Annotated in this window: 105 protein-coding genes, 1 tRNA gene, 1 pseudogene and 1 riboswitch (1 of these 108 running past the window's edge); of the genes and pseudogenes, 66 read left to right on the forward strand and 41 right to left on the reverse strand. The window is 42.6% G+C overall.

The genetic code is table 11. The annotated features are described in order from the left end of the window. Positions 1-548: 548 nt before the first annotated feature. Positions 549-625, reverse strand: a tRNA-Met gene (locus tag C8R11_RS10245). Between the two features lie 235 nt (positions 626-860). After that, the gene (gene creA, locus C8R11_RS10250; RefSeq protein ID WP_244907630.1) at positions 861-1,373 is read right to left on the reverse strand and encodes a protein CreA; all 513 of its coding nucleotides are present in this window, start codon (positions 1,371-1,373) and stop codon (positions 861-863) included. Positions 1,374-1,752: 379 nt separating this feature from the next. Between creA and rimP the strand changes: the two genes are divergently transcribed. The 15 genes from rimP (at position 1,753) to C8R11_RS10325 (ending at position 16,231) form a co-directional block, all read left to right on the forward strand. Continuing rightward, positions 1,753-2,181, forward strand: coding sequence for a ribosome maturation factor RimP (gene rimP, locus C8R11_RS10255; protein WP_107795698.1), 429 nt, complete (start codon positions 1,753-1,755; stop codon positions 2,179-2,181). 26 nt (positions 2,182-2,207) lie between these two features. Continuing rightward, positions 2,208-3,680 (forward strand): transcription termination factor NusA, encoded by a 1,473-nt coding sequence (gene nusA, locus C8R11_RS10260; protein ID WP_107795618.1) that lies wholly within the window; start codon positions 2,208-2,210, stop codon positions 3,678-3,680. Positions 3,681-3,777: 97 nt separating this feature from the next. Next, entirely contained in the window at positions 3,778-6,480 is a 2,703-nt protein-coding gene (gene infB / locus C8R11_RS10265; protein WP_107795619.1) for a translation initiation factor IF-2, read from the forward strand. 32 nt (positions 6,481-6,512) lie between these two features. Beyond that, positions 6,513-6,881: a 30S ribosome-binding factor RbfA gene (gene rbfA, locus C8R11_RS10270; RefSeq protein WP_090698523.1), complete on the forward strand. Its 369-nt coding sequence runs from the start codon at positions 6,513-6,515 to the stop codon at positions 6,879-6,881. A 76-nt stretch (positions 6,882-6,957) separates the two neighbouring features. After that, positions 6,958-7,914: a tRNA pseudouridine(55) synthase TruB gene (gene truB, locus C8R11_RS10275; protein WP_107795620.1), complete on the forward strand. Its 957-nt coding sequence runs from the start codon at positions 6,958-6,960 to the stop codon at positions 7,912-7,914. Positions 7,915-7,994: 80 nt separating this feature from the next. Next, positions 7,995-8,609, forward strand: coding sequence for a cytochrome c biogenesis heme-transporting ATPase CcmA (gene ccmA / locus C8R11_RS10280; RefSeq protein WP_107795621.1), 615 nt, complete (start codon positions 7,995-7,997; stop codon positions 8,607-8,609). A 1-nt stretch (position 8,610) separates the two neighbouring features. Next, the gene (gene ccmB / locus C8R11_RS10285; RefSeq protein ID WP_107795622.1) at positions 8,611-9,270 is read left to right on the forward strand and encodes a heme exporter protein CcmB; all 660 of its coding nucleotides are present in this window, start codon (positions 8,611-8,613) and stop codon (positions 9,268-9,270) included. 224 nt (positions 9,271-9,494) lie between these two features. Beyond that, a complete protein-coding gene (gene ccmC, locus C8R11_RS10290) occupies positions 9,495-10,238 on the forward strand; it encodes a heme ABC transporter permease CcmC (RefSeq protein WP_090698513.1) in 744 nt (247 codons plus the stop codon). Beyond that, a complete protein-coding gene (ccmD, locus tag C8R11_RS10295; protein WP_107795623.1) occupies positions 10,238-10,495 on the forward strand; it encodes a heme exporter protein CcmD in 258 nt (85 codons plus the stop codon). The genes ccmC and ccmD overlap by 1 nt, the downstream gene beginning before the upstream one ends. Before the next feature lie 14 nt (positions 10,496-10,509). Continuing rightward, positions 10,510-10,959 carry a cytochrome c maturation protein CcmE gene (ccmE, locus tag C8R11_RS10300; RefSeq protein ID WP_090698510.1) on the forward strand — a complete coding sequence of 150 codons (450 nt, stop codon included), beginning with the start codon at positions 10,510-10,512 and terminating at the stop codon, positions 10,957-10,959. Between the two features lie 87 nt (positions 10,960-11,046). Beyond that, complete coding sequence (locus C8R11_RS10305; protein WP_107795624.1) at positions 11,047-13,104, forward strand: heme lyase CcmF/NrfE family subunit; 2,058 nt, start codon at positions 11,047-11,049, stop codon at positions 13,102-13,104. After that, on the forward strand, positions 13,101-13,631 hold the full coding sequence (locus C8R11_RS10310; RefSeq protein WP_107795625.1) for a DsbE family thiol:disulfide interchange protein: 531 nt from the start codon (positions 13,101-13,103) through the stop codon (positions 13,629-13,631). The genes C8R11_RS10305 and C8R11_RS10310 overlap by 4 nt, the downstream gene beginning before the upstream one ends. Next, positions 13,631-14,296 (forward strand): cytochrome c-type biogenesis protein, encoded by a 666-nt coding sequence (locus C8R11_RS10315; RefSeq protein ID WP_342352467.1) that lies wholly within the window; start codon positions 13,631-13,633, stop codon positions 14,294-14,296. The genes C8R11_RS10310 and C8R11_RS10315 overlap by 1 nt, the downstream gene beginning before the upstream one ends. Further along, positions 14,293-15,633 carry a c-type cytochrome biogenesis protein CcmI gene (ccmI, locus tag C8R11_RS10320; RefSeq protein WP_107795626.1) on the forward strand — a complete coding sequence of 447 codons (1,341 nt, stop codon included), beginning with the start codon at positions 14,293-14,295 and terminating at the stop codon, positions 15,631-15,633. The genes C8R11_RS10315 and ccmI overlap by 4 nt, the downstream gene beginning before the upstream one ends. 136 nt (positions 15,634-15,769) lie before the next feature. Continuing rightward, entirely contained in the window at positions 15,770-16,231 is a 462-nt protein-coding gene (locus C8R11_RS10325; protein ID WP_107795627.1) for a peroxiredoxin, read from the forward strand. A gap of 29 nt (positions 16,232-16,260) precedes the next feature. Here C8R11_RS10325 and C8R11_RS10330 read toward each other — a convergent pair whose 3' ends face one another. From C8R11_RS10330 to C8R11_RS10350, 5 genes are all read right to left on the reverse strand, one after another. Then, a complete protein-coding gene (locus C8R11_RS10330) occupies positions 16,261-17,247 on the reverse strand; it encodes a malate dehydrogenase (RefSeq protein ID WP_090698498.1) in 987 nt (328 codons plus the stop codon). A 278-nt stretch (positions 17,248-17,525) separates the two neighbouring features. Then, the gene (locus C8R11_RS10335; RefSeq protein ID WP_107795628.1) at positions 17,526-17,969 is read right to left on the reverse strand and encodes a DUF4124 domain-containing protein; all 444 of its coding nucleotides are present in this window, start codon (positions 17,967-17,969) and stop codon (positions 17,526-17,528) included. Between the two features lie 308 nt (positions 17,970-18,277). Then, entirely contained in the window at positions 18,278-19,078 is an 801-nt protein-coding gene (locus C8R11_RS10340) for a formate/nitrite transporter family protein (RefSeq protein WP_107795629.1), read from the reverse strand. Positions 19,079-19,089: 11 nt separating this feature from the next. Further along, positions 19,090-20,322 carry a radical SAM family heme chaperone HemW gene (gene hemW / locus C8R11_RS10345; RefSeq protein ID WP_181258233.1) on the reverse strand — a complete coding sequence of 411 codons (1,233 nt, stop codon included), beginning with the start codon at positions 20,320-20,322 and terminating at the stop codon, positions 19,090-19,092. 9 nt (positions 20,323-20,331) lie between these two features. Continuing rightward, entirely contained in the window at positions 20,332-22,830 is a 2,499-nt protein-coding gene (locus tag C8R11_RS10350) for an ABC transporter permease (RefSeq protein WP_107795631.1), read from the reverse strand. A gap of 322 nt (positions 22,831-23,152) precedes the next feature. Between C8R11_RS10350 and C8R11_RS10355 the strand changes: the two genes are divergently transcribed. The 11 genes from C8R11_RS10355 to C8R11_RS10405 all read left to right on the forward strand — a co-directional run bounded on the left by C8R11_RS10355 (position 23,153) and on the right by C8R11_RS10405 (position 37,114). Continuing rightward, the gene (locus C8R11_RS10355) at positions 23,153-23,533 is read left to right on the forward strand and encodes a hypothetical protein (protein WP_146159103.1); all 381 of its coding nucleotides are present in this window, start codon (positions 23,153-23,155) and stop codon (positions 23,531-23,533) included. Between the two features lie 223 nt (positions 23,534-23,756). Continuing rightward, positions 23,757-23,894, forward strand: a riboswitch (guanidine-I (ykkC/yxkD leader). 92 nt (positions 23,895-23,986) lie between these two features. Further along, positions 23,987-25,447 (forward strand): APC family permease, encoded by a 1,461-nt coding sequence (locus tag C8R11_RS10360; protein ID WP_107795633.1) that lies wholly within the window; start codon positions 23,987-23,989, stop codon positions 25,445-25,447. Continuing rightward, positions 25,447-26,178, forward strand: coding sequence for an urea amidolyase associated protein UAAP1 (locus C8R11_RS10365; RefSeq protein ID WP_107795634.1), 732 nt, complete (start codon positions 25,447-25,449; stop codon positions 26,176-26,178). Before C8R11_RS10360 ends, C8R11_RS10365 begins: the two co-directional genes overlap by 1 nt. After that, complete coding sequence (locus C8R11_RS10370) at positions 26,175-26,834, forward strand: urea amidolyase associated protein UAAP2 (RefSeq protein ID WP_107795635.1); 660 nt, start codon at positions 26,175-26,177, stop codon at positions 26,832-26,834. The genes C8R11_RS10365 and C8R11_RS10370 overlap by 4 nt, the downstream gene beginning before the upstream one ends. 62 nt (positions 26,835-26,896) lie before the next feature. After that, a complete protein-coding gene (uca, locus tag C8R11_RS10375) occupies positions 26,897-30,538 on the forward strand; it encodes an urea carboxylase (RefSeq protein WP_107795636.1) in 3,642 nt (1,213 codons plus the stop codon). A 3-nt stretch (positions 30,539-30,541) separates the two neighbouring features. Further along, positions 30,542-32,362: an allophanate hydrolase gene (atzF, locus tag C8R11_RS10380; RefSeq protein WP_107795637.1), complete on the forward strand. Its 1,821-nt coding sequence runs from the start codon at positions 30,542-30,544 to the stop codon at positions 32,360-32,362. An 83-nt stretch (positions 32,363-32,445) separates the two neighbouring features. Further along, a complete protein-coding gene (bioB, locus tag C8R11_RS10385) occupies positions 32,446-33,423 on the forward strand; it encodes a biotin synthase BioB (protein ID WP_107795638.1) in 978 nt (325 codons plus the stop codon). 396 nt (positions 33,424-33,819) lie between these two features. Continuing rightward, a complete protein-coding gene (locus C8R11_RS10390) occupies positions 33,820-34,512 on the forward strand; it encodes a YceH family protein (protein WP_107795639.1) in 693 nt (230 codons plus the stop codon). A gap of 68 nt (positions 34,513-34,580) precedes the next feature. Then, positions 34,581-35,477 (forward strand): DMT family transporter, encoded by an 897-nt coding sequence (locus C8R11_RS10395; RefSeq protein WP_107795640.1) that lies wholly within the window; start codon positions 34,581-34,583, stop codon positions 35,475-35,477. 189 nt (positions 35,478-35,666) lie between these two features. After that, positions 35,667-36,068: a chemotaxis response regulator CheY gene (gene cheY, locus C8R11_RS10400; protein WP_090698468.1), complete on the forward strand. Its 402-nt coding sequence runs from the start codon at positions 35,667-35,669 to the stop codon at positions 36,066-36,068. A 47-nt stretch (positions 36,069-36,115) separates the two neighbouring features. Further along, a complete protein-coding gene (locus tag C8R11_RS10405; RefSeq protein WP_244907631.1) occupies positions 36,116-37,114 on the forward strand; it encodes a protein phosphatase CheZ in 999 nt (332 codons plus the stop codon). 41 nt (positions 37,115-37,155) lie between these two features. Here C8R11_RS10405 and rng read toward each other — a convergent pair whose 3' ends face one another. From rng to C8R11_RS10425, 4 genes are all read right to left on the reverse strand, one after another. Further along, positions 37,156-38,610 (reverse strand): ribonuclease G, encoded by a 1,455-nt coding sequence (rng, locus tag C8R11_RS10410; RefSeq protein WP_107795641.1) that lies wholly within the window; start codon positions 38,608-38,610, stop codon positions 37,156-37,158. Positions 38,611-38,695: 85 nt separating this feature from the next. Beyond that, a complete protein-coding gene (locus C8R11_RS10415) occupies positions 38,696-39,319 on the reverse strand; it encodes a Maf family protein (RefSeq protein WP_090698463.1) in 624 nt (207 codons plus the stop codon). A 53-nt stretch (positions 39,320-39,372) separates the two neighbouring features. Continuing rightward, positions 39,373-39,843, reverse strand: a complete 471-nt coding sequence (gene rlmH / locus C8R11_RS10420; RefSeq protein WP_107795642.1) for a 23S rRNA (pseudouridine(1915)-N(3))-methyltransferase RlmH — start codon at positions 39,841-39,843, stop codon at positions 39,373-39,375. Positions 39,844-40,072: 229 nt separating this feature from the next. After that, positions 40,073-41,659, reverse strand: a complete 1,587-nt coding sequence (locus tag C8R11_RS10425; RefSeq protein ID WP_181258234.1) for a bifunctional aminoglycoside phosphotransferase/ATP-binding protein — start codon at positions 41,657-41,659, stop codon at positions 40,073-40,075. Between the two features lie 228 nt (positions 41,660-41,887). Between C8R11_RS10425 and C8R11_RS10430 the strand changes: the two genes are divergently transcribed. Both C8R11_RS10430 and ftsH read left to right on the forward strand, forming a co-directional pair. After that, entirely contained in the window at positions 41,888-43,597 is a 1,710-nt protein-coding gene (locus C8R11_RS10430) for a cation:proton antiporter domain-containing protein (protein ID WP_107795644.1), read from the forward strand. Between the two features lie 174 nt (positions 43,598-43,771). Next, positions 43,772-45,601 (forward strand): ATP-dependent zinc metalloprotease FtsH, encoded by a 1,830-nt coding sequence (ftsH, locus tag C8R11_RS10435; protein WP_107795645.1) that lies wholly within the window; start codon positions 43,772-43,774, stop codon positions 45,599-45,601. Positions 45,602-45,684: 83 nt separating this feature from the next. On the opposite strand, the gene C8R11_RS10440 is transcribed toward ftsH, so the two are convergent. After that, complete coding sequence (locus tag C8R11_RS10440) at positions 45,685-46,935, reverse strand: lytic murein transglycosylase (protein WP_107795646.1); 1,251 nt, start codon at positions 46,933-46,935, stop codon at positions 45,685-45,687. 45 nt (positions 46,936-46,980) lie between these two features. Then, positions 46,981-47,421 (reverse strand): ferric iron uptake transcriptional regulator, encoded by a 441-nt coding sequence (fur, locus tag C8R11_RS10445; RefSeq protein ID WP_090698453.1) that lies wholly within the window; start codon positions 47,419-47,421, stop codon positions 46,981-46,983. 97 nt (positions 47,422-47,518) lie between these two features. Between fur and C8R11_RS10450 the strand changes: the two genes are divergently transcribed. From C8R11_RS10450 to C8R11_RS10460, 3 genes are all read left to right on the forward strand, one after another. Next, complete coding sequence (locus tag C8R11_RS10450) at positions 47,519-47,923, forward strand: outer membrane protein assembly factor BamE (protein ID WP_090698451.1); 405 nt, start codon at positions 47,519-47,521, stop codon at positions 47,921-47,923. A gap of 32 nt (positions 47,924-47,955) precedes the next feature. After that, on the forward strand, positions 47,956-48,762 hold the full coding sequence (gene dapB, locus C8R11_RS10455; protein WP_107795647.1) for a 4-hydroxy-tetrahydrodipicolinate reductase: 807 nt from the start codon (positions 47,956-47,958) through the stop codon (positions 48,760-48,762). Positions 48,763-48,844: 82 nt separating this feature from the next. After that, positions 48,845-49,666: a symmetrical bis(5'-nucleosyl)-tetraphosphatase gene (locus C8R11_RS10460; protein ID WP_107795648.1), complete on the forward strand. Its 822-nt coding sequence runs from the start codon at positions 48,845-48,847 to the stop codon at positions 49,664-49,666. Here the strand turns inward: C8R11_RS10460 and C8R11_RS10465 are convergent. Then, positions 49,599-50,393 (reverse strand): lysophospholipid acyltransferase family protein, encoded by a 795-nt coding sequence (locus tag C8R11_RS10465; RefSeq protein WP_107795649.1) that lies wholly within the window; start codon positions 50,391-50,393, stop codon positions 49,599-49,601. The genes C8R11_RS10460 and C8R11_RS10465 overlap by 68 nt on opposite strands. A gap of 298 nt (positions 50,394-50,691) precedes the next feature. On the opposite strand from C8R11_RS10465, the gene C8R11_RS10470 reads away from it, so the two are divergent. Further along, entirely contained in the window at positions 50,692-50,922 is a 231-nt protein-coding gene (locus C8R11_RS10470; RefSeq protein ID WP_107795650.1) for a hypothetical protein, read from the forward strand. 18 nt (positions 50,923-50,940) lie between these two features. After that, on the forward strand, positions 50,941-51,717 hold the full coding sequence (locus C8R11_RS10475; RefSeq protein ID WP_107795651.1) for a carbonic anhydrase: 777 nt from the start codon (positions 50,941-50,943) through the stop codon (positions 51,715-51,717). A gap of 51 nt (positions 51,718-51,768) precedes the next feature. Here the strand turns inward: C8R11_RS10475 and C8R11_RS10480 are convergent, their stop codons facing one another. Then, on the reverse strand, positions 51,769-52,251 hold the full coding sequence (locus tag C8R11_RS10480) for a hypothetical protein (protein WP_090698439.1): 483 nt from the start codon (positions 52,249-52,251) through the stop codon (positions 51,769-51,771). A gap of 232 nt (positions 52,252-52,483) precedes the next feature. On the opposite strand from C8R11_RS10480, the gene ggt reads away from it, so the two are divergent. The 5 genes from ggt to folE2 all read left to right on the forward strand — a co-directional run bounded on the left by ggt (position 52,484) and on the right by folE2 (position 58,282). Continuing rightward, positions 52,484-54,175 carry a gamma-glutamyltransferase gene (gene ggt, locus C8R11_RS10485; RefSeq protein ID WP_107795652.1) on the forward strand — a complete coding sequence of 564 codons (1,692 nt, stop codon included), beginning with the start codon at positions 52,484-52,486 and terminating at the stop codon, positions 54,173-54,175. Positions 54,176-54,344: 169 nt separating this feature from the next. Next, positions 54,345-54,599, forward strand: coding sequence for an exodeoxyribonuclease VII small subunit (locus C8R11_RS10490; RefSeq protein WP_090698434.1), 255 nt, complete (start codon positions 54,345-54,347; stop codon positions 54,597-54,599). Beyond that, positions 54,589-55,482: a polyprenyl synthetase family protein gene (locus C8R11_RS10495; protein ID WP_107795653.1), complete on the forward strand. Its 894-nt coding sequence runs from the start codon at positions 54,589-54,591 to the stop codon at positions 55,480-55,482. Before C8R11_RS10490 ends, C8R11_RS10495 begins: the two co-directional genes overlap by 11 nt. Before the next feature lie 36 nt (positions 55,483-55,518). Further along, positions 55,519-57,375 (forward strand): 1-deoxy-D-xylulose-5-phosphate synthase, encoded by a 1,857-nt coding sequence (gene dxs / locus C8R11_RS10500; protein ID WP_107795654.1) that lies wholly within the window; start codon positions 55,519-55,521, stop codon positions 57,373-57,375. A gap of 97 nt (positions 57,376-57,472) precedes the next feature. Continuing rightward, complete coding sequence (gene folE2, locus C8R11_RS10505) at positions 57,473-58,282, forward strand: GTP cyclohydrolase FolE2 (RefSeq protein ID WP_107795655.1); 810 nt, start codon at positions 57,473-57,475, stop codon at positions 58,280-58,282. Between the two features lie 20 nt (positions 58,283-58,302). Here folE2 and murJ read toward each other — a convergent pair whose 3' ends face one another. After that, complete coding sequence (gene murJ, locus C8R11_RS10510) at positions 58,303-59,841, reverse strand: murein biosynthesis integral membrane protein MurJ (RefSeq protein ID WP_107795656.1); 1,539 nt, start codon at positions 59,839-59,841, stop codon at positions 58,303-58,305. Positions 59,842-59,984: 143 nt separating this feature from the next. Between murJ and C8R11_RS16465 the strand changes: the two are divergent. The 3 genes and pseudogenes from C8R11_RS16465 to C8R11_RS16210 all read left to right on the forward strand — a co-directional run. Further along, positions 59,985-60,281 (forward strand): annotated as a pseudogene (locus C8R11_RS16465) (SPFH domain-containing protein); the annotation flags it as partial. A 203-nt stretch (positions 60,282-60,484) separates the two neighbouring features. Further along, positions 60,485-60,745, forward strand: a complete 261-nt coding sequence (locus C8R11_RS16470; protein ID WP_219908582.1) for a hypothetical protein — start codon at positions 60,485-60,487, stop codon at positions 60,743-60,745. A gap of 190 nt (positions 60,746-60,935) precedes the next feature. Next, positions 60,936-61,103 carry a hypothetical protein gene (locus C8R11_RS16210; protein ID WP_170841592.1) on the forward strand — a complete coding sequence of 56 codons (168 nt, stop codon included), beginning with the start codon at positions 60,936-60,938 and terminating at the stop codon, positions 61,101-61,103. Between the two features lie 271 nt (positions 61,104-61,374). On the opposite strand, the gene C8R11_RS10520 is transcribed toward C8R11_RS16210, so the two are convergent. Further along, the gene (locus C8R11_RS10520; protein WP_107795657.1) at positions 61,375-62,106 is read right to left on the reverse strand and encodes a hypothetical protein; all 732 of its coding nucleotides are present in this window, start codon (positions 62,104-62,106) and stop codon (positions 61,375-61,377) included. A gap of 485 nt (positions 62,107-62,591) precedes the next feature. Here C8R11_RS10520 and C8R11_RS10525 point away from each other — a divergent pair, with 485 nt between their 5' ends. The 3 genes from C8R11_RS10525 to C8R11_RS10535 are packed head-to-tail and all read left to right on the forward strand — an operon-like array spanning position 62,592 to position 64,585. Continuing rightward, a complete protein-coding gene (locus C8R11_RS10525; protein WP_107795658.1) occupies positions 62,592-62,924 on the forward strand; it encodes an HvfA family oxazolone/thioamide-modified RiPP metallophore in 333 nt (110 codons plus the stop codon). Between the two features lie 46 nt (positions 62,925-62,970). Continuing rightward, on the forward strand, positions 62,971-63,828 hold the full coding sequence (locus tag C8R11_RS10530) for an HvfB family MNIO-type RiPP peptide maturase (protein ID WP_107795659.1): 858 nt from the start codon (positions 62,971-62,973) through the stop codon (positions 63,826-63,828). After that, positions 63,806-64,585, forward strand: coding sequence for an HvfC family RiPP maturation protein (locus C8R11_RS10535; RefSeq protein WP_107795660.1), 780 nt, complete (start codon positions 63,806-63,808; stop codon positions 64,583-64,585). The genes C8R11_RS10530 and C8R11_RS10535 overlap by 23 nt, the downstream gene beginning before the upstream one ends. A gap of 117 nt (positions 64,586-64,702) precedes the next feature. On the opposite strand, the gene C8R11_RS10540 is transcribed toward C8R11_RS10535, so the two are convergent. Next, on the reverse strand, positions 64,703-65,065 hold the full coding sequence (locus tag C8R11_RS10540; protein WP_107795701.1) for a putative signal transducing protein: 363 nt from the start codon (positions 65,063-65,065) through the stop codon (positions 64,703-64,705). A gap of 262 nt (positions 65,066-65,327) precedes the next feature. On the opposite strand from C8R11_RS10540, the gene C8R11_RS10545 reads away from it, so the two are divergent. Beyond that, entirely contained in the window at positions 65,328-66,227 is a 900-nt protein-coding gene (locus C8R11_RS10545) for a recombination-associated protein RdgC (protein WP_107795661.1), read from the forward strand. A gap of 5 nt (positions 66,228-66,232) precedes the next feature. On the opposite strand, the gene C8R11_RS10550 is transcribed toward C8R11_RS10545, so the two are convergent. From C8R11_RS10550 to C8R11_RS10580, 7 genes are all read right to left on the reverse strand, one after another. Further along, positions 66,233-66,952, reverse strand: a complete 720-nt coding sequence (locus tag C8R11_RS10550; protein WP_244907632.1) for a DUF6781 family protein — start codon at positions 66,950-66,952, stop codon at positions 66,233-66,235. Between the two features lie 42 nt (positions 66,953-66,994). Continuing rightward, positions 66,995-68,311 (reverse strand): serine--tRNA ligase, encoded by a 1,317-nt coding sequence (serS, locus tag C8R11_RS10555; RefSeq protein ID WP_107795662.1) that lies wholly within the window; start codon positions 68,309-68,311, stop codon positions 66,995-66,997. A gap of 86 nt (positions 68,312-68,397) precedes the next feature. Next, positions 68,398-69,738: a replication-associated recombination protein A gene (locus C8R11_RS10560; RefSeq protein WP_107795663.1), complete on the reverse strand. Its 1,341-nt coding sequence runs from the start codon at positions 69,736-69,738 to the stop codon at positions 68,398-68,400. Next, complete coding sequence (gene lolA / locus C8R11_RS10565) at positions 69,722-70,369, reverse strand: outer membrane lipoprotein periplasmic chaperone LolA (RefSeq protein ID WP_107795664.1); 648 nt, start codon at positions 70,367-70,369, stop codon at positions 69,722-69,724. The genes C8R11_RS10560 and lolA overlap by 17 nt, the downstream gene beginning before the upstream one ends. Before the next feature lie 60 nt (positions 70,370-70,429). Continuing rightward, the gene (locus C8R11_RS10570) at positions 70,430-72,727 is read right to left on the reverse strand and encodes a DNA translocase FtsK (RefSeq protein ID WP_107795665.1); all 2,298 of its coding nucleotides are present in this window, start codon (positions 72,725-72,727) and stop codon (positions 70,430-70,432) included. A 161-nt stretch (positions 72,728-72,888) separates the two neighbouring features. Next, a complete protein-coding gene (locus C8R11_RS10575) occupies positions 72,889-73,827 on the reverse strand; it encodes a GGDEF domain-containing protein (protein ID WP_107795666.1) in 939 nt (312 codons plus the stop codon). A 341-nt stretch (positions 73,828-74,168) separates the two neighbouring features. Beyond that, on the reverse strand, positions 74,169-74,588 hold the full coding sequence (locus C8R11_RS10580; protein ID WP_107795667.1) for an RDD family protein: 420 nt from the start codon (positions 74,586-74,588) through the stop codon (positions 74,169-74,171). A gap of 637 nt (positions 74,589-75,225) precedes the next feature. Here C8R11_RS10580 and C8R11_RS10585 point away from each other — a divergent pair. The 3 genes from C8R11_RS10585 to C8R11_RS10595 are packed head-to-tail and all read left to right on the forward strand — an operon-like array spanning position 75,226 to position 77,128. Beyond that, positions 75,226-75,924 (forward strand): energy transducer TonB, encoded by a 699-nt coding sequence (locus C8R11_RS10585; protein WP_107795668.1) that lies wholly within the window; start codon positions 75,226-75,228, stop codon positions 75,922-75,924. A gap of 4 nt (positions 75,925-75,928) precedes the next feature. After that, on the forward strand, positions 75,929-76,702 hold the full coding sequence (locus tag C8R11_RS10590; protein ID WP_090698388.1) for a MotA/TolQ/ExbB proton channel family protein: 774 nt from the start codon (positions 75,929-75,931) through the stop codon (positions 76,700-76,702). Positions 76,703-76,705: 3 nt separating this feature from the next. Continuing rightward, positions 76,706-77,128: an ExbD/TolR family protein gene (locus C8R11_RS10595; protein WP_090698386.1), complete on the forward strand. Its 423-nt coding sequence runs from the start codon at positions 76,706-76,708 to the stop codon at positions 77,126-77,128. A gap of 26 nt (positions 77,129-77,154) precedes the next feature. Here the strand turns inward: C8R11_RS10595 and C8R11_RS10600 are convergent, their stop codons facing one another. The 4 genes from C8R11_RS10600 to C8R11_RS10615 all read right to left on the reverse strand — a co-directional run bounded on the left by C8R11_RS10600 (position 77,155) and on the right by C8R11_RS10615 (position 81,816). Then, positions 77,155-78,453: a dicarboxylate/amino acid:cation symporter gene (locus C8R11_RS10600; RefSeq protein WP_107795669.1), complete on the reverse strand. Its 1,299-nt coding sequence runs from the start codon at positions 78,451-78,453 to the stop codon at positions 77,155-77,157. 141 nt (positions 78,454-78,594) lie between these two features. After that, positions 78,595-79,725 (reverse strand): S1C family serine protease, encoded by a 1,131-nt coding sequence (locus tag C8R11_RS10605; RefSeq protein ID WP_107795670.1) that lies wholly within the window; start codon positions 79,723-79,725, stop codon positions 78,595-78,597. Positions 79,726-79,780: 55 nt separating this feature from the next. Continuing rightward, a complete protein-coding gene (locus C8R11_RS10610; RefSeq protein ID WP_107795671.1) occupies positions 79,781-80,953 on the reverse strand; it encodes an alkaline phosphatase PhoX in 1,173 nt (390 codons plus the stop codon). Positions 80,954-81,111: 158 nt separating this feature from the next. Continuing rightward, positions 81,112-81,816, reverse strand: coding sequence for an MIP/aquaporin family protein (locus tag C8R11_RS10615; RefSeq protein ID WP_090698379.1), 705 nt, complete (start codon positions 81,814-81,816; stop codon positions 81,112-81,114). Positions 81,817-82,186: 370 nt separating this feature from the next. On the opposite strand from C8R11_RS10615, the gene C8R11_RS10620 reads away from it, so the two are divergent. From C8R11_RS10620 to lpdA, 6 genes are all read left to right on the forward strand, one after another. Further along, on the forward strand, positions 82,187-84,649 hold the full coding sequence (locus C8R11_RS10620) for a hypothetical protein (protein WP_107795672.1): 2,463 nt from the start codon (positions 82,187-82,189) through the stop codon (positions 84,647-84,649). Between the two features lie 21 nt (positions 84,650-84,670). Next, on the forward strand, positions 84,671-87,670 hold the full coding sequence (locus C8R11_RS10625) for a pyruvate formate lyase family protein (protein WP_107795673.1): 3,000 nt from the start codon (positions 84,671-84,673) through the stop codon (positions 87,668-87,670). Position 87,671: 1 nt separating this feature from the next. After that, the gene (locus tag C8R11_RS10630; protein ID WP_107795674.1) at positions 87,672-88,322 is read left to right on the forward strand and encodes a hypothetical protein; all 651 of its coding nucleotides are present in this window, start codon (positions 87,672-87,674) and stop codon (positions 88,320-88,322) included. Then, complete coding sequence (locus C8R11_RS10635) at positions 88,312-89,055, forward strand: radical SAM protein (protein ID WP_181258235.1); 744 nt, start codon at positions 88,312-88,314, stop codon at positions 89,053-89,055. The genes C8R11_RS10630 and C8R11_RS10635 overlap by 11 nt, the downstream gene beginning before the upstream one ends. A 222-nt stretch (positions 89,056-89,277) precedes the next feature. Further along, positions 89,278-89,547, forward strand: coding sequence for a DUF211 domain-containing protein (locus C8R11_RS10640; RefSeq protein WP_107795676.1), 270 nt, complete (start codon positions 89,278-89,280; stop codon positions 89,545-89,547). Positions 89,548-89,674: 127 nt separating this feature from the next. Further along, a complete protein-coding gene (gene lpdA / locus C8R11_RS10645) occupies positions 89,675-91,135 on the forward strand; it encodes a dihydrolipoyl dehydrogenase (protein ID WP_107795677.1) in 1,461 nt (486 codons plus the stop codon). A 144-nt stretch (positions 91,136-91,279) separates the two neighbouring features. On the opposite strand, the gene C8R11_RS10650 is transcribed toward lpdA, so the two are convergent. Beyond that, positions 91,280-91,750, reverse strand: a complete 471-nt coding sequence (locus C8R11_RS10650; protein ID WP_090698365.1) for a hypothetical protein — start codon at positions 91,748-91,750, stop codon at positions 91,280-91,282. A 642-nt stretch (positions 91,751-92,392) separates the two neighbouring features. On the opposite strand from C8R11_RS10650, the gene hemA reads away from it, so the two are divergent. The 4 genes from hemA (at position 92,393) to grxD (ending at position 96,068) form a co-directional block, all read left to right on the forward strand. Beyond that, a complete protein-coding gene (gene hemA / locus C8R11_RS10655; protein ID WP_107795678.1) occupies positions 92,393-93,646 on the forward strand; it encodes a glutamyl-tRNA reductase in 1,254 nt (417 codons plus the stop codon). Beyond that, complete coding sequence (gene prfA, locus C8R11_RS10660; protein WP_107795679.1) at positions 93,643-94,722, forward strand: peptide chain release factor 1; 1,080 nt, start codon at positions 93,643-93,645, stop codon at positions 94,720-94,722. The genes hemA and prfA overlap by 4 nt, the downstream gene beginning before the upstream one ends. A gap of 40 nt (positions 94,723-94,762) precedes the next feature. Continuing rightward, positions 94,763-95,656, forward strand: coding sequence for a peptide chain release factor N(5)-glutamine methyltransferase (gene prmC / locus C8R11_RS10665; protein WP_244907633.1), 894 nt, complete (start codon positions 94,763-94,765; stop codon positions 95,654-95,656). Between the two features lie 100 nt (positions 95,657-95,756). Further along, the gene (grxD, locus tag C8R11_RS10670) at positions 95,757-96,068 is read left to right on the forward strand and encodes a Grx4 family monothiol glutaredoxin (RefSeq protein ID WP_090698357.1); all 312 of its coding nucleotides are present in this window, start codon (positions 95,757-95,759) and stop codon (positions 96,066-96,068) included. Positions 96,069-96,085: 17 nt separating this feature from the next. Here grxD and C8R11_RS10675 read toward each other — a convergent pair whose 3' ends face one another. Further along, entirely contained in the window at positions 96,086-96,526 is a 441-nt protein-coding gene (locus C8R11_RS10675; RefSeq protein WP_090698355.1) for a YqaA family protein, read from the reverse strand. Positions 96,527-96,603: 77 nt separating this feature from the next. After that, complete coding sequence (locus C8R11_RS10680) at positions 96,604-97,503, reverse strand: LysR family transcriptional regulator (protein ID WP_107795681.1); 900 nt, start codon at positions 97,501-97,503, stop codon at positions 96,604-96,606. 105 nt (positions 97,504-97,608) lie between these two features. Here C8R11_RS10680 and metE point away from each other — a divergent pair, with 105 nt between their 5' ends. Beyond that, positions 97,609-99,906, forward strand: a complete 2,298-nt coding sequence (metE, locus tag C8R11_RS10685) for a 5-methyltetrahydropteroyltriglutamate--homocysteine S-methyltransferase (protein ID WP_107795682.1) — start codon at positions 97,609-97,611, stop codon at positions 99,904-99,906. A 106-nt stretch (positions 99,907-100,012) separates the two neighbouring features. Continuing rightward, positions 100,013-100,759, forward strand: coding sequence for a 4-aminobenzoate synthase (locus C8R11_RS10690; protein ID WP_107795683.1), 747 nt, complete (start codon positions 100,013-100,015; stop codon positions 100,757-100,759). Between the two features lie 142 nt (positions 100,760-100,901). Here C8R11_RS10690 and C8R11_RS10695 read toward each other — a convergent pair whose 3' ends face one another. The 5 genes from C8R11_RS10695 to C8R11_RS10715 all read right to left on the reverse strand — a co-directional run bounded on the left by C8R11_RS10695 (position 100,902) and on the right by C8R11_RS10715 (position 104,574). Continuing rightward, positions 100,902-101,357 carry a hypothetical protein gene (locus C8R11_RS10695; RefSeq protein ID WP_107795684.1) on the reverse strand — a complete coding sequence of 152 codons (456 nt, stop codon included), beginning with the start codon at positions 101,355-101,357 and terminating at the stop codon, positions 100,902-100,904. A gap of 210 nt (positions 101,358-101,567) precedes the next feature. Further along, the gene (gene guaD, locus C8R11_RS10700) at positions 101,568-102,980 is read right to left on the reverse strand and encodes a guanine deaminase (RefSeq protein WP_107795685.1); all 1,413 of its coding nucleotides are present in this window, start codon (positions 102,978-102,980) and stop codon (positions 101,568-101,570) included. An 87-nt stretch (positions 102,981-103,067) separates the two neighbouring features. After that, positions 103,068-103,535 carry a c-type cytochrome gene (locus tag C8R11_RS10705; protein ID WP_107795686.1) on the reverse strand — a complete coding sequence of 156 codons (468 nt, stop codon included), beginning with the start codon at positions 103,533-103,535 and terminating at the stop codon, positions 103,068-103,070. 17 nt (positions 103,536-103,552) lie between these two features. Continuing rightward, on the reverse strand, positions 103,553-104,110 hold the full coding sequence (locus C8R11_RS10710; protein WP_107795687.1) for a DUF411 domain-containing protein: 558 nt from the start codon (positions 104,108-104,110) through the stop codon (positions 103,553-103,555). After that, entirely contained in the window at positions 104,107-104,574 is a 468-nt protein-coding gene (locus tag C8R11_RS10715) for a cupredoxin domain-containing protein (protein WP_107795688.1), read from the reverse strand. The genes C8R11_RS10710 and C8R11_RS10715 overlap by 4 nt, the downstream gene beginning before the upstream one ends. 122 nt (positions 104,575-104,696) lie before the next feature. On the opposite strand from C8R11_RS10715, the gene ttcA reads away from it, so the two are divergent. Beyond that, a complete protein-coding gene (gene ttcA / locus C8R11_RS10720; protein WP_107795689.1) occupies positions 104,697-105,593 on the forward strand; it encodes a tRNA 2-thiocytidine(32) synthetase TtcA in 897 nt (298 codons plus the stop codon). A gap of 13 nt (positions 105,594-105,606) precedes the next feature. Here ttcA and C8R11_RS10725 read toward each other — a convergent pair whose 3' ends face one another. From C8R11_RS10725 to cutA, 4 genes are all read right to left on the reverse strand, one after another. Continuing rightward, on the reverse strand, positions 105,607-105,972 hold the full coding sequence (locus tag C8R11_RS10725; RefSeq protein ID WP_107795690.1) for a DUF2784 domain-containing protein: 366 nt from the start codon (positions 105,970-105,972) through the stop codon (positions 105,607-105,609). 52 nt (positions 105,973-106,024) lie between these two features. Next, the gene (locus tag C8R11_RS10730; RefSeq protein WP_107795691.1) at positions 106,025-106,612 is read right to left on the reverse strand and encodes a TlpA family protein disulfide reductase; all 588 of its coding nucleotides are present in this window, start codon (positions 106,610-106,612) and stop codon (positions 106,025-106,027) included. A 158-nt stretch (positions 106,613-106,770) separates the two neighbouring features. After that, on the reverse strand, positions 106,771-108,723 hold the full coding sequence (dsbD, locus tag C8R11_RS10735; protein WP_107795692.1) for a protein-disulfide reductase DsbD: 1,953 nt from the start codon (positions 108,721-108,723) through the stop codon (positions 106,771-106,773). A gap of 25 nt (positions 108,724-108,748) precedes the next feature. Continuing rightward, on the reverse strand, positions 108,749-109,066 hold the full coding sequence (gene cutA, locus C8R11_RS10740) for a divalent-cation tolerance protein CutA (RefSeq protein WP_107795693.1): 318 nt from the start codon (positions 109,064-109,066) through the stop codon (positions 108,749-108,751). Between the two features lie 193 nt (positions 109,067-109,259). On the opposite strand from cutA, the gene C8R11_RS10745 reads away from it, so the two are divergent. The 5 genes from C8R11_RS10745 to C8R11_RS10765 form a co-directional block, all read left to right on the forward strand. Beyond that, the gene (locus tag C8R11_RS10745; RefSeq protein WP_090698330.1) at positions 109,260-109,457 is read left to right on the forward strand and encodes a hypothetical protein; all 198 of its coding nucleotides are present in this window, start codon (positions 109,260-109,262) and stop codon (positions 109,455-109,457) included. Positions 109,458-109,514: 57 nt separating this feature from the next. Next, positions 109,515-111,020: a glycerol kinase GlpK gene (glpK, locus tag C8R11_RS10750; RefSeq protein ID WP_107795694.1), complete on the forward strand. Its 1,506-nt coding sequence runs from the start codon at positions 109,515-109,517 to the stop codon at positions 111,018-111,020. A 173-nt stretch (positions 111,021-111,193) separates the two neighbouring features. Further along, positions 111,194-114,085, forward strand: a complete 2,892-nt coding sequence (locus C8R11_RS10755) for an ATP-binding protein (RefSeq protein WP_244907634.1) — start codon at positions 111,194-111,196, stop codon at positions 114,083-114,085. 1 nt (position 114,086) lies between these two features. After that, positions 114,087-114,746 carry a response regulator transcription factor gene (locus tag C8R11_RS10760; protein ID WP_107795695.1) on the forward strand — a complete coding sequence of 220 codons (660 nt, stop codon included), beginning with the start codon at positions 114,087-114,089 and terminating at the stop codon, positions 114,744-114,746. Positions 114,747-115,012: 266 nt separating this feature from the next. After that, a protein-coding gene (locus tag C8R11_RS10765; protein ID WP_107795696.1) for a hypothetical protein crosses the window boundary here: on the forward strand, positions 115,013-115,343 show its 5' portion. Its footprint extends 140 nt past the window's final position; only the first 331 of its 471 coding nucleotides appear in the window; its start codon is at positions 115,013-115,015; the stop codon falls past the right edge of the window.

Genomic DNA, 115,343 nt, shown 5'->3' on the forward strand with positions numbered 1-115,343 from the left:
ATAAAAAAGTAATTGTGGAATGAGGCACGACTTGCTAAAGTGATTATGACAAAGTCGCTCGGTAATTAGACCGACAGTTTCCCTTGGTAATCACACTAACACAGGTTAACTACTCTGATGATTATGAGCGCTTAGTTTTTAGTTTCGTTTTAACAGATGTTATGCCCAAACTATGATTTGAACAGAAATATGATCATTTCTACTGTAAATTTATTGGTAACACCGGGGGCGTCTCAAAGCAAATATAGATTGTCCGGCAGTTAACTAGAACGTATTACTTTGAATAACTGGTAGAGATCTGTTTGGAGGAGTCAGTCAAGGCCGACGAAAACTCTGGCTGAGGGAGTGCTTATGGAAGTTTTACATTTCTGCACGTATCTTAACGACTTGCATTTACAAGATTTTAGAAATTTCCAGTAACTCATCTTGAGTGGTTTTTTGTTGCCTATTGTTTTGCTGGTATGACGGGTATTGATAAATGATGGTGACATTTATTTGTGATGCAAAAAAAACATCTGGGCAAATATTATCTAAGTCACTGAATAAGCTGGTTGCGGGGGTAGGATTTGAACCTACGACCTTCGGGTTATGAGCCCGACGAGCTGCCAGACTGCTCCACCCCGCGTCTGGAAAGACAAGCATTATATATTATTTTGTCGCGTGATTGTTAGCGTTAACGCAAAAAACTTCGGATGAACCGAAATGACTGTCCTAAAGTGAATGATCAGCAATCGATAAACTGTGCGAATCATTTTCCCAGTTATTTTTGTAAAATTGGGAAGTTAGTCGTTTTTAATGAAAGACTTTAATTTAAAATAGTTATCTTTAAAATGCGCGTGTGCTGAAACAAATTCTGTCAATTAACGCCAAGGCATTATCGGGATGGTTGAAATGCTGTTTTTTGGCGATCCTTCAATGATGCGGTCACTATAAGTCAGGTAAACCAGAACATTTCTTTTAGGATCATAAAAACGTACGACTTGTAAGGACTTGAAAAGTAACGATGTATTTTTTTTAAAAACTTCCTCACCGTCTGCATCGCCATTTTTGACATTCTCAGGAAGTCTGATCGGTCCAACTTGTCTGCAGGCAATGGATGCGTCTGAGGTGTCTTCAGCAATACCTACTACCCCACTTACGCCACCGGTTTTTGCTCTGCTTAAGTAACATGTTGCACCAGCAATATCAGGATCATCAAATGCTTCGATGACAATTTTATCGTTAGCGCCAAGCAGTTTAAATTTGGTTGATACGCTTCCAATTTTTTCAGCGCTCAGTGATGATGAGAAGAATATGAGTAGAATAACATTCGAAATGAACGCAATTTTAAAAAAAATTCTTTTGTTGTGAGGGTTCGTTGTCGTATTTGTCATGTTTTCCTGCCATATATTGTTGAAAATGTCTTATATTTTAAGATATTTTATATTATAAATCCCTGATATTGATTAATCTATAGGGGTGATGCGGTTGCGGATAAAATACAGGTTTATTTGTGATTAGCTGCAATGAGGTCCGCCGGGTCACTATAGCACCACGTTTTAAGACTACGTCACTTGTCGTTTGTGCGAAAGTTTTTTCATGTAAGTTAATGAACAGATTTTTAATCTTATTATGGGCTGATGCTTAAGTCGTGAGTGACATACTCATTTCAACTTAATTATCGATATATGTTCCATATTTTCTAAATATTTGATAAAATTGCGTCTAATTTCGATGGGCTTTTTCAGCCCATTTTTTATTTGTGTTGAGGATATGGTGCTTGAAGAATTGCTAGAACTAACTCTTGCGGGTATGGGGTATGAGTTGGTTGAGATTGAGCAATTATCACGCGGTAAATTGATAAGAGTATTTGTTGATAAGGAAGGCGGGATCACGATTGATGATTGCGTTACGATCAGTAATCATTTAAGTCGACTTTTAACCGCTGAAAATATCGATTATGGCCGACTTGAGGTATCTTCGCCGGGATTAGACAGGCCCATAAAAAAAGAGAGCGACTTTCTCCGTTTTGCCGGCGAAGTGATTAAATTAAAACTGCGCGTTCCGGTACAGGGACAAAGAAATTTTGTAGGAGTTTTGCGGGAAGTAAATGATGGCATTTTAAAACTTGAAGTCGAAGGTGAATTATTTGACCTTGATATGCGCAATATTGGAAAGGCTCGTCTGGTTCCAAAATTGTAGGCAATTAGAAATTTGACTGGAGGACTATGAGCCGCGAGATTTTATTGTTGGTTGATGCGTTGGCGCGTGAAAAATCTGTGGAAAAAGAAATTGTTTTTACAGCGTTAGAAATGGCATTATCTTCTGCAACAAAAAAAAGATTTCATGAAGATGTAGAGACACGTGTTTCCATCGACAGAGAAACAGGAGATTATGAGTCCTTTCGCCGGTGGCTGGTGGTGGAGGATGATGCTGTCGAAGAACCTTCTCGTCAAATTTCTTTAAGCGAAGCCAATAAAATTAATCCTGAGTTTCAACTAGAGGATTACTATGAGCAGCCTTTAGAGCCGATTGAGTTCGGTCGTATCGGTGCCCAGGCTGCTAAACAGGTTATTTTTCAAAAAATTCGAGATGCTGAGCGCGAGCAAACACTCAGTGACTTTCTGGAACGTGGAGATTATCTGGTAACAGGTACGATTAAGCGATTGGAGCGAGGCAATGCAATTGTTGAATCGGGCAGGGTAGAGGCTGAATTGCCGCGTGATCAGATGATCCCCAAGGAAAATTTACGTGTGGGTGACCGCGTTCGTGCCTATCTCTATAAAGTGGATCGTGCGACCAGAGGACCGCAATTAAAACTTTCGCGCATTACTCCAGATTTTTTAACAAAATTGTTTGAGCTAGAGGTGCCAGAAATTGAGGAAGGTATTCTGGAAATCAGATCAGCTGCAAGAGATCCCGGCTCACGCGCGAAGATTGCGGTAAAATCAAATGATCAGCGTGTTGATCCGATTGGAACATGCGTTGGAATGCGTGGTTCTCGTGTGCAATCGGTTATCAGTGAATTGTCCGGAGAGCGTGTGGATATCATATTGTGGTCGGATGATCCGGCCACTTTCGTCATCAATGCGCTGGCACCGGCTGAAATCAGTAGTATCATGGTTGATGAAGAAGGCCACAATATGGACATTGTGGTTGATGATGAAAATTTAGCGCAAGCGATCGGTCGCGGTGGGCAAAATGTGCGATTAGCCTCTGAGTTGACTGGTTGGTCTCTCAATATTATGACTGTAGAAGAATCAGAAACCAAGCATGAACAGGAAGCATCGCACATCAAGCAGCTTTTTATGAATAAGCTGGATGTTGATGAAGAAATTGCTGGAATTTTAGTTCAGGAGGATTTTGCTACACTTGAAGAAGTCGCTTATGTTCCATTAAGTGAAATGCTCGAAATTGAATCATTGGATGAAGAAACAATCAATGAAATACGTGAGCGTGCGCGTAATGTGCTATTAACAGATGCTATTGCGAGTGAAGAAAGGGTTGAAAATGTTGCGGATGATTTGCTTTCGCTCGAAGGTATGGATATTGAGACCGTGCGTGTTTTGGCATCTCAAGGCATTACTAATCAGACCGACCTGGCTGATTTGGCGGCTGATGATCTTGTGGAAATGACCGGGATGGATATTGATCGTGCAAATAAACTGATTATAAAGGCACGTGAGCCTTGGTTTGTTTAAATCATCGAGTAATGATGGGTAAGATTTTAAATAATTCTATACTAATCAGTTTTTCTATGTTTATTTAAGTTTGTTGAAGGGGTTAGAAAGGTTATAAATGGCGCAAATGAGTGTGGAACAATTTGCTAATGAACTTGGTTTGTTGCCAGCGGTATTGTTGGAACAACTCCAAGCGGCTGGTGTCAAGAAACTGTTGGCGGAAGATAATCTGACTGAGCAGGATAAGGCGCAGTTGCTGGATTATTTACGAAAAACACATGGCGCTAAAGAAACGAAAAATAAAGTAACCTTAACACGTCGTCAAACTTCGGAAATACGCAAAGCCGATAGTATGGGCAGAGCGCGTACCATTCAGGTTGAAGTGAGAAAAAGGCGTGTATTTACCAAGCCGGCTATTGAAGGGGAAGAACAAAGTAAGCCAGCAACAACAGAAACAAAAACGAAAACATCTGTAACTGAGTCTGTAATCGACGCAGAGCAATTGGCTTTACGTGAAGAAGAAGCAAAGAAACAATCGGAATTAATAGCGCGCCAGATAGCAGAAATTCAGCGCAAGAAGATGCGTGGAAAAAATGAGGCAGGGCAGGAGGAAGAAATAAAAACTGCACCTGAAGCGGCAACTGTTGAAACTGAAGAACAGAAACAGGGTGGCGAGGTGTTAGCAGCTCCGGTTATTGCCGAGGAGCAGCCGAATGTAGATACAAATGCAGCAACTGAAAATGTCGGAGAGGATAAAAAACAAACCGAAGAAGCATCATCAATGCAAGGTGAAAAGTTGTCTGAAGACGCGAAACCCAAGCCATTGTTAAAACAGGAAAAGAAAGGCGATAAAGCAGACAAGACTGAAAAAGCCGATAAGACTGAAAAGAAGAAAAAGCTGAGTAAGCAAACGGGTTGGAAAGAAGAAGGGGCGCGTAAACGCGGTGTGAAGACACACGGCGATGTGTCTGGTGGCCAGGGATGGCGAACCCGTCGTGATAAACAGCATAAGGCATCTGCAGCTGATACAAAAAAAGAACATGGTTTTTCAGCGCCAACTGAGCCGATCGTGCGTGAAATTACGGTGCCAGAAACTATTTCAGTCGGTGCGCTTGCGCAAAAACTGTCAGTTAAGGCAGCTGATATTATTAAGGTTTTAATGAACATGGGCAGCATGGTAACGATCAATCAAATGCTGGACCAGGAAACGGCCATGATTGTGGTTGAAGAATTGGGCCATGTTGCCAAGTATGCAGCACTGGATAGTCCTGAAGCTTTTCTTGCTGATAGCGAATCGATCATTGCTGATGCAGAAATGGAACCGCGAGCGCCTGTCGTTACGGTAATGGGGCATGTAGATCATGGAAAAACATCTTTATTGGACTTTATTCGTCGTTCGCGTGTGGCGGGTGGTGAAGCGGGAGGCATTACACAGCATATAGGTGCTTACCATGTTGAGACAGAACATGGCATGATAACTTTTTTAGATACGCCCGGTCATGAGGCTTTTACCGCTATGCGCGCGCGCGGTACCAGAATTACCGATATTGTTATTTTGGTGGTTGCTGCCGATGATGGCGTAATGCCTCAAACTGTTGAAGCGGTACATCATGCCAAAGCAGCCAAAATTCCGATAATTGTTGCAGTCAATAAAATTGATAAACCAGAAGCTAACGTTGAAAAAATTAAGCAAGAACTGGTTGCACATGAAGTGGTGCCTGAAGACTGGGGTGGCGATACTATGTTTATCGAGGTTTCAGCTAAAACTGGTCTGGGCATTGATGCTTTACTGGAAGGTGTTTTGTTACAGGCAGAGGTTTTGGAGCTCAAGGCGCCTAAGAAAACATCTGCCAGAGGGGTGGTAATTGAATCACGTTTAGATAAGGGACGTGGCCCGGTTGCAACCATTTTGGTTCAGTCAGGTACGCTCAGACGAGGTGATGTACTTTTGGCAGGTGCGGTTTTTGGTAAAGTGCGTGCTATGAGTGATGAAAATGGTAAGCAAATAAAACAAGCAAGTACTTCAATTCCGGTTGAGATACATGGTTTGTCAGAGGTGCCGGATGCCGGTGAAGTGGTTACAGCGTTGGATGATGAGCGTAAAGCAAGAGAAATTGCGCTTTTCCGTCAAGGCAAATATCGGGACGTTAAGCTTGCCAAGCTTCATGCGGCTAAGCTGGAAAATGTTTTTGATCAGCAAGAAGATGTCAAAGTACTTTCTTTGATTATTAAAGCTGATGTGCAGGGATCTTGCGAGGCGCTTGCGCATGCTTTACAGAAGCTTTCAACTGACGAGGTTAAAGTCAATATTATCCATAGCGGTGTGGGTGCGATTATTGAGTCGGATATCAATTTATCGCTGGCATCTAAAGCCGTGGTAATTGGTTTTAATGTGCGTGCAGATGCCGGTGCGCGTAAGTTGATAGCTTCAAGTGGCGTAGATGTGCGTTACTATAATATTATTTATGAAGCCGTTGATGAAGTTAAAGCTGCCTTGTCAGGGATGATGGCACCCGAACGCAAGGAGAATATTCAAGGACTCGTTGATGTCCGGGAAATCTATCGTATTCCGAAGGTTGGTGTGGTTGCCGGGTGCTATGTACTGGAAGGTATCGTAAAAAGAAATTCACTGATAAGAGTGTTGCGCGACGGTAAAGTTGTCCAGAGCTGTGAATTGGACTCTTTAAAACGATTTAAAGATGATGTTAAGGAAGTAAGGGAGAGCTTTGAATGTGGCGTGTCGCTCAAAAATTACAACGATCTACAAGTAGGTGATCAACTGGAGGCTTATGAAATTATTGAAACGGCACGTACGCTTTAGTTGGATTTTGTCGTCGTAACAATTTAGTAATAATGCCTAAAGACTTCTCTCGTTCTCTGCGTGTGGCCGATCAGATTCAACGTGAACTGGCTGATTTGTTGCGACATGAAATTAAAGATCCCCGGCTTGATCAAATTACGATTACAGCAGTCGAGGTAACGCGCGACTATGCGTATGCCAAAGTTTTTTATACGACATTAGGAGAGTCAGAAAAAATCACTTTGGTAGAAAAAGGCCTGGAAAAAGCAATTGGATTTATTCGGTCCAGTTTATCCAAAAGAATGCAATTGCGCGTCGTTCCGCAATTAATTTTTGTCTATGACAAATCTGTTGAGCATGGCGCATATATGTCAAAGTTAATAGATGAAGCTGTTGCCCAAGAGAACAAAAATGAGACCTGATTGATTAGTTAAAGCTTGAGGCAACGCTTGTTTTTTCAACTTGGATACGTTTTGGGAATTTGTTACTTTTCACTTTATGGCTAAGCGTAGTATTAGCGGTGTATTACTATTAGATAAGTCATACGGGATTACATCTAATAAAGCGCTGCAGAAAGTTAAGTACTTATATGAATCAGCCAAGTCTGGGCACACCGGTACACTAGACCCCTTGGCAACAGGTATATTGCCAATCTGCATGGGGGAGGCCACTAAATTTTCTTCTATATTGTTAAACGCAAACAAGACTTATGAAGCTGTAATCAAGTTAGGCTATCAAAGTACGACAGGTGACGCAGAGGGGATAATTGAAAAATTGATTGAGGTAGGTACAACTAAACTAACCATTCAATATTGTGAAACGATTCTGCAACAATTTGTGGGAGAAACCATACAGATACCGCCAATGTATAGTGCTTTAAAACATCGCGGAAAACCATTATATTTTTATGCCCGCAACGGGGAGGTAATTGAGCGTGAGCCACGCACAATTCTAATTCATGAAATCCAAATTAAATCGTTATTTCAGAACGAGCTGACCATAACAGTCAGTTGCGGAACCGGCACCTATATTCGTACGTTGGCAGAAGATATTGGAAGGGCATTGGGTTGTGGTGGCGCCTATCTGATTAAATTATGCCGCAGTTCTCTGGGTTTTTTTGATTTGTCACAAGCGAGAAAACTCGAAGACCTTGAAGAAATGGATAAAGGTGATCGTGACTACTGTTTATTACCGATAGATAGCATCTTGCAGGATTTGCCCCGCGTAGTGCTCGATAAAAATGAAACGAAGAATATTTTGCAAGGGCGCGTTCTATCAGAAAAACCAGACCTAAATGATTGGGCAGCGCAAAAATCACATGATAAAAGTGTACGTTTGTATTATCGGCAATTATTTCTGGGGCTTGGTGAAGTCACGTCAGAGCAAACTATAAAACCTAAACGCTTATTGTCTGAATCACATTTAATAAATCAGAATCAATTGCAGCTAAATTGATTTTTGTATGTTTAGTAATGTGATGATACAGATCAGGGTCAATGCGTTATAATCCTACGTTTAATTTCGTACAATGAATAATGCTACATGGAGTTAATCTGACTTGCGTACGTGGCGATCGCAGACTTTTTAAGGAAGTGAATTTTACTTTGGAAGCGGGCGGATTAATGCAAGTGAACGGGCCTAATGGAAGCGGAAAAACGAGTTTGTTGCGGATACTGTGTGGTTTAACGAGTCCAGCCTTTGGTAAAATTACGTGGCGGGGTGAAACCGTGCGCGCTCTTGATGGTCAATATTATAGGGATTTGACTTATATCGGTCACCTAACTGGTACGAAAGACGACCTGACCGCGCTCGAGAATTTGCGTATATCGAGCGCATTGTCAGGTGTGCAAGTTACTGAGAAGCAAGCCAGAGATGCACTCGCTCATATGGGTTTAGTTGGCAGAGAGTTATTGCCGGCTAAAGTACTTTCGCAAGGTCAACGAAGACGTGTTGCGCTTGCACGTCTACTAGTTTGTAATACAACATTATGGATTTTGGATGAACCATTGGCAGCTTTAGATGTGGCTGCTGTAAAGCTAATTCAGGATTTACTGGAACAGCATCTGCAAGAAGGTGGAATGGTCGTGATGACGACGCACCAAGATATTGATATTGCTGCCGTATCGACAGTGCAACTGCAGTTGGCATAATATGTTCTTTTGGGTAATTCAGCGTGATCTGTTACTGGCGATACGTCGTAGATCCGATGTTTTAACAACGCTGTTTTTCTTTGTGATCGTCGTCAGTTTGTTTCCATTAAGTGTGGGGCCGGAAATGAATATGTTACGAACAATGGCGCCTGGTATTGTATGGGTTGCGGCTTTGTTGGCCTCAATGCTTTCATTAGGCAGGCTGTTTTCCAATGATTATATGGACGGTACACTTGAGCAGATGCTACTGTCGCCACAATCATTATCGGTCCTTGTGTTAGGAAAAGCATTGGCGCACTGGCTAGTGACGGGTGTTCCCCTTGTATTGATGGCACCGATTTTAGGTATCCAGTACGATTTGCCGATGGATGCACTGTTTGTATTAACTATATCGTTATTACTTGGTACGCCAGTACTGAGTTTAATTGGTGCAATCGGCGCGGCTTTAACACTTGGTTTGCGTGGAGGCGGTGTTTTAATTTCTTTACTTGTTTTGCCACTTTATATTCCTGTTCTCATTTTTGGATCAGGTGCGGTTGAGGCTAATATGGCAGGTGTAGGACATGATGCGCATTTGTCATTGTTGGGCGCATTTCTACTCGTTTCACTTGTTTTTGCTCCTTGGGCAGCAGCTTCCTCTCTTAGAGTTTCAATGGAATAGCAGTCAATGCTAGATAATCAGCTTCTCAAAGGTTTGTCTTGGACGAACTTATAATAACAGATATGATTTTTTAGGAGATTTTTGAGTTGTATCAAAGCAATTTTTTGATTCCTATTTTTTGGTATAGAATTGGCGACTATAGATAGGCTGCACTCATAAAAAATAAACTTCTAAAATAGCGCATACAAACAAAATATAAATTTATAACTAATATCTTTCTTTATATGGCAATTAATTGGTACAAATACGCAGCACCCGCTAGTTTTTATTCACTCGCGGGCAAAATGATTCCATTCTTTACAATAATTGCATTCGGTTTACTGGTGGCGGGGCTTTATATCGGTTTTTTTGTCGCACCTACAGATTTTCAACAGGGTGAAGCATACCGTATTATTTTTATTCATGTCCCCGCAGCATGGATGTCGATGTTCCTATACGTTGTAATGGCATTCTGGGCTGGCATCGGACTTGCTTTTAACACGCGGTTGTCTTCCATGATGGCGACTGCAATTGCTCCGACAGGTGCGTTGTTTACATTCCTGGCATTATGGACTGGATCGCTCTGGGGAAAGCCGATGTGGGGCACCTGGTGGGTGTGGGATGCACGGTTGACTTCTGAATTGATCTTGTTATTTTTGTATATCGGATTTATGTCATTGCAAGCGGCCATTGATGATCCGAGAAGAGCGGATAAAGCGGGTGCAATCATCGCATTGGTCGGTGTTATTAATATTCCGATTATTTACTTTTCAGTACAATGGTGGAATACCCTTCATCAAGGCGCATCAGTAAGTGTGACCCAGGCACCTACTATGGCTTCAACAATGTTAACCGGCATGATGGTCATGGTATTTGCAAGCTGGATGTATGCTATCGCGGTAATCTTGAAGCGTGTACGAGTTATCATTCTGGAGCGAGAAAGTAATACCGCGTGGGTCGCTGAACTTAGACGAAAGGGAGCGTTTTGATGAATTGGTCAAGTTGGGCAGAATTTTTTGCAATGGGTGGATATGGTGTTTATGTTTGGGGTTCGTACGCAGTGACATTTGCATGTGTAATAGGTGAGATCCTTTTAATTTCTAAACGTCGTCGAACTTTAGTTAAAAGATATGGTCTGATTCACGATTCAGTTACGGAAGAATTTTCAGATACTAAAACAGTTCAAAACACCGAAAAGACTTCAGATACAAAAGAAATTTCAGATGGACAAAGAGATTTCAAATAAAGAAGAGATAAAAAATGAAACCACGTCATAAAAAACTTGCAGTCATAACAGCAGGTGTGACTGCATTAGGCTTCGCGGCAGTATTAGTTTTAAATGCTTTTCAGAGTAATCTGGTTTTTTTCTTCAGTCCAACGCAGGTTGTTGCCAACGAAGCACCCATTGGTAAGAGCTTTCGGATAGGCGGACTTGTGGAAGAGGGAAGTGTTCAACGCGAGGATAGTAGTACAACAGTCAGGTTTGCAGTAACTGACACGTCAGAGGTAATTCAAGTTGTCTATACGGGAATTCTTCCAGATTTATTTAGAGAAGGTAAAGGCGTCGTCGCACAAGGTAAATTAAGCGAAAATGGCGTTTTTAAGGCTGATGAAGTGCTGGCTAAACATGATGAGAATTATATGCCGCCAGAAGCAGCGCTTGCGTTAGAAGAAGCTGCAAAAGCCCAAAAAGCTTTTTTAGCAGAATAAACGCACTTAAGCGAACGTACTTCGGTTAAATTTCACTTCATTGTATTAGACTAAAATAAAGTCATTAATTTATAAGTAAAAAATATTATGATTCCAGAAATTGGTAATTTTGCACTCATACTTGCGTTGTTATTGGCTATAACACAGGGTACTTTACCTTTAATAGGCGCAGCGCGTGGTATTTCTTCTTGGATGGCATTAGCAAAGCCCGTTGTACAGGGACAGTTTGTTTTTGTACTGATTGCTTTTCTATGTCTTGGGTATTCTTTTGTTACAAGTGATTTTTCGGTCATCAATGTGGCAAGAAATTCCAATACTGAACTACCACTACAATTCCGTATTGCAGCTACTTGGGGTTCACATGAAGGTTCGTTATTACTCTGGGTGTTAATGCTTGCAGGCTGGTCAATAGCCGTCAGTGTTTTCAGCAAACAATTGCCTGATGAAATGGTTGCTCGTGTGTTGGGTGTCTTAGGCATCGTTAGTGTCGGTTTCTTGTTATTTATGTTATTGACTTCGAACCCATTCGATCGTTTGTTGCCAGCAGCTATGGAAGGCAGTGATCTTAATCCACTATTACAAGATCCTGGGATGGTTATTCATCCACCTATGCTGTACATGGGCTATGTGGGATTCTCGGTGGCGTTTGCTTTTGCGATTGCAGCCCTGTTAAGTGGCAAATTAGATGCAACGTGGGCACGCTGGTCCAGACCCTGGACCACAGTTGCGTGGGTATTTTTAACCTCTGGAATAATGCTTGGCAGCTGGTGGGCTTATTATGAACTTGGATGGGGTGGCTGGTGGTTCTGGGATCCAGTTGAAAACGCTTCTTTTATGCCCTGGCTAGTTGGAACGGCGTTAATGCATTCGTTGGCCGTAACTGAAAAACGCGGCAGTTTTAAAAGCTGGACTGTTTTGTTGGCCATATGCACTTTTTCATTGTGCCTGTTAGGTACGTTTTTGGTACGATCCGGTGTATTAACTTCAGTGCATGCTTTTGCGACCGATCCCGAAAGAGGCGTATTTATTCTTGGATTCCTTTTCGTAACAGTGACACTTTCATTATTATTATTTGCATGGCGTGCACCAAAAGTGGGTTTGGGCGGTAAGTTCGATTTATTATCGCGTGAGTCTATGTTGCTGGCAAATAATTTGTTATTGCTTGTTGCTGCAGCCAGTGTGATGCTGGGTACGCTGTATCCACTTATCATTGACGCACTTGGTCTGGGTAAGATCTCAGTAGGCCCTCCATATTTTGAGGCCGTTTTTGTCCCCATAATGACGCCCGCAATATTTTTAATTGGTCTGGGGCCGATTTCACGCTGGAAGCAAATGAGCATGCCATCTCTGACTGTGCGTATACGCTGGGCGATTGCTGTAAGTTTCATCAGTGCAATAATTGCACCTTTCTATATGGGTGAATGGAAGCCATTAGTAAGTTTTGGTCTATTATTAGCATTCTGGATTTTGTTTAGTATCTTGGTTAGTTTGAAGCATCGTCTAAGTAACAGTGGTCAAGGCAATATATTTTCAAAATTAGCTAAGCAATCTAAGAGCTATTACGGAATGCATTGCGCGCATTTCGGTGTTGCCGTTTTTATCATAGGCGTAACACTTGTGAATGGCTATGAAACGGAAAAAGATGTTCGTATGGATATTGGTAGCCGTGTCACGATTGGTGACTATGCTTTTCAATTTAACGGTGTTTCAGATGTCGATGGCCCAAACTACAAGTCTATACTTGGCGAAATTGAAGTATTCCAGAATGGAGAGTATTTGCGTAAATTATATCCAGAGAAGCGCACTTATAATGCATCAGGAATGGTTATGACAGAAGCTGCGATAGATACGGGAATATTCCGTGATTTATATGTTGCTTTGGGGGAACCTCTAGCAAATGAGGCGTGGGTAGTTCGCGCCTATCATAAGCCTTTTGTTGACTGGATCTGGTTTGGTTGTATATTGATGGCAATCGGTGGCATTTTGGCTGTTAGTGATAAACGTTATCGTTTGAAAATTAAAAACAAGAGTGCGTTATTTGCTGACAAGGAGACTGAAAAAGAAATGCCGGTAGCAGATGGAATACACAAACCAGCAGCGACTGGTGGTAGCACAGGTTTAGTCACAGAAACAAGGAAAGTGTGATGCGATATTTGGCGCCATTGTTTGCTTTCTTAGTACTGGCTGTATTTTTATTTGCTGGTTTGTCCTTAAATCCACGCCAAGTGCCTTCTCCATTGATTGACAAACCTGCACCCGAATTTGAACTTTATAACCTGCATGAACCCGAGAAAATGTTATCGTCAAGGGATAACTTGGGAAAAGTCTGGTTATTGAATGTGTGGGCATCATGGTGTGTGGCATGCCGAGATGAGCATCCATTACTGGTGCAACTTGCAAATTCTGGAATGGTGCCTGTATACGGGCTTAACTATAAGGACGAAAACGCAACGGCAAAACAATGGCTTCGACTCTATGGCGATCCTTATGTAGTGAGTGTCGTTGATCCCGATGGTACAGTGGGTATTGACTATGGTGTTTATGGTGTTCCTGAGACATATGTGATTGATAAAAAAGGAATTATAAGACATAAGCAAATTGGTCCTGTAACTGTTGACTCATTGCAAAATACGATCATTCCATTAATTGAAAAACTACAAAGGCAAACATAATGAAATTATCTTGTTCAATGTTTGTTGACTTCATTAATGGACTGATATCAAAGTATATGCCGTTAAAGTTGTGTGGCATTGTGATTCTAAGCTTGTCAATTCTTACGATATCGTCGGTGTGCTGGTCACAGGGAAATTATAAAGAAGCGGTTCCTGTAGCAGAAAATCCGGAGATAGAAAAAAGAATGCTGGCGTTAACTGAAGATCTGCGGTGCCTGGTGTGTCAAAACGAAACAATTGCAGAATCGCGTGCCGATTTTTCTAATGATATGCGTCGAGTTATTCGCGAACAAATCCAGGCCAACAAGACAGATGCTGAAATTATTGAGTTTTTAGTCGATCGTTATGGGGATTTTGTACTTTACAATCCACCAATGAAGCCAACAACCGTACTATTGTGGTTTGGTCCACTTATCTTTTTCATTATAAGTGCATGGTTTTTGGTTAAATATCTCAAAGGACGCCGCCTTCAGATTCAAGAAGTAACTTTGTCCGAAGCGGATCAAAAAAAAATTGCCGTTTTGTTAGCTGAAAAAGATGCAGCTTTGTCTGAAATACAGGTAGAAAAAACTGATACTTCGCCAAATAAAAACAATTCAATCACCGGAGTGAATCAGAGCAAAAGCGAAGCTCCATCCAGCGAAAATAAAGGTAATAACGTATGACGGCATTTTGGATTATTTCAGGTATTTTTATTGTAGTTACACTGCTTTTTATTATTCCGACATTATTAAGAAATAAGAATGTTCAGGAGCAGCGCGTAGAACGTGATGCCGTCAATATTTCAGTTTATCGTGATCAACTGAAAGAATTAGAAAGAGATCTGGAAAATGATATTCTAACTCAGGAACAATATGACCAAAGTAAACAAGAACTTCAGCAACGCATGCTTCAGGATGTTCCTGAAATGACTGAACAAGAGAATAGTAAAAAAACGAATAAAGTCATGAATATTGCAATTTCCACAGTAATTGTGTTGACTTTGCCAGTCGTAGCAGTTTATCTGTATCTGGAAATCGGTGATACGCGTGGCTTATTACCGCAAGCACAACTGGCGAACGCAACACAAATGTCCCAGAATAATAGCAGTAGTGGAACGCCTGAAGGTCATGACAATTTTGCTTCTGTTCTTGATAATTTAATTGCGCGACTGAATAATGATCCTGAAGATATTGAGGGATGGGTCATGTTGGGTCGTACATACGCAATTATGCAGCGTTATGATGAAGCGGCCAGTACATATGCAAAGCTGAATGAATTGATTCCTGATAATCCTCAGATTCTGAGTGATTATGCTGATATATTGGCTATGACTAATGAAGGAAGTCTTACTGGAAAGCCAACTGAATTAATACAGAAAGCTTTAAGTATTGACCCTGAATATCCTAAAGCGTTAGCCTTGGCCGGAACTGTCGAGTTTGAGCAAAATGAGTTTGATCAGGCTGCCATGTATTGGGAAAGGTTGCTTGCCGTAATTCCAGCAGATTCTCAACTGGCCAAGTCTGTTAATGAAAGTATTGAGGAAGCCAGGTCGCTGGCGGTTAAGGAGCCAGGAACATCTCAAACGCAACAAATAGCTACAACAAAAGCTGTTGAAGAAGAGCCGCAATCCAGTGTAGCAGAGTCGAAGCAGTCTTCTGCGGCAGAAGAGTCTGGTTCATTGTCTATATCCGGCAATGTAACAATCAGTGATTCGATTGCATCGAGTGCAAATCCGAATGATACGTTATTCATTTATGCGCGTGCAGAATCAGGCCCTAAAATGCCATTAGCAATCTTAAGATTAAAAGCTGGTGATTTACCGACATCATTTACATTAACTGATGAAATGGCGATGACTCCAGCAATGAAATTATCAAGTTTTCCAAATGTCATTATCGAAGCCCGAATTTCCAAATCTGGTCAGGCCGTTCCAGCTAGTGGTGATTTACAAGGATTGAGTGCGCCTGTTAAGATTGGTAATAATAATGTGACAATTGTAATCGATTCAAGAATTCCATAATATCTGCTAAAAATTGTATGTACCCAAACTACATTCTTTTTAGAATGTAGTTTGGGAAATATTCATTTCACAAATGTTTTGTATTGCTACTTGAATACACCTAACTTCAATCAAACTTTTTTAATATCCAAACTTAATGCCAGCAATTGATAAACCTGCACCTGATTTTCAATTACCTAGTACCGATGGTAAAACCTTTACTCAATCTGAAATGAATGGCAAGCATCTTGTCATTTATTTTTATCCAAAAGATAACACACCCGGATGTACCACAGAAGGGGAAAATTTTCGGGATAACTACGAGGCCTTTAAAGATTTGAATTGTCTTGTTTTTGGGGTTTCACGAGATAGCATGAAGTCCCATGAGAATTTTAAAGAAAAAATGAAGTTTCCTTTTGAACTTCTCAGTGATGTAGATGAAGTGGCCTGTAAACTGTTTGATGTTATTAAGATGAAGAATATGTATGGCAAGCAGGTTCGGGGTATTGAGCGAAGCACCTTTGTTATTGATATGAATGGAATCCTAAGGAAGGAATGGCGCGGTGTCAAAGTTCCTGGTCATGTAGAAGAAGTGCTGGCCTTTGTTAAATCACTTTAATGAAGAATCAATAGTTATTTCCTTGTAGGTTAAACCAATAAATGTTTGATCGCATTTTGCTCAGCGATCAGCTCTTCATAGCTTTTTTGCATTTTATTCCTGTCATAATCGCTTAGATTAAGTCCCTGCACAATTTTATAGCTGCCATTCTGGCAAGTTACCGGAAAGCTGTAAATGACCCCTTCAGGTATACCATAGCTTCCATCCGATAAAATACCCATCGAAGTCCAATCATTTTTTCTGGTTCCAAAAATCCAATCCTGCATATGATTAATAATTGCATTTGCAGCACTTGCGGCACTGGATCTGCCGTGCCGCGCTTCGATGATTGCCATGCCGCGTTTTTGTACAGTCGGGACAAAGCTGTTATCAATCCAGTCGTTGTCAGCTATAAGTGATCTGACAGATTGGTTGTCAATTTCTGCGTGATTTAAGTCGGGATACTGTGTGTTAGAGTGATTACCCCAGACAACCATTTTTTTAATACTAGTGACCGGTCTGGATAGTTTCTGAGCAACTTGCGATAAAGCACGGTTATGGTCGAGTCTCAACATCGCTGAAAAATTTTCAGGATTAAGGCTGGGCGCATTATTTAAAGTGATGTAAGCATTAGTATTAGCCGGATTACCAACAACTAACACTTTAACATGCTTGTTAGCAACAGCATTCAGTGCTTTACCTTGCTCAATAAAAATCGGGCCATTTGCTTCCAACAAATCTTTGCGCTCCATATTTTCACCGCGCGGTCGCGCGCCTACCAGCAAAGCGATGTCTGCATCCTGGAAGGCCACAAGTGGATCATCAGTGGTTATGAGTTCGGTCAATAGCGGAAAGGCACAGTCCTGCATCTCCATTACCAAGCCGTCAAAAAGCGGACGGGCATTAGGAATGTCTAGTAATTGTAAAATGATAGGTTGGTCTTTGCCGAGCATGTCACCTGCGGCGATGCGAAACAACAGGCTATAACATATCTGTCCTGTTGCACCAGTGACCGAAATTCGAATTGGCGATTTCATTTTTTTCAATCCTTGAGAACTCTCCGTAGACTGTCAAATTGACAGTACATGAGAAAATTGACTGAGGATTATACTTGTAATCAGTGTCTCAAGGAAGACTGGATAAGCAATATGCACTTAATCCGATAGTTTAAATTGGGTTGATATGATGAAATAAACAATTTCAAATTCAATCGCACAAGTTTAAGTGTTTGTTTAAAAGGCATCCTTTATGGTCATGTGTTTTTGAACAAATAACATCTGGGTTAGTTTACTGCTTCTAAGAAATAAATTTGCAATTAGCGACATTTACTGTGAATCTCTTTTGACAAGTCGTATTGTAAGTGTCCATAGTAACCTGTAAACAGGGGCGCACCGTAAATCGAGTATTGCCATAGATTATATAACTGTATGTCAGTCATGAGGTTTCGCAAGTGGTTACAATGATTTTTTGTTTCCAACGCTTGTGCTTTAGATCTTTCTTGTATACCTTGTTGTTGGATACGTTGTAAATTTTTTTGTCTTAATTCCTGCAATTTTCTGACCATTGCTTCTTGCTTTTGCTGCTCCGTAGTTTCTAAGGCTTCAGGAAGTTCTGTTAAATCGGAAACCATGGCACCTGGTACAGGTGTTTTGCTATATTGAATCTGTCCCCAGGGATCGCTCCATTGATAAATCGTATCTGCAATAGTGTTCGTTGCAGCGTAAAAAAGAAGATGACTGGCCACAATAAATTTAATCATTAATCTTCATGGATAGTATTTGATTGAGTAATCATGGCGGATTCGAGTAATTCAGCAATTAGATGACGCATGACCAAATAATCAATACCATTTGCTATCACAGTTGCTTAAGATTCATTATTAAGTTGATGGAGAATCAATAATAACAACTTATCACAAACGTTTTTAGTAATTACATATTCAGTTAGAGGCTATTTGCGTCGAGAGGTTCTCCAAATCTACATAGTTTCAATATACTGAGCGTTAACAATTGCTAAGCGATTTAGTATGTGAATCAAAGTCAGATAAAAAGATGTACACACTTACTATCACTTGGGTTCGGATGTTTTGTAAGTCCAGTAAAGCATCAATCCTGTAAAAATCATTCCGCCCACAATGTTACCGGTTATTACAGGCAATCCGTTCCATAACCACCAGTCAGCAATGGAAATATTTGCACCCAACATAATGCCGGCTGGGATCAAAAACATGTTTACGATGGCATGCTCATAGCCCAAGGCGAAAAAAGTCATAATAGGTAACCACATAGCAATAATTTTGCCATTGGTCGTGGTGGATGAAAACGCCATGACAGTACCCAGTGTAACCATCCAGTTACAAAGTAAAGCACTGGTAAAGGCAGTAACAGTGCCGCTCAAACCATATTGCGCATAGCCTATTGTTTTTGTTTCTGCAATATCGATAATACGCAGAGCGGCAGGAATCGTCGCAGGATCGCTATGTCCCATTTGTGTGGTGACAATGTAGTAGAGAAAAGCATAGATCACACCTCCGATTAAATTGCCGAATAATACCCATGTCCAGTTAAAAAGCATTAGGTTCATACGTGTGCGTTTGTCTTTGACCGCTATTGGTATCAGTGCAAAATTGCCGGTTGCCAGTTCAAGGCCAAGGAGTATGATCATAACAAACCCGACCGGAAATACGAGCGCACCCACAATTCCCAGTCCTGTTTGCGTCGTTGTGAGGATAGCCAGTGTGGTGGCATAACCCAGAAAAGCACCGGCCATAAAGCCGCGCAGCAACATATGTTTTACGGGTAGTTTCGCTTTCAGAGCCCCCACCTGTAACATATTCTCAAGAATTTCTTCAGGCTTTATATAGGTCACAGGCTTTTCTCCTAATCATCAATGCGTGAGGATCCGGTTTCAGGTAAGAAAATCTGCAACAGATCATTTAAAAAATGTCTGCCCGTCTGAGTGGGTGCAATGTGAAGATCAGAACGGTGTAATAATCCGCGTTGCTGCGCTTGATCAAGTTGTGAAAGAATGGTGTTAATCGGCAGGCCTGTCCGTTCCTGAAACAAAGCGATTTCAAAACCATCGGTTAAACGCAATGCGTTCATCATAAATTCAAAGCTGCGGTCTGCTTGAGTCAGTGTATGCTGTGTCTGCACAGATGCAGCAGAAGTGACAGAGATTTTTGCAGTTGTCGCAAGATATTCCTTGGGTTGTTTATACCGCATTTGCCGGATAATTTTATTTTCAAAGCTGATTTTGCTATGTGCGCCTGCACCGATACCGAGATAATCGCCAAATAACCAGTAATTATAGTTATGCTGTGAAAATCGCCCTGGTTGGGCAAAAGCTGAAGTCTCATAATGCTGATAATGATGCGCGTTCATGGTTTGTTCGATAATGTGCTGCATTTCAGCGGATTGTTCATCGTCCGGTAACGCAGGCGGATAACGATAAAACAATGTATTGGGTTCTAAGGTTAAATGATAAGCTGATATATGTTCAACACCTAAAGAACAGGCTGTTTCAATGTCTTTTTTCGCTTCGGCCACATCCTGACCGGGCAGCGCATACATTAAATCGAGATTGATATTGTTAAAATGTTTCTGCGCAATTGCTATGGCCTTGTGCGCTTCATGATCGTTATGGACACGTCCTAAAGCCTGCAAATGCTGTGGGTTAAAGCTTTGTATGCCAATCGAAAGACGGTTGATGCCAGCTGTACGAAAGTCGGCAAATTTTTGCGCTTCAAAAGTGCCGGGATTGGCTTCCAATGTGATTTCTGCAGTCGGTTCCAGCGGTAACAACGCCCTGACCGCGACCAGAATCTTTTCAATTGACGTTGCACTGAACATGCTGGGTGTGCCGCCACCGAAAAACACACTGGTTAATTGCCGCCCCCAGATGTTGGGTAATGCGGATTCCAGGTCGCGTATTAATGCGGATACATACGCATCTTCAGGTACTGGGTCTTCTCCACGCACTGCATGAGAATTAAAGTCACAATAAGGGCATTTTTTCAGGCACCATGGGATATGTATGTACAAACTCAGTGGCGGTAAAGACCTGAGTCTGGGTGTGTGCGAACCTGGCTGGGGTACATCTGTTGTTGTCACTAGGATCGGTTATCCAATTTTGCGCAGGGTTAATAAGGGCGGTGTCGTTAATGTAGTACGCGTACCAATCATGCCGGCAGTCAATACGCCGAGGATACCAGTCAATATTCCGGCTATCCAGATAACAGGGTTAAATGTATATGTCAGATGCAAAACATGGCTGCCGATACCATAACCCAGTAAACTGGCGCCTGCAGACGCAAATAATCCGGCTAATCCGCCCAGTATGACAAATTCAGCAGCCCAGGCGCGTGTCAACTGTTTTCGTTTTGCACCAAGGGTGCGAAAAATGGCAGCTTCATAAATGCGTTCATCTTGAGTAGCCGCAATTGCTGCATAAAGAACAATAAAACCAGCAAGTAAAGTGAAGAGAAAAACAAACTCAATGGCGCGGGATACTTGCTGAATCATCTCCTGCACCTGTTTTACAACCGCAGCAACGTCAATAACCAATATGTTTGGGTATTCTCCGACCAGTTCTTGTATCATTTTGCTCTCAGATGCAGGAAGATAAAAACTAGTGATATAGTTGACCGGATAGTTTTCCAGAAAACCGGGTGGCGCGACGACAAAGAAATTCACACGAAAGGAATCCCATTCAACATTTCGCAAGCTGGTGATCTTGGCTGAAAAACTACTGCCGGCTATATCATAGGTTAACTGGTCGCCGAGCTTTACTCGTAAAGTTCTGGCAATGCCTTCTTCAAGCGACAGTACAGCTTCCATGTGTTTCTCATCGTTGTGCCACCAGTCGCCTTGGAGGATCTGATTGTCATGTGGCAGTTCATCCATCCATGACAGATTAAAATCGCGTCTGATATGATTGGCTGCATGCGGATCATCATAATCGTCCGGCGTTATTTTTTTACCATTAATTTCAACTAGGCGTCCGCGCACCATTGGAAAAACAGGTGGTTGACCAATATCGTACTGGCTGAAAAGATTTTCCAGCAATGGCAGTTGATCGGGTTGGATATTGACTAAAAAGTGGTTCGGCGCATCAGGCGGCAGCGTTGTGTGCCAGTCTTCAATCAAATCATCCTGCACTAAAGTTAAGACAAGTAATGCCATAAATCCCAGCCCTAATGAAACGACTTGAACAATACTGGAAACAGCGCGCCGACGGATATTTGCAAGTCCATATCGCCAGGCGCCGCCTGCCTGATGCCGCAAGCCGGACATTGCTTTGACCAGAAGCCAGCCAATCAGCCCAAAGATTGCAACAGCACTCACGAACCCTGCGATGATATAAAAACCCAACTTCAGATCGCCGGCTTTCCACAAAAATAACAGCGATAACGCGGTCAGGCCGAGCAGGTATGCTGTAACACTATGCGTGTTAGGTAATCCGATGTCCCGGCGTAAAACGCGCAATGCCGGAACACTGCGTAAATTAAGGATGGGGGGGAGCGCGAATCCGAGGAGCAATACTATGCTCACCAGAAAACCATGTGCGGCGGGTAACCAGGTCGGCATTGGCATTGTGGTATCAGCTAGTTCGGAAAGCCAGTTAGATAGAATTTCCTGCGCCGCATATGCAATCAAACAACCTAAGGCACTGGCAACAATACCCAGCGCCAAAAAATAGAATGCGTAGAGATTGAATAATCCACTTTGGCTGGCGCCCATGCTGCGCATGATGGCGCAGCCATCCAGATGGCGTTGTGTGAAACGGCGTACCGATAACGCAATTGCGGCTGCGGCCAGAACAACACTGACAAGGGCGGCCAGATTCAAGAATTTTTCAGCACGTTCAAGTGCTGCTTTTATTTCAGGCCTTGCATCACGTATGCCTTCGATTCTTTCAACGGTTGTTTTCTGTTTCTCGGCCCAGTTTCGATAAGCCTCTACCGCGGTAAAATCACCCGCAATTAATAACTGATAGGTTACACGACTGCCTTCCTGAACAAGTTGGGTTGCGGGTAAATCAGCAGCATTAATCATGACGCGGGGTGCCATATTGATAAAGCCGACAGAATGATCGGGTTCACGCATGATCAATGCTGCAGCGGTAAGTTGAATAGCCCCAATTTCCAGCAGATCACCGCGTCTGAGATCCATGTGCGTCAACATTCTTTCGTCTACCCAAAGTGTGCCGGATGAGGGTATTTGAGTGGCAGCCCGGTTCTCCGGTTCGGTGGAAGTGCCTGCGAGATAAAGTTTACCGCGCAAGGGGTAGCCGTCCGTAACCGCTTTAACCTGAACGAGTTGGTTGGCATCGCCATTGGAAACCATGCTGGGAAATTGTGTGACCGATGCGGTTTTGAGACCGCGACGTTGCGCTTCGAGCGCGTATTGTTCAGAGAGCGGACGGGTTGAAATAATCAGTAAATCCGCTCCCAGTAATTGATTACTTTCCTGGGATAATGTTTTGTCTACACGATCTGCAAAAAAACCGACCGTCGTCATACCGCTGACCGCAATAATGAGCGCAAGCACCAGAACATACAATTCACCTGCGCGCCAATCGCGACGCAACATCAATAAAGATAATCTAAAATAACGCATCAAAATGCCTACTCGATGTTAATTGAAAGTCAATCAATGTGCCCTTGCCCTGAATGTTGTGCCGTGGCACTATATTTCAGATATCGATCTTAAAACTGGATCGGATTGATTGTTCTATGGATTAAGGAGTTCTCAGCACATATCAAAATCTATTTGAATCTGACAGGTATAGAAACTTTGTAATAGTCAACGTTAAAACACAAAAGCATGATTATAAATCAGATTGCTATAGGAGTGATACGTGACTGATGACAAGACTGTCAGAAACAGAGGAAATTGGAGAGATTGGATATATTAAGCAGGCTCTGCTTCAGCGATCAGTTTGATTCGCACCACCATGGGATTGGTTGATGGAGCCTTCGAAAAGCATCGTACCAAAGTAATGCGACTTTGTGAATCAGGTACTTTCGGTTTTTTAACATACTGGGTATTTAAGTCAGTGTACGTATCGGTTGCCGTGACTGCGCAAGCTACACAGGCGATTAAGCAATACAGCAGCTACTTGAATTTCACCGTGCGACTGCTCGACATTTTGAAAACCCGCATGGGCAGATACTATGAAGCCGCGCTGGACACTTCAGCCGCGGCAGGATTTAAGGAACTGACTGAGTCGCCAGTTCTGTGGAAAAATCTTAAACCGGAACAAAAAGCCTTGGCACAGCTGTTGCTGGGCCAAATCGACTCAATACAGGGCAAAATCTGATACAGGCGTTACAGGCATTGGAAAGTCTGGTCGATAGTCCGGGTTTGCCCAGTAAACTGGATGGTTGGAAAGCGCTGACCAGGAAAATGAATGAGTCTGGTTTACCTGATCAATCGTAATGAGTTTGTTGATAGACGTTTCATTGGGTTGCTGTTTTAGCTGATGTTTTTATTGGTTGATTTATTTTTAAAGTTTTGCTAGGCTACAAAGCAATGATGTTTAGTCATTGGGAAACTAGGGTTCCGGCCTCAAATGGAAGTTAGCAGTTAGAGGCGACTGGTTCGAGAGTTTCCGGTCTTGTTTTAATGATCTCATTTCAGGTCTTAACGAGGCTCCACGGAGGGATAAAAGCCCGGGAGATAAGCGTGTGTATGCTGTTGTATGTTGCGGGCATATTTACACATTTAATTCCCGTTTTGCGGTTTATATCCGTTTCGTTAAGGAGTTTGCGTTATGTCGGTTTCATCACAGAAAAAAAATTCATATCAGGACATGCAGGCACCGCCTGAAATGCTGCATCGCAGCATGGGTGTCTGGCACAGTTTTACCCTGGGTTTTGCGGTTGTATCGCCCGTAGTCGGACTTTATGCCATTATCGGCGTCCAGACAACTGTAACCGGTGGCGGCTGGTTCGCCGCATTGCTCATTTGCCTTGTCATGCAACTGCTGGTTGCAACTGTTTATGCAGAGTTGTCGTCTCAATTTCCGATTGCTGGCGGCGCTTACAAGTGGGCGCGACAGTTGGGTGGTGTTACCGCAGGACAATATGCAGGCGTCATCTATGTCAGTTCCACCATCGCCATGTTGACGACAACGGCTTATACCGGCGGTATCTGGCTTGCAACTTTCTGGGGATCGGTCGGTGGCGGCGGACCCATGATGGTATTCTGGGGAGCAGTTTTCTTGTTGCTTTGCATGTTGCTGAATCTGGCACATGTTAACGTATTCAAATCAATCATCGCGTTAGGTGTTTATGCCGAATTTATCGGCTCATTTGGCATTGCAGTGCTGCTGTTTTTCTTTTTCCGTCAGCATGGTTTCTCGGAACTGTTTCAGCACATGGGCACCGGTACCGCACCAACGGAAATGGCGGCTTTTATGACGGCGCTGGCTATCGCCGGCTGGGCGTTTATTGGATTTGACGCTTGTTCCACCACGGCTGAAGAAACGCATAATCCCAAACGCATGGTGCCACGGGCAATTTTTCTCGCACTGAGTGCTGTGGGTACCGTGGTATTGTTCAATTCCGCTTCGTTAATTCTTGCCTTCGATCACGATACGCTGGTCAATACCAGTAAAACAGCCGATCCGGTAACGCCATTGATTGCTGAAAGCTTCGGCGACTGGGTTGAAAAGCCTTTTTCAGCCATCGTGATGATCGCTTTTCTTGCCTGTGGTGCATCGGTTGTAAAATATACGTCACGTATCATCTTTTCCATGTCTCGCGAAGGCAATATGCCATCCATGCTATCCCACGTTACGGCCGACAAAACGCCACGTAATGCAGTATTGTTCACGGTAACCATGGCGGGACTCGGTTTGTTGCTGGGACTCAATGACGGTGCTGTGGCGACAGTGATTGCCTTTGGCACGGGCGGTTTATATGCCATGTTCGCGATGACTACCGGTGTTGGCTTATTTACCCGACTAACCGGACGATGGAATCCCGCGCTTGGTGAGCTGAAACTTGGTGTGTGGGGATTGGTGATCAATGCGGTGGCTTTTGTCTGGTCGTTATTTGAACTGATTAATATTGCCTGGCCGCGGTCTTATGCGGTTTCAGCGGATGCGCCCTGGTGGCAGTTATGGGCGATACCGCTGGTATTAGGGAGCATTCTGGGTGTGACTACAGTGTACATTCTGATCAATAAAGTGCGTAAAAATAAAGCAACCGGTTTTAAAAGGAGACAGTGATGAATCAAGACAATATATTTCTTTGGCAGGAACATGTGCCGGGCGGATGCCACTGGTCGGGAATCGTGCGCCGCGGTACGACATTGCGTATGACTGATTTGGACGGTGGTGCCAATGCTGCGGTACTGTTCTATAACCGGGAAGAAAAGCTTGAACGTTACAACATGGCCGATACACTGAAGTCACAGCATACTTTTTATTTGACCGTGGGTCATGCCTGCCATTCCGATATGGGGCGAATATTTTGCTGTATTACTGCCGATTCTGGTGGCTGGAACGATACAGTTTGCGGTTTGAGCGACGCTGCGCTAATCCAGCAGAAATATGGTATTGCACGCTATCAGGAACACCGCAACCAGATGCATCGCAGCGGCCTGGAGGGTTTGTTGATCGAGCTGGGTAAATGGGGACTCAGTCGACGCGACATAGTTTCCAATATTAATTTTTTCAGCAAGGTTACTGCTGACGCTGCAGGAGATCTGACGTTTCACGCCTACAGCAATAATGCTGGAGACTATGTTGATTTGAGTTTTGAGATGGATACGCTGATGGTGTTGTCAACAGCACCGCATCCAATGGATACGGCTGAATCCTACCAGCCGGGTGCAGTGAATCTGGCATTGTTTACGACGCCGCCTGAGACCACTGATGCATGTGCGCGTATTGCTGAAAACATACGGGGTCTGCAAAATACGCAACGTTTTTACGCTTGCTGCGGAGGTGAAATATGAACATGCACAATCTGACTGAAAGTGTGCTTGATCCCAATCAGGCTATGACGAATGAAGTGTGTGCAGCCGGAGAGCCGTGGGTTAAACAGGTGAATAAAGGGCAGACTTTCAGAATTGTTGATCTGGAAGGCAACCAGGCGGTTGATACCTTATTCTTTAATGCTAAACATGCTTTGGAGCGCTACAGCGCTACAGATACGATACGCCGGCAGAATAGACTCTATCTGACCACAGACAGCAAACTATACTCGAATTTCGGTAATGTGATGCTGACCATCGTGGCAGACACATGCGGACGCCACGATACGCTGGGCGGGGCTTGCGCCGCAGAGAGCAATACCGTTCGTTATGCATTGGAAAAATATCCCATGCACAGTTGCCGTGATAATTTTCTGCATGCACTTGCGCATGATCCACTATGCGAACAACTGGGCATGAGCAAACGCGATTTGCCGAGCAATATTAATTTTTTCATGAATGTTCCGGTGACTGAAAATGGTGAACTTGAATTTGTCGACGGCCTTTCCGCGCCCGGTAAATATGTCGAGATGCGTGCCGAGATGGATGTCATGGTATTGATCTCGAACTGTCCGCAGCTCAATAACCCATGCAATGCTTATAATCCCACACCCATTCGTTTGTTGATCTGGGATTAATATAGTTGCGTCAATGAGTTGTCAATAAATGTCGCTTGAATGAATTGACTGAGGGGTTGAGTATGTTTAAAAAAGTATTGATTGCCAATCGTGGCGCAATTGCCTGTCGGATTATACGGACGCTACGCCGTATCAATGTAAAAAGTGTTGCGGTATATACAGATGCCGATGAATTGTCGCGGCATGTTTTGGAAGCGGATGAAGCGTATTGTATTGGCAGTGGTGCAGTGGCTGACAGTTATTTATGTACAGATAAAATACTGGAAGTTGCTCAGCAGGCGGGTGCACAGGCGATTCACCCCGGATATGGGTTTCTCAGTGAAAATGCGGATTTTGCCGAGCAGTGCGCGGCGCATCATATTTGCTTTATTGGACCCAGTCCGGCGCAAATGCGCACTTTCGGTTTAAAGCACACTGCGCGTGAACTGGCAAAGAAAAATCGGGTGCCGCTGCTGCCTGGTACAGATCTTCTGGATAGCCTTGATGAGGCGTTGCATGCGGCAGCACATATCGGTTTTCCGGTCATGCTGAAAAGCACTGCCGGCGGTGGCGGTATCGGTATCCGTTTATGCTGGAACAAAGAAGAATTAATTGAATCTTACGATGCAGTCAAATATCTGGCGCAGAATAATTTTAAAGATGCCGGTCTGTTCCTGGAGAAATTTGTTGAAAATGCGCGCCATATCGAGGTGCAGATTTTTGGTGACGGCAAGGGCGACGTAATTGCGTTAGGTGAACGTGATTGTTCGATGCAGCGGCGTAATCAGAAAGTGGTTGAAGAAACGCCTGCACCGAATCTTGCATCCGATGTTCGCCAAGCTTTACTGGAAGCTGCTGTAAGGCTTGGTAAGTCAGTTAACTATCAATCCGCCGGGACAGTGGAATATATTTTTGATGCATCCAGCAATGCATTTTATTTTCTGGAGGTCAATACACGCTTACAGGTTGAGCATGGCGTGACGGAAGCTGTTACAGGGGTTGACCTGGTGGAATGGATGGTGCGCCAGGCTGCAGGAGACATGCCACCGTTAAATTCATTTGAGATTGCGCTATCCGGTTGGGCCATGCAGGTGCGCGTCTATGCCGAAAATCCAACCAAGGAGTTTCAACCTTCGAGCGGTACGCTCACGGAAGCTAAATTTCCTGTCATAGCCCGTGTTGAAACCTGGGTGGAGCGTGGTGTCGAAATTTCTCCATTCTATGATCCAATGCTGGCAAAAATTATTGTGCATGCACCGGAACGCGATGAAACAATCGACTGCCTGTTTAACGCACTCGATAAGACGTCGCTACATGGAATTGAAACCAATCTGGATTATCTAAAACAAATACTGCGCAGCACCGCATTTCATGAAGGAAAACACAATACCAATTTTTTAAATGGCTTTCATTATATTGCACAAACAATTGATGTATTGAGTCCCGGTGTACAAACCACGATACAAGATTATCCTGGACGGCTTGGATATTGGCATATTGGTGTACCGCCTTCAGGGCCTATGGATTCATACGCATTTCGCTTGGCTAATCGTCTGGTAGATAATGCTGAAGACAAAGCAGGACTCGAAATTACCCTTGCGGGCCCGACATTAAAATTCAACTGTGACAGCATTATTGCAGTTGCTGGTGCATCAATTGATGTACGCCTCGATGGAGAATCGCTGGCGCTCTGGCAACCACATCAAATTAAAGCAGGCGCGGTACTTCAATTTGGAAAAACTGGTGATCATGGTTGCCGGGCATATCTTGCAGTTCAAGGCGGTTTTCAGGTGGCTGATTACTTGGGGAGCAAATCAACTTTTACGCTGGGTCAGTTTGGCGGGCATGCCGGGCGTGTATTACGTAGCGGCGATGTATTGCATATTCCGGCAAAGCAGGATTATACACCTCAACCACTGCCGCAAGAACTGATTCCACACTATACCGACAATTGGGATATCGGTGTGCTATATGGTCCGCATGGTGCGCCTGATTTTTTTACGGATGCGGATATGCGTAATTTTTTTGCAACCGGGTGGAACGTGCACCATAATTCCAGTCGAACCGGCGTACGTTTACTCGGACCGAAGCCACAATGGGCACGCAGCGATGGTGGCGAAGCCGGGCTGCACCCGTCCAATATTCACGACAATGCTTATGCAGTCGGTGCAGTGGATTTTACCGGTGACATGCCGGTGATTTTAGGGCCGGATGGCCCCAGTCTGGGTGGTTTTGTCTGTCCGGTAACAATTGTACAAGCGGAATTGTGGAAATTGGGACAACTCAAACCTGGCGATACCATACGATTTAATCTGTTATCGATGGAACAAGCACTGGTTTTGGAAAAACACCAGAATGCATCCATTCAGGAGCTGCGTCCGCTAACGGCACCTGCGCCAGTATCAGCGGCTCTCTCAACACAGTCAAAGGCGGGTACCCAGAAGCTGGGTAGCCCTGTGCTACATACGATTCCAGAAAGCGAACAATCAGTGCAGGTTGCTTATCGCCAGTCCGGTGATAAAAATTTGCTGGTTGAATACGGCCCGTTGGTGCTTGATTTAAATCTTCGCTTTCGCGCCCATGCCTTAATGGAATGGATTCAAAGTGCGCTGAATTCAGGTGATTTGTATGGTGTCTTAGATCTGACTCCCGGTATCCGTTCACTACAGATACACTTTGATTCGCAAGCGCTGCCACGTGAACAGTTGCTGGACTTTCTGATTGCTGCGGAATCAAAATTACCGGCGACTGAGGAAATGGAAGTGCCTACTCGTATCGTGCATTTGCCATTATCTTGGGATGATGCGGCAACGCGACTTGCAATCGAGAAATATATGCAGTCAGTGCGTAAGGATGCACCCTGGTGTCCAAGTAACATTGAATTTATTCGCCGTATTAACGGGCTTGACAGTGTCGAAGCGGTGCAACGGATTTTGTTTGAAGCGAGCTATCTGGTCATGGGTCTTGGTGATGTATATCTGGGTGCGCCGGTTGCCACACCCGTAGACCCGCGCCATAGACTGGTTACCACTAAATACAATCCGGCGAGAACATGGACACCCGAGAATGCAGTTGGTATCGGCGGTGCATATTTGTGTGTATATGGCATGGAAGGTCCCGGCGGTTATCAGTTCGTTGGCCGTACGATACAAATGTGGAATCGTTACCTTCAAACTAAAGATTTTGTAGATGGCAAACCCTGGTTGCTGCGCTTTTTTGATCAGATTCGCTTTTATCCGGTGAGTGAAAGCGAGTTATTGACGCTACGAAAAGATTTTGTAACCGGACGATTCAAGCTGCGCGTCGAAGAAGCCACTTTCAGTCTAAAGCAATATAACCGATTTTTGCAGCAAAACGGCACATCCATTAAAGCTTTTAAAGACGGTCAGCAGGCTGCATTTGAAGCCGAACGTGAACGCTGGAAAATAAGCGGCCAAACAGAATATGTCAATGAAGACAGCCTGGAAGAAGCTGATGCTCAGAGCGAGTTGGATATGCCGGAAGGCGCTTGTGTGGTTGGCTCGCATATTACAGGAACGGTCTGGAAAATACTGGTTAAGGAAGGACAGTCGGTAACAGCGGGAGATTCACTCGTTGTCGTTGAATCCATGAAAATGGAATTTTCTGTAGATGCGACAGTAAGCGGCACAGTACGGCAGATTTCGTGTAAAGCGGGTGGCTATGTGTCCACCGGGCAAATGTTGCTGGTGATACAGGAGGATTGAAAAATGCCGAAACTGTTACCGCTTGGGCGTATTACCAATTTATTGCAACGGTATGCCAGAAGTGAATTAAAACCTACTCAGATAGTAGAAGCAATACATACACAGATTACTAACGACGACGATCATGTGTGGATACACAAATTATCGCTTGATACGTTATTGAGCTATGCCCACGATGTTGAATCCAAATCAATGGCGTCATTGCCATTGTATGGAATACCATTTGCAATCAAAGACAATATTGATCTGGCAGGCGTACCCACTACTGCAGCCAATCCAGATTTCTCTTATACACCCGAGCATAGCGCGACAGTTGTACAAAAACTGATTAGTGCGGGCGCCATTCCAATAGGCAAGACCAATCTGGATCAGTTTGCAACGGGGTTGAATGGGACACGATCTCCCTACGGAGCATGCCGCAATGCGTTTAACCCGGAATACATTTCAGGTGGATCAAGCTCAGGCTCAGCTGTTGCGATTGCTAAAGGTTTAGTGTGTTTCAGTCTGGGCACTGACACCGCGGGTTCTGGCAGGGTACCTGCCGCGTTCAATAATATCATTGGCTATAAGCCGACCAGAGGCTGGCTCTCTACCCGCGGTGTCGTACCAGCATGCCGTTCACTGGATTGTGTATCTGTTTTTACATTTACGGCTGAGGATGCGGCACATATATCGGCTGTCGTGACGGATTATGATAACGAAGATATTTATTCCCGGAAACGAAGCACGCGGCAGGTTGATTTTGGACTGATGCAACATTTTCGGTTTGGTGTGCCAAGTGCAAAACAACGCCAATTCTATGGGAATGACGAGAATGAACAGTTATTTAATGTGCATATAGCGCATCTCCAGGGATTGGGTGGTGAAGCGGTAGAAATTGATTTTGCCCCTTTTCTGGAAGCGGCACGCTTACTCTACGAGGGGCCGTGGGTAGGTGAACGATATGCGGCGATTAGAGCATTTTTTAAACTGAATAGCGAGAAAGTTATTTCACCTGTGAGGGAAATTATCGACGGCGCAGAGCAATTTTCAGCTGCAGATGCGTATGACGGCATATATCGGTTACGGACGCTAAAACGCCAGGCGGATCATGTCTGGAGCGATGTTGACTGTTTGGTGACACCCACTGCCGGAACTATTTATACGGTTCGAGCAATGTTACAAGACCCCATACGCCTGAATGCCAACTTGGGTTATTACACAAATTTCATGAATTTACTGGATTATGCAGCAGTAGCAGTACCTGCTGGATTTCAAAGTGATGGCTTGCCTTTTGGAGTAACACTGGCGGCACCGGCGCATCAGGATTATGCGCTTTTGCACCTTGCTGCGCGTATACAGCAAGCTTATCCTTTGCCTCTGGGTGCTACGGGTGTTCGAGATACAGCTCCTCAGATGACTAAAAAATTTTCCAATTTAATGCAGTCTGATTACGTGCGATTGGCTGTTTGTGGGGCACACTTATCCGATTTGCCTCTCAATGGTGAACTCACAAACCGCAAAGGAAAATTACTAACATGTACCCAGACAGCATCGGATTATAAACTCTATGCATTGGCTGAAGAAACACCCAGTCGTCCCGGCATGGTCCGTGTCACTGAAAATGAACAGGGATATGCTATTGAAGTTGAAGTTTGGGAATTGCCCATAAGCGAGTTGGGCAGTTTTATAACAGGCATACCAAAGCCTTTAGGAATAGGCATGATCACCTTATCAAATGGAGAGCATGTACACGGTTTTCTATGTGAGCATTATGCAGTGACGAATGCAACAGATATCAGCCAATTTGGCGGGTGGCGTGCATATTTAGAGCATCTGAGCTGATAATTTTTCCCGATTTGTCATGCATGGTTGTATAGAAAACCTGGAAACAAATCAGAAAAAATATGAACTAATTACCTTCTAACATGACGGATATAAATTTTAAAAAATCAGTGAATATAAGTGAAAAAGAGGCGTGTTGGAGCGTTGCACAGGTTCAATTATTACTTGACTTGCCATTTAATGATCTGATGTATCAAGCACAGTTAGTTCATCGTCAACATCACGATGCTAATGCGGTGCAATTGTCAACGTTAATTTCAGTAAAAACGGGTGGTTGTCCTGAAGATTGTAGTTATTGTCCGCAAGCAGCACGCTACCACACTGAAGTTGAAAATCAGGATCTGCTGTCATTAGATGAAGTCGTTTTAGCAGCAAAAAATGCCAAGTCACAGGGTGCATCCCGATTCTGTATGGGTGCCGCGTGGCGTGGCCCCAAACAGCGCGATATTGTCAAAATGGCAGAAATAGTGAGTGCTGTGAAAGCGCTAGGACTGGAAACTTGCGCTACATTGGGGATGCTGAAGCCAGGGCAGGCTGCACAACTGAGTGATGCGGGCCTGGACTATTACAATCACAATCTTGATACTGCACCTGAAATATACGATGAAATCATTACAACACGGGATTATCAGGATCGCCTGAATACATTACAAGAAGTTCGCGATGCGGGTATTAATGTATGCTGCGGTGGGATTGTCGGTATGGGGGAAACGCGCCAATCACGTGCCGGCTTGATTGCTCAGCTGGCAAATCTGACACCTTATCCCGAATCTGTTCCAATCAACCACCTGGTACAGGTGGAGGGCACACCCTTGTATGGAACAGCGATTCTAGATCCATTTGAATTTGTGCGTACAATCGCGGCAGCAAGGATTACCATGCCTAATGCAATAGTGCGCTTATCTGCTGGTAGACAAGAAATGTCAGAAGCGATACAGGCGTTGTGTTTTTTAGCTGGAGCCAATTCAATTTTTTATGGAGACAAACTACTGACGACTGGCAACCCTGAAGCAAACAGTGACCAGGCATTATTAAAAAAACTGGGACTGCGGTCACTATAAATGCCATTTTTAAGAGCAGCAATAATAATTAATGAGAATAATAAAATTTTTTCCTATAGTTGTCTTTCTGATGAGTACTGTGAACTGATGTGTGGCTTTCCCATCGCATGCTGAGACAATATGGAATTGGCGACGAAATAATGTTCACAATAACTTTTTGTATTGTCGGTTACAGTCTATATGCGGATGAATTAAATATTGTCTTCCATTGAGCGGGCAGGAGTTCAATGATTGTTTCATCAATTTTGTTTCTATCAATATAAATCGTTGATGCAAATTCCAAGTCTCCCAATAATTAAATCTTCTTATTGGGAGATTCAAGTTCAAATAACATCATAAAAGCAATATTGCGATTTAAAATGCTACACTTTTGCATTTTTAGTGGATCATTTGACGATGAACGAATCTTCTCCTCCAGTGTTGTCTGTGCTTGAAACACGAGTGTTAGGTGTGTTGGCTGAAAAGCAGCATACTGTTCCAGATACTTATCCATTAACACTGAATGCACTGGTTGCCGGTTGCAACCAGAAATCCAGTCGCAATCCAATAATGAATGTTTCTCAAATTGAGGTCCAGGCTGCTATCGATAGTTTGAAGCATATGTTATTTGTGATTGAATCCAGCGGTGGGCGTGCAGCACGCTTTGCACATAACATAGAACGGGTACTGAAAATACCGGTACAGTCAGTTGCACTGGTGACAATGCTCATGCTTAGGGGGCCTCAAACAGCTGGTGAATTGCGTATTAATAGTGAACGGATGCACAAGTTTGCGGATATTTCTTCTGTCGAAGCCTTTCTGGATGAACTGGCTGAGCGGGTACCAGACAGTTTGGTGGTCAAGCTGCCGCGCCAGCCCGGCTCACGCGAAAACCGCTGGGCGCATTTGCTGGCTGGTAAGCCTGAAATTAACGAACATGAACATGCGCCGATAGCGGAAAAATATAACCTTACTGAAAACATCATATCCGAGCATGATTTTATTGCGTTGAAATCCGATGTGACTCGACTTGAAGCTGAGGTGATTGCGCTGCGAAGAATCGTTGAAGAATTATCTTCGCAGCCGGTTTCACGTCAAAACGGCAAATGAAACAAAGCATTTGGAAGACATTGCCACGCAGCGTGGGATGTATGCTTGAATTTGTCATTTAATAAATCGTGTTGACTGATCAGCATAAGCAATCCCAATATTTACCTGTCGCAGCGCTGTTATTTGGCGCTTTTGTGTGGGGGATTATCTGGTACCCTATCCGGCTTTTGGAACAAGCAGGGGTCAGTGGGGCAATTGCAACCACTATTACTTATTTTATCGCCCTGATAATGGGATTGACACTGTTTCATGAACATGTACGTCATGCGCGTATTTTCAACGGAAATGCGCATTTGTTATTCTGGATATGTTTCTTCGCCGGTTGGGCGAATATTGCTTATATTCTGGCCGTTATTCTTGGCGAGATTGTGCGCGTACTATTATTGTTTTATCTGGCTCCGTTATGGACGATTTTATTTTCCAGGTTCTTGTTGAATGAACAATTAAGCGTTCAAGGCTATGCCGTTATGGTGTTTGCGGTTATCGGCGCGGCAGTTATGCTTTGGCAACCGGGGACACATATACCATTACCTGGTTCTGAGGGCGACTGGATGGGATTGCTGGGTGGTATTATGTTCGCACTAGTTAATGTTCTCATTCGTAAAGATCAGTCGCACTCCATTCAATTAAAATCAATCGCTATCTGGCTGGGTGCGACTCTGGTTGGGCTCGGCTGCAGCTTTATTCTGGCAACTCCTTTGACGATCTCAGGAATTAATGTATATACATGGCTAATTTTATTGGCAGTTGGCGTACTTATGTTCATATTGAGTATTGTTGTGCAATATGGTCTGACCTATATCCCCGCTAACAGGGCCATCGTTTTTTTAATGTTTGAATTGGTGGTGGCAGCGATAGCAGCTTATCTACTGGCCCAGGAAATTTTAACATGGCGCGAACTTCTTGGTGGAAGCATGATTATTTCTGCCAGCCTGCTTTCTAGGAAGTTAAATCCAATTTCATAACGTGTTGTTCTGAATAACTGGAAATTGATTCCTTCGCCCTGGCTTTAACAAGCTATGTGACAATAAATTAAGTTTCTTTATGATTCGCCGTTAAGTTGGTAATTGGATATGACCTATGTCGATCTGATTCACTCAAAGATTAATTATTGTAGTTGTACTTATTAGAATTGTGTTTATTTGGAGAACAGAATGGCTGACAAAAATTTAAAATTCTTGGTAGTAGATGATTTTTCGACAATGCGTAGAATTGTTCGCAACCTATTGAAAGAGTTGGGATTTATAAATGTAGATGAAGCTGAAGACGGTGCGGTGGCACTACGGAAACTTCAAGACGGTAATTACGATTTTGTGGTGTCTGACTGGAATATGCCCAATATGGATGGGCTCACAATGTTGCAAAGTGTGCGTGCAGACCAGAAATTAAGCAAGATTCCGGTGTTAATGGTGACAGCCGAAGCTAAAAAGGAAAATATTATAGCTGCAGCGCAGGCAGGCGCGAGTGGTTACATCGTAAAGCCATTTACAGCTGCGGTTCTTGATGAAAAATTAAATAAAATTTTTCAGAATATGGAAAGTAAAATATCAGCCTGATGAGCTAAATTGGCGACCAGTTTATAACAAACCAACCGAGTCGAGAAATGAATAATGACGATTCTTTTATACAAGAAGAATTAGATATACAGCATACTAAAACAACGCAAGATATCGAAGCTTTACAGGAGATTGTTAGCACTACTGAGCGGAAAACAATTGAAAAACTGACTGATATGGCTGCGGTTGTAACAGCAGGGGCTGACTCAGATGAAAATAGGCTGCAAAATACATATGTTGAGGTTGACACGGAAAATGAAATAGCGTTGATAGATTTGGCACAAGACCATAATGATTTCAAGGTGATGTCCGACGGTGTCAGCATGGAGACGGTCGATCTAAATATAAATTCAGCTGTTGAAAGTACTTCAGAAGAAGTATTGCCGGAAGCAACTGCAAAGAATTTAGATGCCGATAAAAAAATTATTGATCAGGTAGGTCATTTAACCCGCAATTTGCATAATAGCCTGCGTGAGCTTGGTTATGACAAACGATTGGAATCTTTGGCTTCCGAAGTGCCGGAAGCACAGGATAAACTGACCTATATTGCAGCCAAGACTGAGCAGGCTGCAGATCGAACATTAAACGCGACAGAAATTGCTATGCCAATACAAGAGAGGCTTGCTTTGGAAGCTACGCAACTGTCCGAGAAGTGGAAACATTCGCTTGAAGAACAGAGAGTGCGACCGGATACTGAAAAATTCAAATTGCTGCTTATCGAAACACTCAGTTATATTGATAAGGTGCCTGAACGGACAGACGCTACAAATGCACAGCTAATTGAGATCATGATGGCGCAGGATTTTCAAGATTTAACGGGTCAGGTTATAAAAAAAGTCACACTGATGGTTCAGAGACTTGAATATGATCTTGTGCAGCTTTTATTGGCAAATGTTCACCATGAGGATAGGCAAACATTTTCTAATACGCAGACCACAAAAGACACAGGACTTATGAACGGACCGGTCATAAGCCCGGAAAAGAATCCCGATACGGTCAGCAGCCAGGACCAAGTGGATGATCTTCTGGCAAGTCTCGGTTTCTGATTATAGAAATTTAATTCATTTGTTGGATTGATCACTCGGTTTTACATGATAATCACATCATATTGTTCTTGCGTGTATGATTCTTCAACCTGAAGACTGATGGGCCTGGCGATAAAATCGCCAAGCTGAGCAAGGCTTTGGGATTCCTCGTCAAGAAACAGATCGACAACTTGTTGAGACGCGAGAATACGAAATTCGTTAGCATTAAACTGTCGTGATTCACGCAATAATTCACGGAGAATTTCATAGCAAATAGTTTGAGCAGTTCTGACTTCCCCACGTCCACCGCATGTCGGGCAGGCTTCACATAAAATATGCGATAGGCTCTCGCGCATGCGTTTGCGTGTCATTTCAACAAGTCCAAGTGTACTAAAGCCATTAACAGTCATACGAGTACGATCTTTTGAAAGTGTTTTTTTAAATTCTTTTAGTACCGCGTTCTTATGTTCTTCGGAATCCATATCAATAAAGTCGACAATGATAATTCCGCCAATATTGCGTAAACGAAGCTGTCGCGCTATTACCTGAGCGGCTTCCAGATTTGTTTTGAAAATAGTATCATCAAAATTTCTTACTCCGATGAACCCGCCTGTATTAACATCCATTGTGGTTAATGCTTCAGTCTGGTCAATGATGAGATAACCACCCGATTTTAAATTGACACGTTTTGCCAGAGATTTCTGAATTTCATCCTCTACACCATAAAGATCAAATAATGGGCGTTCGCCGGTATATAACGTAATGCGATCAATCATATTGGGCATATAGCTTCGAGCAAATGTAGCCAATCGCTGGAAGTTTTCGCGAGAGTCTATTTGAATGCTTGCTGTGTTTTCGTTTACAAAGTCACGCAAAACTCTGTGACTTAAATCTAAATCTTGGTATAGCAAAACAGGTTCCGCAACGGTTAAAGCCGTTTCCTGTATATCGTGCCATAGTTTGTGCAGGTATTCGATATCAGCGCGAAGATCATTTTCATCCGCAGCTTCGGCCATTGTCCTGATAATATAGCCGCCTGTTTCCTCATCCCGCAGAACATGCTGAAGCTTTTGACGTAGAATCTCACGTTCTTCATCATCCTCAATTCGCTGGGAAATGCCAATATGGGATTCCTGAGGAAGGTAAACAAGCATTCTTCCAGCCAGGCTTATCTGTGTAGATAGGCGCGCGCCTTTCATTCCAATAGCATCTTTAATGACTTGAACAAGAATACTATTGCCTTCAAAAAGTAACTTCTCGATTGGTTTTGTTGATTCACTGGTGTGGCTTGATTCCCATATGTCGGCCACATGCAGAAAAGCGGCACGTTCCAGTCCAATATCGATAAAAGCGGATTGCATGCCAGGCAAAACCCTGCTGACACGCCCATTATATATGTTACCTACAATTCCGCAGCAGTTTGCACGTTCAACATGAAGTTCTTGTGTAACACCTTGTTCTAGTACGGCAACGCGTGTTTCCTGGGGTGTGATATTTACAAGTATTTCATTATCCATAAACGAAGCAGGCAGTACGAGAAAAGATGAATTCTAATTAATAAAGAAAAAAGTCACGACAAGGCTTAATAATAAGTAGTCAATGTTATTTAAATATTTCTATACCGACTTCTTCGAGTAGTTGTGATGTTTCAAACAACGGCAGTCCCTTTACGCCACTGTAACTGCCGCAGATTTCAACAATAAAGGCTGCGGCTAAACCCTGAATAGCATAAGCGCCTGCTTTATCGTACGCTTTATCATTATTGATGCAATAGCGGATTTCTTGTGCCGTTATTTCACGAAAACGAACGGTTGTTGTTGATAATCTGACTTGTATTTCATTTTTAAATGCTACGCCAATAGCCGTTAACACCTGATGTGAACGGCCTGACAAGGCGGTAAGCATTTCTTCGGCATGTTCTTGATTTTTTGGTTTACCTAAAATGCATCCATCCAATGAGACTACTGTATCTGCAACAAGAATAGGCAATGATGGTAACTGTCGTTGCGATAAACGTAACCAGCTTGCTTCAGCTTTGGTATTAGCAATGCGATATACATAATCATTTGGCGACTCATCATGCAAAGGTGTCTCATCAATATCGTTTGGTCGGCTCAGTGTTTCGCGCATTAACAGTATTTTATACTTTACACCGATTTGTTTTAGCAGTTCGCGTCTGCGTAGACTGCGTGACGCTAGATAAATCTGGTTTTCAGTGAAAGCCATAATGTAAATGATCTCGAAATATTATTTTAAATCTAAAATTTTTGAACTTGACATTATATTCGATGATAAGGGTGATTCCTGATTAATGTTACAGCGCGATACAATTGTTCACTCAAGATCACCCGCACAAGTCCATGTGGAAAGGTTAACTTTGAAAGAGAAAATGTTCCATGTACGGATGATTTGATTTCATTATGCAGGCCATCCGCTCCTCCGATGATAAAGACTGTATTTCTTCCTTCTTGCATCCAATTGGTGATGGTGTGAGCCAATTGTGCAGTTGTCCACTGCGTACCATGTTCATCAAGCATAATAAGACGACATCCTGATGGTATTGCTGCTTTAATGCGATGGTATTCGGCATATAATATTTGCTCTGTGCTTTTATTGCTTGTTCGTTTCTCTGGTTTAACCTCTATCAAGTGAATGGTGACTTCTTGAGAAAGCCGTTTAGCATATTCGGTAAAAGCAGTATTAATCCAGTTTGGTAGCTTATTTGCTACAGCCAAAATATAAAATTTCATTTTTAACCATTTTGAAAATTAATATTTCTCTGCGATGTTACGACTTTGCATTGATACCACAAGTAAATGAACTTCTAAAGCTTGTAATAAACTTGCATCTGTGTGCGCAAATGGAATTATAGAGCCAAAATAATAAATTAGGATGATATCTTTACGTTGGTTCTCTTTTGTGCATGAAATAGGGTCGAATCGAAATGAAGTATTTAACTGTGTTTAATTAAGTTATTTGTTATTTCTTTAAATTCGCATTGCATCTTTGCATAATCACTGATTTCAGCTTTTCTAAATTAACAGTTTTCTCTGTATCAATTAAAATACGGTAGGGTAATTCATCGTCGTGCAATGGTTCTGTGGTAACTAGCTGATGCTCGAGGATTGAAATATCAGCGTCGGAAACGTCGTGTGATCTAGCCTGGATGCGTTGGCGCAAGGTATCTGCAGAAGCGGTAAGCTCCAGAATGATAAATGGCATTTGTTTACTATGTGCTAGTTTCTGAAAGCACTGTCGTTGTGTGTATTTAAGGAAAGCTGCATCAATTATGACCGGATAATCAGCACGCAATATATGTTCCGCCAGCGACTTGAGTCTTGCATAAGTTTTGACAGTGGTTTTTGATGAGTAGATTCCCTTATTCACCAAGTTCTGAGAAGGACTCACAGGATCAATGCCAAGCAATCTTTTGCGTTCAACATCAGAACGAATTCGGATTGCACCGATTAATTCAAGCAAGGATTGTGATAATGTACTTTTACCTGATGCTGAAAGACCTCGCGTAATGATTAGCATTGGTTTTGTATGGATTATATAGGATAAAGCCAGTTTTAAATACGATTGCAATTCATTTTCAGCCTGACGTTGCTCTGATTTAACGATGTCCGACTGTGCTGCCCGGATCGCATTCACCATAACGCGCACGAGTGCGCGGTAGACCAGATAATAACGAAACACTTTCAAACCGTTGTAATCGCCACATTGCTCGAGATAAAGATTGAGAAAACGCTGCGCTAATTGTGGCAATTTTCTGCTGTGTAAGTCCATTACCAAGAATGCGACTTCAGACAAGGTATCAATCCAGCGCAAGTCAGGATCGAATTCTAAACAATCAAAAGCAATTGGCTGGTTGTTTAGCCACACCAGGTTGCGTAAATGCATGTCGCCGTGACATTCACGAATAAAACCATTGTTTTTCCGTTGTTCAAATAGCGGTGTGAGCGTTTTAAAAACTGATTGATGCCAAAGATCCAGCTTTGCTAATTGCCCTGAGAATTGATCCATATCTGAGCACGCTCTGATATTTATAAAAATTTGTTGTGTAGCGTGATTAATTCGCTGCGGGTTGCCAAAGTTCGTAGCATATTCAGCAATTTTGCTATGCTGGTGAAACTTTGACACCAGCTTTGCAAATGCGTCGATGTGCCGGTTTTCAAGCTTGCCACTAGTTAGCATGTTGTCCAACTGTGCCTGCTGTGAAAATTGAATCATTTTAAGCGCATATTCAATTGCTTTACCCGTACCATTTAAAATCGGATGTTTTGGGTCGCCGGTGATTTTGACAATACCTAAATAAATAGGTGCAGCTAATCGCTTGTTAAGGCGCAGTTCTTCATTGCAAAAAAAACGGCGTTTTTGGAGTGAGGAAAAATCAAGAAACCCCAGATTGCAAGGTTTCTTGATTTTGTAGGCGAAATCGCCGGTTAGAATAACCCAAGAGATATGCGTTTCAATGAGTTGAATATTATTCACCGGATGATGATAAACATCCGGCTGCATAAGTGATTTGATAAGTTCTGGTTGTGGCGTATGGTTTTTTTTCATAAGAGGATTGCAGTTTGTACGAATGTGATGCATTGAATAAAATCAGGGTGGAAGCTGCATATTGGAAGTAGCGATTTGTTTGCTCGATTTTCTCAATCCTGATATAACTGACAACGCGCAAGCTTGTTTAAAAAGAACGTGACAAACCAATTCGAACAAGCAAATTTTTGAAACAGAATCTTTGAAAATTTTACCATCGCTACTCGAATAATAATAACTGGAGAATAAATGGAACATGGATTAACTCTGATAACTACGATAGCAGCTGGATTTGGTCTAGCTTTGTTATTCGGTTTTTTCGCCGAAAAAATTAAAGTTCCAGCATTAGTTGGCTATCTACTGGCAGGAATCGCTATTGGTCCCTCTACGCCCGGATTTGTTGCAGATACTCAAATCGCATCTGAGCTGGCAGAAATCGGAGTTATGCTGTTGATGTTCGGTGTAGGTCTTCATTTCTCCCTGGCTGATCTGCTCGCAGTCAAACGTGTCGCTCTACCGGGCGCCATTTTTCAGATGACTGTAGCTACCATACTGGGTTTTTTTCTGGCTTCATCGTGGGGATGGGATATGAGCGCCGGGTTGGTTTTGGGGCTTTCTTTATCTTGTGCGAGTACAGTCGTGTTGCTCAAAGCACTTGAATCGCGCGGGTTGCTGGAAACTATGAATGGCCGTATCGCGGTCGGTTGGCTGATAGTGGAAGATCTGGTTACGGTGCTGATTCTTGTACTCTTGCCTTCGTTTGCCAACTTGCTGAACGGATCTGACGATGCAGCGACGCCATTGTGGCAGACAGTCTCTTATACATTGATCCAGGTGTCTATCTTTATTGCGTTGATGTTGATTGTCGGCCGTCGCTTGCTGCCCTGGCTGCTGTGGCAAGTTGCACAAACGGGTTCTCGTGAATTATTTACTCTAGCGGTTGTTGCGTTTGCAATTAGTATTGCTTATGGTGCGGCAGTGTTATTCGGCGTGTCGTTTGCACTGGGGGCTTTTTTTGCCGGAATGGTCATGCGGGAGTCAAAATTCAGCCAACGTGCTGCCGAAGAATCATTGCCATTACGCGATGCGTTTGCAGTTCTTTTTTTTGTTTCCGTCGGTATGTTGTTCGAGCCGCAGGTGCTGATAGATGAGCCGTTGCATGTGCTCAGTGTTGTTGCGATTATTATTGTTGGCAAATCCATAGCAGCTTTGTTGCTGGTACTGGTTTTTCGTTATCCATTGAATACGGCGCTGGTTGTGGCCGCGAGTCTGGGTCAGATTGGCGAATTCTCATTCATTCTGGCGGGACTTGGACTGTCTCTGGGTCTAATGCCTGCAGAAGGGATGAGCCTGGTGCTCGCGGGCGCATTGATATCGATAGCTTTCAATCCTATCGCTTTTGCGGTTATTGCACCAATCAGTAGATGGGTGCTCAGGCATTCTGCATTGGCACGGCGTTTGGAAACGCGTGATGATCCCTATGCCGAGTTACCCATGAGCACCGAGCGTAAATATCTTAAAGGGCAGGTGGTGCTCGTCGGCTATGGGCAAGTGGGAAAACGTATCGCTAAAGCGTTAAGTGGGCAGGACATTCCTTATATTATTGTTGAACAGAACCGGGAACAGGTCGAGGATCTGCGTAATCAGAATGTGCCCGCTGTATACGGTGATGCTGTTGAACCATCAGTGCTTATTCAGGCACATATCGCTGATGCGTCCATGCTGGTTATTGCTGTGCCTGATCCGATTAATATTCGTCAAATGGTTGAAACTGCGCGCACGCTGAATCCGGATATCGAAGTCGTACTCCGCACCAACAGTGAAGATGAATTCGCTTTACTGCGGGAAGACAACCTTGGCACAGTGTTGTATGGCAAGGAAGAACTTGCAAAAAGCATGATGCAGCATGTTTTACAACGATTTGATCCGCAGGCGCCGAAAGCGCCTCGTAATGCATAAGTTGATTCGCAGGTATTGATATTACGGCATGATATTTAACATTCCTGTAAAACCAAGTGATCTGGAATGTAGTGGTTTGATTATTTACAATTCTTGAATTAGCTTATATATAGACTTGTTACAATAGATTTAAATGAACCTGGCGTCTGGCTTACATTTCAAAACGAGATTTTGATGGATAACAAAGAGCAAATTAATTTTTGGTACGTTATTGCTGCGGTGCTGGGCGTATTATTTTTACAAAGCCTATATACGCAATACACACGAATTGAGCCGATTCCCTACAGCCGTTTTCAGCATTTTCTAGAGCAGGGACAGGTAGCGGAGATTTCAATTACCGATCAGCATATTTACGGCACACTCAAAACTCAGCATGCGGATGGATTCAGTGAGTTTGTCACCACACGCGTGGAGCCGGAGTTTGCCGAGGAGCTGGAGAAATATAATGTGGAATATACAGGCGTGGTAAAAAGCACTTGGATACGCGATCTGTTGTCCTGGTTGTTGCCGATGGCGATTTTTATTGGTATATGGCTTTTTATTATTCGTCGAATGAGTGGTGGTATGAGTGAGGGTATGATGTCGATTGGCAAGAGTCGCGCGAAGGTATTTGTTGAGAAAGAAACCAAAGTTTCTTTTGCTGACGTTGCGGGCGTGGATGAAGCCAAAGAGGAATTGATTGAGGTTGTCAATTTCCTCAAAGCACCGGCAGATTATGGTCGACTCGGTGGACGTGCGCCAAAAGGCATTCTGCTGGTTGGCCCACCTGGTACGGGTAAGACTTTACTCGCAAGAGCCGTAGCCGGTGAAGCAAGGGCCCCCTTTTTTTCGATTTCCGGTTCTGAGTTCGTCGAAATGTTTGTCGGTGTGGGTGCAGCGCGTGTGCGTGATTTGTTTGAACAGGCGCGACAGATGGCACCTGCAATCATTTTTATTGATGAACTTGATGCACTGGGCCGAGCCCGCGGCGCCTATGGCTTAGGCGGAGGACATGATGAGAAAGAGCAAACGTTGAATCAATTACTGGCAGAACTCGATGGCTTTGATCCTACAAGTGGTATTGTGTTGCTCGCGGCCACTAATCGCCCGGAAATTCTTGATCCTGCATTGCTGCGCGCAGGACGCTTTGATCGTCAGGTGTTGGTGGATCGACCGGACAAGCTGGGACGCAAACAAATTCTTACAGTACATATGAAAAAAGTGAAATTGAATACCGATGTCCAGATTGAACAGATTGCAGCATTAACCCCCGGTTTTACAGGGGCGGATCTGGCTAATTTGATTAATGAAGCGGCCTTGCTTGCAACGCGCCGTAATGCCACATCGGTAGCCATGGATGATTTTAACAATGCCATTGAGCGTATCGTCGCCGGTCTTGAAAAGCGCAATCGTTTACTTAATCCTGATGAGCGTCGTGTCGTAGCGTACCATGAACTTGGGCATGCGATGGTGGCATTGGCATTACCGGGTACCGATGAAGTGCACAAGGTCTCCATAATACCACGTGGTATCGGTGCGCTTGGTTATACCATACAGCGGCCAACCGAGGATCGTTTTCTGATGACAAGGATTGAATTGCAAAATAAAATGTCGGTGCTGATGGGAGGGCGGGCTGCCGAGCAGATCGTTTTTAAGGAAATATCAACCGGCGCTGCGGATGATCTGGCGCGCGCTACCGATATAGCACGGGCAATGGTATTACGTTATGGCATGAGTGATGTATTGGGACATGTTGCATATGAGCGTGAACAGTCTGTTTTCTTGCAACCCAATGTTCCTATGGCACAGACGCGCAATTATAGCGAAGAAACTGCCAACAAAGTGGATGATGCTGTACAGACACTGGTAGATAAAGCGCTGGAGCGATCCATTAAAATCCTGGAAGCTAACAGGGCAATACTTGATGAGACTGCTGAGGAATTATTGAAAACAGAAACACTCAATCAACCTGAAATCGGAAAATTAAAGAACGCGATAACACTCGAAAAAACAATTTTTCACTAATCTAGTGCACCGCCACTATGAAGTTGGCGATGTGCCAGTCAGTTAATTCGGAAATGAGTGACGTGGCCACGTAAAATGCGGGTTCAATGACTTAAACTGCTGGCCGCTGTTCGTATTGCTGTTAGCAGAGTGGAATCCAGATGTCCATCTGCAATACGTTGTGTTTTTTGTTGATAAAGACTGATGGCGGTTCGGGTCTGCGGTCCCATGACACCGTCCGCATCACCTGCGTCAATACCCAGCGTATGCAGATCTTTTTGTAACTGCCTTACCTGTTCGCGTGTGATTTTAATATCATCGGGTGGCGGTTGTTGAGATAACGCGGGCTCGCCGGCAATGCGATCAGCAAGATGGCCTACGGACAAGGCGTAAAATTCAGACCGGTTCCAGCGCATGATTACATGAAAGTTTTGTGTGACCAGAAAAGCAGGACCCTGATGGCCTGCAGGCACCAGTAGCGAGGCTTGTTGATCAGATGGTAAAAGACCAGGCCCGGATGTCGGTGTGATACCCAGTGCTACCCAGCTTCTAAGCGACCGTTTATGGTGATGACCCGCCAGCGAATAATCAAAATCGGATGGTAACTTGACTTCCTGTCCCCATTCAAAATCCGGATTCCATCCCATACGCAGCAAGAAATTGGCTGCTGATGTCATTGCATCTTCAATGCTGCCCCATAAATCACGCCGACCGTCACCATCAGCGTCTTTAGCATAACTTAAAAAGGTTGACGGCATAAATTGCATGTGGCCCATTGCGCCTGCCCATGAACCGACCATGCGTTCAGCCGTAATATCACCTGCATCGATGATACGTAGTGCATTTAGCAATTCCTGAGTAAAGTATGCACTGCGTCGTTGATCGCATGCAAGCGTAGTTAATGAATCCGGTACAGACCAGCTTCCGAAATATCCTCCATAATTGGTCTCGAGCCCCCAAAATGAAACCAGATACTTAGGTGGAATTCCAGTTTCTTGATAAATTTTTTCGAGTAATTTAATATTTTTATTCAGCTGGTTACGTCCATTCCGTACCCGTTCATCGGTAATACGTGCATTGAAATAACCTGCAAAAGTTTGAGTAAATTCAGGTTGGCGGCGGTCTAGTTCTATCACACGCGAAAGATGTTTGGCCTTCCCCAACACCTGATTTACGGTACTTTCTGATATGCCTTGTTGGCGTGCCTGAAATTTTAAATCTGAAACACACTGACTAAATTGTTGATTCGCTGCGAGCTCAAATGTGCAGAAAAATAATAGACTGCTCAGTAAGAAAGCTCTCTCCAACACCTTAAATCTAGTGGTTTTTGTCAAGATCAGCCCCAAAATTTCCATTGTTTGATTGAATTAAAATTTAAAATGTATGAGTTTGCTGGGTATTTATTTGCGGTGTGGACACTCTGTACGTTTGCAATCCGCGTATAGTGACAACGAATGTTCTTGCAATTTAAAACCGCGTTCTTTTGCAATGGCCAATTGACGTTTCTCAATCTCTGCATCGTAGAATTCTTCCACGCGGCCACATTGCAGACAAACCAGATGATCATGATGTCCATCGCCTTTTAGTTCAAAAACTGCTTTGCCACTTTCAAAATGATGACGCTCCAGTAATCCGGCCTGTTCAAATTGCGTCAATACCCGGTAGACTGTTGCAAGGCCGATATCCTCATTCTCATTGATTAGTTCCTTGTAGACATCTTCAGCTGAAAGATGGCGCACAGGGCTATTTTCAAACAGATTCAATATCTTCAGTCTCGGAAGTGTTGTTTTTAAGCCAATGGATTTAAGATCAATGCTCTTGAAATCTCCTGAATTGCTCATGGTTATTTATGTCAGGTAAATTATTTACTGTATCATATCGTGCTCAATCATGCAGAGTTTACTATACAAACTTAACATATCAAGATATATCAATAAAATGGCAGGAAAAATAACCACGTTGCTGGTTTTTCTAATTTTAGCAGGATGTTCTGTTCTTCCACATATCCTTTACAAGATTGACGTACAGCAAGGTAATGTAGTTACTGATGAGATGTTGGATAAGTTGAAACAGGATATGACTAAGTCTCAAGTACGGTTTGTACTGGGCTCTCCGCTCATTGTGGATGCATTCAGGGATGATCGTTGGGATTATGTTTATATTCAACGAGAAAAAGGCGATCTTGTGGAACAAAAACGGCTGACCATATATTTTAAAGACGACCGTTTAATGCAGTTTGAAAACCAAATGTTATATTCGCTTCATCCACTGGTTCCTGCAGCGCCGAAAACTGAAAAAATAATTGATAAAGAAATGGAAACATTCTCTGAAGGTGAACAATAATATAAAGTATTAATAAACTATACAGAGGTAATATGACAATTCAGAAAATTGCGATTGCAGGCAGTGCCGGACGTATGGGACAAGCATTACTGGAAGCAGTCACACAAGCAGGTGACATGCAGTTGTGTGTCGCACTCGAACAAAACGACAGTCCATATTTGGACAAAGATTCTGGGGAACTGATTGGTTCAAGTAATGGTATTCGAATTACCCATAATTATGTTTCTGCCTTAGTGGGTTGTCATCAAATTATTGATTTCACCCGCCCTGCAGGTACCTTGGCGCATCTTGCTGCTTGCAGGGAAGCGGGTGTAAAAATGATCGTTGGCACAACCGGTTTTTCTACAACAGAAAAAGAAATGCTGAAGGCAGCCTCAAAAGATATTGCGATTGTATTCGCACCTAACATGAGTGTGGGTGTCAACGTAACTTTTAAATTACTTGAAATAGCCGCCAAAGTGTTGAATCAAGGTTACGATATTGAAATTATTGAAGCGCATCATCGCCATAAAATCGATGCGCCATCGGGAACCGCTTTGCGAATGGGCGAAGTGATCGCCGAAGCGACGAATCGTGACCTGAAAAAAGTAGCGATTTATGGCAGGGAGGGGGTAACAGGTGAGCGTGCCGATGATACGATTGGATTTTCAACAATTCGGGCGGGCGATATAGTAGGCGAACATACAGCTATGTTTGCCGGTACAGGTGAACGGATTGAAATTGTGCATAAAGCGAGCAGCCGGATGACTTTCGCAATGGGCGCAATACGTGCAGTTCGTTTTCTAAAGGACAAACCTAACGGCTTATTTGACATGCAGGATGTGCTTGGTTTGCGATAGATGTAAGCGATTTTAATTTTATTATGCGTTTAGTGATGATTTTTTTTGCCGAATTTCCAATTAAAATCCTGAATAATACATTATGGCAACCTATGCAATAGGAGATGTACAAGGCTGCTATACCGCATTCAGAAAATTGCTCGATGTTGTGCATTTTGATCTGAAACATGACAAATTGTGGTTAGTTGGCGATATCGTAAATCGTGGGCCTGAATCCTTGGAAATGTTGCGTTTTGTGATGCAGTCTGATGAAGCGATTACTATGGTGCTTGGCAATCATGACTTGCATTTGCTCATGGTAGGTGCGGGAATAACGCCTCACCATAAAGACGATACAATTCAATCGATATTAAATGCGCCTGACCGGGAGGAACTACTGTTCTGGCTGCGACATCAACGATTGTTTTATTTTAAAGAGAAATACGCACTGGTACATGCCGGATTGTTGCCTGCATGGTCTGTAACTAAAGCCGCGCGGCTGGCGCAAGAAGTCGAATCAGCGTTACGCAGGGATGACTATCAAAAAATTTTTTCGCAATTGTATGGCAACGAGCCGACTTACTGGCTTGATAACTGGACGGGTGCAGAACGATTGCGAGTTATTATCAATGCGATGACACGCATGAGAATCTGCAGTCCTGGCGGGCATATGAACTTTTCATATAAGGGGTCGTTGCAGACCGTGCCTGCCGGGTACATGCCGTGGTTTGATGTCCCGCAACGCGCCAGTCTGGATAGCATCATTATCTGTGGTCACTGGTCTGCGCTCGGATTATATATCACTGACAGACTTGTTGCGCTGGATAGCGGATGTATCTGGAATGGTCAGCTATCAGCTATACGCCTGGAAGATAGGAAGGTTTTTCAGATTCATTGTGATAAGTCGATAATGACAGGCTGCTAGCAACTGCTTGTTCGGATAACCTCGCAAGTTCACGTCGATTCTTCCCTTCGCATAAAATGGCATCATTGAAGTTCAAAATCGCTTCCAGACACGATTGATTTAAAATTTTTCTCAATGAAGCTAATATCGAAGTATCAGTATAAGCTGCATCCAGACAAATATTACCAGTGCTGTCGAGATAACGAATTGCAACAGGATACAAAAAAGCATGCGTATTGACGGCGGATTGCAATAAAGATGCATGGAAATGATGAATCTGCAAGCCGTCGCTGGTCGCCCCTTCAGGAAAAATACAAACACGTTTGCCAGCGGTTAAAACATTGCCTATCTCCTGGTTGATACGCATGGTGTCGCTTCGTTTAGCCCGTTCAATAAATAATGTGCCTACTCTCCTGCATAAAAAACCAATAACCGGCCAATTGCGAATCTCTGATTTAGCGACGAACTGAGTCGGGGAAACTGCCATTATTAGACAAATATCCAACCAGGAAACATGATTGGCTACAAAAAGCACCTGTTGCGTGTTTTGACTAGGCAGCTGACCAGTGTAGTGCACTTTGATGCGCAGTATCTTAAGAATACCGTTTGCCCAATTTTTCATCATGCGATGTTGTGTTGAATGCGAAAGGTAGGGGTAAACTATTGATTGAATAATTCCTGATACTACATGGAGTATCAGGAAAGTAAATCGAATAATACGAACAAGTCCTGACGTTGTTTTTTTCATAGTGTAGGTAATAAATAACAATGGAATTGTTTGATCCATATTATTTTGGCGGAATCAAAAACATACTTAAGTCAAGTGTTTAGTGTTTACGTTTAAAAGTGGCATGATACAACACGAATCTGAAGGTTGCCCAGGATAATTGCAGCATGGCTACATTTCTATGCCATTGAGTGCATATTTTTGATTTTTTTTTTTTATTTTGATAGTCTGTCACTCGCAAAAATGCAAGCTTCCGTAGAATCAAAGTAGTTACGAAGAGATCGTATAATTAACCAGTGTTTTAATAAAGGAAAAAACGATGAAACAGATACTACAATTGACATTAACTTTAGCGATTAGTTTATATGTGGCAGTGGTGTGTGCTGCTTCACAACAGTCAGAAGTACCGTTACAAGGAAGTAAATCCTCAGACTCAGCATCAGTGCAGTCATCTCAGTCACTCAAAGAAACCGATTCAGCAAATAAAAAACGAAATGCTGACAATGAAAAACCTAATATGGCTGAATATTGTAGAAAACATACATGCTAATTATCTGGAGGAAAATCAATGAAAATTGTTGCTTTTTGGGTAAATCTAACGTTTGTAGCAGTTATTTCTTCGTACGCTTTTGCTTCGCCACATTGGTCTCATGAAGAGCAGGAAGAGTGGGGGGCAATCGAAGATATTGGGAAGCCATTGCCACTGAATTATCCATTTGCTGACTGTGCTATCGGAATACATCAATCCCCAGTAGATTTGGCGGGAGTTGAATTTGACAGAAAAATCAACAAATTGATGCCGAGATATCCTGCTGATATGCCGGCTTTTTATAACAGCGGTCACGCAATACAGATTAATACGTCTCTTGATTATGCAGGATATTTAGCAATCGGCAAAGAGCGTTTTCCTTTGATACAATTTCATTTTCATGCGCCGAGCGAGCACGTGATCGATGGGAAAGCTTTTGAAGCGGAGCTTCATTTTGTACATGTCAGAGATGACGGAAGAATGGCAGTTCTCGGTATTTTAATCGAAGTGGGCGAAGAAAATGAAATGCTGCAAACTATCCTTGATCATATGCCCCAAGAAGCAGGGGTTGAAAATACAGCGAGTCAAATCAAAGTAAATCCTGCCAAACTGTTACCGCGTCATCGGCAGCATTTTTATACTTATGCAGGATCATTGACCACGCCGCCATGCAGAGAAGGTATTAACTGGTATGTTTCAACGGAACCAATAACCGTGTCCGAAGCACAGCTTTTACAACTGAAAAGTTTTCATACCAATAATATTAGGTATCCTCAGCCATTGAATGGCAGAGTAATTATGACAAATGATCGGTAATGCGCCAGCGCTCAGTCAACTGAGCAATGGTAAGCGACGACTATTCAGTAGCTACATGTTGGTAAACGCAAGCAAGTCTGAAATAAGTTTGTGAAATTCTGACTTTGGATCGGATGCATTATTGCTGGATAATTGCGCTGCATCAGAGCGTTCATTTGCAGGTTGTTCGCTCGCAGCGCATTTTTCATCGGTAATATTACGACAAAAATCGCAATAATTTTTCCATGCCGTGTTATAGCTGAGTAAACGGTCTTGCGGAATAAAGCCTCTCAGAACCTCAAAGTTATACTGCATTTCTGGTAAACGAGAACAAAGATATTGATTGATATTCTCCGGCCAGCGGATATGCTTGGGGTACATGCTGGCTAATTCTGTCTCTATCGTTTGGCGAAAACCTTCGATTGCTTCTTGGCGTCGCTTGCGATTAACAGCTTCAATGGCTATGGCAACAAGAACCACGAATCCCAATAGGAAAAAGGGCCAAAGTGGGACAGTTTCAAAATATTTGGAAATTTGTTCAGTATATGCTTCCAAAGCAACCCCTTATATTTATATCAAATTTAGATGAAAAATTATGCGTAGCCGGTGATTCAATTTTGTTTATTACTTCATATCTTAAATCACACATGGTACTGAAATAGGACGGTGAATCTTGCCATAGTCACGGTGATGTATCAATATAATATGGTATTTGTGTCACATTCTTTTTTATAGATTACAGTTCCATCACCATCAGAAATTTTTTCATTTGAATAAGAATAATGCCATGTTTACAAATCAATTTTTTAATAAAAAACCGATTCATGCTTGGCTTTTATGCCTTTTTTTTGTTTTCGGTTTTTTTGCAGATCGAAATTATGCAAATGTACCTGCTGCAGTAGTGTCTGCACATCCATTGGCGACAGCAGCGGGTACCAAAATTCTGAACGAGGGTGGCAATGCCTTTGATGCAGCTGTTGCTGTAAGTGCGGCACTGGCCGTGGTTGAACCTTATGCATCAGGTCTGGGTGGCGGTGGATTTTGGTTATTACATAACGCAACAAACGGTCGCGATATCATGATTGATGGACGTGAAATTGCTCCACTTGAAGCGTCTGAACATATGTATCTGAATCGAGATGGTCAACCAATTCCAGGTAAATCTCTCAACGGTCCCATTGCTGCCGGGATACCCGGAACACCTGCCGCGCTTGTACATTTGACTCAAAAATTTGGTCAGTTGACGCTTGCACAAAATCTGAAACCCGCAATTCAATTGGCTCGAAATGGTTTTAAAGTAGATCAACGTTTTGCACGCACACTGCGCTATCACGAAAAAAAATTAGCACAATATCCAGATACAGCTAAAATTTTCCTACCCGACGGAAAACTACCCGTCGCTGGTGACTGGTTTCGACAACCGCAGCTGGCAGGCACGTTAAATGAAATCGCAAAATCAGGTATGAATGGTTTTTATCATGGTTCTGTTGCAAAGGAATTGGTGCATTCAGTCAGAAAAGCTGGAGGTGTGTGGCGCGAACAGGATTTATATCACTATAAAATCGTAGCGCGCGAACCTGTTCAGTTTGAATATCGTAATACGCGCATAACAACAGCGTCATTGCCTTCAGCCGGTGGTTTAACACTGGCGCAAGCGTTTAATATTCTAGAATATCTGCCTTTAGATAAGGATGACTCAGATAACCAGGCGCACCTGATCACGGAGATATTACGTTTAACTTATAAGGATCGTATTGAACTGCTTGGTGATAGTGATTTTGATCAAGTACCTGCAAAAAAATTACTGAGTAAGGGGTATGCGCGTAAACAAGCTGCGTTAATTGATCCAGAACAGGCCGGGAAAAGTATATTAAAACAATCCATCGTCAATGAGGGTGTTGAAACGACTCATTTTTCGATAATAGATAAGGCGGGTAATCGTGTTGCAGCTACCATGAGTATCAATACTTTTTTTGGTTCGGGGTTTGTGGCAGGTAATACCGGGATTTTGCTCAATAATGAAATGGATGATTTTTCAAAAGGAAGAAATATACCCAATATTTTCGGCTTACATGGTTCACACGCCAACATGATTGCACCCGGAAAGCGGCCATTATCCAGTATGTCGCCTACATTCGTGGAAAACGACAAGGGTATTTTGATAGTTGGGACTCCTGGTGGCTCGCGCATTATCAGTATGCTTTTCCTGGTAATTTTAGACTATATTAATAACAACCAGATGGATCCGCAGAAACTTGTGGAAATACCACGCTTTCATCATCAATATTTGCCAGATTTTATACAGGTTGAGCCAGATGCATTTGATCCAGGTTGGATTGTTTCATTGCAAGCCAAGGGCCATGAGGTGCGCATCATGAGCCAAAAGTGGGGCAATATGCAACTCATTCTTTTTGACAAAGAGAATCAGCAGACAAGGGCGGCTAATGACCCGAGGGGATTGTCAGATACACATTATTAATAATTTTCATCTGAAAATCTAACAAGGATAGCTACTGGCTTTGATAATTCATGCAGTTCAATCTTCCATGCTAAAATAAAATTGACCTTGGATAGGTAATTGCGTTATTTTCCAAGGTTCATAATTTTTCATATTTATTATTTTTTACAGTCAATGTTGTCAAATTTTTATGGCAAAATCATCAAAAGCTTCTGCTTCTCCTCAACCTGAAAGTTTTGAAGCGGCATCGGCCGAGCTGGAAAAAATTGTTGCCGCCATGGAAGCAGGACAAATGACACTCGAAGCATCGCTCGCAGCCTATAAACGGGGCGCTGAACTCTTGCAATATTGTCAAAAACAACTTCAAAATGCACAACAACAAGTTCGAATACTCGAAGCCGATATGCTGAAAAACTATACAGTATCCGATACGCATGACCGTTGATTTTCACAGTTGGGCCAGTCATTGCCAGACATTGATTGAGAACTTTTTGGATTCGCGGTTACCAGGTACAGATTGTGTGCCTCGACGGTTGCATCAGGCCATGCGATATTCTGTCCTTGGTGGAGGTAAACGTGTGCGCCCTCTGCTGGCATTTGCCGCGGGAGAGTTAAGTCAGGCAGATGTTGATCGGGTGATTGTGGTTGGTGCCGCTGTTGAGCTCATTCATGCCTATTCGCTGGTGCATGACGATATGCCCAGTATGGATGATGATGTATTGCGGCGCGGGAAACCCACATGTCACATTGAATTCGATGAAGCGACAGCATTGCTTACAGGCGACAGTTTACAGACACTGGCGTTTGAGTTGCTATCAGAAAAAAATTTGACAGATGATACTAAAACACAATTGGGTATGATAAAACAGCTTGCTCGCGCTTCCGGTTCAAAGGGTATGGCAGGTGGCCAGGCATTTGATCTCGATAATGTCGGTAAAACACTTACGCTGCCTGAGCTGGAATTTATGCATATCCATAAGACTGGCGCCTTGATTCGCGCTGCAGTTATGTTGGGCGTACATTGCAGTAACAGTTTGAATGACACGCAATTGGAAAAATTAGATCATTTTGCAAAATGTATCGGCCTGGCATTTCAAGTCGTTGACGACTTGCTGGACGCTGAAGCGACCACAGCTACATTAGGTAAGACTGCCGGTAAGGACGCCGAAAACAATAAGCCCACTTACGTCAGTATCATGGGTATCCGGGAAGCACGCGCACTTGCAGAGAAACTGCAGCACGATGCCGATCAGATATTAAATGAATTTGGTGATGGCGCAATCCGGTTGCGTCAAGTTACCGATTTCATTATTAAACGTAAATTCTAGAATTTTTCATATAGACAATCAATTACCAGGTTTTGAATGTATTCACTGTTAGATAGTATTAATTCTCCCGCTCAATTACGTAATTTGGAACTTAAACAGCTACCTGAGTTTGCCAAAGAACTACGTAATTTTCTGATTGAATCAGTTTCAAAAACCGGTGGCCATTTGTCTTCCAATCTGGGCACCGTCGAATTAACGATTGCCTTGCATTATGTATTTAACACACCGCATGACCAGTTGGTCTGGGATGTTGGTCATCAGACTTATGCACATAAAGTACTCACAGGCAGGCGTAGTGGCATGCAAAAACTGCGTATGCAGGGTGGCATAGCCGGCTTTCCCAGAAGGAACGAAAGCGTATATGATGCATTTGGTACGGCGCACTCTAGTACATCGATAAGTGCAGCATTGGGTATGGCTGTGGCGACTCAACTGGAAAACAAAGACCGGCGCGCAATTGCCATTATTGGCGACGGTGCAATGAGTGCAGGCATGGCATTTGAAGCATTGAATAATGCAGGCGTTATGGATGCCAATTTATTGGTCATATTAAATGACAATGACATGTCCATATCCAAGCCGGTGGGCGCGCTCAATAATTATCTTGCAAAATTAATGTCGGGCCGTTTCTATGCCACAGCACGCCGCGCAGGTGAAAAAATGCTGGGTGTCGTTCCTCCTATGCTGGAACTGGCCAAACGCGCCGAAGAACATATGAAAGGAATGGTAACACCTGAGGGAACATTATTCGAAGAATTCGGGTTTAATTATATCGGTCCCATTGATGGTCACGATGTAAAAGTTCTGGTTGCAACGCTAAAAAACATCAAAAATCTCGAAGGCCCTCAATTTCTGCATGTCGTTACCCGTAAAGGAGCCGGTTATCAAGTTGCCGAAGAAGATCCGATTCTGTATCACGGTGTTGGCAAGTTTGATCCTGAAAAAGGTATTGTTTCGAAACCGGTTATCAAAACCGTCAATAAACCCGCCTATACGCAGGTATTTGGCGACTGGTTGTGCGATATGGCTGCGAGAGACGCTCGATTAATTGGTATTACGCCTGCTATGCGTGAAGGCTCAGGTTTGGTTAAGTTTTCTAAAGAATACCCGGATCGTTATTTTGATGTCGGTATTGCGGAACAGCATGCCGTAACCTTTGCTGCAGGTGCGGCATGTAACGGATTGAAGCCTGTTGTAGCGATTTATTCAACATTTTTACAGCGTGCATACGATCAATTAATTCATGATGTCGATATCCAGAATCTACCCGTACTTTTTGCGATTGATCGAGCGGGATTGGTAGGTGCAGATGGTCCGACGCATGCTGGCAGTTTCGATTTGTCATATTTGCGTTGCATTCCCAATATGACAGTTATGGCACCGTCGGATGAAAATGAGTGCCGGCAAATGCTATATACTGCTTTCAAAATGGATACACCTACTGCGGTTAGATATCCACGTGGAACAGGTCCTGGCGCTGAAATTCAAACAGAAATGATTGAACTCCCCGTTGGCCGCGGTGTTGTGCGTCGGGATGGACAAAAAATTGCTTTTCTGGCTTTTGGCAGCATGTTGACACCGTGCCTGGCTGCAGCGGAAGAACTGAATGCGACTGTTGCCGATATGAGATTTATCAAACCGCTGGACGATGCGCTGATTGCAACGCTGGCGAAGCGTCATGATTTATTAGTCACTGTTGAAGAAAATACGATTATGGGTGGAGCCGGCAGCGCTGTGATGGAGTCTCTGAGCCGTCAAAAAATTTGTGTCAAGACAATGCAGTTGGGTTTGCCAGATGCTTACGTTGAACATGGTGATCATGCTCAAATGTTAGCCGATTGTGGTTTGGATAAAACTGGTATTATTGAATCTGTCCAAGCATATTTATCTTAAATTGATCAAGAACTATTTTTCAAATACATTTCCATTGTTATCAGTCTGTCTGAAGTATTGTAATAAATTGAATAATCTCTTTTGATGGGATAGTGATATGAATAAAGAAATAGATTTGCCCATTGCGGATGTGCAAAGCACCTTTGATACGCGACGTATTGCAATTGATCGCGTAGGAATCAAAGCGATTCGTCATCCGGTTGTTGTCGCCGATAAAGATGATGGCGTTCAGCATACTGTTGCCATGTTCAATATGTATGTCAACCTGCCGCATAAATTCAAAGGCACGCATATGTCCCGTTTTGTAGAAATACTCAATGGCCATGAACGTGAAATATCAGTGGAGTCGTTCAAAACCATTTTGCAGGAAATGGTTAATAAACTGGAAAGCGATTCCGGACATATTGAAATGACTTTTCCTTATTTTATCGATAAAGCGGCACCTATTTCCGGTGTAAAAAGCCTACTTGATTATGAGGTAACTTTCATCGGTGAGATTAAAAATGGTGAATATAATTTTACAATAAAAGTTGTTGTTCCAATTACAAGTCTGTGCCCGTGTTCAAAGAAAATATCCGATTATGGTGCACATAATCAACGTTCACATGTGACGATTGCAGCGCGCACCAATAGTTTTGTATGGATTGAAGATCTTATTAAGATCGCTGAAGATAAGGCATCTTGTGAACTCTATGGGTTGCTTAAACGTCCCGATGAAAAATATGTGACTGAAAAGGCGTATGACAATCCCAAGTTTGTTGAAGATATTGTCAGAGATGTTGCAGATACACTGAATAAAGACAATCGTATTGATGCTTATGTCGTTGAGTCAGAAAATTTCGAATCGATTCATAATCATTCTGCTTATGCATTAATTGAGCATGAAAAAAGAACGGTTGATACCTAGTTAAAAAAGTATCACTGCTTCTAATCAGTATGTTGCCTGGAAAAGTCTTTTAGCCGAAAACCCATTAACCAGAGTGCCGCAAAATAACTGCTGGCGCCCGTTAAAATAATAAGGGTCAAACGGCTGGCACGCGTGGAAGCTGAATCGACTAGCCATGAGGCATCTGTGCCGCTTGTAAACCACAGTACAATACCCATGACAAGTAAGGCTGCCAGAATTTTAAGAATAAAAACGAACCATCCGGACAAAGGCTGATAAATATTGTGGCTGCGCAGCTTATAAAAAAGTAAACTTGCATTCAAGCAGGCACCAAGTCCGATTGCAAGTGCCAAGCCGGCATGTTTGAGTGGAATAATGAACGCAAGATTCATTAATTGGGTTGCAATTAAAGTAATCACAGCAATCTTTACTGGTGTTTTAATATTCTGACGCGCATAAAATCCAGGTGCCAGCACTTTTACCAGGATAAGTCCGATCAATCCAAAGCTGTACGCTACCAGTGCATCACGTGTCATCCAGACATCATGATCGGAGAATGCACCATAATGAAAAAGTGTAGTGATTAATGGCGTGGACAGCAGTGCCAGTGCCAGTGCTGCTGGCAAGGTCAATAGTATTGTCAGGCGCAAGCCCCAATCCAGAAGGCGTGAATATTCTTCTGTACTGTGGCTGTTATAGTGTTTCGCTAATGATGGCAATAAGATAGTCCCTAATGCAACACCTAAAAGACCTGACGGAAACTCCATCAGGCGATCGGCATAATAAAGCCATGAAACACTGCCGGTAATTAGCAGAGAAGCAAAAATAGTATTAATCAACATGCTGATCTGGCCTACCGAAACGCCGAAAACAGCCGGTCCCATTAATTTGATTACGCGCCAGGCGCCTTGATCTTTTGTTTTGAAGCGTATTCTCGGCATGAGTTTCAGATGTAATAAAAATGGGACCTGAAAACCCAGTTGTAATGCGCCGCCTATAAAAACAGCCCAGGCCAACGCTTGTACGGGTGGCTCCATCAATGGTGCGAGCCACAATGCGCAGGCAATAAACGAAAGGTTTAGCAGCGCTGGAGTTAACGCGGGAACGTAAAATCTGCCATATGTATTCAAAATGCCACCTGCTAAGGCGACTAAAGAAATAAACAGAATATATGGAAATGTGATTCGTAATAAATCAACGGTTAAATTAAATTTTTCTTGATCAGCAGAGAAACCGGGGGCGCTTGCATAAATAATCAGTGGTGCTGCGATGACACCGATAAGCGTCACAATAAAAACGGTGAAACTAAGAAGAGTGGCGATATGATCAACTAACCGACGTGTTTCTTCAGCAGTGCGCTTGTTCTTATATTCCGCCAGTATAGGGACAAATGCCTGTGAAAAAGCGCCTTCAGCAAATAAGCGCCGCAGCAGGTTGGGAATACGAAAGGCCACAAAAAAAGCATCTGTCGCCATTCCCGCACCAAAAATACGGGCAATTAGGATATCACGTAAAAAACCAAGAATTCGAGAGATAAAAGTCATGCTGCTAATAGCAGCGAGCGCACGTAGTAAGTTCAAAGTTGTTTGATTTATGAGGATTAACGTTTAATTTTATAACTTGATTTCAAACTTCTTATGATTGAACTTCAAACTCAAAAGTAAGTGTAATTGTTTTTGTACCAAAGAACACCGTCTATATTGTTGAGTGATTCGATAAATATAATAAAACAATGGAAGCGGGTTTCAGCACTTTGATCCCTTTTCTTGACCGTGTTGCCTGCAAACGTCCTTTAAAAGAGCAGGCAACTGATGCGCCCAGTCAAAGCACCATTACCAAAGATAATATTTCATTTATTGTCGATGGCATATTGTATCTTAAAGTTCTCGATCCGTATAAAGCTTCCTATGGTATTGACGAGTATATCTATGCCGTTACACAATGTGCACAGACTATACTATGTGCAGTTAGATTGGCCAAATGGATCTGGATAAAACTTTTGAAGAACAGGAAGTGCTAATACCAATATTGTATCCGCTATTAATGATGTGCAGGACCCTAGGGCGTTCAGGTATTGCGGTACGAAATCAAGGATATTGAACCACCACGCACTGTACTTGACGCCATGGAACGGTAAATGAAAGCAGAGCGTGAAAAGCGGGTGGCTACTCTTGAGTCTGAAGGACAGCGTCAGTCGGCGATTAATATTACAGAAGGAGAAAAGTGACGCAGGTATTAAATACCGAAGCGGATAAGGCTGAGCAGATATTTGAGGCTCAAGCCATACTCGCAGTCGCTGAAGCCGGAGCTAACGCATTGAAAATTATTGGTCAAGTCGCTAATACTGTTGAAGGTCAACGCGCGATACAACTTGAGCTAGCCGGTGATGCGATGGAAGCAAAAAAAGCGATTGCTAAGGAGAGTCTTCGGTTGTTTTATTGCCGGATGGCCAAACTCAGGCTGCGAGTATCGCTGCCGAAGTGATGACAATTATTAACACACTTAATAGAAATAAACCTACAACAAGTGATACATAGCCGTTAAAAAAACAAAAGAATTATTCAATAATTTTGTGCTACAACATTGAAAAGAGAGACAATATATTAATTGAATATATGAATCAGCATCAGGGGTAATTCTGGATAGTATGCGGATTTGCCATAATGATTTTTAGATGACATTTCTCGGCTTGGCAGCTGGTGTATTGTTACTTGTTGGATTAGGTGCATTGATAACAGGGTTAATGATGCAGCTAGGGAAAGTGCCTAAAAACTGGATGACCGAATTATCAAGTTTCGGCACTATAGGGAATAATTACCATGCCGCTATGGCGGTGGCTTAAACGACTGCAGAGTGGGAAGGTATCGGTCAAAGATCGCAGTAGCAATTTAATCGGATTTGAATTCGTCTTAACCTAGAACATCAATGTACAGACGGATGGTAAAGTTCTCTATTCAGGAATCGATCGGTGTGTGGAAATCTCACCGGAAATAAATACACGATCCGTTACTGCAGGCCACATGAGACACCCGGAACATAATAATGAATTCAATTTCATAAGACAGCAAATCAGGAAAAATTGTAGGTAGAATCAATTTTTCCTGATATATGGTTTATTTCAGATAACAAGTGATTTTCTTGATAATATTGGCTTCCGGCCAAGTCCATTGCAAACAATATTCAGCACCCAGTTTCGGGTTTTCAATTTCGGTTTCAATCCTGGTTTCACCTGTAATTACGGGCGGCAATAGTGCTTCTTCAGTCCCGTTATATTTACAATAAGCACGAGCTGATGCAATGGGTCGTCCTTTTGGCAGATCCACAACGAGTTTTACCTGATCTGTTTCATCGTCAATCACATGTGAAAGTTCACCTTTAGTTCGACCAAAAGCGTTGGTATAGTCATACGACAATATTGTATCTATTCCCTTGGTTGCCTTCATTGGGTTTGTAGGTAATGCCATACAAACCTGATATTTACTATGTTTGTCTTTTACTTGCTCTATAGGGAATTGGCCATTGATGCTGAAATTACCAATAGAACCAGAAGAAGCAATGTTTTTAAACCAGTAAACGTTATTATCTACATGACATGCTGTTGTTTTCTGTTGTTGCTTCACTGTGGCTCGTGTACCACAGGTGTCTTTAATCGTCAGTACTTTTTCCACACCGGAAATTCTGAATGTACCTTGGTTTTGTTTAAATTGTTCATACATCAGTACAGCGCCACCGGCTATGATTAGAAATCCAACTAAAGTGAAATCACTAAAAAGTATTACCGTGGCACCAAATACTATTATCAATATGTTGGCATAAAAAACTAGCTGGTTGTGTTTATCAAACATTCATTGCTCCTCAAATATCTGGCTTAAATAGTTTTTGTATTTATGATACGGTTTTAGCATCGTCATTTATTTTAATTATTTATGATCTTTTTTTATATATTAAGGTCATAAAAAAAGGCACATATTATTGTTATGCCTTTTTCTTTTATATTCAACTAAAAACTGAATATAAATGTTTCAAGTAGTGTTTTTTAAAAGGACTGAGTGTATCAGAGAGCAGCTTGCAAAAAAAGCAAGATTATGTAATGTTATGAGTACAAGAATAATGTATAGATTTTTAATATAATATATTGTTGCTCCTATAAATTATAGTATGCAGATCGCTCATTATTTTTGTAATTATCAACAAATCATAATCTTAAATAACCAAAACTTATTTTTTTATTAAAATCTGATAAGAACCTTTAATAAAAGACTGCAAGTTGATTTGTGGTTGTGATTGCTCAGTCAAGTACACGAATGCTAAACCTTTGATGGAGAAAATTATGTCAAAAAAATCAATGAAACCAGTATCAATTGCCGTTGGAACCGCTTTCGTAGCCACACTTGCCGCCGGTAGTGTTTCAGCAGAAGCTGACACAACCGCAAATCCATTTGCCATGAAAGAATTATCCAGTGGATATATGCAACTGGCTTATGGAGGTGGTGATGGCAGTAAAGATAAATCCGATAAAAAAGATAAATACGGTGATGGAAAAAGCGGTGAGAATAAAACCGATAAAGAAGGCAAATGCGGCGAAGGCAAATGCGGCGGTGATATGAAGAAGAAAAAAGAAGGTGACTCTGGTGGCAACAACACCGAGAAGAAAGGATACTAAAACAGCACTGCAATATGAATAATGGGTTGTTCTGCTGCACATAATCATGAACAAAGGATTTTATCCTGTTCATGGTGCCGGGCTTGGTCTGCGTCGTGCGCTTGTGCGTACTGTAGCAGATCAGCCTGTCAACTCTGTTGATTTCTGGGAAATCGCACCTGAAAACTGGATAGGTGTAGGTGGTTTTTACGGAAAAAAGCTGCATGCATTTACCGAACAGTATCCGTTTATTTGTCATGGTTTATCGTTGTCCATAGGTGGTCCTTCTCCATTGGATGAAGCGTTTTTACAGCGACTAAAACGTTTTTTAAGAACACACCAAATACGCTGCTACAGTGAACATTTGAGCTATTGCAGCGATGACGGGCATCTTTATGATTTATTGCCTATTCCATTCACTGAAGAAGCCGTTCATTATGTTGCAGGTCGTATTAGACGGGTACAGGAAATTCTCGATCAGCGTATTGCGATAGAGAATGTTTCCTATTACGCTGCGCCGGGTCAGCAAATGGCAGAAATTGAATTTCTAAATGCTGTACTGGAAGAAGCGGATTGTGATTTATTACTGGATGTTAACAATATTTATGTAAACAGTATCAATCATCGCTATGACGCCGAAGTATTCATGCAGAAAATACCGGCGTATCGTATACGCTATATGCATATAGCCGGACACTACAACGAGGCTGAGGACTTACTTGTAGACACCCATGGTGCCGATGTCATTGATCCTGTTTGGTCATTACTCGAAAAATCGTATCAACAGTTTGGCGTTATTCCCACATTATTAGAGCGGGATTTTAATATACCGTCATTGCAAACGCTGGAATTAGAAGTGAACCGTATTCAGAAATTGCAATCGAAGTGGCGGCACCAGAATCATGAACACTCCCAACACGCCTGATCGACCGGATTTTATAAAATTGCAATATGCTTTTGCCGCGCATATCCGCAATCCGGAGATAAACCCGCCACCGCAAAACATTGAAGAGCGGCGTATGAAAATCTACTGCGAGTTATTCTATAACAATGTAGAAGATTTTATGGCTAACACTTTTCCTGTATTACACAGTATTATATCCAATGAACGTTGGCATGCTCTGATGCGCGACTATTTTTTTCGTCATCGATCAAGTACACCGATTTTTCTGGAGATGCCGCGTGAATTTCTGAAATACCTGGAGTACGAACGTGCATTCGATCCAGCTGATCCACCTTTTATGTTGGAGCTTTCGCACTATGAATGGGTGGAACTTGCATTATCTACATTGGATGAAAAAATTGATCAAACTGGCTTCAATGCGTACGGTGATGTGCTGACAGGTATTCCCGTTGTGTCGCCTTTGGTGTGGGGGCTGAGCTATTGTTTTCCTGTGCATAAAATCAGTCCTGAATTTCAGCCACAGGTGCCCGGTGTGCAGCTGACACATTTGATTGTTTATCGCGATAAAGATGACGAAATACATTTTATTGAATCAAATCCCGTGACCACGCGCCTGCTACAGTTCATGATCGATAACGAATATATGAATGGTCAAGCTATATTGCAACAAATTGCGACAGAATTAAAGCATCCAGAGCCAGATATCGTCATTAATGGCGGCTTGGAGATCATGAAAGACTTTATCAGTCGTGGTATTTTATTGGGTGTGCGTATATGATATTTTCAGGAAATCTACCGGTAATCCACGTAATGATATGTTAAAAAGCAGTCCCGGTTTTATTGTACGTTTTAAAGCTTATGAGATATAAGCATGGATTCTAAAGAAGGTATCTGACTATTTTTCAATGTTTTTATGTGAAGCATGTGCTGAAGGGGATTGTGGTGTTGCCGTTTCAAGCCCGTTACCGCAATGCCAGCACAATTGAAAATTTGACGGATTTTCTTCCCCACATACGGAGCAGTTGATTATTGTATTAGTTTGCGGAATGGTTTCATACTGTTGAATAATTTTACGGCCGCGTTCATAATCCGTATCCCTTATAATCCAAACCTCCGGGTAGGCATGTGTAAACGGAATATCCCCCATGCCGCCCTGAGCATGCTGGTTAAATAATTGTGCTGGAATTAAGGCATGTTCCAGCATATCAAGCACAATTTGTGCCTCCATAAGATTATTGGCGGAATAGATTTTTTTCACGGCATTTTTTTCAATGATTAATTGCTGAATAGATTGCAAAAAAATTGTGCAAGTAGAGTTCAGTCAAATATTCTATAACATTTTGCTTTTTTTTAACCAGTTGAAAGTGTTTTGCACAGTTTACACTTCATATTTTCGTGAAAATCATCGTTTTTCGAGCCTTCTCGCTGTAAATGCAAGTGGGTTGGATTCGTTGTGAAAGCTTGAACAAAAAACTCTATATCCATAAAATTCTATATTATTTATATATTTATTCTAAAAAATGTGGTTTAAGAACCTGTTAATTTATCGAATAGCCCATGCAGAAATTACCCCGTTGCAATTGGGTGAAGCACTTGCCAAGCATGAGTTGCGAGAATGCACACAAATGGAGATGCAAAGCCGTGGTTGGGTGAAACCGCATGATAGTAAAGATGGCTTTGTTCATGTCTGTGGGCAACATGTATTGATCGCATTGGGTATTGAAAGAAAATTATTGCCAGCAGCAGTGATCAATCAACACGCTAAAAATCGAATTGAAACGATGGAACAGCATCAAGGCTATAAGCCCGGCAAAAAACAAATCAGGGATATCAAGGAAGCGGTATTAATAGAGTTGATGCCGCGCGCTTTTGCACAACGACATATTACTTATGCCTGGATTGATTTGACAGCGGGAATGCTTGTCATTGATACCGCCAATCTCAAACGTGCGGAAGAATTGATTGAGCTGTTGTTAGCAACTGTGGGCGGTTTAAGATTAATACCAATGACAACGCTCTCTTCACCTTCTGCTGTAATGACGCGCTGGTTGTCTGGTGATGAACCACCCGCTGTTTTTACAATTGACCGTGATTGTGAATTGCAGGGAATGGATGATGAAAAAGCCACAGTTCGTTATACCCATCATGTACTGGATGCTGAGGAGACTGTCAGACATATTAAAACAGGTAAAAAAGTAACACGTTTGGCCATGACTTGGGCTAATAAAATTTCATTTGTCTTGCATGAAAATCTTCAGATCAGACGTATCGTGCCATTAGATATCATCAATGAATCTACTGATATGTCAGATTCCTTGGAAGATCTTTTTGACAGCGATTTTGCCATCATGTCGGGTGAAATAAGTCAGTTTCTGCCAGATCTGATCCATGCACTGGGTGGCGAAAATCTGTCCCGTTAACCTGACTATTTTTTTTCTTGCGTATGGTCTTTTATACCCGAAAAAACACCCGTTGCAATTTTATGTATGAAACCTGCAGTACGCTGTGCAAGTTGTGCACTTGCATCAATTTGTGCATGACCTACAGAGGCTGCCTGTTGAGCAAAAGTGGCCAGAGTTTCTTTTAACTGAGTGCCGACAACAGTACCGTTATTTTTGGCATGATTTGCGGCATCGTGCAATATATCCGAAATGACACCTTTAGCTGCCGAGGCCGTATTTTGTAATGTATCCAGAAACAGGCTTTCCAGGCTTTCCAGATCAGTTTTGGTGCGCACCAGTTCTTTATCAGAAAATCTCTGTGCGTGACCGGCCGCTTCTTGAACAGCGAGTTTGGAAGCTTCTGCAAATCTCGCCAGTGCCGAATCCAGGCCTGAAATGGCGGCAGTAATCTGTGTTTTTGCAGTTTGTGACTGATTGGATACTGTTAAGAATTTCTGCTGCGCGCCTTCCTGAACGCCATTGGTAACAGCAGTAATAATGCGTCGAATGGAATCGATATCGAGTCGATCCGCCTTCATTGCTTTCAAGGTTAAATTATGGACAGTTTCCTGAATGTTCGTTCCTTCAACGAGTGCGTCGTGAATGTCCCTTTCCAATTGTCTCAAGTCGTCGTTTATATTTACGGTGTTTTTGTCAGTGGCCGAATTGCTATCATGGGTTGTGCTGCCGGTTTCTGTTTGCATGTTTTTCATCCTGTCAAATATAAATAGTGATGTTATTATGAATCATTGTCCTCCTACAATCCGTAACAGGTCAAGACCATTCATATAAGGTTGAAGCACTTCGGGAATCGATACGCTGCCATCAGCATTCTGATAGTTTTCCAAGATGGCGACCAGTGTTCTGCCGACCGCCAGACCGGAGCCATTCAGTGTATGTAGTAGCGTGGTTTTGCCGTTTTCATTACGAAAACGTGCTTGCATGCGTCTTGCCTGAAATGATTCGCAGTTACTACAGGACGAAATTTCTCTATACGTGTTTTGTGCGGGTAACCAAACTTCAATGTCGTAAGTTTTTGCAGCCGAAAAGCCCATGTCTCTAGTGCATAATGTCATGACTCGATAGGGTAGTTCCAGTTTTTGCAGAATCTTTTCAGCATGGTTTACTAACGTCTCAAGTGCTTCGTAAGATTGATCAGGGTGAACAATGTGCACCAGTTCAACTTTGTCGAATTGGTGTTGGCGAATCAATCCGCGGGTATCTTTACCATAACTGCCAGCTTCGGAACGAAAACAGGGCGTATGCGCGACAAATTGCATGGGTAGAAATTTTAGCGCTACAATTTCATTACGTATAATATTGGTGAGGGGTACTTCGGCGGTGGGAATCAGATAAAAACCAGTTGTGTTTTTATCGCCATGAGCTGTCTTTCCAGCGGTATTTACGACGAAAAGGTCTTCTTCAAATTTGGGTAACTGACCGGTTCCCTGCAAGCTGTCACGGTTGACCAAATAGGGCGCGTAGATTTCTGTATACCCATGTTCCTGTACATGAGTATCGAGCATAAACTGTGTTAATGCGCGATGAAGACGAGCCAGGCTGCCTTTGATTAGGCTAAAGCGCGCGCCACTTAGTTTTACGGCGGTTTCAAAATCCAGTAGCTTCAGACTTTCGCCAATATTAACGTGATCTTTTATTTCAAAGTTAAATGAGCGAATTTGTCCCCAGCGTCGAACTTCCTGGTTATCTTCCTCTCCACTGCCTTCCGGTACGCTGTCATGTGGAAGATTCGGTACCTCAAGTAAAATATTTTGCAGTTCAGATTGAATCTGCCCCAATATAATTTCAAATTGCTTGAGTTCGTCACCGAGAGAGGCAACTTCGGTAAAAATGGATGTTGCATCTTCTCCCTTGCTTTTAGCTTGACCGATCAGTTTTGAGGCTGCATTTCGCTTGGCTTGGAGCTCTTGGGTCTGTGTTTGAATTTTTTTACGATCAGCTTCCAACTGATTGAATTTTTCAATTGGAAAACGGTAACTTCTACTCGCCAATTTTTTGGTGACATGATTCAGATCGGTGCGTAGTAGTTGGATATCGAGCATGTAAACTCCAGTAATTTTTATTTTGAGGAAGTGAGCTTAATACTTAAAATATTTTGTGGGTATGTAATTAAGGTTTCTTTTTCAACTTAACGATTTTGCCTGGATTGCTTTTGTTTTTTTGCCTTTTGATCCAGACTGCGTAAATAATTCAGTTTTTCCTGAATTTTATTTTCAAGACCGTTCCGTGTCGGCTGATAAAATTGAACATCAGGCATCGCATCCGGAAAATAATGCTCTCCGGCAACATAAGCTTCCGGATAATCATGTGCATATCGATAGTCACGACCATGCCCCATATTTTTCATTAGTTGTGTCGGTGCATTGCGTAAGTGTATGGGTACCGGCCTAGATTTATCATTAGCAATGTAAGATCGTGTTTTTTTATATGCCATATATGCGGCATTGCTTTTGGGCGCGCAGGATAAATATAAGGCTGCCTGCGCCAGAGCAAGTTCTCCTTCAGGACTTCCAAGCCGCTCATAGGTTTCGCACGCGCTTAATGCGATTTGTAACGCGCGTGGGTCTGCCATGCCAATGTCTTCAACTGCCATTCGAATCAGACGACGTCCAATGTAAAGTGGTTCAGCGCCACTATCGAGCATGCGACATAACCAATAAAGTGCTGCGTCGGGTGACGAACCGCGAACTGATTTATGTAATGCAGAGATCTGATCATAAAATTCGTCGCCGCCTTTATCAAAGCGGCGCGTGTTGCGTGACAGTGCATTTTGTACATGCTGTGTATCAATTTCGGTTATTTTTTCGACTTCTGCCGCAGTAATTATTTGCTCAAACATATTAATCATGCGCCGTGCATCTCCATCTGCAAAAGCGATAATGAATTTGCGAGCATCATCGGAAAATTGCTGTGGATTTGGCATATTTTCTAGCGCGCGTTTAAATATTTGATTCAAATCATCATCGGTCAACGCAACTAAAGGGTACACTTGAGCACGTGAAAGCAGTGCGCTGTTGACTTCAAAAGACGGATTCTCGGTGGTTGCACCGACAAAAGTAAATAGCCCCTGTTCAACATGGGGTAAAAAAGCATCTTGTTGTGATTTGTTGAAACGGTGCACCTCATCGACAAATAGAATAGTATGACGTCCATTATGCTGTAAAACCTTCTGCGCGCGCTCTATAGCATTACGAATTTCTTTTATCCCGGATAACACAGCTGATAGTGAAATAAATTCAGCGTTAAAAGCATTGGACATAATTTGCGCCAGGGTTGTTTTGCCGGTCCCTGGTGGGCCCCATAAAATCATGGAATGCGGTTTCCCGGATTCAATTGCCAACCGTAAAGGTTTTCCGTTTCCTAACAGATGATGTTGTCCAGTAAATTCATTCAATGCTTTTGGGCGCAATTTTTCTGCGAGCGGAGATTTGAGTACTTGGCTGGTAGTACAATCACTCACTAATGACATCGGTACCTTCCGGTGGAACAAATTTAAAAAAACCGTCAGGCAAACTTGGGTTTTTTATAAGATCGGAAAAAGTTAAGTAAGTTGTCTGACCGAAATTATCCCTTAAGGCCATAAATTGTAAGTTACCTGCTAGAGAAAAACCCAGTTGGATGAATTCAAATGCACTGTCTTTATTTTTGGGTATCGCTTCCATCCATTCAATGTCGTCTTGCAACCCGAGATTTTGCAGTTCAAAGTTCTCTTCAATAGCTGTGTTTCCGGCTAATAATGCAGCTGGGCTACTGCCGATGGCAACGTTAAATTTACGAATGGTTACCTGGTTTAAATCATGATCATAAAACCAGACTTGCTTGCCATCACCAATAATGGATTGTTCGTATGGCACCTGATAAATCCAGCGAAATTTGTCTGGACGTTCAAATTCGAGCGTACCGCTTGAGTTCTGTATCGCACGTGCGTTTTTGTCGTACAAAGTTTGAGAAAAATTTGCACGTACAGTTTGTGTTTCATGGATGAATGTTTTCAGATTGTCGACGGCTGCAGCCCAGGTAACGATAGGAGTACCTTGGAGTAAGACAAGCAGAAAAAAAATCAGGAAAGAAACACGAGTACGGTTTAATGTGCGGTTCATACTATCGCTTTAGGATTGAGCTATGAATTATATAAGAATTACAACAAAGCTGTTTTTAATCTATTCGCCGCGTGCCGGAGCCAAAACTTCACGGTTACCATTACTTTGCATGGCAGATACCAGACCGGTACGTTCCATTTCCTCGATCAACCGTGCTGCTCGATTATAGCCAATACGAAGATTTCTTTGTACCAATGAAATGGATGCACGACGTGTTTTAATAACAATTTGCACAGCTTCGTCATAAAGTGGATCACTTTCTCCGCCAGTCTGTTTTTTGGAATCATCCATGAAATCTCCACCGTTTCCTTCTTCGTTGGTGCTCAGAATTTCTTCTACATAGCAAGGTTCGCCATGTTCTTTAAGATATTCCGCTACTTTGTGAACTTCATGATCCGCAACATACGCGCCATGAATGCGCTGCGGGTAACCACTGCCTGGTGGTAAATAAAGCATATCACCCTGACCCAATAAAGTCTCTGCGCCCATCTGGTCAAGGATAGTTCTTGAATCAATTTTACTGGAAACCTGGAAAGCTATTCGAGTCGGAATATTTGCTTTTATTAATCCGGTAATTACATCAACAGAAGGACGTTGAGTCGCTAACAATAGATGAATTCCTGCGGCACGGGCTTTTTGTGCTAGTCTGGCAATTAAATGTTCAACTTTTTTACCGGCCACCATCATTAAATCGGCTAATTCATCAATGACTACGACAATCAGTGGTAATTCACTGAGCGGCTCGGATGTTTCATCTGTAGACAGTGGGTTATATAGAGGTTCCTCATTTTTAGCTGCATCGCGAATCTTTTGATTGTAGCCGTTCAGATTACGTACTCCCAACGACGACATAAGTTTATAACGACGTTCCATCTCGGCCACCGACCAGCGCAATGCACTAGCCGCTTCACTCATATCGGTGACAACGGGCGTTAAGAGATGTGGAATACCTTCGTATACAGATAATTCCAACATTTTCGGGTCAACCAGAATCAGGCGTACTTGCTCAGGCGTGCTTTTATAAACTAAGCTTAATATAATGGCGTTAATGGCAACAGATTTGCCAGAGCCTGTAGTGCCCGCAACCAATGCATGCGGCATTTTGGCAAGATCGGACACCACCGGGCGTCCGCTGATATCTTTACCTAACGCTATTGTCAGCGGAGATGCTGTGTCGGCATAAGGTTGTGAGCTGAGAATTTCGAGCAGGCGAACCGTCTGCCGCTTTGGATTGGGAATTTCCAATCCCATTGTTGTTTTGCCTGGGATTGTTTCAACTACACGGATGCGTGCGACAGAGAGTGCACGCGCTAAATCTTTTATCAGATTAATAATCTGATTACCTTTGACACCAATTGCAGGCTCAATTTCATAGCGTGTAATGACAGGGCCGGGATAAGCTGCAACGACCTTAACGACAACGCCAAACTCTTTCAGTTTGTTTTCAATCAAACGTGATGTTGATTCGAGTATTTCTTTGGACAGAACTTCTACATCTTTTTCAGGTTCATCGAGTAAGTGCAAAGGCGGCAAGCAGGATTCTGACAAATTTGGAAAAAAAGATTTTTGTTTTTCTTTTACGGAGCGTTCTGATGGGGCTAAATTGTTTGCAGGTAATTCAATATGGATAGGTGTGTTTTCAATTACTTGCTTTTTTTCAAATGCAAAGATTTCTTTAGGTTCATATGTTTCTGTCCACTTTGTTTGCTTATTCTGTCTGTTAGACCATTGTTTCTGAACCAATAAAGTGTAATTTTCAACAACTTCGCCTATTTTCTCGACGAAGCGCACCCACGATAAACCTGTAAATTGGCTAAAACCAATTGCAATTAAAATCAAGAGCGTCATGGTTGCGCCTGTGAATCCGAGAAGTTGAGATAAATAAAAGCTGATGCCTTCTCCAAATAAGCCACCGGACAGATACGGAAGTGAGACATCCAGTGTATAGAAACGAAGAGATTCCAGTCCGCTGCTTGCTATCAGCAATAAAAGAAACCCGCCAATTGACAGCATGATTGAGTGACGATCGAAAATACTGGCAATATCTATGCGGCGATAACTCCATGAAACAGTAGCAAAGAAAAATGCCACCCACCACCATGCCGATACACCAAACAGATATAACATAAGATCGGCCAGCCAAGCACCAATGTGTCCGCCCGCATTTTGGATATGTTCATAATCACCACTATGAGACCAACCAGGATCTCCTTGATCATAACTGTAAAATATTAAAATGAGATACAGCGCTGCGCCAACAAGTATTAGCCAACCGGATTCACGTAATAATCTGGATACACGCGGCGACAGAGGACGACCACTTGATTTGTTGGCCATTGGTTTATTAATCAAACTCATGAATATAGCAAAGCGTTAAAGCTTTATTTGATCTAATGAGGTATTGATTATATAAGAAATTCGAATAAAAAAACGAGGATAGCCAGAAATTGACAAATTATTTATACCATAAGTGCTTATATAATCGATTGTTATCGTTTTGATAAATTTGCGGAAATTAACTATCCTGATCTAGGCCGGCATAAAATTGCAGGAATATGCGATTTTCCGGTATTCATGGTTTCTGGAAAGGTAGCAACTTGATTAACACCATTCTCTTTAGCGACTGATAAAGCTTCCTCGGCGCGTTTGTATAGTCTATGTAAGTTGTCTCCATCGTCGAGCATTGTTATACCGACGCTCACTGTAAAGCCGTGTTGTATGTCTGGTTGATTCATTCTGGAAACTTTTTCACATAATGCATCACTTGCATCTTTAGCTTTATTGATATCTGTTTCAGCGTATAAAACCACAAATCTATTCTCGTCGACGCGGTATAGCTGGTCTGAGCTTCTTATCGATTTTCTGATCTCGTAGGATATCAACTTGATACTATGGTTGTTCAGGCCATAAGTGAATTCTTCTTTATTATTAGCCGAATTGCAATGCGCGATATCAAAGATAGCCAGTGATAAATTTCGCTTGTACCGATTACTTCTGTTAATTTCGGTTTTTACTTCTTCCTGAAAAGCCCGATTATTTTTACAATTTGTTAACGGATCAATATACGTTTTAGTCATTAGTGTAAAAAGCTCATGATTTACTTTTTTTATTTTAAGTACCATGTATGCAGTGATTGTAATGATCATTAGCCCCAGAATACGGTTAGTTAATATTACCTCCATAGGCGCTACTATCCCTGGTGACAGAAAAAAACCCAGTACAATGAGCGATATTCCGATAACTGTTGCAATATAAGTGCTTCGATTGTTTTTAAATCCTAAACTCGCAAAAACAATCAGCGCGTAAGGTGTGCCCGCCGCCACACCTAAAGGTGTGTGAAGATCAAATAAAAAGATACTTAGTGATGTGACCAATAAAAACAACCAAAAAAAATGATTATTGTATTCACTATCAACTAATTTTAGTTGAGTCGCTTTTGGAAACAATATCGAACGCATATGGCAATTTCCCCTTCAAACAGAAGTTGTGAAATAAATATTAATTACATATACTTACGTCATAATTTTACTTTTTATAATCTTCAGTCGAGAAAATTTATATCTATTTGTATAATAAATTAATTTTAGCATACTGCTTTAGCAATTTTTTTCTTAATACGAATGTATAAATTAATCACTATGTACAGAACACAAGAAAAAGTTGGAATTGATATATATGATATTTATTGTGTATAAAAGTTTACTACCATCTATATTCATGTTATTAAATCTAATGGCAGAAGATAAGTAAAACTGATTTGCATCAAGCTCAGATGTGCTAAAAAGAAAGAAATGGGCTTTTAACTATCAAGGGTTTTAATAATACGTGTACCTGCTAATCTGTCATGTAAAAATTGGTGCTCGCGATCAACAAATGCCCACAGTAGACCGACGCCAAAAAATAAAACACCAATAACTGCAATTAAATAGCGAGTAATAGCGATGCGATTACTCAGTCGATTTCCATCTACTGTAACAACACGTATTTTCCAAGTCTGCATTGCCAGGGTTTGCCCTCCACGCGTCCAGAACCAGATAAAATAATAACCCATGATAATCAATAAATAAAATTGATATAAAGGTATGAAATAAACAGCGTTTGCATCACGAAAAATAAGATGGAAAATAAAACTGGCAATGAAAATAATTGCCAACAAAATTAGAGATTCATAAATAAGACTGATGGAGCGTCGCCAAAAACCGGGAAAAGAGAATGTCATATATTTTTACTTTTTGATGTTATGGCAAGCAGCATTTCACTATGACCAACTGTGGATAGTATTGCAAGATTACACGTAATTCAATAGCAAATTGAATACTCTATTTCTGTTGGCATTCTGGCAATGACTAGTTGAGAATCGTTCGCTGGAACTAATATTGTTACTATCAAAGTATTGTTACACTGATCTTTGCACACACTGAAGTTGATCAGTTAGAAAAGGATATGATCGTAGCGTTTGCAGCACTCGATTAACTGTAACCTTTTCTATTTGCGTTATCCATTCTGGATACATACATATTGTTATCCTCATGCACAGATTTAGATTATAAAAAAAACTCAACAAATTTTATGTCGCAAAGCAGCTTATTCTCATTTAAGAATGGCGTTTCGTCACACGTCACACTATTGTAATGAAAATTTAAATTAAATTGTATTGATAATTATTCTCGTTTATATTATTATTAAGAGTTTAACCGACTTCCTTAACAGGGCTGCTGGTAACAGGTTTTTTTCGGGTGATGTGTTGAGTATTGTCAGATTCGTGGCCGGCTTAAAATCGCTAAGCTCATTTTCATCATTTACATATATATGGAAGAAATTAAACGGCTATTGATATTGGTGTTGATTATCCTATAATGCAATCACTGTCACAAAAAAATATTGATTATTTAGGATCAAAGCAGAATTTTATTTCTTTGCCAGGATTGTTTTTTGTATTAATGATCCATGGAATATTGTTTTATGTGCTGTGGAATCAACGTATGTTGCCGCCACCAGAGCAAATGGTTACTTTGTTTGCGGAAATCATTTCGCAACCTGCCCCAAAAATGGCACCAGAAGTTAAGCAGGATCCTGCACCTGCCAAGTTGAGGCCAGTCAAAAAACCCGAGCCAAAGCCCAAAATTAAACAACTGGCCACAAAAGCACCCGAAGTGCCTAAACAGGAACCAATTGTGTTGCCAGAGCCTGAACCAGTTACCGAGCAAGTATCAGTCGCTGAACCTGTTATTGAGGTACCGCCAAGGCAAATGGAAACAGGGCCTGTAACGCTATCTACTGAATTATCGGTATCATGTCCCAGATTAACGGCTCCGACATATCCAGCTATTTCGCGTCGTATGGGCGAGGAAGGAAAATTGGTATTGCGTGTCGAGCTGGATGAAAGCGGTACTATCGACAATGCACGGGTAGTTGACAGTAGTGGGTATACGCGTTTAGACAATGCAGCATTGGAAGCGGTGAAAAATTGGCAATGCAGACCATCAATGCGTAGTGGTCAACCGGTTCGCGCAATAGCGTTGCAACCTTTTAATTTTGTACTGCAAGGAAATTAAATTAATGGAACAAGGACTTGGTTTTTCTAACTTTCTCGCTCAAATCGATGGCGTAGGTATCAGTGTACTGGTATTGCTCATTTCGCTCTCGATAGCAAGTTGGTACCTGATTATTACAAAAAGCATATCCAACTTTATTGCGAAAAAACGTGCAACTGCATTTTTGAAGCATTTCTGGAGTGTTGAATCGCTTGATGTAGTAAGAAAGTCTTTCAATAACACCCCGCCAAATAATGCTTTTGCAGAACTGGCGAAACTGGGTATTGAAGCAGCTGCCGATTCTAAAATGCACGATTCGCAAAAGCTAGCTGCTGCGGGTGGAACCAGCGAATTTCTGACACGCGCTTTGCGTAATGGCATTGACCAGGAAGCGGCCCGTGTTGAAAACGGATTGACACTCATTGCATCCGCAGGTTCTGCAGCGCCGTATATTGGTTTGTTTGGTACGGTATGGGGTATTTATCATGCTCTGATTCAAATTGGTTTGTCAGGGCAGGGGACTTTAGACAAAGTGGCTGGTCCTGTGGGTGAGGCATTGATTATGACTGCTTTAGGGCTTGCAGTCGCGATTCCAGCTGTGCTGGCATATAACGCGTTTGTACGCCGTAACCGAATCTGGTTAGCACGTTTGGACGCATTTGCACACGACCTTTTCGTATTGATAACCATCGGTGATAGCAGCAGCATTGACAGCGCGGTATCGTTAAAGCAAACATCCCCCATGCCCCGTACCATTGCGCCAGCGACAACGTACTCAACTCTTAAAGAGAGGGCGTAAAAAATGGCTTTCGGCAGTATGAATAGCAGTGGACAACAGGCCCCTATGGCTGAAATCAATGTGGTGCCACTGGTTGATGTTATGCTTGTTTTGTTGATTATTTTTATCATTACTGCGCCCTTGTTGACACATTCTGTCAAAATTGATTTGCCTAGGGCTGAGAGCACGCCCAATATTACACAACCAGAACATGTTGAGTTAGCCATACGTACAGATGGCAATCTATTCTGGAATGGGGAACCGGTATTGCTTGATCAGTTATCGAGCCGGTTTGCTGCAACAATTGATCAGGAACCAAGAACTGAATTACATATTAAAGCCGACAAGCTGGCACACTATGAGCATGTAGCACGCGTCATGAGCATTGCCGCTAATGCCGGTATGGCAAGAATTGGATTTATTACTGATCCGACTTTGCAAGAGTAGCGTTCAGAACTTTGTTTGATAGTTTCTTATTCTTTTTGTGTCGGAGTACTTGGGAAATGTACAGATGACAGTGTCCCAGCCGAAGGATCATTAAATATATCCATTGACAGGTTGTCCTCGCTTCGTGCAACGATCACTGTAATGACTGCGTCACCTGTCACATTCACAGCAGTGCGTAACATATCCAGCAGGCGATCAACACCCATAATTAGTGCAATACCTTCAACCGGGAGTCCGACTTGGCTGAACACCATAGCGAGCATAATCAGACCCACGCCCGGTACGCCTGCAGTACCGATAGAAGCCAGTACCGACATACCGACGACCGTCAGGTAACCGGTTAAACCGAGCTCGATTCCATAAACATTGGCGATAAAAACCGTTGCGACACCTTGCATGATAGCGGTGCCATCCATATTGATTGTTGCACCGAACGGTACAATAAACGAAGCGGTTGAGTTATCAACCCCCATTCGTTTTTCAACGGTTCTGAGTGTTATTGGAATAGTGGCATTGGAACTGGACGTGCTGAAAGCAAAAATCTGTGCAGTACGCATTTTTTTGAGGAATTGAACAGGATTAATTCTCCCTAATAGTTTTAGTAAAACCATCAATGTTCCTGTTGCGTGACAAATCAAAACAATTACAACTGCGCCAAAATAGCCGATCATGGGTAATATCAATCCAAGCCCCTGCATGGCAAAGGTCTTGGCCATTAGCGCAAATACACCGTATGGCGCAATAGACATCACTACATTGACTAACTGCATCATCACTTCATTCAGTTTTTCAGTAGTATCGATAATTGTGCGTCCACGCTCACCAATCATCAATAAGCAAATAGCAAAAAGCAATGTGAAAAAAATAATCTGTAACATGTTGCCTTCAGCAAACGCGGCGACGGGGTTATCTGGTACAAGATCAATCAACACCTGCGTCAACGGTGGGGCTTCTGGCGCAATAAATTCGTTTTGCGATGTGGGTGAAAAATCAAATGTCTTACCCGGTCCAATGCTGATAGAAACAATAATAGCCAGTGAAATTGCCAGCGCGGTGGTTAACAAAAACAAGAAGAATGCTTTAATACCGACACGCCCCAATTTATTAATGTCACCAATGCCGCAAACACCGCAGACCAAGGAGAAAGTAACCAGCGGTACCACGAGCATTTTGAGTAAATTGATAAAAACCGTACCGACAACATGAAAGAGCCCTTGCACAAAATAGATTTGGATAAATGCATTGTCTTGAGCAAAAGCGTCAATCAAGCTACCCAGTACAAGCCCAGCAAACATCCAGATGAGTATTTTTGTAGTCATGTTCATGGGTATGGACTTTAAAGTGACGCAATGGGTAATTAAGACTTTGTAAACGAATTGTATGACAGATACACAGTGCAGCGAATTAGTCGAGCGATAACCGTTGCGTTTTAATCAAACGCATGACGAAAAAAAGTGAAACAGTGTTTACTCACCGGGTTGTAGTGTTAAAGAAACATCCAGTTCTTGTCTGTTTCTTAAAACTGTAACTTCTATGGTATCACCCACGCGAAACTCGTCGATGCGCGCAAGCAGTTTCTCTACCGAATTAACTGGTTTGTTATCAATGGCAACTATAATGTCTTTGGGTATTATTTCACCGTCCGGTGAAATGACTGCGCCTTTGAGTCCGGCCGCATCAGCGGCTGAACCACGGCTGACGCCCAGGATTACTACGCCGTTAACATTCAGCACGCCGGTCAGCCGATCGTTGAATTTGCCGTCTACGGTGATACCTAACGCCGGACGAATATATTTGCCTCGACTGATGAGTTGCGGAACAACACGGTTGACGGTATCGACAGGTACTGCAAATCCAATGCCTGCACTTACACCGCTGGGACTGTAAATGGCGGTGTTTATACCAATTAGACGTCCCGCCGAATCAAGCAGTGGACCGCCAGAGTTGCCTGGATTAATAGCAGCATCCGTTTGTATCAGGTTATCAATGGTGCGACCGCCTTCGCCCGGTAAAGAACGATCTAGTGCTGAAACAATGCCGGTTGTTAATGTCCAATCCAGGCCAAAGGGATTGCCAATGGCAAAAACTTTTTGTCCGACTTTAAGGTCGCGACTGGTGCCGAGGGCGACGGGTACGGGTCGCTGAAAGCCGATACCGATTTTTAACACCGCAATATCATGTGCAGCGCTTGCGCCAACCAAAGCAGCCTTGTAATCGCGGCCATCCGCTAAGCGAACTTTTGCTTCGCTGGCACCCCTGATAACATGAAAATTGGTGATGATATGGCCATTATCATCCCAAATAAAACCAGAGCCGGTACCGCTTGGAACAGAAAAAATATTGCGTGTCCAGGCATCCATGACACGTTGACGTGTAGTGATGAATACAACTGAATCACGTGAATTTTCAAATAATGTAATAGTGCTTTGTTCATCTTCTGCCAGATTGCCGCGCGGCTCAACGATACGTGGTTCAGCATGTTCACGGTGATCACCCGGCATAAAAAAATCAAATGAGCTGCGCATGAATATGATGAGCAGTATGACTATTAATGTTAACCAGATTAAACGGGATAAAAATCGACCGTTATCGGACATATGGGTTCGCTCCTTACACAGAATCCAGGTAATTTATTATTTTGATGCGTTCTAGCTAGAATGGCCCAGTGATTTCAAAAGTAATACCACCTTCTGATTTTCCTGAAGTGCCACGTTGAGAACTGAAGTATAAACGTGAACCATCCGGACTGAAAGCAGGGCCTGTTATTTCTGAACGATCATGATTTACGACTTGCAACAATGGCAGGACTGAGTTCTGATTGAGGACAACAATTTGCATATCACCACCGTCTTCAGCAACAAGCAGCTCGCCGGATGCATTGGCAGTAATATTATCGACCCCGGTCAACACAGGGTGCATGAATACAGCCGCATTATAAATAATATTAAGTTCTTTGTTATCAGTACTGTAGGCCCAGACCCTGTTGTCACCTTTGGTGGTAAAATAAACGAGCTTTTCTTGGTACCAGATACCTTCTCCACCATTAAAGGGTGTACGCTCGGGTATCTGATAGCGAGTGGGGGTGTCGGTTGCCCGCGGATCGGGAAGCGCATGCCAGTGTACTTTTCCAATACGACCACCAATTACTTCGGCGACTTCTAATATGCCGTTGTCAAGATCAGGATTACCCGCAGTGTCAAATTCATTGGCAGTATAACGATACAGGCAGCCGTCGGGTTTATCTTCAGTTAAATAGAGCTGTTTCTTTTGCAAATCGACCGCAACAGCTTCATGACTGAATGTGCCCAGCGCAGGTCTCAGGCGTGGTGGCAGTTTACCAAAAGGATCACATTCCCAAACTTGGCCTTTATCGACCTCTTCGCATGACAACCAGGTCTGCCACGGGGTATGACCACCGGCGCAGTTCCGGCTGGTGTTTTTAAGGATAGCATATGCGTCAACAACTTCTCCTTTTTGATTAAAGCGCAATGCGCCGACGCCGCCTGCCTGGTTTTCAAGTTCACTATTGGAAACATAAATCCATCCGTCATCCCCTTTTATGGCAAATGTGGCGCCACCATCAGGCGCAGCATGCCAGTTATAATCAAAAAGCGTTTGGCCGGAACGGGCAACAATGCGGGATTTAAATCCTATAGGAAGTCGCACGCCATTGGAATCGGGCGGCTGCAAGCCACTCCTCGCTGCGCGAATCAGCGATGCAGCCTGGCCGGGTACCGATGTCCAATGGCCCGAGAAGAAAATACCCAATCCGCTTATCAGGCTAAACTTGAGAAGCCTGCGGCGTTGATGCTCAAATATGTTCATGCTGATTATAAATCATGGTTTTTTTGTGTTTAAAATATTGAACCAAAGAGCTTATCAAAGAATGCCACGTTAAGATTAGATTTATTCTAAGTCACCCTAAGTCACCCTAAGTCACCCGTGATTTGATGAAGTACAGGCTGATTGGAAAATTTTACTTTTTATAGAATGCTGTAAACGACAGCGGCCAAAAGTCCGCCAATAATGCCTCCAACTATCGGAACGTACGCGTAACCCCAATCGCTATCCCGTTTATTAGGTATTGGAAGTATCGCGTGCATAATACGCGGTCCCAGGTCGCGTGCAGGATTGACTGCAAATCCGGTTGGTCCCCCAAGCGATAAACCAATACCAAAGAGCAGTAACGCTACAGGAAGTGCATCTAATGCACCTAGGGTGGTTTGAGGTGAAACAATCATCATGATGCCAAAAACGAGTACAAAAGTCCCTACAGCCTCTGTAATGATATTGTGTGCCGGACTTCTGATTGCCGGGCCGGTGCAAAATGCAGCTAATTGGGCATCGGGATCGGTTGTCTGGTCAAAATGCTGTTGATATGTGATCCATACAGTCAAAGCGCCCAGCATCGCGCCCAGCAATTGTGCTATTGCGTAGCTTGGCACATCCACCCATGCAAATTTTCCTGCTGCAGCCAAACCAATGCTGACGGCAGGATTCAAATGCGCACCGCTTGAAGCAGCCACCGCATATACAGCGACAAAAAGTGCAATGCCCCAGCCGGCTGCAATTGTTAACCAACCGGCATTATTACCTTTGGATTTATTAAGCACCACATTGGCAACGACGCCATTACCTAACAAAACTAATATAAAGGTTCCAACTAATTCACCTAGAAAAGGACTCATATGCACCACCCTGAATTTAAAATGAAAATTAAGTTAATATTAAATGAATGCACAAAAATTGTAAGAATGCATTTTATCTGGGCATTTTACTTAATTTATAACTTGAGGAAATTATTACATAAAACGTTGGCCAATGAAATGTTGACTTAACAGCATGGAAATAGCAGTATAAGTAATTAAAAAGTATACGCTTAAGTTTAAGAATATGACGTTTATTATATGTACATATTAGATTTATTTTACGGATGTCTGCTATCGGTAAATCCGCCAAGCGCTGTATGAAAGGATTCATATAGCTTGAGCGCCATAGTGTCGACTTGCAATTCATATATGAATATGCAATGATCGAATAACAAGGAGGGTAATATTTATGACGGCCTTTCTCAGCAGCAAACACTTTCCGACTGACTCAAGCGGTGAAGACCAACATCTTGAAGATGTTCTAAATAATATTTTAGAACATGACTACAAAGGCAGCTTTTTTACAATGCTTGCCCAATATCAGCGTATTCTTGCTGACAACAATCAAAAGCTTATCTGGCCGGAAATTCATCAGAAACTTGAAACTTTGTTTAAATGCGGTAAAGCAGAAGTTTTAAGTGGTCCCATGATCGGTATACCCATCTCCATACGTGACAGCGATTACTTCAAACACAGTGACGAGTTAAATATAAATGAGCGCTCAGTTATCGCCAGTATTGAATGGATGGCTACTGCATGGAATGCAACCTATGCGGATACGGGTTTATGGATGGGTAAGACTTTTGAGCCTGTATCACGTGAGACGGTTGCTGAAAAAACGCATAATCACACTCAATCAATAAAAGCATATGATCCAACATTGACACGTATTGGGCGAAATTATTTCCGCGAACCACCCGATTCAAATTTTATTCAAGCCGTTGGTTTGCCTGCTTTAACAGAATTGTGGCATTTGAAAGATCGGCCGATGGATGCAGATACTAGAGGTTTTGATTGTAAACTTTTACCCGAAAATCTGACCAGGGAAAAAGTAATCCCTTACAGTAAAACAGGCGGGTATTTTCTGTGCAATTCTGGCAAATCGGTCGTGCCTGAAATGAACAGCAAGGATGTTTACCAACTGGATTATCGCTGGCCAGCATTGATGCCCAGTTATCCCATGACGTGCTTGATCGATGAAATAGTGCGTATTGATGACAGTATCTATCTGGGTCAATTGGTTTTTGCTACACGGCATTTCAGCCTTGGCAGTGTCCCGCTCCCCAACGGGAAAGTTATATCGATTGGAGAGGATTACCCAGAGCGTGGTTTATGGGAAAAAACCAAACGTATTTTGCAAATGGGGAGACAGGACGACGTGCATTATTACGGATATCAAAATAATGGTTTCTTTTTGATGGTTGATCCAGATTCTGCAGAAACATTTTATGCAGATGACGCTTTCCCACAATTGCGGCCACGTTCTGGTGAGATCGGTTTCCTTGAGCTTGGCTACGATCAGCTTGTAACGAATGCTGGCAGCCATGTTCCCATGACAGTTACTGCAAAACAGTCAAAGCAGTGGCCCGAAATTTCTGATTGGACCAATGGTTGGAAACAGAGCGCTGCCGTCGAGCGCAAATTCACATCTTTTATTCTCGAAGAATCTCCATTGGAAGTACAGGATGAATATGTCGAAGACATGCTTCAAGACGGTGAATCAATACTCCAGATGCTGCAGCGTATCAGCTATGAAATTTCCGCACAAAACAATCCGCAAGATCAGTTAAAAAATTTTGAAAAGCTGAACGCTCTGTTTCGTCGGGGCGTTGCCCCCACTGTTACAAATGGTCTTTTTCAGGGTAATGGTGAAATCGGCTTTAACTGTCGCCTAGATAGTGATGAAACAAACAGCTGGTATGGCGAACCGGTTCATAGCACCGGATTTGATTATTATCATGGCGCCACGCTTAATTTGCATTGTGGATTTACTGAAGGTTTTTCTATGGATTCGACTGATCAGCAGAATGATAATGCACTTTTTCCCAGCGCACTGGCAAATATGCTGGATAATCATCCGCCACCAAATCTGCTCAACATGACATGGCATTCTATTGGGAAATTCATTTTTCCCTGGGCCGGCAAATCGTTTGAAAAAATATCAGGGCGTAAGTTGAGTATGCTTCTGGATGAGAGCGACGATTTGGATGACCGTTATCCTGAGCGTGTAGATACCCTTAAGTCATTTCTGGCCAGCCGACCACATTATAACCTTATTGAAAAAAACAAGGCGCACTTTTGGAAAGCTGATGGCGTTTATGTAAAACATCTGAAAAGTGGTGCCTGGGATCAAGGCATGTCGGATGAAGATAAAACTTTTTGGGAACATGAAGCTGCCACACACTGGGTGGATGGTAATAATATTCAAGATAAACGTATTGTCGCTGCTGATCCGTTAATGCGCATTGTTGACATGAATTATCGCGTACCCGATGCGTCCTTTCTGGCCGCCGCCTCCGACGGACCATCACCCTTTGCAAGGCAGGGTTATATTTTTCTTGGTACAGATGACAGGGAATCTGTACTTCCGATGAATAATAACAAGAACAAAAAGAAAAAAGTTTTTCAGTTTCATTATCGGTTCCCAATGATTGGCGGTCCGACACCAATTGGTTATTGTCTTGATGAACTTGTTGAAATCGCAGATGGTCTTTATTTAGGGCAATTGATTTATTCGACAGCTTTGGGCTTGCCATTTCATTCATCGGTTGATTCGGATGAGTATAGATACCAGCTGTTTGGATATTTTCTTCTGCTCGATGATACGTGGCAGTATCACAGATTGGCGATCGGACTGGATACGCTGCAATAATCATATTGGAGGAAATACGTGATGCAAACTTCAAATATTAACCGGGGCGGCATACACATTGATCTTGAACATGGTACAGCTGATACAGCTGCCTTCAATGATAAAACAGCCAGTTATCCAATACCCAATGATGCGCCTGACAAAATCAGAACACTGAATGATTTGACACTGAGCCACATCAGTCTCAGTGATTTTCCGGTAGTGCAGGCATGGCGGAATCAGTTATTCGATCCTGAATGGATACCGGAGGTCTGTGATGAATTGCCACGGCTACTAACAGAGTTTCTTCGCAAACCCAAGAACGATGCGTTGCCGCCCATCACCCAGCGTTCTCAGGCGTTGAAGCATATCTTCAGTCATAAAACTCCATTCGTCAAAAAAAGCGACTTGTTGCCGGGGCAAACGACAACAAGTTTTGTCGGACCGGTAGTGCATATGGACATGAGTGGTTATTGTATTTGGCCGGAGCTGGATACGATTGCAACCAGATCTCAGAATCCTTTCAAAATCAAACCGAAGGTTGCCAAACGTTTTAACGAGGAGATTTTCCCGTTTTGGCTCGAGCGACGCACTGTTCAGGAAGTTGCGCGTTATTCTGATTATGACACTGCAGATTATGCAAATGACCAAAGAGATACGGTTGACGGTGGCATGGCGGATGATCAGCGATCAATCGATCCGCCGTTAAAAAAACGTGCCGGCGAAACGCCTAAATGTCAGGAATTGTTTGAACGGGTTGCCTTTTATCTGACCGACAAGGCAACCGCAGTATCCCATACCGCGCCAGATTTCGGTCGCATATTAAATTATGGTATGGATGCGTTGATTGCTCAACTGCGGCAGGATATCGCTAACGGTTCTGCTACAGGTATGACCGTTGATCAAAAAGAATTTGCTGAAGCAGTTATTGCTGTTTATGAGGGCGCTAAAATTTATGCCGAACATCTGGCTGAAGCTGCCGGACATGCCGGTAACAATGAATTGGCCAGAATTTGCCGCAGGGTTCCGGCTAAACCGGCAAAGACACTGGCGGAAGCGTTGACAGCAGTGTGGATATGCTATCACCTGTTACTGCAGGAAAATACTAATTTCGGCCTTTCACCAGGACGGCTGGATCAGACTCTGAATGATTTCTATTTGAACGACTGGCAACAGCAGCCGGATGATGAAGCCAAAGCCGCTTATACCAAACATGCAGTTGAGTTGATGTGTCATTTCTTCCTGCGCTGTTCTGATCATGTTCCTCTGTCTCCTGAAACTGCTGAAGTGTTATTTGCAGGCAGTGGCTCGAATCAGGCGTTAACTGTTGGTGGTACACGGTATGTCAACGGTAAAACCGTTGATGCTGTCAATGACATGACGTATATCATCCTTAAGGCAACTGAAATGCTGTCCATCCGTGATCCCAATGTTCATGCACGTTATCATAAAGATGTACACCATCGCGCCCCGGATGACACGCTCCTTGGTCCAGGCGAGATTTCCCCTTACTTGAAACGTATCTGTCAGGTTAATTTGATTACGCGTGCAACACCCGCACTACATGGTGATGTGCCCGTAATACACAGTATGGCCAACTATTATGCCCGACATGATCATGTCACTATGGAAGAGGCGTTGACTGATGCGCATGATTATGCTTCTATCGGCTGCATCGAACAAAATTCAGATCATAAACACTACGGGCATACCGGTTCCACATTGCTGGTACTACCAGCTGTGCTCGAATTGGCCATGTTTGGCGGCAAGCACCGCAGTGACGGAATTGGCCGAAATGATCCGAATCTGTTCTACGGTAAAACGGAATATACTTCTTCGCCACTTAACGAGATGGACTCCATGCAGCAATTCATTGATAGTTTCCGCTTTCAACTCGATGAAATGGCACGGCATTGTGTTCAGTTCAATAATTATCTTGGGCGCACTCTGGCGAAGGTTCGTCCATCGCCATTACTGTCAGGACTTTTTGACGGACCTACAAACATACCCGGCGGCCACGGTGCAAAATTTCGCGATCTTTCATCAGGTGGCGCTAAATATAATTCTTCCGGTGTGGCCATTATCGGGCTCGCAGATGTTATTGATTCTTTCTGCGTTATCGACGCGCTGGTATTTGGCGGAAAAATGACAGCTGATGAACTGGTTGCCGCGCTAAATGCTAATTTTGATCCGAAACGATTGCCTGCAAATAAGCAGACTGGCTTTCTCAAGACGTTGATTGAACTGATTAAAATGCAGTATCCTAATGACCGGCAGAATAAAACACGCATTACTATAAAACCTGAGCGCTTGCAGGAATGCATGGATTTGATTCGTGTTGCCCCCAAATATGGTGCGGGCGTGGATAAAACCCCAGGCGGTATTTTTAACAATGCTATGGCGGTTAAATATACCCATTTGCTGACCAGGATGATTCAGGATGTCTTTTTCAAATATCGCACGCATCGAGGCGGTCGCTATTTGACAGGTTACTGGAGTATGACCAATCATGCCGGCTTTGGAATGTTGTGTAAAGCAACTCCAAATGGGCGACTTGACAACGCATCTTTTGCCAGTGGCATCACGCCTTGCCCAGGTATTGTCAAGGCTAACGGAGAGCCAGTGATGTTGCTGGATCACATGCTGTCTGTTGCCAGCGTCAATCCCGATACAGTGCAGAACGGATATACTTACAATCTGAGTCTGACACCCCGCGGTAAGGAATACTTTAATGAAGATACTGATTTGTTCGCAACGTATATGAAAACATTTATGGACCAAGATGGCGTACTCGTTCAGCTTTGCGTTACTTCGATTGAAGATTTTATCGCTGCCGACAAAGCTGCCACAGCTGCGAGTCAGACAGGTGCTGGTGAAGCAGAACAGAAGGCGTTGGCCCCTTATAAGGATTTGATGATACGTGTAGCTGGCTATTCTGCTTACTATGTTACTTTGAGTCCGCAGATGCGGCAGGAAATAATTGATCGTGCCAATTTTGGCATGGAAAGCGGCATTGAACAGCATGAGGTAGCAGGAGTCTGATATGCATGCAACGCTACCAGCACTCCCGCAGGGAATTCATCAAATTCTGAAATCCGGACTGCAGTTAAGCGAAACCAGTAATGAACTGGCCGGATTAATTAAACGTGCGGAAGGAAAAATTCTTGCAAATGGCATGGCTGCATTGATTAAACTGGGTTTTGGCTTTCTAATCAGTGAAGGTTTAAGTGACAGTAAAGCCGCGCAGTCACAAGAATTTTTTCAAGACAATTTTGTCATCAAAGATCCCTGCACACCAGATGGTTTTCGCTATTATCAGGGGAAAATTCTGATTCGAACACGTAAACCTGAAGATGACATGAATGTGTTGATTCGGTTTTGTCCTGATCCGTCTGCATTGTATATTGATACGCCTATTGGTAAACGGTTTAACCCGTGTGCAATTGTCGATACAAAAGTGTTGAGTGAGTCAAAAGCAGATCAGATTGAACAAGATCCGGATAAAGTGGACCTGGTTATTCGCTTCAGGGATGCTAAAGCCATATTGAGTCTTGCTGAGCGACCCGATGTAGACGTTGTCCAGCTTTTACTTGAAAATTTGGTACAGATTACCGGTAACTTTGGCCATATGTTTAAGTTTGGTGCAATCGGTAAAAATGTTCAGGCGTTAGTTGCGGATGCGTATGAACGATAAAGGGCTGGTTTTCGACATCAAACGGGATGCCAGCGAAGATGGACCCGGAATTCGAACAACTGTTTTTTTCAAAGGGTGCCCGCTTTCTTGTATTTGGTGTCAAAATCCTGAAGGAAAGAAATTTTTACCTGAACCTGATGTGTATGGTAATCAGATCGGCACATGGTACAGTACTAATGAACTTATGTATCGCTTGTTACAGGACAAACCTTTTTTTACATCAACGGGTGGCGGGGTTACACTTTCCGGTGGTGAACCTACATTACAAATGGATTTTGCCGGTAGGTTGTTGCAGGCACTTAAACGTGAAGGCATTCATACTGCGCTGGAAACATCTGGTTTTTTTCCATATGAATCGTTTAAAGCAAAAATGTTGCCCTGGCTGGATTTGATATATTTTGACATTAAATTAATTGATGCTGCTGATAGCAAACAGTACTGTGGGCAATCCAACAAACATATTCTGGAAAATTTTTCACGATTAATCAAAGATGCGAGCATTCCGGTTATTCCCAGAATTCCATTGATTCCAGGAATTACTACAACGGAAAAAAACCTAAAGGATATTGCTGCGTTTCTTAGGAAGCATGGAGTCAAATCGTGTGAATTGATGCCTTATAATCCTCTGTGGATTGATAAACTGCTTAAGCTCGGTATAGCGCCAGATTATAAGCGCAACAATTATATGACCCCTGCTGAACAAAAAGCCTGTGTCGACTGTTTTACACATTGATCTGATAGTTATCGGCAAGAAAGATCAGAACAAATGCAAATGATTTTCATTATACGATAATCTATGTGTTAATCTTGGCCGGATTCAATTTGCTGAAGCAAGGTGTTAATGCGTATTAGGCCGTAATCGGGCAATCGTTATCCCAATAACGACTAAGCGTTGCGATAAATCAAATTTTGATAGTGATATTGTCAATTACAACAACGTATTTGATATGCAGTTATGATAAAAGTAAAACGTTTGGTGCTTGATGTGCTCAAGCCCCATCAACCCAATGGACTGGAATTCGCCAGTGCGCTAGCCGAACGATGTGGAAGCTGTCGTATTAAATATTGCGTTGTAGAAGTAGATGAACAAACTGAAACAACGCTACTGACCATTGATGGCGATGATATTCAATTTAACGTTGTAACAGAGGCCATTCGTTCAATGGGTGCCACCATTCATAGCATTGATGAAGTTGACGTTGTGGGTTTGCAAACTGATACCTGATTATTGCGTCTTTCAAAAACCTGTTAAAGCGATTCTTTTTTCTGGTTTTTTTGTTTCATTTGACTTTCCCATCCTGCAAACTTTAGTAAAATAGACAGTACATTTAAATTAAAACAAAAGAGTGAATATGTCAGAAATAGTTGACGTTGCCGTAATTGGCGGCGGACCGGGCGGTTATGTTGCAGCAATACGCTGTGCGCAGTTGGGGCTGAATACGGTGTGTATTGATGCATGGAAAAATTCGAAAGGGCGTGCCAGCTTGGGCGGTACTTGTCTTAATGTTGGATGTATTCCTTCTAAAGCATTGCTGGAGTCGTCCGAACAATTTTTTCAGATTAAACATAAGGCCTCTGCACATGGCATTCAAGTGGATGGCGCCACAGTTGACGTGCCTGCGATGATTTCAAGAAAAGACAAAATTGTGACGACTTTTACAGCGGGAATTACGTCGCTGTTCAAGAAAAACAAAGTCAAATCAATTCACGGCACAGGAAAGCTACTTAAACGCTCTAAAACTGATGAGGCTTGGCATATAGAAGTCAAGGGCAATGATGATACCCAGACTGTTCAGGCCAGGCATGTGATAGTGGCGACAGGTTCTGTGCCGCGCCAACTCCCTATGGTTGAAATTGATAATGAAAGAATACTGGATAATGCCGGTGCATTATCGTTATCTGAAGCACCAGAACGCCTCGGCGTAATCGGTGCTGGCGTAATTGGTCTGGAAATGGGCAGCGTTTGGCGCAGATTGGGTTCGGAAGTCACCATATTGGAAGCGATGCCTGAATTTCTGATGGCTGCTGATGAACAGATTGCAAAAGAAGCTAAAAAAATCTTTTCCAAGGAACCTGGTTTAGCAATTCATACAGGTATTGAAATAAAATCGATCAAGGCAAGCAAAAAAAGTGTAATCGTTAACTATCAGGATGCAGACGGTGGCACGCAAAAATTGGAAGTCGATAAATTAATTGTTGCCGTGGGGCGTACACCGAATACATCAGATTTAGGAACAGATGAAAATGACCTTAACTTGGATGAACGTGGTTTTATTGAAGTGGATGAATATTGTCGCACCAATTTGACTAATGTTTTTGCTGTAGGTGATGTGGTGCGCGGCCCCATGCTGGCGCACAAAGCTTCGGAAGAGGGTATAGCTGTTGCTGAAATGATTATAGCAAGCGAAAAAGGGAATAATCAGGAAACTGAAGCCGTCAGCTTTAATACTATTCCTTGGGTAATTTATACTTCGCCCGAAATTGCCTGGGTAGGTAAAAATGAACAAGAGCTCAAGAAAGCAGGTATTGCCTATAAAGCAGGACAATTTCCTTTTATTGCCAATGGTCGTGCACGCGCCATGAATGCTCCGGCTGGATTTGTCAAAGTATTGGCAGACGCTGAAAGTGACCGCATACTAGGCATTCACATGATCGGTCCACATGTGTCTGAATTAATCTCTGAAGCAGTAACGGCAATGGAATTTTTTGCCAGTAGTGAAGATATTGCTCGCATTGTACATGCGCATCCTTCATTATCTGAAGTCATACATGAGGCTGCACTAGCCGTGAACAATCGTGCCGTGCATATCTAACATTAAGAGAGTTCTCTGCAATCGGGATTGGCAAGTTGTAGAAAAACGGCTGTCAATAAAGTTATTGATTAATCAATAACTTTATTGACAGCCGTTTTTATGCCTATTAGCTGTCCTAAAATATAAAAAAATAAATCGTGCAGCTTAAGGAAGACAGTTCTGACTGTTCGGGTCTATACCGCAAGACCAGCGTAATTCTCTGATGCCAGCTGCTTTATTGACTAAATAATCAGCTTTCAGTTGTTTGTTTTGTTCAGCTGTCAGCGCGGCTCTTTCCGGTATATATCGTTCATTACTCCAGAAACGTACCCTGCAAAATTCATCTTGACCTTGGCAAATACGACTAATCGCATTGCTATAAACTGTTTTGTCAGTATGACGATTTTGCTCCACAAGCACCATATGAACTTTTTTCCCGGAGTTTCCTAATTCGGCGATAAATACATTCTTCCACCCATTACCACTTTCTAGTGCAGCTACTTCATCTTCTTCGGTTTCAACTGAAGATTGTGCTTCATTAATTACTTCTGCTGCATTTTCGTCAGATTTTGCAAACGCTGCGTATGGAATACTCAGTGCCAAAAATAAAAAGGCACAAATTATATTTTTGTTCATAAATTCTCCATGTTGAGTTGTAGCTTTCCTTGTACTCCACCAACTTAGAATTGACGTGTACGGCGTTCGCAAGATATTTTGTCGTCACAATGCGCGGTGCGAAGGCAACGGGCCCAGTGCTGCAACACAATGATCAAACATGATGTGAACGACCGACTGGCCGGCATTTTCAATGCAACTGACTACGCCAGGCTTCTTGACAAGTAACTAATTCTTGCTAGGAAGCCAGCATCGCCATTAACGTTGAAAAACTAACTGAATTCATCATTTCTAAGTCGAACGAGTACTAGCAATATCACTGCTACAGTTTTTCAAAATAAATAAAATTGAAAATGAGATACTCAGACAAATATTTGCAGCCTGAGCATCGTTAGCAGCCGAAGTATACCCGCAAAATAATATATTGCACAGATGATTGTTTTGCTGAAGATAAATTCAGAAAAACGCTGTTTCATACTTGATAAAGCAAAAAATAAAAAATTGCGTATACAGTTAACAGTTATTTTTATTCTTTAAAAATAAAGCTTTTAGATGAACTCTTTAACAATAAAGCAGACAAATGTTTCACATGGATAGTATTTATGCACACTTAATATTATAATCGTGAGCTTTTCATTCACGGCCGCTAATACATTAACTTACATGCAGTTATTTGCCTTTGGTATTAATCATAATACTGCGCCTCTGGATGTGCGTGAACAGGTTACCTTTTCCGAAAACGCAATGGAACATGCTTTGCACGATCTGGTCGGACGCAATCCCATCAAAGAAGCGGCTATTGTTTCAACCTGTAATCGAACAGAGATTTATTGCAGTACTGACAAACCGGAAGAAGCCATGCATTGGCTTGCGGATTTTCATCATTTACAAACACAGGAACTGGACCCTTACCTCTACAAGTTGGCGCGCGAGCAAGCCGTCAAGCATGCATTTCGGGTTGCGAGCGGTTTAGATTCCATGGTGCTGGGTGAACCGCAAATATTGGGTCAATTAAAAAGCGCAGTTAAATCAGCTGAGAACGCAGGCACTTTAGGTTTGTTGTTACATAAATTATTTCAGCGAACATTTTTTGTTGCCAAAGAAGTGCGCACATCAACCGAGATTGGCACAAACTCTGTATCAATGGCTGCTGCCGCTGCACGCTTGGCCGAACGGATCTTTGGTGAAATCAGCGAGCAGCGGGTGCTGTTTATTGGTGCCGGAGAAATGATTGATTTGTGTGCAAGCCATTTTGCTTCGCGAAATCCGAAACATGTTACGGTAGCCAATCGAACTATTGGGCGTGCACAGGCGTTATCCAAGCGATTCAATGCCAGGGCTATCACGTTGGCTGATTTGCCCGAACAGTTAGCACTGCATGATATCGTTGTCACCTGCACCGCGAGTCCTTTACCTATCCTGGGCAAAGGAATGGTTGAACGTGCTGTTAAAGCACGAAAACATCGCCCGATATTTATTGTCGATCTGGCGGTGCCACGCGATGTTGAATCGGAAGTGTCTGAACTGGATGATGTTTTTCTCTACTATGTGGATGATTTATCTGAGATTGTGAAAGAGGGTATGGATGCACGCCAGAGCGCGGTTGCTCAGGCAGAATCAATTATCGATAACAATGTTATCGATTTTATGCGCTGGATGGCGACGCGTGAACTGGTTCCTACCATTCGTGCGTTACGTGATCAAGGTGAAAGATACCGTCGTCAGGAACTGGATCGTGCCAGTAAGTTGCTGATTAAAGGTGAAGATCCGCAGAAAGTTATGGAATCGTTAAGTAATGGTTTGATGAATAAATTTCTGCATATTCCTTCCAGCTCCCTAAATCACGCCACTGCCGAAGAACGTGAGCAACTGGTTGAATTGGTGAATCGGCTTTATCAACTGCATCGGCCGCAATGAAAAACAGTCTTGCTAACAGACTTGAACGTCTCAGTGTGCGCTTGGAAGAACTGAATCAGATGCTGAGCAGTGAAAAGATTACTGCAGACCTGGATAATTTTCGCAAGCTTTCGCGCGAGCATGCCGAGATCATATCTATAGTTGATCTGTATCATGCATATCAACAAACTGAAATGGATATGATAACCGCCCGCGAGATGGCTTCTGATCCGGAAATGCGTGAGTTTGCTGAAACTGAAATGCAGACTGCGAAGGAAAAACTGGCAGAAATTGAAACTGAAATACAAAAACAGTTATTACCCAAGGATCCCAATGATGACCGCAATATTTTTCTGGAAATACGCGCGGGAACTGGTGGTGATGAATCAGCTCTTTTTGCGGGCAATTTGTTTCGTATGTATTCACGTTATGCTGAGCGGCGCAACTGGCAGGTTGAAATCATTTCACAAAGCCCATCAGACGTTGGCGGCTATAAAGAGATTATAGCCAAAATTATAGGACAGGGTGCTTATTCACGGCTTAAATTCGAATCGGGGGGACACCGCGTACAACGCGTACCTGTGACTGAAACTCAAGGGCGTGTCCATACATCTACCTGTACTGTTGCTGTTATTCCTGAAGCGGATGAGATCAGTGAAATTGAACTCAATCCGGCCGAGTTACGCATTGATACTTTTCGGGCTTCCGGTGCGGGTGGTCAGCATATTAATAAAACAGATTCGGCGGTACGGATTACCCATTTGCCAACTGGTATGGTTGTAGAGTGTCAGGATGGTCGTTCCCAACATAAAAACAAGGCGCAAGCTATGAGTGTGTTGGCGGCGCGTATTCACGCCAATCAAATGCAGAAGCAGCAGGCAGAGCAGGCGGCAACTCGTAAATCCCTAGTGGGTACGGGTGAACGTTCTGAACGGATTCGTACATATAATTTTCCACAAGGCAGGGTAACTGATCACCGTATCAATCTGACACTTTATAAAATGGATCAGATTATGGATGGCGATATTGACGAAATTTGTTCGGCCTTAATGGCCGAACACCAGGCAGAACAACTTGCAGTCTCGATGGAAGAATAACCGTATTTCCGTTTGAATAGACAAGATCGAGATGTGTACCGTGAATCAGTGTAGATATGATCAAATCACATTGGATTTTTCCCCGCGCACTATTTCTCAAGTGCTGTACTGGTCTGTTCAAAAAATCGAGTATGTTGACGCACGTTTACTGCTGCAATATGTGATGCAAGTGAATTATTCCTATTTATTGACGCACGCAGATGATTTTCTTTCTTCAGATCATTTTGAAAGATTTTCAAAACTTGTTCTGGAGCGTATTAGAGGAGTGCCAGTTGCTTATTTAACAGGTCTACGTGAATTTTACGATCTGACTTTCAGGGTAAGCCCTGCCGTTTTGATACCGCGTCCGGAAACTGAATTATTAGTTGAGCAGGCGCTTGCTAAAATTCCAGAGTCACGCTCAATGAAGATTCTGGATCTCGGGACTGGGAGCGGGGCGGTAGCCATAACAATTGCAAAACATAGACCTCGATCACATGTGACAGCGATTGACTTGTCCCATGATGCTATTGCAATTGCGAAATGGAACGCGCAAAATCTTGCCGCTGGTAATATTCGTATCACTCAAAGCAACTGGTTTGAAAAACTTGTTGCTGATAAATCGTTTGATTTAATAGTTTCCAATCCACCTTATGTCGCTCAAAACGACCCGCATTTACAACGAGGGGATTTACGTTTTGAACCAGATATTGCATTATCAACGCATGAGAATGGATTAGCTTGTATTCGTCATATTATTGCTACATCGGCCGCATATTTAGTTGACGGCGGGCAATTGTTATTAGAACATGGTTATGATCAGTCAATTCAATGCAGAGGTTTGCTGGAGGCGCAAGGATTTCGTAATATTTACTCACAAACAGATTTAGCCGGCATAGAACGCGTGAGTGGTGGCAGTTATCATGCAGAAAATCTGCAACCCAGGATTCCGTGACAAAAACAATGAGACTGACTATTTTGTTGGTTTCTTTCATCTAAAAAATAACGTAGAAATTTCTTTTGATTTCTTGTAATTACTGAGGAGCATATCAAATATGAGTGTAGAAGATACTATTGAACAGCAGATTTCAAACAATCCCGTTGTGCTGTATATGAAAGGATCGCCGGAGCAGCCGCAATGTGGTTTTTCTGCAAATGCAATCAATATTCTAAATGCATGTGGTGTCAATAATCTGTTTACTGTGGATGTGTTGCAGGATCCGGAAATACGTCAGGGTATTAAAGATTATTCCAATTGGCCAACGATTCCACAGTTATATGTAAAAGGTGAATTTGTCGGTGGATCCGATATTCTCACCGAAATGTATCAAAGCGGTGAATTGAAAAAACTTATTGATGAAGATTAATATTACTATCCGAACTATCAGCTTATAGTTGCCGCGACTGATTTTGTGGCAGTGGCGACAATCCAGTAACGTGCAAACTTGCCGACGGCCATGAATATCATGGCCGTCAACCAGTTTACCCTAAGCCATCCGGCAGCAACACATAATGCGTCACCGATGACAGGCGTCCAGGAAAGCAATAGGACAGGCGCACCATGACTGCGTACCCATTTCAGACTGCGCGAACTACCATCCGTTTTTTTGAGAATGGATTTCTCATCGGGTAACAAACGTCCGATGAGATACGAGCTCATTCCACCCAGTGTATTACCGATTGTTGCAATGATAAGCGCATACCAGAGAAGGTCGGGATAGGCAATGAGTACACCGGCAAGTACGGCTTCTGATCCACCTGGTAATAGTGTTGCAGCGAGAAAACTACTGGTAAAAAGTGCTAATAGACTTGCTTGTTCATCCATAATTTGACTCGGTCATAAAAAGCGCAAGTTTACACGCATACCTGATAGCGTGATAAATTATCTGTTTAAACTATTTTTTATTCAAAAGTATTGTTCGCCGCTTTTTGACCAACAGACATAAACTGCATGATATAAGGGATCGTCTTGTCTGATTCTCTCATTGCCAAATATAATTTCTGATACAATCCATTTTTTCCGAAGTAAATTTTGTTCAGTTTCAATTCTCCAATTCTTGCATCTGCCAACCATTCCGGTAAAACGCAAACGCCCCGTTTTAACGCCGTCATTTGCAGCATAATTTCTAGTGACTCAATTTGTTTTAATTTTGCCGGTTCAAGGTGTGATGGGGTTAAAAAATGAACGAGTACAGTCAGTCTCTCTGGCGGTACCGGAAAAGTAAGTAATGTTTCCCTGCAAAGCATTTCTGGTTTTAATTGTTCGACCGACGCCAAAGGATGATCTTCCGAGACAAGAAGTACCAGCTGGTACGCGGCTAAAATTTCGTAATGTATTTTTTCTTTCTTAATGAGATCGGGTGTAATCAGTACGTCGATATGGTGATTCAGTAGACCTTCTAAACCTGAAAACTGGAATTTATGCACAATGTCTATATCGATACCAGGCATTTTTCGCATGAACTGGCCAATCACCGAATTTAACCACTCGTAGCAGGGGTAACATTCAACGCCGATTCGTAAAATGCCCTGGCAACCTTCGCTATAGGCTTTAAGTGTTTTTTCGGCCTGCGATAATACAGGCAGAACCTGATTTGCCACTTCTAATAACAAATGCCCGGCCTGGGTCAAACGCAGGGTGCGGCCATTTTTTTCCCACAGTGCGATTCCCAGTTTTTTTTCCAGATAACTGATTTGGTGTGATAGAGCAGGCTGACTTACACATAGTGCATTGGCAGCTTCAGTAAGTGTTCCATTGGTATGCAACGCTTGTATGATTTTAAGATGACTGTGTTCTAACATTTATGAGGATATATTATAAGATCGTAGAAATTTATCATTATTATTTATTGTTTGTTGTTTATACAATAGTTGAACGATTATTAAATAGCAATGGTGAATACAAACATGGTAACAACGCATAATCTTGGGTTTCCTCGTATTGGAAGAAAGCGGGAATTGAAATTTGCTTTAGAAAAATACTGGAAAAAAACAATTTCTGAGAAAACTTTGCTGGAGGCTACAGCTAGTCTGCGCTCACAGCATTGGCAGGATCAAATGATGCTTGACTGGATACCGGTAGGCGATTTTTCGTTATATGATCAAGTACTGGACACCAGTTTTATGCTGGGTAATATTCCAGTACGAGTCAGTGAATTGCCCGGAGGTGAATTGGATCATTATTTTCGTGTGGCGAGAGGGCGTGCTGCTACTGATGATTCGGCTGGTACTTCTGTCAGTGCTGGCGAAATGACCAAATGGTTTGATACAAACTACCATTATATCGTACCGGAATTTGATCAACATACACGGTTTTCGCTGCATAGTGATTCACTGCTTCAACAGATTAACAATGCACAGGAACAGGCCATTCAGGCAAAGCCCGTTATTCTAGGCCCGGTCACTTACCTTTGGTTAGGTAAATGCAAAGACGATTCAGATAAGCTTGATTTGCTTGATGACTTGATAAGTATGTACGCACAATTATTCGAAGCGCTTGAGAAATCAGGTATCAAGTGGGTTCAAATCGATGAACCTGTCTTGGTTACGGAACTTGATGAGGTATGGAAACATGCGTTGCGTAAAACTTATTATCAATTACAGGCAACACCTATCGATTTGTTATTGACTACTTACTTTGGCCAACTTCAAGACAATCTACAATTGGCTTGTGAATTGCCCGTCAGCGGATTGCACCTGGATGCTGTCATGGCCAAAGACGAAATAGCCAAGATAATTGACTGGCTACCGAACAATAAAATCCTTTCTCTTGGTGTCATCAACGGACGCAACATTTGGAAAACCGATCTAACAGAAACGCTGAATTGGCTTGAACCCATTCATGCAAACTTACAGGATCGCTTGTGGCTTGCGCCGTCCTGTTCACTACTGCATGTGCCTGTTGACCTGGATAGCGAGCAGCAACTGGATTTGGAGATTAAATCCTGGATGGCGTTTGCCTTGCAGAAATTAAATGAAGTCTCTGTATTGGCCAAAGCACTTAATCATGGAAGAAACAGTGTGGCTGAAATTCTTCAGGAAAATAGAACTGCAATAGAAAGCCGCAGTCAATCCAATCGTGTGCATCAAGCTGCTGTGAAACAACGTGTACTTGAAATTACCCCTGCCATGGGCAGTCGTCAGTCTCCTTATCCTCAGCGCGTGATTGAACAACGAGAAAAAATTCAATTACCATTTTTTCCGACAACAACTATTGGTTCTTTCCCGCAGACTAAAGAAATCAGACAGGCCAGAATGGATTTGCGCACGAAGAAGTTATCGGAAAAGGACTATCGGCTGGCAATGCAGAAAGAAATAGAGACCTGCGTGCGTGAACAGGAAACACTGGGTCTGGATGTATTAGTCCACGGTGAAGCTGAACGTAATGATATGGTGGAATATTTTGGTGAACAGCTAGCAGGTTTCACTTTTACGCAATTCGGTTGGGTGCAGTCTTACGGTTCACGATGTGTTAAACCACCGATCATTTTTGGAGATGTATCACATACCCATGCGATCACTACTGAATGGATTGCATATGCACAATCATTAACTGACAGGCCTATGAAAGGCATGCTAACCGGACCTGTTACTATGTTAAACTGGTCTTTTGTACGTGATGATCAGCCACGTGCCGAAACCTGCTTACAACTTGCGCTTGCGGTACGCGATGAAGTGACTGCCTTGGAAAAAGCGGGGATTGGGATCATTCAGATTGACGAAGCCGCACTCAGAGAGGGACTGCCACTCAGAAAATCACAATGGAACATTTATCTTGATTGGGCGATTCGTGCTTTTCGTATTGCTGCTAATGGTGTAAAAAACAGTACACAGATTCATACGCATATGTGTTATTCGGAATTCAATGACATTATTGAGGCCATTGCGCAAATGGATGCGGATGTCATTACGATTGAAACTTCACGCTCTGATATGGAATTGCTGGATGCATTTGATGAATTTCATTATCCGAATGAAATCGGTCCCGGTGTATATGATATACATTCACCCAATATTCCTTCTGTGGATTCAATTATTCATTTAATGAAAAAAGCGGCGCAACGCATCCCGGCTCAGAGATTGTGGGTGAATCCGGACTGTGGATTAAAAACGCGTAATTGGGATGAAGTTAAGCCGGCGTTGCAAAATATGATTGCAGCAAGTAAATATTTATCAAGTAATCTGGAGCCTCATAAAATCAGTTAAATTTGACTTGCTGATATTATTTAGCGATGATATGCATTGATGATTTCATCTTATCGCAATTAAGTAACAGGTAACAATACGTTAAATGAAAAAGGAAAAAATGACCATGACAACCCGTAATCTTTTTAAACAAAAAATCAGCAACACGATTAACGAAAAACATCTGCTCAAACACCCTTTTTATGTTGCATGGACTGAAGGTAAACTCACTAAAGAACAATTACGTCATTATGCTGAGCAGTATTTTTATAATGTATTGGCGGAACCGACTTATCTGAGCGCCGTGCACTTTAACACACCACACTTCAGTTCTGATACAAATGCAGGCGACATAAGCGTGCGCCAGGAAGTGTTGAAAAATCTGATTGATGAAGAACATGGTGATACGAACCATCCGGCTTTGTGGAAAGCTTTCGCATATGCACTGGGTGCCGACGATAAAAGCCTGACCAATGCAAAAGCATTGCCGAATACTGAAAAACTGGTTGCCACATTCCGTGAAATTTGCCTGAATCGTCCATTTTATGCAGGCTTGGCCGCATTGCATGCGTTTGAATCACAAGTTCCTGATGTAGCTGCAGTCAAAATCGATGGCCTGGCTAAATTTTATGGCATGACCGATCCGAAAGATTATGAATTTTTCTCGGTGCATCAAAAAGCGGATGTTTATCACTCTCAGGCTGAATGGGACTTGATCGAACGTTTTGCAGATACACCTGAAAAACAGGAGGAAGTACACGCTGCAACCCGGGAGGTTTGCGACGCATTATGGGGATTTCTCGATGGTATTCATGAAACCTACTGTGCAAATCTGACCTGTGACGCACCTAAGGAAGCAGCAACAGTGCATTAATTAAATTACATCCACACCTCTTCTCGGAAAGGAATGGGTGTGGTAAGTCTGATTCAAACATATAAAAAAGGTCTTGTTTAACAGCCGGAAGAACGGTTAATAAACAAGACCCTTTTTGTATGTTTAGTTAGAATAAATAGAATTAAAGCTCCTTACGTTTTTTGTCAGCATCCGCTATTTCATCACTGCTATTTTTTAATTCTGCTTTTTCAGCATTTGCCTCAAATTCTTCCTCTGCAGATGTCCGTTCAGGTTCGCCATCTTCCTCCACTTCTTCAGCAGCTTTACGCGCGGCTTCTTCAGCTTCCTCTTCTTCCCCTCTGCGTGTGTTCCACATAAAATAAATAGCGCCCAAAGTCACAATCACTACCGGCATGATGACATAGGAAAACAGGGCGGATTCAACAGTGATATTTTGTGATGCTGGCGGTGGTTTGGTTGCAATCATGTAGCCATGCAGTATTGCTACACCAACGACAGGCACAAGTGCCGCGATAAAACGATTAGTAATCAAGGGGCGGACAGTGAACATATTGAGAATATTCGATCCGTAATAACCAACAAAATAAATAAAAATATAAAAAAAGATGGCACCCATAAATTTTCCTTAAGTGACTGTTTGGTCGCGCTTATTGCTCAAATTGACTTTAACTAATTCCGTGTGATTGAGTGGTCAGTCGTTTTTATGTGTTTTCCGGAATGTCAAATTTCATGGTAGATAAGACTTTATTACAATTTCGGTCTTCGAGTTTAATGATACACAACAAATAGTGAAAAATCACGATTAGTTTTTTCATCAACTACGAAATCAGAAACGAGGCCGATCGACTTTCTGCCAGCGTTTGCCCATCAAGTAAACGGCTTCCACTGTGCGATCGTCAGCAAGCATCATGAGTGCGAATAACCGATCGGCTAGTGATTGCGTTTTTTGTAAACGAAATTTTAACAGTGGTATTGCTTCAAGATCTAGAACGATGAAATCACCTTCTTTACCAGGTTGCAATGAACCCAGTTTGTCACCAAGATAAAGTGCGCGAGCAGCGCCTAGTGTGGCCAGGTAAAATGCCTTGAAAGGTGTCAATGTTATTTCATTTTGGGGTGTATCGGTATATGCCTTATGCAGTTGTACGATCTTATAGGCTTCATTGAGAGTCTGAAACATGGAAAAGCTGGTGCCTGCACCGATATCGGTACCGAGCCCGAGATGACAATTTTCCCGTTGCGCTTTTCTGAAATCAAATAGACCACTGCCGAGAAACAGATTCGATGTCGGACAAAAGGATATAGTCGCTTTCTTTTTCGCAAACAGGCTGAATTCTTCATCCGTCAGATGAACACCATGTGCGAAAATTGCTCTGGGACCAACCAGACCGAAATCATCATAGATACTTAGATAATTTTTTGATGCTGGAAAAAGTTGTTTTGCATGCATGACTTCGCTTAAGTTTTCAGATATATGCGTTTGCAGGTAGACACCGTTGTACGCATGAAAAAGTTTTGCAGCTACAGCCAATTGTTCAGGACTGGAAGTAATCGCGAAGCGGGGTGTAACCGCATACTGGATGCGGCCTTTGTTATGCCATGTTTCAATCAGTGCTTGGCTTTCTATATAGGCTGTTTCCGGTGTGTCCAGCAAATAATGCGGCGCATTACGGTCCATCATGATTTTGCCACCGATTATGCGCATATTCAATTTTTCCGCTTCTTCGAACAAGGCGTTGACCGAAGTTTTGTGCACTGTGCCAAAAACCAGTGCAGTAGTGGTGCCATTATCTAGCAACTCGTTGAGAAAAAAACGGCTGGCTGAGCTTGCATAGGATTTATCAGCAAAATGCGCTTCAGTTGGATAAATGTATTTATCCAGCCAATGTGTCAATTGTTCACCAAATGCAGCAATAATTTCGGATTGTGGATAGTGTGTGTGCGTATCGATAAAGCCTGGAAAAATGAATTTGCCGCTGTAATTTAAAACTGTATGCGCCGCAAGTTGGTATTTGCTATGCATCTCAGTTGCATATCCGACATCAAGAATATGGCCGTCATCGTTCAGAACCAGGATACCGTCATCATAATACTGGTAGGATTTTACTGGATCAATTGTTGTGCCTGGATCTTCCGTGAGAAAGAAAATAGTGCCACGGACTGCTTTGGGTGCAATCGCAATCTCGCATTGGTTATTCCTGATGCTTTCAGACTTAATTCCGGATGTGGAAACGTGCATAGATTATGCAGTTTTTAGCTCGGATTTAAATGTTGCAGTGCAGCGGTGAGTTTACGCATAAGAAATTAATCTTGATTTTTCCCGTATTTATTTGTCTTCAAAGTTTTGATACCAGGTAGCATAAATTTCATCCGGCCATAAGGATTTAATCCATACCACGACATCATCCACCTGCTGTTCGGTCAGGATACCTTCCCAAGCAGGCATGGCACTGATTTCAGGCGGGCCGCCTTTCAGAATTGTTTTTTTCAACACTGCCGTCGAATGGTGCCATGCATGCGCAGTACCATTCAATGGCGGGGGTGGAAATTTTCCATCTGCGTTAGGTTTGCGCCAGTCAACTGTTCCTTCGGCATTTTTCCCATGGCAGCCTTCGCAGTTAATCTGAAAAACACTTTCGCCTCGTTTTATCTGATCAGTATCAAAATTTCTGACGATCAATCCTGTATCCCGGTTTAGAATATCTTTAAGCGAGCGCGATTCAGATTGCGTGCTCTCATCACAACCGGTGATTACTAAAATACTGCATATCAACAGTAAGAAACGGGTTGGCATGATGTGATGAATAGACGCTAATTATTTAAACGCATAATAGAAGAAGCGCCTGCTGGGTCGGTCTTCGTTTCAGGTGCGGATGCAGGTGCCGGTGTTACGGATTTTGTAGCATAAGGGTCGTAACGGTTATAAATTTCGGCATCTCTACGCGTATCACCGGGCGCATTCACCTTAAGTACATTGTATGGATCGCTGCGACGTCCTTCCATGCCAGGGGAGCCATGAGGCATATCGGGCACGGCTAGTCCGAGTGCGTCCGGTTTTTCTTTGAGAAAACGGATAATATCGGGTGCCGGTATATGACCTTCCATCACGTAACCGTTGACCAAAGCCGTATGACAAGACCCAAGCGTTTCAGACATGCCAACTTTTTTTCGTATTTCTTTGTTACCGACGTCTTTGGTAACTACGTTAAAGCCATGATCACGCATATGGTCGACCCATTTAGAGCAGCAGCCGCATGTCGGGCTTTTATAAACTTCAACAGTTGTTGTAGCCATTGCCTGCGGGACAATGACCAATAGGCCTGTAGTTATAATTGAACAGGTTAACAGGATAGATATCAGTGTTTTCATTTCTTCTCCACATAAATTATTCCACGCATGCCCTTGGAATGACCAGGCAAGGGGCAGATAAATTCAACCGTCCCTGCCTGATCAAAGTACCATATAACTTCTTTTTGTTCGCCCGGCTCCAATATAATCAGACCGGGTTCTAAATGGTCTTCATCAGGGAACATGCGTCTCATTTTAACGGCTTTTTTAAGATCTTTCTTGGTTCCAATAAACATTTCATGTCGATGATCACCGCGGTTTTTTACGACAAAGCTGATTGTTTCTCCTTGAGTTACCCATATCTCATTGGGCAAAAACATGTAATCAACCTGCGTCAGTTTGACAATGCGCGTGACCTTGCTCGCATCACCCGGCTCGCCAACGCTGTCTTGCATAGTTAACGCCGCATGTGGTTTATTTGCAAAAGTATTGGTTGAAAACAAGATCAATATCACCAGTGGTATAATCAGTACGGATTTGATCATTACAATTTCCCCATGAATTCGTCTGGAACTTTTTTATCAGCCCAACATTAGAATGGGTCAATGCTAAATTGTTCCTGTTATTTTATATATTATACTGCACCTACTACAAATCATTCCTGATAATGCTAGATAAGAAAGTACGTTATAACGCCAACAAACTTCAAAAACGATTAAGACGCCAGGTAGGTACGGCCATTACGGATTACAATATGATCGAAGCAGGTGATCGTATTATGGTTTGCTTGTCTGGAGGCAAGGACAGTTATGCGTTACTGGATATTCTGTTGAGCTTGAAAGCACACGCGCCTTTGCACTTTGAATTGATCGCCGTGAATCTGGATCAGAAACAGCCAGGTTTTCCAGTTGAGGTGCTGCCGGGCTATCTGAGTAAAATTGGAGTGCCTTATCGTATCATTGAACAGGATACCTATAGTGTCGTCAAACGTGTTATCGCTGAAGGCAAAACAACATGCAGCTTATGTTCACGTCTACGCCGGGGTGTTTTATATCGTGTGGCCAGTGAGTTGGGCGCAACTAAAATTGCATTGGGTCATCATCGTGATGATATCCTCGAAACCCTTTTTTTGAATATGTTTTATGGCGGTAAACTCAAGGCTATGCCGCCCAAACTGGTCAGTGATGACGGTCGGCATATTGTTATTCGCCCGTTGGCATATTGTAAGGAAAAAGATATTGCAACTTATGCACAGACCGCTGATTTTCCCATAATTCCATGTAACTTGTGTGGATCGCAACCGAATCTTCAACGACAGGTCATCAAGGAAATGTTGCAAATATGGGATAAACGCTTTCCTGGCAGGCTGGAAACTATGTTCAGATCAATACAGAACATTCAGTTATCCCATTTGGCCGATACCGCAAAATTTGATTTCAGAAACCTGAAAACGCAAAATAATCCCTATGAAGGCGGCGATACGGCCTTTGATGAGGAAAACTTTGAGCCGTCTATTGAGGAAATGATCTCTCCGATGCTTGGGAAAACTGAAAGCTCAAATTAAATTCCAGGAGTTACTAACGGCTCTGTGGTGGTATCCATTTGAATGTGGCCGCAACCAGGCTTGCAAAAGCGATATATATCGTCGTAAAGACATACTCTGGAAAACTATAAAACAGGATCTGATGCACCCAGTGTTGGATAAAACTACTTTCTGTTTCAACCTGCCGCAGCGAATTTTCAAGCGCAGTGAGTGGACAAACAACGCCCAACAAGGATTCAATAACGACAAACAATATCGCCGCCAGATGAAGATAGCGGAACAAGGGATTTCTGACAAATGAGTGTTTGAAATAAGCGCCAATCCAAATTAACGGCAGACTGCCGACAACAAACAGCACATAAAAAAAATGCATAATCAGTACAACATCGGCAAGTGGCATGGTTTTATGCCTGATATGGGCGGTTAAATCGGATATTTAAAAACGCTAATGTTCATCGCAGGCCGACTTGTGCTGCATTTTCTGAATAATTTTGCAGTAATGGCATAATAGATTTTTCCAATGTTTTCTTATGGACACGGCCTAAAAATGTATCGGTAATATTTCCCTGTCTATCAAAGACAACAGTATAAGGTAATACCGACATTTGGTTGCCTGCGGCTTCAGCAAGCGCCATTGCCCCTAGGCCTCCGACTAAAACAGGGTAATTAATTTCAAATTCCTGACTGTATGGAACGACTTTGTCTTCCCGGTCAATGGCGATGCCGACGAAAATTAAGCCCTGATGCCCATATTGATTTTGCAGTTCAATGAATTCAGGAATTTCTTCCCGGCAGGGTGTACACCAGGTTGCCCAAAAATTAACCACGATCACATTTCCTTGCCATTGCGAAACGGTTTGGGTAACGCCTTCAATATCGGGAAGACTCGCCGATAAAATAGCTTGTGCACCTTGTTTGCTTGTTTCTTCAGATAATGGCGGTTGGGGACTGTCCATAAAATGCGCGCGCAGCCATACACCGGCCGACAGAGCAACAATGGCTGCAGCGATGAATAAGATGATTTGGCTCAGTTTTGGCATTGACGTATCCTTAAGAAAAACAGTATTTAACTGATTGTGATATTCAAATACAATAAAATACAATCAGTGCGTATATTTTCGTTTATGGTTTTCTATTTCCATTCATGCCAGGATTTTTCCGGCATGATGAGTGTGGAGTTTGATTTGAAAATAGTATATTAGGTCAGCACCGCATTTAAAACAGTCAGAAAATCATTTTTATTTAGAAAGCCGATAACCCGGACATCTGATATTTCATGGCCTTGACGATCAATAAATAAAATGCCGGGCGGCCCGAAGAGATTAAACCGTTTTAGTAGGGCGGCGTCATCCGCTGTACCATGCGTGACATCAACCTGAAGAAGAACAACGTTTTTCAGCTTGGCTTTCACTTTGTCATTAGAAAGCGTGAAGCGTTCCATTTCCTTGCAGGAAATACACCAGTCGGCGTAAAAATCCACCATAACATATTGATTGTTGTTTTTGGCTTGGTTAATATGCGCCTCCAACTCGGCAATGGTCTTAACCCGCTGAAAAGGAATATGACCATTTGAATTATGGTCCATTTCTCCACCGCGCATGGTATCTGAAGAAACGATATTGAACTTGGACAAAGGTTGCAGCACATCGCGACTGCCCGATAAAACCCCGACTAATAATGCCACACCGACCAGCAAAGCGATAACCCCCACACCTTTGAGAAACTTTCTAAAGCCAGTAGCACGTTCCGGCAAGGGGTCTATTGCATGCAGGTAAATGGCCGAGATAATGAGTAATGCCGCCCATAACAACATATGTACGACTTCATTGACAACCGGAGAGATCAGCCAGATTGCGACAGCCAATAGCAGCACGCCAAAGAACTGCTTGATTGACTCCATCCACGGTCCGGCTTTAGGTAATAAAGCGCCGGCAGAAGCGCCAAGCAATAATAACGGCACACCCATGCCCAATGCCATCACAAAGAGTGCTGAACCGCCCAGCACAATATCTTTTGTTTGGCTGATATAAAGTAGTGCACCAGCAAGTGGGGCTGCTACGCAGGGGCCGATAATCAGTGCCGACAAAGCACCCATGCCAAAGACGCTGGTTAAATGACCGCCTCGAAAATGTCCGGCTTCAGATGAAAGTTTACTTTGAATGCTGCCTGGTATTTGCAATTCATAGAAACCAAACATTGAAAAAGAGAGTAATATAAAAATGAATGCAAATGTACCCAGAACCCAGGCATTCTGCAGTGCAGCAGACAGCATTGTGCCTGACAGCCCTGCGATAACGCCGGCAATGGCATAGGTAATTGCCATGCCCAGTACATAAGCCAATGCCAGAACAAAGCCCTGGCTTTTGGTTAATTGAGTGCCTTTTCTGGCGATAATGCCGGATAAAATGGGAAACATCGGGAAAACACAAGGTGTAAAAGCGAGCAGTAAGCCAATGCCAAAAAATCCACTCAGAATCAGCCAGAAATTACCGGTTTCAAACATACGGTCTATTTTATAGGCCTCGGTCTCTATAACAGGCGCACGTGTCGATGACGCCGGTGGCATTTGAAAAAGTTCATTTGCGGAATCATAAGGCGCCGCTGCTACTTGCCCACTGACAGCATTCGCAACAGCATCAATCGCCTGCATCGCGGGTAATGTCAGATCAAAATCTTTTTTGATCGGTGCATAACAGACACCAATTGGCTCATTACAACCCTGGTAGGTTGCGGCGAGTGTCAGCGGCTGTTCATTGGTTGCTGCTTCCCGTTTTAACGAAATAATTGCCTGGAAAGGTTCGTAATAGACTTCGACATATCCGAAAGTCAGATCTTCTTTCATTTTACCTTGGGGTAACGTCACTTTCTCAATAAAAGTCTCAGTTTCCTGTGGTTCAAATGCAATTTTGTCGCGATATAAATAATAGTCTTTCGCAGGGATGAATTTGGCAATCAGAGTTTTCGCATCGCGAACTTCCAACGATATCTTGAATGCTTCATCAGGTGGCAGTAATTCCTGTGTATTCTTTGAACCTAGATTGATACCAAGTTCCTGTAATTTATTGAATAAACTGAAGGAACCACTTTCTTGAGCAAGCGCATTGGTGCTTGTCAGTGAAAAAAACAGTAATAAAATTGGAAATAAACGCATGTAATTATGGCTTTATCAGCTTTTTTTATGAAGTTTCAGTATTTATCCATTGCAAATAAGCGGGTAACCCACCGATTACAGGGACAATAATTACTTCGGGTAGTTCATAAGGATGCATGATATTGATGAGTTCTTCTACCCGATTATAATGTTTTTTTTGGGTTTTAATGAAAACCGGAAATTCTTCAGAGGACTCCATTGTATTCTGCCATCGATAAAAGGATGTACATGCACTCAAAATGTTGACACAAGCCGCTTGGCGTTCATCAATTAATGTTTGCGCAAATGCAGCTGCGCTTTTCTTATCCGGAAAATTGGTAATGACTATAATCACTTCTGACATAATAAAAGCTCACTACAAGGTATTTTAATCTTGTTTCCGCTTATTTTAACCCGGCTAATTATACTATTGTGCTTCGAATGAATAGAAATTAAGATTTTATCAAATTAGCGTTTGTGCGAAACTGGACTTATTGCACAGAATAAAGCAGTAAGTCAAAATTTAACGAAACAGCGAAACTAAGGAATTATATGCTATGAAACGTTTCTTTTTATTGATCCAGATACTTGCAATATTGACGCCCGTTACGGTTTTTTTTGGCTATATTATTATGGATGAGGGCGATCAGTTTACAGCTGAACATTATATGATAACGGGCTTAAGTACTCTTCCATTTTGCTTGGCGTTGCTTGTCAAATACCTGATGTCGGATATCGATAAAAAACCAGATTGATAACACAACTTTTTAGCAGTTGGCCGCTTACATTTCCTATTGCAATCATCAAAACACATGAATTTAACGCATAACAGAGCGTTGCTTGCCATTGATCAGGGAACAACCAGCACGCGTGCCATTTTGTTTTCAGTTACAGGTAAAATACTATCAAGCAAGCAAAAAGAAAGTAATTTGTATTATCCTCATAAAGGCTGGGTGGAGCAACGACCGGATGATCTTTGGCATGATACTTTATCGGTCAGTCGTGCTGTCATTGCTGATGCACAGTTAAGTGGCATCCAAGTCGCGGGTATTGGTATTACAAACCAACGTGAAACTACCTTGATCTGGGATCGAAATACTGGAGAACCTGTTTATAATGCAATTGTCTGGCAAGATCGCAGAACAGTAGATCATTGTGCAAAGCTGAAAGATTCAGGCCATGAAAAAAGCATTATAGAGAAAACAGGGTTGATTATTGATCCTTATTTTTCGGCGACTAAAATTGCGTGGATACTGGACAATATTGAAGGGTCGAGGGCGCGCGCTGAAAAAGGGGACCTGGTATTCGGCACGATAGATACATTTTTGCTGTGGAAACTGACGAAAGGCACGGTGCATGCAACCGATGTGACCAATGCATCCAGGACCATGCTGTTTAACATTTCTACCCTACAATGGGACGAAGACTTGCTTAACATTTTCAATATTCCTGTCACCTTGTTGCCGGAGGTTAAAGAAAATGTTGCTTTTTTTGGTGAAACAAAAGTGGATTTACTTGGTGCAGCTTATGTAATCGGTGGCATGGCAGGGGATCAGCATGCTGCAATGATAGGCCAGGGTTGCTTGGAACCAGGAATGATCAAAGCCACTTATGGTACTGGTTGTTTTGCGTTGATGAATGCAGGTTCGGATTTCAAAATTTCAAAACACAAGTTATTGACAACGATAGGTTATCGTATTGGCAATAATGCCTGTTACGCACTGGAAGGTTCTATTTTCTCGGCAGGTGCTGCAATTCAGTGGCTGCGCGACAATCTCGGGTTGTTGGTGGATGCATCACAAAGTGAGGCGATAGCGCTGTCTGTAACTGATAGTAATGAAGTTTATTTTGTGCCGGCTTTTACCGGGTTGGGTGCACCATACTGGAAACCGAATGCACGTGGCGCTATTATGGGAATTAGCCGTGAGAGTAACGGCGCTCATATTGTTCGTGCTGCCTTGGAAGCGCAGGGATACCAAAGCCGGGATCTGATCAATGTCATGGAGGCTGAATGCGGAAATATGAATCTTACAGAGATACTGCGCATTGACGGTGGCTTGACAGGCAATGCATTTGTGTGCCAGTTTCTGGCAGATATGCTGGATAAAACTGTTGAAATCCCCGCGGTTATGGAAAGTACGGCCTGGGGTGCAGCAGCACTGGCGGGATTGCAATGCGGGCTTTTAACTGATCTGGAAGAAATTTCCAAAAACTGGGTATGCGCCCATCGTTTCCAGCCACAGATATCCAAAAATAAAAGACGGACACTTTATGACGGTTGGAAAAAAGCTGTTAACTGTGTTTTAGCCAATTGCTGAAAATGGCTATTGTGGCAGGTGTTGCAACCAAATTGGTTTTCAAGAGTCTTTCAATCGTTATTTGTTGCGAATATACGTGCCATGCATTTTTTGAACAGTTGCTTTAAAAGCGCAATTTGTTCAAATTCAATGACTGAAACAACAAGAAAACTGCCAGAACAAGGAATACAGATTTGTTTCTAACACCTGATAATCACAAAATCATCATTATTGGTGGCTTATTATTAATGGGACTCACCTTGATTACGGGTGTGGCAGTTTATAGTGTGATGCATCAACAGATTGCATCATCACTAGGGAGAGGATTGGCCGTGGCGCTGCAAGGGAAAGGACATTTGCTCGAGAGCCAGATAGAAAAAGGTTTGTCTGACACGCACGCCTTGGCTATGCGTCCTTTTATGATCCAGTCTATACAGCAGTTGAATGTTCAACCGTACAGTAACAGAGCGCTCAGTGACTTGGAACGCAATGTCCATTCACTCACCCAAACAGGCTTTTCAGCGGCGATTGTCTACGACAAAAAGGGTAACAAATTGTCCGCAGCAGGCCAATTTTCGGAAAATCAATCTCAGTCGTTATGGTTGAATAAGAAAAGCGATACTTTCTTAATCTGGGATGAAGAATTTATCCTGCACACCAGTAAAGCAGTATTTGACCAAGATGGACAGCGTATCGGCAGCATTACAACTGAAAGCACCTTGCCTCAACTGACGCGCAGTTTTAATGAAATCAGAACAATTGGTGAAACCGGGACGTTTATGTTGTGTGCGCCGCCCAATGACATTAGTCAGAAAATGGCATGCCTGATAAGCCAGGTTGATGGTGTTAAATTCAAATACTTGAAGCGCGTGGTTGAAGGAGGTGTGTTGCCGATGGATCAAGCGCTCAATGGCAAGAGTGGTGTTATTGCTGTTAAAGATTACCGGCAAATTCAGGTTATCGAGGCTTATGCACCACTTGATGCTACCGGAATGGGCATGATTCTAAAGCTGGACGAAGCAGAATTATTAAGACCGGTAGCTGAAGAATTAAAAATTATCATTTTGTATCTTGCTGGACTGATAATTGCTGAAATACTGTTGTTGAACTGGTTCATACGAAAACTGATAAATTCTGAAAGAGAAGCGCAAAACGCTAAAGAAAAAGCAGAACAGTATTCTGTTGAATTGGGTCTTAAGGAATCAGAACTGCGCGAGCGTCTGAAGGAAATTACCTGCCTTCATGAAATACGGCGTAGTATAGGAATAGAATTGTCGGTAGAGAATGTCTGCAATCAAATCTTCAATTACCTTATTCCGGCAATGCAATATCCCGAAAGTGCTTCTGTCGTGATAGAAATAGATGGAAAAATACTTACTTCCAAGAGCTTTAATCATGAGCCAGTCCGTGATCCGACACATAAATTGAAATCTAACATTGAAGTAAACGGTAATGTATGTGGACAACTCAGTGTACTTTATCCTGTAAACAAACCTTTTTTGATACTGGAAGAACAAAGATTGATTGACGCCATTACCAGCGATCTGGCTAGATGGCTCGAACGTAAACAGGTTGATGAACTATTGCATATACGGCTTAAGGAAATTACCTGTCTATATGAAATTCGCCGGAATATGGGTTTGGAGTTATCGGTTGATGAAGTTTGTCAGAATATCTTTGGGTATCTGATACCAGCATTGCAATTTCCTGAGATCGCTATTGTTACAATTGAATTAAACGGTAAACAATTCACTTCCCCGAAATATTATCAGTATTCTGCAAACCAGATTTTTTCCGAGATTAATCGTAAGAGCAAAGTATGTTTTGATTGCTATAAACAAGGGGACATCATTGGGTCGGTTATACGATCCAATATTAGTATTAATGACAAGATTTGCGGTTCTTTAACCGTGAGCTATCCCGAGGACCAGCCGTTTCTGATACTGGAAGAAAAAAGGCTCATTGGTGCCATAACCGTTGATTTTTCGAGATGGCTTGAACGTAAGCAGGTTGACGAGGCGCTGCGCGAGCGTCTGAAGGAAATTACCTGTCTTTATGGCATCCGACGCGGCATGGGGCTGGAATTATCAATAGACAATGTATGTCAAAATATTTTTGAAAATCTGATACCGGCCGTGCAGTTTCCTGAAATTGCAAGTGCTGTAATCGAGATAAACGACTGGCGATTTACATCTGGGGAATATGTCGAAGGCCGACTTGTTTCTCCGTTCAAATCAAAGAAAAATATCACTCACGAGATTCGGGGCCCCTGGCGCACAGATCGTGATTCTGCATGTACTTGTTACGTTGAGATCAACGTTAACGGGAAGACCTGTGGTCAATTACGTGTATTCTACCCTGAAGACAAACCGTATCTGGTGCCTGAAGAACAGAAACTGGTTAATGCTATTGCCAGTGATCTGGAAAGCTGGCTTGAACGTAAACGCTTGGAACAAACACTCGTTTTTGTAGCTGAAGAACAAGCGCATACGATTGGACAGGAGTTGCATGATAACCTTGGACAGCAGATTGCCGCTATAGGCTATCAGGCAAGAGCCCTGGAGAAAAAAATAGCTGCCTCTGGAAATCAGGATATGGCAACAGTCGCAGCTTCCATTGCGGCGCAAGTACAAACTGCTGTAATACAAATCAAACAACTTGCACAAGGATTGCTTCCATTTGAGCTGGAGGCGAATGGCTTGATAGCGGCATTAGAAAAACTAGCAACAAGAATTGCAACGACTTATTCGATAACTTGTGATTTTTTATGTGATAATGAGATCAAAATCAACGATAAAAATATTGCACTTAATATATATCGCATTGCGCAAGAAGCTGCCAACAATGCAATACGGCATGGCGGTGCGCAACATTTGTCTCTATCCCTAAAAATTAAGGGAAAAAACCTGTTTTTATCGATATGCGATGATGGTTGCGGTTTTGCTGTCGAAACAAAACACGGAGAAACGCAAGGAATGGGTATCAAAATTATGCAGTATCGTGCCAAGCAATTGGGAGCAAAGCTGAAATTTCTTTCGCCTGCTGAAGGTGGTGCGCAAGTCTGTTTAGAAATGCGAATGGTTTAATATGTCTGAATCAAAGGCGCAAATCATGTTGGTGGATGATCATCCTATGATGCGGCAGGGGATGGCAATGCTCATCAACTTGGAGCCTGATATGGAAGTAATTGCAGAGGCTGGTGATGGTGAAGAAGCATTGGCTTTGCTCAAGAAAAAAAATCACATTGATATTGTTTTGCTGGATGTAACACTTAAAACAATTTCCGGTTTCGAGGTAATCAAAACCATACATGTTTATAATCCTGAATTGCCTGTACTTTTTGTTTCCATGCACGATGAAGCAATTTATGCAGAACGTGCATTGCGTGCCGGAGCGCGCGGCTATGTCATGAAGCAAGAACCAGGAGAAGTGTTGGTGTCTGCGATTCGTACAGTCTTACAGGGTAATGTTTATTTAAGTGAAAAAATGCATGTAAAATTGCTCAACCGAATTGTGACCGGTGCTTCGGAGCCAGAGCCATTGATCAATAGCCTTACCCCTAGTGAATTTGAAGTATTACATTTAATCGGATCAGGTCACAGCAGCCAGGAAATTGCTGATCTGTTAAAACGTAGCATTAAAACGATAGAGACCCATCGCTTTAATATACGTACCAAATTAAATTTGAGAGATAGTGCCGATCTGATTCGTTTTGCCACACGCTGGATTTCGGAGGAGCAACAGTAAAATGCGTACACCATACCCATGCCACTTTTATACAAATTAAGTTTGAAATTTGTTCGTAGTTTATTCCATAACAGACCGACCGACTTTTAAGCACACATTCCCGTCATATTTTGCAATTCACATATAGATAAAGTTAATCAGGCACTGGCTTTTGTCGCACCAGCTAATGGTTTTACCTAGCATAAAACAATAGTTTCCCTAATATTCAGATAGTTCTAGCTTGGCTACTATATGCATGTGTTCTGAATTAATTGGAGATATTTTTTATGAAAACAGAAACAGGAAGATATTTTTTGGCCTTTTCCATGATTGTTCTGCTTGCTGCTTGTGCACCTATGACGAAGCTTACATCTGTGCAAGAAGGTGAAATAAAATTTGCTACTCAAAACAGTAAGAAAGATTTAAATCACACAGTACTGGCAAAAAATCATGAAAAATTAGCCAAAGAAATGCGGGTTAAAGCGCAAGAACAAAAAGAGATACTTAAAAACAAGCCCAGTACCAGTTATTTAGGTAGAAATGGACAACGTATAAAAAAACGTGTTGCGCGCAGAATCTACAATTATGAAAAAGCTGTAGAAGTTAATCTAGCTAAAG

The organism is Nitrosomonas aestuarii, assembly GCF_003046585.1.
Classification (GTDB): Bacteria; Pseudomonadota; Gammaproteobacteria; order Burkholderiales; family Nitrosomonadaceae; genus Nitrosomonas; species Nitrosomonas aestuarii.

Excerpts from the sequence above, each read along its gene's own strand:
- dxs (WP_107795654.1), top strand. The coding sequence starts at position 55,519 with ATGTATTCACTGTTAGATAGTATTAATTCTCCCGCTCAATTACGTAAT.
- nusA (WP_107795618.1), top strand. The coding sequence starts at position 2,208 with ATGAGCCGCGAGATTTTATTGTTGGTTGATGCGTTGGCGCGTGAAAAA.
- C8R11_RS10690 (WP_107795683.1), top strand. The coding sequence starts at position 100,013 with ATGACAACCCGTAATCTTTTTAAACAAAAAATCAGCAACACGATTAAC.
- C8R11_RS10675 (WP_090698355.1), bottom strand. The coding sequence starts at position 96,526 with ATGGATGAACAAGCAAGTCTATTAGCACTTTTTACCAGTAGTTTTCTC.
- atzF (WP_107795637.1), top strand. The coding sequence starts at position 30,542 with ATGCCGAAACTGTTACCGCTTGGGCGTATTACCAATTTATTGCAACGG.
- C8R11_RS10335 (WP_107795628.1), bottom strand. The coding sequence starts at position 17,969 with ATGATTAAATTTATTGTGGCCAGTCATCTTCTTTTTTACGCTGCAACG.
- infB (WP_107795619.1), top strand. The coding sequence starts at position 3,778 with ATGGCGCAAATGAGTGTGGAACAATTTGCTAATGAACTTGGTTTGTTG.
- creA (WP_244907630.1), bottom strand. The coding sequence starts at position 1,373 with ATGACAAATACGACAACGAACCCTCACAACAAAAGAATTTTTTTTAAA.
- C8R11_RS10600 (WP_107795669.1), bottom strand. The coding sequence starts at position 78,453 with ATGAACATGACTACAAAAATACTCATCTGGATGTTTGCTGGGCTTGTA.
- C8R11_RS10585 (WP_107795668.1), top strand. The coding sequence starts at position 75,226 with ATGCAATCACTGTCACAAAAAAATATTGATTATTTAGGATCAAAGCAG.
- C8R11_RS10695 (WP_107795684.1), bottom strand. The coding sequence starts at position 101,357 with ATGGGTGCCATCTTTTTTTATATTTTTATTTATTTTGTTGGTTATTAC.
- C8R11_RS10520 (WP_107795657.1), bottom strand. The coding sequence starts at position 62,106 with ATGTTTGATAAACACAACCAGCTAGTTTTTTATGCCAACATATTGATA.
- C8R11_RS10570 (WP_107795665.1), bottom strand. The coding sequence starts at position 72,727 with ATGAGTTTGATTAATAAACCAATGGCCAACAAATCAAGTGGTCGTCCT.
- C8R11_RS10605 (WP_107795670.1), bottom strand. The coding sequence starts at position 79,725 with ATGTCCGATAACGGTCGATTTTTATCCCGTTTAATCTGGTTAACATTA.
- C8R11_RS10590 (WP_090698388.1), top strand. The coding sequence starts at position 75,929 with ATGGAACAAGGACTTGGTTTTTCTAACTTTCTCGCTCAAATCGATGGC.
- cutA (WP_107795693.1), bottom strand. The coding sequence starts at position 109,066 with ATGTCAGAAGTGATTATAGTCATTACCAATTTTCCGGATAAGAAAAGC.
- lpdA (WP_107795677.1), top strand. The coding sequence starts at position 89,675 with ATGTCAGAAATAGTTGACGTTGCCGTAATTGGCGGCGGACCGGGCGGT.
- C8R11_RS10370 (WP_107795635.1), top strand. The coding sequence starts at position 26,175 with ATGAACATGCACAATCTGACTGAAAGTGTGCTTGATCCCAATCAGGCT.
- C8R11_RS10595 (WP_090698386.1), top strand. The coding sequence starts at position 76,706 with ATGGCTTTCGGCAGTATGAATAGCAGTGGACAACAGGCCCCTATGGCT.
- C8R11_RS10460 (WP_107795648.1), top strand. The coding sequence starts at position 48,845 with ATGGCAACCTATGCAATAGGAGATGTACAAGGCTGCTATACCGCATTC.
- hemA (WP_107795678.1), top strand. The coding sequence starts at position 92,393 with ATGCAGTTATTTGCCTTTGGTATTAATCATAATACTGCGCCTCTGGAT.
- C8R11_RS10725 (WP_107795690.1), bottom strand. The coding sequence starts at position 105,972 with ATGCCACTTGCCGATGTTGTACTGATTATGCATTTTTTTTATGTGCTG.
- rlmH (WP_107795642.1), bottom strand. The coding sequence starts at position 39,843 with ATGAAATTTTATATTTTGGCTGTAGCAAATAAGCTACCAAACTGGATT.
- bioB (WP_107795638.1), top strand. The coding sequence starts at position 32,446 with ATGACGGATATAAATTTTAAAAAATCAGTGAATATAAGTGAAAAAGAG.
- ccmA (WP_107795621.1), top strand. The coding sequence starts at position 7,995 with ATGCTACATGGAGTTAATCTGACTTGCGTACGTGGCGATCGCAGACTT.
- C8R11_RS10745 (WP_090698330.1), top strand. The coding sequence starts at position 109,260 with ATGAAACGTTTCTTTTTATTGATCCAGATACTTGCAATATTGACGCCC.
- dsbD (WP_107795692.1), bottom strand. The coding sequence starts at position 108,723 with ATGCGTTTATTTCCAATTTTATTACTGTTTTTTTCACTGACAAGCACC.
- ttcA (WP_107795689.1), top strand. The coding sequence starts at position 104,697 with ATGCTAGATAAGAAAGTACGTTATAACGCCAACAAACTTCAAAAACGA.
- ccmI (WP_107795626.1), top strand. The coding sequence starts at position 14,293 with ATGACGGCATTTTGGATTATTTCAGGTATTTTTATTGTAGTTACACTG.
- C8R11_RS10530 (WP_107795659.1), top strand. The coding sequence starts at position 62,971 with ATGAACAAAGGATTTTATCCTGTTCATGGTGCCGGGCTTGGTCTGCGT.
- C8R11_RS10315 (WP_342352467.1), top strand. The coding sequence starts at position 13,631 with ATGAAATTATCTTGTTCAATGTTTGTTGACTTCATTAATGGACTGATA.
- C8R11_RS10490 (WP_090698434.1), top strand. The coding sequence starts at position 54,345 with ATGGCAAAATCATCAAAAGCTTCTGCTTCTCCTCAACCTGAAAGTTTT.
- C8R11_RS10545 (WP_107795661.1), top strand. The coding sequence starts at position 65,328 with ATGTGGTTTAAGAACCTGTTAATTTATCGAATAGCCCATGCAGAAATT.
- lolA (WP_107795664.1), bottom strand. The coding sequence starts at position 70,369 with ATGAACCGCACATTAAACCGTACTCGTGTTTCTTTCCTGATTTTTTTT.
- C8R11_RS10730 (WP_107795691.1), bottom strand. The coding sequence starts at position 106,612 with ATGCCAAAACTGAGCCAAATCATCTTATTCATCGCTGCAGCCATTGTT.
- C8R11_RS10495 (WP_107795653.1), top strand. The coding sequence starts at position 54,589 with ATGACCGTTGATTTTCACAGTTGGGCCAGTCATTGCCAGACATTGATT.
- C8R11_RS10535 (WP_107795660.1), top strand. The coding sequence starts at position 63,806 with ATGAACACTCCCAACACGCCTGATCGACCGGATTTTATAAAATTGCAA.
- C8R11_RS10715 (WP_107795688.1), bottom strand. The coding sequence starts at position 104,574 with ATGATCAAATCCGTACTGATTATACCACTGGTGATATTGATCTTGTTT.
- C8R11_RS10710 (WP_107795687.1), bottom strand. The coding sequence starts at position 104,110 with ATGAAAACACTGATATCTATCCTGTTAACCTGTTCAATTATAACTACA.
- C8R11_RS10635 (WP_181258235.1), top strand. The coding sequence starts at position 88,312 with ATGAACGATAAAGGGCTGGTTTTCGACATCAAACGGGATGCCAGCGAA.
- C8R11_RS10620 (WP_107795672.1), top strand. The coding sequence starts at position 82,187 with ATGACGGCCTTTCTCAGCAGCAAACACTTTCCGACTGACTCAAGCGGT.
- ccmB (WP_107795622.1), top strand. The coding sequence starts at position 8,611 with ATGTTCTTTTGGGTAATTCAGCGTGATCTGTTACTGGCGATACGTCGT.
- folE2 (WP_107795655.1), top strand. The coding sequence starts at position 57,473 with ATGAATAAAGAAATAGATTTGCCCATTGCGGATGTGCAAAGCACCTTT.
- guaD (WP_107795685.1), bottom strand. The coding sequence starts at position 102,980 with ATGCACGTTTCCACATCCGGAATTAAGTCTGAAAGCATCAGGAATAAC.
- C8R11_RS10575 (WP_107795666.1), bottom strand. The coding sequence starts at position 73,827 with ATGCGTTCGATATTGTTTCCAAAAGCGACTCAACTAAAATTAGTTGAT.
- C8R11_RS16210 (WP_170841592.1), top strand. The coding sequence starts at position 60,936 with ATGACATTTCTCGGCTTGGCAGCTGGTGTATTGTTACTTGTTGGATTA.
- C8R11_RS10365 (WP_107795634.1), top strand. The coding sequence starts at position 25,447 with ATGAATCAAGACAATATATTTCTTTGGCAGGAACATGTGCCGGGCGGA.
- metE (WP_107795682.1), top strand. The coding sequence starts at position 97,609 with ATGGTAACAACGCATAATCTTGGGTTTCCTCGTATTGGAAGAAAGCGG.
- ccmD (WP_107795623.1), top strand. The coding sequence starts at position 10,238 with ATGAATTGGTCAAGTTGGGCAGAATTTTTTGCAATGGGTGGATATGGT.
- ggt (WP_107795652.1), top strand. The coding sequence starts at position 52,484 with ATGTTTACAAATCAATTTTTTAATAAAAAACCGATTCATGCTTGGCTT.
- C8R11_RS10640 (WP_107795676.1), top strand. The coding sequence starts at position 89,278 with ATGATAAAAGTAAAACGTTTGGTGCTTGATGTGCTCAAGCCCCATCAA.
- grxD (WP_090698357.1), top strand. The coding sequence starts at position 95,757 with ATGAGTGTAGAAGATACTATTGAACAGCAGATTTCAAACAATCCCGTT.
- cheY (WP_090698468.1), top strand. The coding sequence starts at position 35,667 with ATGGCTGACAAAAATTTAAAATTCTTGGTAGTAGATGATTTTTCGACA.
- C8R11_RS10630 (WP_107795674.1), top strand. The coding sequence starts at position 87,672 with ATGCATGCAACGCTACCAGCACTCCCGCAGGGAATTCATCAAATTCTG.
- uca (WP_107795636.1), top strand. The coding sequence starts at position 26,897 with ATGTTTAAAAAAGTATTGATTGCCAATCGTGGCGCAATTGCCTGTCGG.
- C8R11_RS10610 (WP_107795671.1), bottom strand. The coding sequence starts at position 80,953 with ATGAACATATTTGAGCATCAACGCCGCAGGCTTCTCAAGTTTAGCCTG.
- dapB (WP_107795647.1), top strand. The coding sequence starts at position 47,956 with ATGACAATTCAGAAAATTGCGATTGCAGGCAGTGCCGGACGTATGGGA.
- C8R11_RS10465 (WP_107795649.1), bottom strand. The coding sequence starts at position 50,393 with ATGAAAAAAACAACGTCAGGACTTGTTCGTATTATTCGATTTACTTTC.
- C8R11_RS10350 (WP_107795631.1), bottom strand. The coding sequence starts at position 22,830 with ATGCGTTATTTTAGATTATCTTTATTGATGTTGCGTCGCGATTGGCGC.
- C8R11_RS10475 (WP_107795651.1), top strand. The coding sequence starts at position 50,941 with ATGAAAATTGTTGCTTTTTGGGTAAATCTAACGTTTGTAGCAGTTATT.
- glpK (WP_107795694.1), top strand. The coding sequence starts at position 109,515 with ATGAATTTAACGCATAACAGAGCGTTGCTTGCCATTGATCAGGGAACA.
- C8R11_RS10625 (WP_107795673.1), top strand. The coding sequence starts at position 84,671 with ATGCAAACTTCAAATATTAACCGGGGCGGCATACACATTGATCTTGAA.
- C8R11_RS10705 (WP_107795686.1), bottom strand. The coding sequence starts at position 103,535 with ATGCCAACCCGTTTCTTACTGTTGATATGCAGTATTTTAGTAATCACC.
- C8R11_RS10440 (WP_107795646.1), bottom strand. The coding sequence starts at position 46,935 with ATGGAAATTTTGGGGCTGATCTTGACAAAAACCACTAGATTTAAGGTG.
- C8R11_RS10415 (WP_090698463.1), bottom strand. The coding sequence starts at position 39,319 with ATGGCTTTCACTGAAAACCAGATTTATCTAGCGTCACGCAGTCTACGC.
- C8R11_RS10425 (WP_181258234.1), bottom strand. The coding sequence starts at position 41,659 with ATGAAAAAAAACCATACGCCACAACCAGAACTTATCAAATCACTTATG.
- C8R11_RS10450 (WP_090698451.1), top strand. The coding sequence starts at position 47,519 with ATGGCAGGAAAAATAACCACGTTGCTGGTTTTTCTAATTTTAGCAGGA.
- rimP (WP_107795698.1), top strand. The coding sequence starts at position 1,753 with ATGGTGCTTGAAGAATTGCTAGAACTAACTCTTGCGGGTATGGGGTAT.
- fur (WP_090698453.1), bottom strand. The coding sequence starts at position 47,421 with ATGAGCAATTCAGGAGATTTCAAGAGCATTGATCTTAAATCCATTGGC.
- C8R11_RS10680 (WP_107795681.1), bottom strand. The coding sequence starts at position 97,503 with ATGTTAGAACACAGTCATCTTAAAATCATACAAGCGTTGCATACCAAT.
- C8R11_RS10390 (WP_107795639.1), top strand. The coding sequence starts at position 33,820 with ATGAACGAATCTTCTCCTCCAGTGTTGTCTGTGCTTGAAACACGAGTG.
- C8R11_RS10615 (WP_090698379.1), bottom strand. The coding sequence starts at position 81,816 with ATGAGTCCTTTTCTAGGTGAATTAGTTGGAACCTTTATATTAGTTTTG.
- ccmC (WP_090698513.1), top strand. The coding sequence starts at position 9,495 with ATGGCAATTAATTGGTACAAATACGCAGCACCCGCTAGTTTTTATTCA.
- truB (WP_107795620.1), top strand. The coding sequence starts at position 6,958 with ATGGCTAAGCGTAGTATTAGCGGTGTATTACTATTAGATAAGTCATAC.
- C8R11_RS10650 (WP_090698365.1), bottom strand. The coding sequence starts at position 91,750 with ATGAACAAAAATATAATTTGTGCCTTTTTATTTTTGGCACTGAGTATT.
- rng (WP_107795641.1), bottom strand. The coding sequence starts at position 38,610 with ATGGATAATGAAATACTTGTAAATATCACACCCCAGGAAACACGCGTT.
- serS (WP_107795662.1), bottom strand. The coding sequence starts at position 68,311 with ATGCTCGATATCCAACTACTACGCACCGATCTGAATCATGTCACCAAA.
- ccmE (WP_090698510.1), top strand. The coding sequence starts at position 10,510 with ATGAAACCACGTCATAAAAAACTTGCAGTCATAACAGCAGGTGTGACT.
- C8R11_RS10330 (WP_090698498.1), bottom strand. The coding sequence starts at position 17,247 with ATGAAATCGCCAATTCGAATTTCGGTCACTGGTGCAACAGGACAGATA.
- C8R11_RS10430 (WP_107795644.1), top strand. The coding sequence starts at position 41,888 with ATGGAACATGGATTAACTCTGATAACTACGATAGCAGCTGGATTTGGT.
- C8R11_RS10760 (WP_107795695.1), top strand. The coding sequence starts at position 114,087 with ATGTCTGAATCAAAGGCGCAAATCATGTTGGTGGATGATCATCCTATG.
- ftsH (WP_107795645.1), top strand. The coding sequence starts at position 43,772 with ATGGATAACAAAGAGCAAATTAATTTTTGGTACGTTATTGCTGCGGTG.
- C8R11_RS10550 (WP_244907632.1), bottom strand. The coding sequence starts at position 66,952 with ATGCAAACAGAAACCGGCAGCACAACCCATGATAGCAATTCGGCCACT.
- C8R11_RS10360 (WP_107795633.1), top strand. The coding sequence starts at position 23,987 with ATGTCGGTTTCATCACAGAAAAAAAATTCATATCAGGACATGCAGGCA.
- C8R11_RS10525 (WP_107795658.1), top strand. The coding sequence starts at position 62,592 with ATGTCAAAAAAATCAATGAAACCAGTATCAATTGCCGTTGGAACCGCT.
- rbfA (WP_090698523.1), top strand. The coding sequence starts at position 6,513 with ATGCCTAAAGACTTCTCTCGTTCTCTGCGTGTGGCCGATCAGATTCAA.
- C8R11_RS10560 (WP_107795663.1), bottom strand. The coding sequence starts at position 69,738 with ATGTCATTAGTGAGTGATTGTACTACCAGCCAAGTACTCAAATCTCCG.
- C8R11_RS10305 (WP_107795624.1), top strand. The coding sequence starts at position 11,047 with ATGATTCCAGAAATTGGTAATTTTGCACTCATACTTGCGTTGTTATTG.
- prfA (WP_107795679.1), top strand. The coding sequence starts at position 93,643 with ATGAAAAACAGTCTTGCTAACAGACTTGAACGTCTCAGTGTGCGCTTG.
- C8R11_RS10580 (WP_107795667.1), bottom strand. The coding sequence starts at position 74,588 with ATGACATTCTCTTTTCCCGGTTTTTGGCGACGCTCCATCAGTCTTATT.
- C8R11_RS10325 (WP_107795627.1), top strand. The coding sequence starts at position 15,770 with ATGCCAGCAATTGATAAACCTGCACCTGATTTTCAATTACCTAGTACC.
- C8R11_RS10470 (WP_107795650.1), top strand. The coding sequence starts at position 50,692 with ATGAAACAGATACTACAATTGACATTAACTTTAGCGATTAGTTTATAT.
- C8R11_RS10405 (WP_244907631.1), top strand. The coding sequence starts at position 36,116 with ATGAATAATGACGATTCTTTTATACAAGAAGAATTAGATATACAGCAT.